The following is a 115,098-nucleotide window of genomic DNA, read 5'->3' as shown; positions in this document are numbered from 1 at the left end:
ATCTCGGAGGGGGTCGCGATGTTGGCGAACTGCGAGTTCATCTCCGAGCGCAGGAATTCGAGCTTGAGCTTGTAGACCGGTGCCCAGGCGCGCTCGTATTCGGCGAACACTGTACCGAGCATGCCCATGATGATGCGTTGCTCGGTGGCGGTGAAGTCGCGCCCCTCAACACGGGTATGAAAGCGTCCGTCGCCGCCGAACATGTTGTCCACCACCAGAAACACGAGATTGGGGTCGAACACGACCAGGCCGGTGCCGCGCAGTGGCTTGGCGGTGACCAGGTTGAGGTTGGTGGGCACCACCAGATTGCGCACGAACTCGCTGTATTTTTGCACCTTGATCGTGCCGACCGAGATCTCGGCGTTGCGGTGCATGTAGTTGAACAGACCGATGCGCAGGTAGCGGGCGAAGCGTTCGTTGATGAGCTCCATGGTGGGCATGCGCCCACGCACGATGCGCTCCTGCGTGCCCAGGTTGTAGGCACGAACGCCGCTGCCGTCGCCTTCGTCGGCTTCGGTTTCCTCCACTTCCCCGGTGACGCCGCGTAGGAGCGCGTCGACTTCGTCCTGGGAGAGAAAATCGGCTGCCATGGCCTGTGCTGTCCTTTTGGTTTACTGCACGATCAGCGAGTTGAACAGTACCGACATGACCGGACCCCAGGGGCCCTTGTCACGGCGGCGGTCGTCGTCGCGGGGTTTATCGAAGCCGAGCACATAATTGGTTCGGACCATGATTTCGTCGGCCAGCGTTTCGCGGCCTTCGACGGTGGCGATTTCTGACGGCAGCTTGCTCGACAGCAGCAAATTAACCTCGTGGCGAATTTCGGGCATGTACACCTTGAGCTGATCGGCAATGGTCTGATCCACCACCTTGAGCACCAGCACCACCTGCAGATAATGGCTGCCCTCGGCAGGTGCGAGGTTGACTGTAAAGGGGTCGAGATTGACAAAGGTCGGTGGTTTGGAGGTGTCGACCGTGATCTTCGGCGCGTCGGGTTCATGTGCCTCGTCGCCGCTGTCTGCCTTCTTCTTGCCCAGCAGCAAAAACGCAGCGGCACCACCAGCAATCACCAGAAGCAACACCACAACGAGGATGATGATCAGCAGCTTCTTGCTTTTCTTGGGGGGCTCTTCGCCTTCCGCGGGGGGCGTGGCGGGTGCTTTCGACATGCGTCAATCTCCAGTTACGACGTGTTCATTATCGATCACACAGTGCGCCGCAAATGCCACGAATAGCGGTGGCAGAAGCCCGCTATTCCGCGCCCTTAAGCGAATGTGTCGATCATTCCTTCGCCGCGCTGCAGCCAGGGGCCGCTGCGTGACATCAAATTTTCCTGCGCGACGTCGGTGCCGCGCGCATTGCCCGCGTGACCTTGTCTGTGCCCGGATTCGCCATTGGCGTCCCGGTTTGCCGTGTTGACGTTGCTGTCGGTCAGCGTAACGCCAGCCTGTTCGAGCATCTCGCGCAGGCGCGGCATGGCTTGTTCCAGCGCTTCGCGGGCCGCTGGCGTGGCGGCTGTGAACTGAGCGGTGGTGGTGTCGCCGGTGACGGTGAGCGAGATTTCCAGCTTGCCCAGGTGGGGCGGCGTGAGAATCAACTCGGCTTTGCTGTTGTTCTGACCAACCAGCCACAACACCCGGTTGGCCACGGCATCCCCCCAGGCGGCGTCGCTGGCTGGCGTGCCGACATGAATGGGTAGTGCGGCCTGCGCGGCTTGCGGGCGGTCGGCAGCGGGCACTTGAACACCGCCCATGGCGGCGTTCAGCGCAGAGCTGCCCATATTGCCCGGCATGCTGGGTGACTCGGCTGTGAGCGCGCCCACGCGGTCGCCGCGCGGGGCGGTGTTGGCGGCCAGCAACTCGGCGAAGCGGCCCGGGCGGGCTTGGGCAGTGGGGCCCGCGCCTGGTGCATCTTCGGCGGTGGCGGCGGTCAGTCCGGTGCTCGGTTCGGCGGTGCTTGTGGCGGCTTTGGGGTGGTGCGCCTGGCCGTTCTGGCTCGTTGTGTCGCCGCGGGCGGTGCGGGCCAGCACGGGTTGATCGGTGCTGTCGGCATCCACGGCAGCTTGCGCATCGGCGGCGACGGCGGGGCTTGCCGTGACGGCGGCAAGCGCTGCCGGTGTGGCGGCAAGCGCTGCCGCAGGTACGGCGTTGGCCGGGTCGCCGCTGATGCTTGTGGCCTCGGCGTCGATGGCTTGCGCGTCGGTGACCGTTGTTGCCTTGGTCGCGTTTTCGACAGCCGTGGTGTCGGTTGTTGCTTGCGTATTGGCCGCTGCCTCAGTGCTTGCAGCGGTCTCAGCGTCTTTCGGCTTGGCGGGCGCCGTACTCTGGCGAGCCTCGGACGGGGCCGGCGCGTGCGGGCTGCGCGAGCGTTCGGGTGTGGTGGGGCGCTGCGCTGCGCTGCGCTCGGCGCTGCGGTCAACCGCTCGCTCTACCGGGCGCTCAGGCGCTTTCATTTTCTGGTCGAGCGTGCTGGAGAAAGAGGGGGTACTGGTATCGGCTGCGTTGCGCTCGCGTGCGGACGCGTTTCGCGTCGTGGCGGAACTGAGCAACTGCGACAGGGAGGAATTCGCCATTTCAGGCATCGCCGTCTTCCTTGAGTGGAATGTTCAGGCGATCTGTTGCAAGCCCCGTGCCAGTGGCTCAGCTGTCCTGGTGGCGATCCCGGTGCTGCTTGCTGGCGTGTTCGTCGGTGGCGTGTTGCTCGCGACGAGACTCGATGCGCGCTTCCTTGGCCACATGGCGTTGGGACAGCGTGTCGAAGGCCTTCACCTTGTTGCGCTGATCCATCCATGCCTTCTGACCATGGGCCGTACTCTTGCGTGCCTGTTCGACAACGGCGCGTTGGGCACTGACGGCTTCATCCAGTTTATTGATGAACAGGCTGAAGTTGCGCCATGCGTCCGGTCCGATTCCATCGCGGCAGGCTTCTTGGAAGCGCTGCTGGTATTCGGCGCGGTAGTTTTCGAGCAGTTCGAGCTTTCGACAGTCCTCGGTTTCACCGGCAATCAACTCACCCAGACGGCGTGCGGCGCCATCCATGCGGTTGTTGGCCAGGTCCAGCAGGGGCTGCAACGGAAACGTCTTGCTCATCCACGTTCTCCGATGCGCGGTCTGCGCTGTGCGCTTTCCGCAACAGGGCTTACGGTTCGGGGGGCGAAATCTTTAGGGGCTGATTTCGTCCGGGGCGACAAGATGAGTATCACACCTCGTCGCCAAAGAGTGTGTGTAAGTTTGCCACGGCGGCGTCGAATCCTTCGCGTTCATCGATGCCTTGTTGCAAGAAGGCTTCGAGTGCGGGATAGGCCTCGACGGCTTGATCGAGCACCGGATCGGAACCGGCCTGGTAAGCGCCCACGGCGATCAGGTCGCGTGATCGCTGGTAGCGGGAGAACAGCAGCTTGAAGCGGCGCACATGCTCGAAGTGGCCGGGTTTGACCAGATTGTGCATGGCGCGGCTGATGGATTGCTCGATGTCGATGGCCGGGTAGTGGCCCTGATCGGCCAGGGTGCGCGAGAGCACGATGTGGCCGTCGAGAATCGCGCGGGCCGCGTCGGCAATCGGGTCTTGCTGGTCGTCGCCTTCGGTGAGCACGGTGTAGAAGGCGGTGATCGAGCCGCCTTCGTCGGGGCCGTTGCCGGCGCGTTCAACCAGCGCCGGCAGGCGGGCGAACACCGAAGGCGGATAGCCGCGGGTGACGGGCGGCTCGCCGATGGCGAGGGCGATTTCGCGCTGCGCCATGGCGTAGCGGGTGAGCGAGTCCATGATCAGCAGTACTTGCTTGCCCTGGTCGCGGAAGTACTCGGCGATGGTGGTGGCGTAGGCGGCGCCTTGCAGGCGCATCAGTGGGCTGGTGTCGGCGGGGGCGGCCACCACCACCGAGCGGGCGCGGCCTTCGGCGCCGAGGTTCTGTTCGATGAATTCCTTCACCTCGCGGCCCCGTTCGCCGATCAGTCCGACCACGATCACATCGGCCTTGGTGTAGCGGGCCATCATGCCGATGAGCACCGACTTGCCCACGCCGGAGCCGGCAAACAGGCCCATCCGCTGACCACGGCCGACGGTGAGCAGGGCGTTGATGGCGCGGATGCCGACGTCGAGCGACTGGGCAATCGGCGCGCGTTGCAGCGGGTTGATCGGGCGGCTCTGGAGCGAGCGGGTGTCTTCGGTGTCGATGGGGCCGAGGCCGTCGAGCGGGCGGCCGGCGCCATCGACCACGCGCCCGAGCAGGGAGTCGTCGATCGGCAGGTGCTTGGCGCGGTCGGAGGCGCGGCGGCGTGGCACAGTGCGCTGGCCGGCGACGAGGCGCGGCTGCACCGGCTCCATGGGCAGCACTTGCGCGCCGGGCGCGAGGCCGAAGATGTCATCGGTCGGCATCATGAAGATGCGCTCGCCGTGGAAGCCGACCACCTCGGCTTCGACCGAGCCGCCGCCGGGCACCACGATGCGGCAGCCCGAGCCGAGTGGCAGCTTGAGTCCGGCCGCTTCCATGACCAGTCCGTTGATGCGGGTGAGCCGGCCGGAGAGCTGGAAGGGACTGTTGGCGGCGGCCAGACGCTTGCCGTCGGCCAGCACATGGCGCCAGGTTTCGGTGTGGCGTTCCATCAGTCTTTCGGGTCCCAGCGCGTGTCGTCGGCGTTCATGGTTTCCATGATGCGCCGCCAGCGGGTCTGTACGGAGGCGTCGACCATGGCGCCCTCGGCCACGATGTTGCAGCCGCCGCGGGTGAAGGTTTCGTCTTCGTAAATGCGGTGTTCGTGATGACTCATCTGTTCGCCGAGGTAGTCGCGCACCAGCGCGGCATCGTCAGGATGAAGGTGAATTGTCGCGCGCACCTGCGGCAGTTGCTGCAGCGCCTCGCGGACCAGGTCGACGATGTTCTCCGGGTGCGCGGCAATGCTGCGCTTGACCATCTGGGCGGTCATTTCGATGGCCAGGGCGACAATCTCTTCGGCCACGTCCTGATCGAGTTGCTTGAGCGCGGTGTCGAGGTTTTCGACCAGCGTATGCAGTTGCAGCGCCTCCATCCGGCCGCGGGCGGTGCCTTCTTCGTAGCCGGCGGCGTAACCGTCCTTGTGGGCGGCATCGTGGATTTTCTCGATGTCGTCGGCGGTCGGCAGCTTGAAGGCGGGCGCTTCCGGTTCGGGGGGCGAGCTTGGGGCTGCGGTCGTCGGCTCAAGCGGTTCGGGCTCAGAGTCGGGCTCCGGTTCCGGCTCATGGGCGTCGAAGCTGGGCGGCTCCCAGCGGCGGTAGGCGCCGACGGCCTGGTGGCGAAAGCTCATGCCGGCATCCCGTTAAACGAAGGCATCGTCGCCGCCTTTGCCGCCGAGCATGATCTGGCCTTCCTCGGCCAGGCGACGCACGATCTTGAGGATTTCCTTTTGTTCGCCTTCGACTTCGGACAGGCGCACCGGGCCGCGCGATTCGAGGTCTTCGCGCAGCATTTCGGCCGCGCGCTGCGACATGTTCTTGAAGATCTTTTCGCGCAACTCGGCCTGGGCGCCCTTGAGTGCGACCACCAGCGAGTCGGACTGCACTTCGCGCAGCAAGGTCTGGATGCCGCGGTCGTCGATGTCCATCAGGTTGTCGAAGACGAACATCTCGTCGAGGATCTTCTGCGCCAGGTCCGGATCGTATTCGCGCACGTTGTCGATGATCGCCGTTTCAGCCGCGGCGCCCACAAAGTTGAGAATGTCGGCCGCGTGGCGCACGCCGCCCATGGCCGCCTTCTTGACGTTGGAGGCGCCCGACAGGGTGCGGGTGAGGGTGTCGTTGAGTTCCTTGAGCGCGGCCGGCTGCACACCGTCCAGCGTGGCGATACGCAGCAGCACGTCGTTGCGCAGGCGGTCGGAGAAGGCTTTCAGGATCTCGCCGGCCTGGTCGTTTTCCAGGTGCACCAAAATGGTGGCGATGATCTGCGGGTGCTCGTTCTTGATCAGGTCGGCCGCGGTGGCGGCGTCCATCCACTTGAGGCTTTCGATGCCGGCGGTGTCTGAGCCCTGAAGTACGCGCGAGATGATGTGCGCGGCGCGGTCGTCGCCCAGCGCCTTGGTGAGCATGGCGCGGATCTGCTCTTCGTCGGCCTCGACCGGCGAGCCTTGTTCGCAGTGCGTCTCGAGTTCGTCGAGCAGCGGCTCGACCTTGCTGCGCGGATGCGAGGGCAGCTTGGCCATGGCCATGCCGAGCTTCTGGACCTCCTTGGGACCGAGAAACTTGAGCACCTCGGCCGCTTCGTCCGAGCCGAGCGAGAGCAGCAGCAGGGCGCTTTTTTCCAAGCCTTCTTCGGGGCTCATTTGCGGGCCTCCTCGTTGACGCCCATCCAGTCCTTGATCAGGTTGGCGACGAGTTTCGGGTTGTTCTTGGCGGTTTCGCGTGCCTGCATCAGTTTGGCTTCATAGCTGTTTTTCTGCCGGGCCGACTCGGAGAGCGTCACCTCCTCACCTTCTTCATCGTAGGTCCTTTCGCCGGCCGCCGCGCCCGGTGTGGCGTCTTCTTCGTCGCCTGCCGGCAGTGGGGTGAGGGTCTTGAGCAGCGGCTTGATAACCCCGAACGCCACATAGGCGAGCACGGCAAGTACGATCAGGTAGCGAAGCGCCTGCTTGCCGATATCGATGATCTCGGGGTCTTTCCACAGCGGCAGCTCGGGCATCGTTTCGGTGATGCCGGCGGCAAACTCGGTGTTGGCCACGTTGAGGCTGTCACCGCGCTCGGCGTTGAAGCCCATGGCTTCGCGCACCAGGTTGTTGATGCGGGCGATCTCTTCGTCCGACAAGGGCGTCGTGGTCTCTTTGCCATTCTTGTCGGTGACGGTGCGGTGGTTGAGCACCACCGCGACCGACAGTCGGCGGATCGCACCGGTTGCGCGCTTGGTGTGCGAAATGGTCCGATCCACTTCGTAATTGGTCGTGTCGCTGGCGTTGCGGGTGAGGAAGTTGCCATCGGCTGCCGCGCCGGTGCCACCGACCGCCGGGTTGGTGATCGGCGCCGTGGCCGGCACGGGCGGCTGGTTGGTGAGCGCGCCAGGGACGCCTTTGGCGCCGGGGTCTCGGGTCAGCACTTCGCTGCTTTGCTGCGAGCGGATGGCTTGCTGCGGCGAGGGGTTGGGCTTGTAAGTTTCGTCGGTTTGCTCGACCCGGTTGAAGTCGACATCGGCGGTCACCTGAGCGCGGAAATTTCCCTTGCCGACCATCGGCTCGATGATCGTCTCGATTCGTCGTACATAGGTCGATTCCAGCTCTTCCACATAGCGCAGTTGGGTCGGGTCCAGGCCGGCGACACGCATCGGGTCATTCGAGTCGGTCAGCAGCTTGCCGGTTTCGTCGATGACGCTGACGCTCTCGTTGCTCATGTTGGGCACGCTGGAGGACACCAGATGCACGATACCGGCGACCTTGGCGCCATCCAGATTGCGCCCGGCGCGTAGATTGACGAAGACCGATGCGGTCGGCTTTTGCTGATCGCGCAAGAACGCGCTGCGCTTGGGAATGGCTAGATGCACCCGTGCGTTGGCCACCGAGCCGATCGCCTGAATGGTGCGTGCCAGTTCGCCTTCGAGCGCGCGCTGATAGTTCATCTGCTCATGAAATTGCGACACGCCGAGCTTCTGGTTCTCCATCAGCTCGAAGCCGACCATGCCGCCACGTGGCAAGCCCTGGGCGGCCAGTTGCAGGCGAATGTCGTGCACCCGGTCGCTGGGTACCATGATCGCGCCACCGCCCGGGGTGAACTTGTAGGGCACGTTCTGTTGTTGCAGCGAGGTCACGATGGCGCCGCCGTCGCGCTCTTCCAGATTGGAGAACAGCACGGCGTAGCTGGACGATTGGTTCCACAGCAACACGCCGACAACCAGCGCAATGGCCGCGGCCACGGCGGCCAGCAGCGCCATTTTCTGGCGCCCTGGCATGGCGCTGAAGTTTTCGAACGCTTGCTGTATCGGGGAGCCCGGTACGGTAGCGGCATTTTGTGCGGTGGCCATTGCTTCGGTCCTTCACGGAATCGCTTTGACGGATGAGACGCATTGTCTGCGCCAAGACGGAAAAGCTTAGGCAGAATAAGCGGCAGTTTTTGCCGCCTATTTGCCGCCTCTAAACACAAGGTCCACCCGTAGGCTTCGCACTGTGGAAAAGCGTCTACCTACCGAACCTGTCATGAACGAGACCGCCGCGCCGTCGCTCGACGCCGCCCAGCTGGCCGAAGCCTTTGCCCTGTTCAACCGCGCCTCAGCCGAGCTGACCGATGCCTATGCCGGTTTGCAGGGGCAGGTGGGGCAGCTCAATGAACGCCTGTCTGTCTTGATGGGTGCCTTGCCGGCGGGTGTGCTGGTGCTCGACCGTCAAGGCACCGTACTGCAAGCCAACCGCGCCGCGCGTGACTGGCTTGGCGAATCCATCGAGGGCATGGCCTGGAGCGCGCTCAGCCAGCGGCTGACGGCCACCGAAACCCCGGGCGAGCTGGAACTGGGCGAGGGCGAGGCGGCGCGTCGTATCGCCATCTCGTCCACGCATCTGGAGTCTGGCGAGGGCAGCATCGTGTTGATGAACGACGTCACCCACACTCACCGCATGCAGCGCGAAGCCGAGCGCAATGCGCGCCTGGCCGCCATGGGCGAGATGGTGGCCGGTCTGGCGCATCAGCTGCGCACGCCCTTGTCTGCCGCACTCTTGTATACCGCCACGCTGGGCAAAGGGCAGCTGCCAGAATCCGAGCGCGGCCGGATCGCCGACCGCGCCGTCGAACGCCTGCGCCACCTCGAACGCCTGATCCGCGACATGCTGCTGTTTGCCCGTGGCGACTGCCTGGGGCGCGAGCCGGTGCCCGTGTGTGCGCTCACCGAAGAGCTGACCCACACGCTGGAGCCCATCGCCCGTCAGCGCGAGATCGAATTTACGCACGCCTGCGAGTGCGGTACTACACGTCTGGTGGCCGACCGCAAGGCGCTGGCTGGTGCGCTCACCAATCTGCTTGAGAACGCGCTGCAATTTACCCCCGCCGGCGGCAGGGTGAGCCTGCGGGCCACACGCGATGCGGCGCAGGTAAGTTTTGTGGTCGAGGACTCCGGCGCCGGTATTTCCGCCGACCAGCAGCAGCGCTTGTTTGAGCCCTTTTTTACCACCCGCGCCGAAGGCACCGGTCTGGGCCTGGCCATTGCCCGCGGCGTTGCCCGCGCGCATGGTGGTGATATTGACCTGGTCTCCCGGCCCGGCGAGGGCACCCGATTCCGGCTGGTGGTCCCGCTGACCGCCGGCGATACCGCTGAAGAGAACGCCCATGAGTGAGCCCTTGAACCTCCTGCTGGTCGAAGACGACGCCGCCCTGCGCGATGCCGTCACGCTGATCCTCGAACTCGAAGGCCATGCCGTCACCGCTGTCGACGGCGGCCCTGCGGCGCTCGAAGCGCTCGGACGTGGCGTGTTCAACCTCGTCATCAGCGATCTCAAAATGGAGCCCATGGACGGCCTGACACTGCTCGGCGAAATTCGCGCGCGGCTGCCGCAGTTGCCGGTGATGCTGATGACCGCCTTCGGCGATGTCGAAAAAGCCGTGGCCGCCATGCAGGGCGGCGCCTGCGACTTCCTGCTCAAGCCCTTTGAACCCGATGTCTTGCACGCCCATGTGCGCCGCTATGCGGCCGCGCCGGTCAGCGACAGCGGCACCATCGCCGAAGACCCGCGCACCCGTGAACTGCTCAGTCTGGCCGCGCGGGTGGCCGAGACCGACGCGACCGTGATGCTCTCGGGCGAATCGGGTACAGGTAAGGAAGTCTTTGCCCGCTACATCCACAATCACTCTCCGCGCAAGGCCAAGCCCTTTGTGGCGATCAACTGCGCGGCGATCCCCGACAACCTGCTCGAGGCCACCCTGTTCGGCCACGAAAAGGGCGCCTTCACCGGCGCCCACAGCGCCCAGGCCGGCAAGTTTGAACAGGCCGACGGCGGCACCTTGCTGCTCGATGAAATCTCCGAAATGCCGCTCAGCCTGCAGGCCAAGCTGCTACGCGTGTTGCAGGAGCGCGAAGTCGAACGCGTCGGCGGCAAGAAGCCGGTTCACCTCGACCTGCGTGTACTCGCCACCAGCAACCGCGACATGGCCGCCGAAGTGGCCGCCGGGCGTTTCCGCGAAGACTTGTACTACCGGCTCAATGTTTTTCCCCTGCCCATTCCCGCGCTGCGCGAGCGGCCGGGCGACATCCTGCCGATGGCGCGACACTTTCTGTCGCGGCAAAGCGAGCGGTTGGGCAGCCAGGCGGTGATTGATGATGACGCGGCCGAGCTGATGCGCGCCCACCCGTGGCCGGGCAATGCCCGCGAACTCGACAACGCCATGCAGCGCGCCCTGATTCTGGCCACCGGCGGCGTGATTCGTGCCGACACGTTGCGCCTGTGCCTGGGCAGCAGTACGCCGCGACCGCCGGCAAGTGCTGCCGCCGAACCGGCAAGTTTTGCCGCTTTGGGCGCCTCTGCCGCGTCCGGTACCAGCAGCAACATGAAGGATCTGGAGCGCGATCACATTCTCGGTACGCTCAAGGCCATGGGCGGCTCGCGCAAGAAAGCCGTTGAAAAGCTTGGCATTTCGGAGCGCACCTTGCGCTACAAATTGCAGCAGTACCGGGAAGAGGGCTACCCTGTTGATTAAGGGCGTCGGCATGGCATGCGCCTTGCTGATAGGAAACCACCCATAGCGCAGGATTTGCTGGAACCACCATGGACACTCGCGGCATCGATCAAGTACTGAACGAACTGCGTGCCACCGCTCAGACGGCTGGCGGCAAGAGTGCGTCTGCGGCCACCGAAACGCCGGATGGCGTCAGCTTCAATGATGCGCTCCAGAACGCGTTGGCCGATGTCAGCGCTGCCCAGCAAGACGCCCAGACGATGGCCAAGTCCTTCTCGGCAGGCGACCCGAACGTCAATCTGCAGGAAGTGATGGTCAATTTGCAAAAAGCCAATCTCAGCTTCCAGCAGATGACTCAGGTGCGCAACCGCCTGGTGTCTGCCTATCAGGACATCATGAATATGCAGGTCTGACGGGGTTGAGCGAGGTTTTCAAGGCCTTCGCAAATTGCTAGAAATCGAAGGGGAAGCAAGAGGTATCTTGCTTCCCCTTTTTGCATCTTGGGCCGGTGAGCGAAGGGCGTGTTCGCTGGCAAAGTCCATGCGCCATGCCTCGTTGCGTCTTGAAGCTGCCAGCAGGGGCAGGATTTTTACAGCGTGTGCGAACGGAGGCGTTCAGCTCGCGCTGGCGCGGATTCCTCTTCCTGAGATCGGCGTCCGGGACGTTGCTTTGCCGCATCTCGTGGATGCGCCGACAGGCGAAATGGCGCCGTTGATGTCTTGTGCCGGCGAGCCATCATGGCATCCATGGCGTTGCACCTGACACGCCGTTTGTAGCGCCGCGTCGGTGAAGCCAGCGTGGCGGTGCGGCATCGCGTACCGCTGAAACCCGATGGTTCGCCGTGCGGCCAATCCACGCTTTCCCATGTCCTTCATTCTTCGCCGTGGCGGACCCCGCTGCCAATCCGATGGTTCGGCCGCAGGGGGCGCAGGTCTGTTCCCCGGTCAGGAAAATACCTACCCGAATACCTCCTTCGGACTATGACCGCGTTCTCCGGGATTCCTATTGTCGACGCTAACAAAAAGCGGCGGCCCATCAGTGTGTGTGATGCATGACGAAGGGGCCAGCCGTTCCGGCAGACGGTGACTGGAGACATATTCTTGGAGACGATCCGACACAAGGTAGCGCGGATTGCGGTGCGCAATGGCTGGCGCACCATCGGTGCTGCGTTGCTCATATCGCTGGTGTTCGGTTACGGCTTGTTCCGTGTCGAGGCGAGAACCATTTTTTCGGATCTCTTTCCTCGCACGCATCCCTTCGTTCAGGCCTACATCGACCATCCCAACTTCGGCAACCCGCTGACCGTGACCATCATGGTGAAGCGCACCGACGGGCAGGACATCTACAGCGCCGAGACGATGGCGAAGATCAATGCGATCTCGCGAGACATCGACCTGGTGCCAGGGGTTGATCACGACCAGATCGTGTCGATCGCGACCGCCAAGGCGCGCTACACGACGCTGACGGCTGAGGGGATCTATTCCAATCCGATCATGGACGACACGCCGCCCACGACCCGGACGGAGTTGGCGGAGATTCGCCGCAGGGTCAGTGAGTCGCCCTTTGCGCGCACCTTTCTGGTGTCGGCGGATGGCGCCGCTGCGCTCATCAATGCGACCTTCATCGAGCGCCTTGTCGATTACGGCACGGTTTTCGATCAGGTGCAGGCGCTGGTCACAAAGCACAGCGACGCCCAGCATGAAATCCATGTCGCGGGCTGGCCGACGCTGACCGGCTGGGTCTATCACTTCGGTGGTGACACGGCGATGATCTTCGCTGTCACGCTGGGTTTGATGTTCCTGTGCCTGTTGCTGGTGATGCGCAATACCGCGGGCGTAGTGACGCCGGTCATCGTGAGCGCGATTTCTGCCGTGTGGGGCTTCGGCTTTGTGGGCTGGATCGGGCATCCGGTCGAGCCTTTGCTGATGGTGGTGCCGCTATTGTTGATCGCGCGCTCCTTCAGCCATTCGGTGCAGGCGACCGAACGCTACTACGAGCTGTTGCGCGAATGTGGCGACAAACGCAAGGCGGCCGAAATGTCGCTGGCCGTGATGGTGGCGCCTGGCACGCTGGGCATCTTCACCGACGCTTGCGGGCTGTTGCTGGTGGGCCTGGCGCCGATCCCGGCGATGGAGCGCTTCGCCATGTTTACCGGCTTCTGGGCCTTGATGCTGGTGCCCACCAGCGTGATCCTTACCCCGGTGCTGCTGAGCCTGCTGCCGACGCCCAAGAACCTGGACAAGCTGGTGGGCTCTTCCAAGGATGCGGGCATCGTCCATCGCTTGCTTGAAACCGCGTTAGGCCAGCTGGCGCGGCTGAGCACGGGGCGCATGGCCAGGCTGTCGGCGATTGTCTTCGCGTTGGTCGCGGTTGTCGCGCTGGCCCTCATGACGAAGATCCAGGTGGGGAATCCGGTCGAGGGCAGCAACCTGCTGCGTGAGGACTCGGCCTTCAATACCGCGGTGCGCGACATCAATGCCCACTTTCCCGGGGTGATGTCGCTGGAGGTGATCTTCGAGGGCAAGGAAGGGCGCATCGTGCGTCAGGCCGACACGCTTATCGCCATGCGCGCGCTGCAGCGCTGCCTGGAGCGCCAGCCCCATCCGCCCACCGCGACCTTGTCGTTCGCCGACTATGCGCCGGAGGCCAACCGGCTGTTCAACGGTGGCAATCCCAAGTGGATGCCGCTGGATCGCGACGACGCTGCCGTGTCGGCCGCCGCCAATGCGCTGATGATGGGCACCAGCCCCAAGGCCTTCCTGCATGTGGCTGATTTCGAGCAGAAGAACGCCACGGTCTCGCTCTGGTACCGCAACAACAAGCAGGCGACGGTCGATGCGGCACTGGCCGACGCGCGCCAGTGCATCGCTACGGTGGGGCCGGAACATGACACTTTCCGCATTCGCCTCGCTTCGGGCTCGATCGCGCTGCAGCAGTCGATCAATGACACCGTCGATACCTACCAGTGGTACATCCTCGCCGGCCTGAACCTGGTCATCGGCATCGGCTGTTCTCTGGCGTATCGCTCGGTAGCGGCGGCGTTGGTGTTGCTGGTGCCGGTGAATCTGGCCAATGCCATGCTCACCGCCTACATGGTGCTGATGGGCATGGGGCTGGATGTGAATAGCCTGCCGATTCTCGCCATCGGCATTGGTGTCGGCATCGACTACGGCATCTACATGGTCAGCCGCATCTGCGAGGAGTTCAAGGATGCCAAGCACATGGGCGATGCCATCACGGCGGCGCTGCTCACCTGTGGCAAGGCGATTCTCTTCACCGCGCTGTTGATGACCATCGGCATCCTGCCCTGGTACGTGCTCTCGGAGCTCAAGTTCCTCTCTGATATGGGCCTGCTGTTGATCGTGGTGATGACCATCAACATGATCCTGGCACTACTGCTGGTGCCACTGCTGATCTATCTCTTCCGGCCGCGTTTCGTCTCGGCCGAACATCACGCCTTGTCCGAATCGTTGGACGACACGATGGTGCCGGGCTCGGCCACGGCGTCGTCGAGCCTGTGATGGCTTTTTCTCGCGCACACAAAAACACCGAACCAGGAGACCACATCATGCATATCCGGAAATACGACTTCGACTTCGCCCGTCGCGCCTTTCTCGGCAAGGCTGGCGCCCTGGTCGGCGCAGGGGTTCTCACGCCGCTGTGGCCGCTGATCGCCCGCGCTGGGGACATCACCAAGGCCTATCCAGAGGAGTTGCTTTCGATTGAGGCCTACACCAAGGGAAAGATCAACACCGGGGACGTGATCACTGCCGAGAACGTCGAGGCGGTCAAGGATCTGCTCACGCCGATTGCCTATCAGGAGGTCAAGGAGATGGGCCGGCGCATCAAGATCGTGCCCACCACCCGCGACATTACCCGTCTGTTCCCGGCCGACTATCTCGAGGCGACCTTGCGCAACAACGGTCAGGCGATCCTCGACAAGGATGGCAACGTGCTCACCAAGGACGGCAAGCCGTGGATTGGTGGCAACCCCTTCCCGGAGGCCAAGACCGGTATCGAGGCCTTTGCCAACATCACCATGAGCTGGGGGCGGCACAACAATGCGCTGTACGCCATTCGCGACTGGGATATCGGCCCGGATGGCGAGATCGGTTACCAGTACGACTTTGCCTGGGTCGAGGAAAACACCATCGGCCGGGTGGGTGTGGAGAGTCCGTATCTGGCCGGTCATGAAGACAAGCTGCGCTACCAGACCGTGTTGTTTACCGGTCCCAACGACGTCAAGGGCACGGCCTATCTGAGTACCTGGTACGGCGATCAGCGCAAATTTCCCGAGCTGGTCGGCTATATCCCGGCCTTCAAGCGGGTACGCAAGTTCCCCACCAACCAGCGCTTTGAACCGTTGGTGGCCGGCATCACCGTGTATCTGTCCGATGCCTGGGCGGCGGGCGATCCCATGCTCACCTGGGGCAATTTCAAACTCGTCGAGCGCCGGCCCATGCTCGCCGCGGTCTCCGAGAACTGGCATCCGGAGCACCCCAACTGGGAGCCACCGGTGCATGGTGGGGCGGCCGGCAAGACCTTCTCCGATACCTGCATGGAGCTGTGCCCCGAGGTGCTCATCGTCGAGGCAGAGCCGATCGGCTATCCGCGGGCGCCGGTGGGCAAAAAGCGGGTGTTTATCGACGCCCGCAACATGATCTACATCGGTTGCCATACCTACGATCGCCGCGGCGAGTTGTTCAAGAGTTTCGAGCCCGCCTACAGCCTGTACGAGAAAGGCGACCAGCGCGACATGACCGGCAATCACACGACCTGGACATGGACCGGTGTCCATAGCCACGACGTGCAAACCAACCGCATGTCGCGTTTCAACCAGGTCAAGTCCATCGTCGGGGGCATCTCCTCGGGGCGCAATATCGACGGGCTGTATGAGAAGTACATGACGCCGCAGGCCATCCGGCGCCTTGGCGCCTGAGCGGGCAGGGCATGTCCATGAGTCTGCGCCGTCACGCCCATCGTCTCGCCCTCGTGTTCGTGGCTGCGCTCTGCGGCCCGGCGCTTGGCGGCGAGATGCCTCCCCCGGATACCGTCTTCAACGGTGTCGCTCATGACACCTTGTATGCGCTCGGCGGCGAGGGACGCGAGCTGATCGCCGTCGGTGATTTCGGCATGGTCGTCCACAGCGATGACGGCGGTGACACCTGGCAGCGTCAGGGCAAACCGCCCACTGATGTTGCCTTGCTCGCGGTCACTCGCAAGGCCGGTCATTGCATTGCCAGCGGTCAGCAGGGCGTCATCGTGTATGCCGCCGATTGTCAGCATTGGCAGCGCGCCGAGGTGCCAACCGATGCGCGTCTGCTTGCTGTCGATGTCAATGCTGTCGGCACCGGTTATGCGGTGGGCGGCTTCGGCACGGTGTTGCAGACCCGGGACTGGGGCAAGACATGGACGGCGCTCACACTGGATTGGGAGGCGCTGACCGGCGACTGGGCGGAGCCGCATCTCTACGACGTTCATGTGGATGCCCGCGGCGAGGTGACGCTGGTAGGTGAGTTCGAGTTGGTCATCCGGTCGCGTGACGGCGGGGCGAACTGGCAGACCCTGCACAAGGGGCGCCGGTCCTTGTTTGGCCTTGCGATGACCGATGACGGACGCCTCTACGCGGTCGGTCAAGAGGGCGTGATCTTGCGATCCACCGACGATGGCGCGAGCTGGACAGAGCTTCCCAGCGGCACGGCGGCGATCCTGACAAGCGTGTGGGCGCGGCCGGGCGGCCGTGTCGTCGCGGCTGGCATCTACACCATTTTGTACTCCGACAACGGTGGCAACAGTTGGCGCGCCGACACGTCGGCACCGGCCCGCATCGGCTGGCATCTGGCTGTGACCGGATTCCAGCGCGAGAACGACGCTCGCCGGGTGCTCGTCGTTGGCTCGGGCGGCACGATTCTTTCGATTCAGCGTTAGACACGCACGACACCAAAAGTACGTACAGAGGAGGCTCCAAAGTGAAAACCAGAATAGTGGCAACAAGCGCGATGGCGGCAGCATGCCTGTCGGGCACCGGGACAGCACTGGCCGCCGATTGGTCGGCATCGGGTTTCATTCGCCAGGAAGTGGCGGTCAAGACCTCGGGCGACAGCAACATCAACAACCAGCAGGGCAATACCTACAATGGCGTTACCGTCGCCAATACCGGCCTCTTCGGTGGCAACATCACGCGGCCCGACTCGCATACCAAGGACAATACTTTCAACCTTTTTCAAACCCGTTTCGAGTTGAATGTCGATGGTCGGCTCTCGGACAACTGGTCGGCGCACTTCAAACTGCGCGGCATTGCCGACGAGATCGGCCGGGTCGAAGACGCGTTCGACAATCGCAACACCTTCGAGCAGGAGTTTTACGCCACCACCAAGGCCACGCCACTGGAAGCCAACGGCAAGGACTGGATGCTGGACCTCCCGGTGGCTTATGCCGACTACAGCAGCGGCCCACTGTGGCTGCGCTTTGGCAATCAGCAAATTGCCTGGGGTGAGGCGCTGTTTTTCCGCGTTGCCGACGTGCCCAATGGCCTCGATCTGCGGCGCCATTCGGTGCTTGGCGTGGCCGCGGAAGAATATTCTGACTCGCGCGTGCCGTCACTGGGCATTCGCGGCAGCTACCGGGTGACCGATGACTGGGAAGTCGAAGGCTTTGCACAGAAGTTTCAGGCCTCGGTCGTGCCTGGGGCGAACTCGCCCTACAACCCGATTCCGGCGCAGTTCACCATTCAGGAGCGGCCAGGCTTCGACGACGCCCGCAACAAGTGGAATTTCGGCGCACGTTTGAAGGGCAAGGTTGGCGACTTCGATGTCCATGCGTTTGCGGTCCGTCGCAACAATCCCGACGGCGTCTATAAGTGGACACTGGCCAATGGTGCCGGCACCTTGGCGGGTTCAGCCTTTCAGGGTGGCACCAACACGGGCGTGTTCAGCGCGGCCGAATGGTATAGCTACGCCGCCGCCACCCGGCTCGATGGCCTCGGTGCGCTGGAGACCGCGCTCAATGAATTTCCGGGGACGGTCGGCCTGGGTGCCAACGCGGTCGCCGCCGGCTGTGGAGCACCGTCTTCTGCGGTGGGAGCAATCCGGGTGGACAAGGCCTCGGGCGGGTGCATTCTCGATACCTTCTTTACTACCGGCAGCCTGCGCGGTCACCTGGTGCGCGAGTTCCCTCGCGAAACCGTGCTCGGCTTCGGTATCAATCACGTGTTCGAGGGCGAGCCGGATTCGCTCATGGATCAGTTGATCGGCCGCTTTGAGCTGTCCTATACGCCGAACAAGAAATTCACCAATCCGACGTTATCGCGTCACTACATTGAGAAAGACGAGACCCAGTTCGCCTTTATTGCCGAGAAATATCACAAGTTCAGCAATTCGGTGCCTGCCACCTACATGGTGGCCCAGTGGTTGCACAAGTCGGCCAGCGATTTGTTTGGCCGATCGCTGGTGGGCGTGAACAACGTCGCCGGTGAGCGCCCGAACGGGCAGAGCGGCGGATTCAATGCCGTGGCTTTCGCGCTTCAACAACCTTCGCCAACCCTGGCCTGGCGCTTCGACATGACCGTGCTCACCGATCTGAAAGGCGGCTGGTTGTTCCAGCCCGGCGTGAAGTGGAAGCCAAATCAGGATTTCCAGCTCGATGTCTACGCCAATGTCCTCAAGAGCTACGGCGCCCAGGACAACCGTAATTTCGCCCAGGGGCTTGAGTACGCCAACGAAGTGTTCGCCCGCGCCACGATCTCCTTCTGAGCGGGTCACCGCTCTTTGCCGGCGTCACACGCGATGTGATGCCGGGTTTATTCCCAGCTATGGATTCATGCGATGAGTATCAGCGGATGCCGCGGTCGGGCGCATGCCCGTCGAAGCTTTTTGGCGAACTCTGCCAGGGGGCTGCTGCGTGCCGGGGTGTTCGGTTCGGCGTGGTCGGCACTTTGGCGCACCGGCTCGATCGCCGCCGCCTATCCTGATGAGCTCGTGTCGATCGACGAGTACACCCGCGGCAAGCTCTCGTCCGGGGATGTTATCGATCGCGACAACGTGGGCCTGGTGAAGGACTTGCTGGACCCGGTGCGCTATCACCAGATCGCCACTCAGGGGCGGCGCCTTTCGCTGGCGCCGACCACCACCGATCTGTTCAAGCTCAATCCCCCCGACTATCTCGAAGCAAGCTTGCGCCATCGCGGCCAGGCCCGCTTCGATGCCAGCGGCAATGTCGTCACCCGTGACGGCACGCCGTGGATTGGCGGCAACCCTTTCCCCGAGCCGACGTCCGCCCTTGAGGTGTTTGCCGCTCACACGCTGAGCTGGGGCCGTCACGATGCCGCGCTGTATGTGAGCCGCGAATACGACCTGGACGCCGACGGTACCGTGCTCTACCAGTACGCCAGCGGCTGGGCTGAGATGGCCACCGTGGCCCGCGCCAGCCTCGACCCCCATCCCTACCTGCCGGGGCTGGAAGACACCCTGCGCCTGCAGTCGGTGTTTTTCGTCGAACCGGGCGATATCCAGGGCACGGCGTATCTGAGCATCTGGCCCTACGACCAGTCTCGCTTTCCGGAGCTCTACGGCTACCTGCCGGCCTTCAAGCGGGTACGCCGCTTTCCCACCAACCAGCGCTTCGAGCCCCTCAATCCGGGCTCCGAGCTGTATCTCTCCGACGCCTGGGCGGCGGGCGACCCCTTCCTCACCTGGGGCAACTACCGGGTGGTGGGGCGCGGGCCGTTCCTCGGCGCGGTGTCCGGCGGCTGGGATGCGCGCCATCCCAACTGGGAACACCGCACCCATGGCGGCCCGAAGGACAACCGCTTCTGGGACACCACGGTTGAGCTGGTGCCCGAGGTGATCGTGATCGATGCGGAGCCCACCGGCTATCCGCGCGCGCCGGTCAGCCGCAAGCGGGTGTGGTTCGACGCCCGCACCCTGCTGCCGCTGGCCATGACCTCCTACGACCGCCGTGGCGAGCCCTTTCGCTTCTTCGACGGCGCCTATTCGGTGTACGAGGACGGCGATGCGCGGGTAATGGATGGCCGCCATCCCTACTGGTCCTGGTCCACCGTGCATGCCTGCAATGTGCAGACCGGGCGCATGACGCGCATCGAGCAGGTGCGCACGCTGCCCGGGGGCGAGCACATGCGGGTGAACGATGCGGCCATCCTCGAGCGCTACCTGACCACCGCCGCCATCCAGCGCCTGGGGCGCTGAGCGTGGCTTTCAACCAAGACCTTCCCTAGCGAGAACCCCATGTCCGATTCCTCCATCGTCATCCTCGGCGCCCGACGCACGCCGATCGGCGCCTTCCAGGGGGCCCTGTCCGGGCTCACCGCCCCGCAACTCGGCGCCACCGCCATCGCCGCCGCCCTCGATCAATCCGGCCTCGCCGGCAGCGATATCGACGAGGCCGTGATGGGCTGCTGCCTGTTCGGTGGCCTCAAGCAGGCGCCCGCGCGCCAGGCGGTGCTCGGCGCCGGCCTGCCGGCCTCGGTACCGTGTTCCACCGTGAGCAAGATGTGCGGCTCGGGCATGAAGGCGGCCCTGCAGGTACACGACGCCATCCTCGCCGGGCATGCGAACTTTGGCGTTGCAGGCGGCATGGAGTCCATGAGCAACGCGCCCTATCTGCTGAGCAAAGCCCGGGCCGGCTACCGCCTCGGCCATGGTCAGGTGCTCGACCACATGTTCCATGACGGTCTGGAGGACGCCTACGAAGGCCAGCTCATGGGCCATTACGCCGATCTGGTCGCCGAGGCCGCCGGCATCGGCCGCGACCGCCAGGACGCCTACGCTGCCGAGTCGGTGCGCCGGGCGCAGACCGCCATCATCGAGGGCGATTTCGTCGACGAGATCGCGCCGGTGCGCATCCGTGGTCGCAAGGGCGACACCTCCATCGACACCGACGAAACGCCGGGCCGCTGCGATCTGGCCAAGATCGCCAGCGTGAAGCCGGCCTTCCGCGCTGGCGGCACGGTCACCGCCGCCAATGCCTCGTCCATCTCCGACGGCGCCGCCGCCCTGGTGCTGGCGAACGAGGCCGCCGCCCGCCGTCGGGGCCTCGCGCCCATCGCCCGCATCGTTGCCAGCGCCGGGTTCGCCGCCGCGCCTGGGGAATTCCCCACCGCCCCCATCCCCGCCATCGAGCGGGTGCTCGCGAAAGCGGGCTGGTCGATAGGGGAGGTGGACCTGTTCGAGATCAACGAAGCCTTCGCCGTGGTGACCCTGCTGGCCATGGACGCGCTGGACCTGCCGGCGCAGAAGGTGAACGTGCTCGGCGGCGCCTGTGCCATGGGCCATCCCATTGGCGCCACCGGCGCGCGCCTGCTGGTCACGCTCATCCATGCGCTGCGCCGGCGCGGCCTCAAGCGCGGCGTGGCTGCCCTGTGTATCGGCGGCGGCGAAGCCACCGCCATGGCCATCGAGATTCCCTGAGGGAGACACACCATGTTGTTGAACGAAGAACAGGACATGCTGCGCGAGATGTTGCGCCGCTATGCCTCCGCCGAACTGGTGCCCAACGCCGACCGCTGGGAGCGCGAGCATCACTTCCCGCGCGAGGCACTCGCCGAACTGGGTGAGCTGGGCGTGCTCGGCATGACCGTGCCCGAGGCCTGGGGTGGCGCCGGGCTGGACTACCTGTCGCTGGTGGTGGCGGTGGAGGAGATCGCCGCCGGCCATGGGGCGCTGTCGAGCATCGTGTGCGTGCAAAATTCGCTCGCCTGCGGCATTCCGCTGGCCTTTGGCTCCGAGGCGCAGAAGGACCGCTACCTGCGCAAGCTCGCCAGTGGCGAGTGGCTGGGCTGCTTCTGCCTCTCCGAGCCCCATGTGGGGTCGGACGCCTCCGCCATCCGCACCACCGCCACGCGTGACGGCGATCATTGGGTCATCAAGGGCAACAAGCAGTTCATCACCACCGGCAGCCATGCCGATGTGGCCATCGTGTTCGCGGTCACCGACCCGGCCGCCGGCAAGAAGGGGCTCTCGTGCTTTCTTGTGCCCACCGACACGCCGGGCTACGTGGTCGCCCGCATCGAGGAGAAGATGGGCCAGCATGCCTCGGACACGGCGCAGATTCTTTTTGACGACTGCCGGGTGCCGGCCGATGCCCTGATTGGCGCCGAGGGCGACGGCTACCGCATCGCCCTGGCCAATCTGGAAGCCGGGCGTATCGGCATCGGTGCCCAAGCGGTGGGCATGGCCCGCGCCGCGCACGAGGCGGCAATCCGCTACGCCCATGAGCGCGAGGCCTTCGGCGTGCCCATCGTCGAGCATCAGGCGGTGTTGTTCCGCCTCGCCGACATGGCCACCCAACTCGAAGCGGCGCGCCAGCTGGTGTGGCATGCGGCCAGCCTCAAGGACGCCGGCCAGCCCTGCCTGAAGGAGGCATCCATGGCCAAGCTGTTCGCCTCCGAGATGGCCGAGCAGGTGGCCTCGGCGGCAGTCCAGGTGCACGGCGGCTATGGTTACACCACTGACTTTCCGGTGGAGCGCATTTATCGTGATGTGCGCGCCACCCAGATCTACGAAGGCACCAGCGACATCCAGCGCCTGGTGATCGGCCGCGCGGTGACGCGGGCCTGAGGGAGAGAAGACATGACAAACAAGACCATCGTCGCCGGGGTGGGCATGGTGCCCTTCGCCAAGCCCGGCGCCAGCGACAGCTACGACCACATGGGCGCGGCGGCCATCCGCCTCGCCCTCGTCGATGCCGGCATCGACTACGCCCAGGTGCAGCAGGCCTACGCCGGTTATGTGTATGGCGACTCCACCGCCGGCCAGCTGGCCCTCTACCAGGTCGGCATGAGCGGCATCCCGGTGGTGAATGTGAACAACAACTGCTCCACCGGCTCGACCGCGCTGTTCCTGGCCCGCCAGGCCATCGAGCATGGCATCGCCGAGTGCGTGCTGGCGGTAGGTTTCGAGCAGATGGCGCGGGGCGCGATCGTGGAGAAATACACCGACCGGCCGTCCCCATTCGCCCGCTTCGAGGCCTTGTGCGGCGAGCTGGTGGATGAGGCGCTGCCGCTGGCGCTGCGCTACTTCGGCGGCGCCGGGCGCGAGCACATGCAGCGCTACGGCACCCGCTTGGAGACCTTCGCCGCCATTCGCGCCAAGGCCAGCCGCCATGCCGCCAACAACCCGCTCGCCCTGTTCCGCAAGGTGGTGAGCACCGAGGACGTGATGAACGATGTGCCGGTGTGGCCCGGCGTGATGACCCGCATGATGGCCTGCCCGCCCACCTGCGGCGGTGCGGCGGCGATCCTGGTGTCCGAGGATTTCGCCCGTCGCCACGGCATCGACACCCGGGTGGCCATCGCCGCCCAGGCCATGACCACCGACCGCCCCGGCACCTTCGAGGATCGCAGCATGATCGAACTGGTCGGCGCCGGCATGACCCGCGAGGCCGCGCAAGCGGTTTATACCCAGGCCGGCATCGGCCCCGACGACATCGACGTGTGCGAGCTGCACGACTGCTTCGCCCATAACGAACTGATCACCTACGAAGGCCTCGGCCTGTGCCCGGTAGGCGAGGGCGAGCGCTTCGTGATGGACGGCGACAACACCTATGGCGGCGCGGTGGTCACCAATCCCTCCGGCGGGCTGCTCTCCAAGGGGCATCCGCTCGGCGCCACCGGCCTGGCCCAGTGCTATGAGCTGACCCGGCAGCTGCGCGGCACCGCCGGCCCCACCCAGGTGGACGGCGCCCGGCTCGGCCTGCAACACAACCTCGGCCTCGGCGGCGCCTGCGTGGTGACCCTCTATGAGCGCCAGTAAGCCGACGCGGCAGGGGCCGTTGGCCGGCCTGCGGGTGGTCGAATTCGCCGGCATCGGCCCGGCGCCTTTCTGCGGCATGATGCTCGCCGACATGGGCGCCGAGGTCATCCTGGTGGAACGGCCCCGCGCCATCGACCCGTCCGCCAAACCCACGCTGCTCGATCTGGGCCGCTTCACCGTCACCCATCGCGGCAAGCGCTCGCTGGCGCTCGACCTCAAGGACCCGGCCGCCATCGACACCGTGCTCGCGCTCATCGAGACCGCCGACGCGCTCATCGAAGGCTTCCGCCCCGGCGTGATGGAACGGCTCGGCCTGGGACCCGAGGTGTGCCTCGCCCGCAACCCCAAGCTGGTGTTCGGCCGCATGACCGGCTGGGGACAGACCGGGCCGCTGGCCCAGTCGGCCGGCCATGACATCAACTACGTCGCCCTGAGCGGCCTGCTCGACCTGGGCCGCAAGGGCTCCGACGGCACGCCCTGGGTGCCGCCCACCATCGTCGGCGACATGGCCGGCGGCGCCATGTTCCTCGCCTTCGGTGTGGTGAGCGCGTTGCTCGAAGCCCAGCGCTCCGGCGCCGGACAGGTGGTGGACGCCGCCATCACCGACGGCGCCGCCGTGCTCGGCGCGCTCATCCATGGCGCCAACGCGGCCGGCCTGTGGCAGCAGCACAACGTGCTCGGTGGCGCGGCGCATTTCTACAATGTGTATCGCTGCGCCGATGGCAAGTGGCTCTCGCTAGGCCCCATCGAACCGCCCTTCTACCGCGCCCTGGGCGAGGTGCTGGGCCTCGACGATGCCGACTGGCAAGCCCAATACGACCCGGCCCGCTGGCCGGCCCTGCATGCCCGGCTCGAAGCGATTTTCGCCACCCGCACGCGGGAGGAGTGGTGCGCGCTGTTCGGCGGCAGCGATGCCTGCGTGGCGCCCGTGCTGTCGCTGGATGAAGCGCCAGACCATCCGCACAACCGGGCGCGCGAAGCGTTCATCGAGATCGACGGCATCACCCAGCCCGCGCCGGCACCACGCTTTGGCCGAACGCCGGGGGCAGTGGGTGGGGCGGTGCCAGCGCCGGGGGCTGACAACGAAGCCCTTCTGCGCGAGCTGGGGTGCCGGGCGCCATGAAAGGTGAGATCGGTGCTGAGGAGCAGCGATGCCTTTGTCACAGGCGAAGAGAGCAACCATGAAGGGCTCCCTCGGAGCCTTCGTGGTGGCGGGTGTGCCTTTTGCGGTAGCTGTCGATCCTCAAGAGACATTCAGCGTCTCGACGGATCCGTGGCAGGTTTCTGAGCTGAGCTGCCGTACAGGCTGACTACTGATTGAGTGCTCCTCGGCCATACCGGTCAGATGGATGACGATTAAGCTACGGCAGGTATTCGCAAATCAGCCGCCATTGGCGGCCGTGCGGTTCCGAAAGTTCGCCTTCGGACCCGTTCGAACACAAATTCCCGACTTGGATGACCAATCCAGTCTGAGAATAGCGGCCACTGCGCCGCCTGCATGAAGCCACCGCCTTGCACGGTGTCGCCGCGCAAGGTAAGCGTGTCGCCTTTGACATCGCGTTTTTCGTAGTAGTAGGCGTTGCGCTTTTGGTTCTCGAGTGCTTCGGCGTCGGTCGACAGCTGACCGTCGCTGATGACGAAGCCGGTGTTGTCGATGTGGCGGGCGGTGAGCGCGATGGCCACATCGCCGTCGAGCTTGCCGCCGGGCAGGTTGATCAGTTGCTGTTGCCAGGGCTCGGGCAGGTACACCGTGGGGGTGAGCGATCCGCCCTGATTGACGTACCACAGCACCGGGGCGCCGAGCTGGGCTTGCTGGGCGGGGGTGAGCGCACAGCCGACGGGGATGCCGTGCTCGATGGCGAAGGCGGCGCCGTTGGCGGCGAGGATGGCTTGTTGCTGGTCGGCCGGGGGCTGGCCGGTGGTGGAGGCGTTGGGTGGGTTTCAACCCGCCGCTGCGCGGCCGGATGAATCCGGCCCTACCGGCACGGTAGACAAGCGGTCAGCCCTTGTCGCGCCCGAACAGGCGTTGCCAGAAGCCGGATTTGACTTCGGTGCGCACCGGATGCGTGCTCGGGCCGTCGGGCCTGAGTAGATCGCCGGGGTAGTGTTCATGCCCGAGACACAGGCTGTCGTCGAGGCCAAAGGCCTTGACTGCAGCGACCGCTTCAATGCACCAGCGCCCGAAGTAGCTGCCCTTCTCCAGCGGATGTTTGAGCGGGTCGCCGTAGATATACCACCACAGCTCGTCCTTGCCCCGGCGCGCCAGTTCGGCGTACCAGTGATCGACAAAGGCCTTGAGCAAGGCCGCTTGCTGCGCCTTTGGGGCGTCGATGGTCTTGAGCAAGCGAGCATAGGGCTTAGGATGCAGCAGCACACTGCCGATCCGGCGAGACGGCGCTCGACTGGCAATCACGCGGTCGAGCAAGGCGTCTTCGCCTTCGCCACCGATGAGCGCGAGCAGGCGGCGCCATTGGCCCTCCGGGATCTCAAGCGCCAGCGCGAGCCCGACCAACCAAAAACACCAGTTGTAGTGGTTCAGGTTCGCCAGATCGAAGCTCCAGTCTCGGCAGGTTTCTAGCTTGTGTTCGCGACAGATGTCCGCGGCCAGCCGGTTGGACAGTTCCCAGGCGTCGAGTAGGCCAGGGAAGTGTTCGGCCAACTCGTGAATGGGGTCACCGCGGGAATAGCAGCGGAGGAGCAAGTTTAGGTAGTACTTGCTCAAGTCAAAAGAAAACTGAGGATCGTAAGTTGGATTGGCGCTTGGCGCACGGAGCATCTCAACCTTTTGATCAATGGCGTTTGATAGAAATCCTGTCCGCTCATCCCAGTATTTCTGATTTCCCAATGGCGCACGAATCATAACTGCGCTCCCGATAGATTGGCGCCAGAAGTAAGAATCTTTGACATATCGACGGGCTTCGGCTTGCCTAAAGCATCAAGCACCTCGACAACGGTCGCCCCGTCGGGTCGGGTGGTGACCACCCATGTTTCATAGCGGCCTGCCTTTACGGCGTTTTCTACCGCAATCGCGCTCTCATCACCGACGGCTTTCTGCAATCTACCCGCCCCCAACGTCCAACTCTCACTCCCCTGTACGCCATCCAGCGTCTTGCCCAACACCTGCGCACCGGTCTTGGCATCGGTACCCACGAACTTGTACTCGATCACCACATAGTCCACATCCGGCCGGTTGACCTTGTACAGATCGTCGATGCCAGTCTCGCCCGGCCCGGGCATGCGTGCAAGCTTTTGACCATCGGGGATGATCTGGCGTACGGTGTGCTCGCCGAACAACTCACCCATGGCCGTCTTTTGCGGGTTGCTCAGCTGTTTGAGATCGAGTAGCGACTGGCCTGTCGCCGCGTCGATCATGCCGCCGCTTTCGAGCAGTGCACGTGTGGCAATTCTTTCAGCTTGGTCTGAGAATACGCGCTCCGCTGTTGCAATAATCTTCCCCGACCCCTTGACCACCAACGCCCCAGTTCCGGTCACGGCCAGTGCGCCTTCGGTGAAGAGGGTTGCCCGCAGGCGCTGGGCTTCGTCGGTGCGCCCGGCATCGTCGAGCGCGCGGGCTTCGGCCAGGGTGGTCGAGATGTGCTGCTCGATGGTGTCGACCGGGGAGGCGAAGAACTCGCCGATGGCCTCGGCGATCTGGCTCAGTTGAGCCTGCGCGGTGGTGTCGCCACTGGCCGCTTGCGCCGACAGCGTGGCCAGATCAAGCGTGCCCTTGATGGTGCCGCCGGCCACTTCGAGCACAGCGGTACCAACGTTGTAGGTGCCCGGGCTTTGCACGCGGGCCTCAAGTTTGGCCTGCTCCTGTTTGATCCAGGCCAGCTCGCTGGCAGCGCGCGAGCCGGCGGCGACATCCTGGCCGGAGAAGCTCATTCGCGCCGCATTCAAATCGGCCAACTGACCTGCGCACGCAACGCTGGATGGATTGGCGCAGGCGCTGGCGAGCAGCGCATCGCGTGCCTTGTCGAGCGTACTGAGCTCGCGCATGCGTGTCTGCTCTTGCGCCGTGCAGCCGCTACCCGCGCGACCGCACTTTTCTTCCAGCGCGGCGTATTCGGTCGATTCGAGATGGTCGAGATAGTTGTTGATGACTTCGTTCTGCGCGGCAGAGACTGCTGCCGAAGCGTCGCGGCCGGCCGCCTGCGCGACCAGCCCTCCGGCCAACATCGTTAGCGCCTGCACGACAATTTGAGCTGTTCTGTCCTCTTTGGTGACGCCCAGTGCCTCACCCAAGGAGCTGCTCATTTGCGCAGCCGTCATCGCGCCCAGCGCCCCTGCCAGCGGATCGCCCCCACGGGCCGACTCGACCATCGCCCCCAACACCCCATGCGCCAGCGTGTGGCCGACACTCCCTGGCGGGCCGAAGTTGTTGTCACCGATGTAGTCGGCCCCGGCGGCCGACCCCTCGTTGATCATCGCGTTGATCAGCGCATCCTTGAAGCTGGTGCCGTACACCGCGTTCTGGATGGCGGCCTGGGAGGCGATGGTCAGTGCGCTGCCGGTGGTGGCGCTGATGGAGCCATTGGCGACAGCCCCATCAATCTGGCCACCTACATACTGGCTGACCATCGATACCGCAAAGCTTTTGGCGCCGATACGTCGCGAGGCGTGGATGTCGCCAGTGGCGTCATAGGTGTAGTACTGATCCCAGCTCGCCGCGGCGCCCGCCCCGGCATAGGGCCCGCCAAAGAAACTGGCCACCATGGTGACGATGGTCTTGCCGATGGCGTACAGCGCGGGGCTGTTCTGCACCTGTTCATCGACATAGTTCTGACCGGGCTGGGCCGCGATGGCCTTCATGATGTTGCGGTCGGTCGGGGCGAACTGGGCGACGGTGGTGTCCTTGATCCAGCTCGCCAGGTTCCAGCCGCGCCGGTCTTTCTTGAACTCGGTCTTGAGATTGTCTTGTGCCGTTTCGTAGGTGAAGTTGTTGCCAAGGATTGCGCGAATCTCGGCTTCGAAGGCGGCGGTGCGCGAAGCTGTTTGGGCCGCATCCGCGCCGGTGATGATGAATTCACCCGAGCGTGAATAGACCTTGTCGGCGTTCAGCTCCCACTGCGCCGCCTGCATGAAGCCGCCGGGTTGAACGGTGTCGCCGCGCAAGGTAAGCGTGCCGCCTTTGACATCGCGTTTTTCGTAGTAGTAGGCGTTGCGCTTTTGGTTCTCGAGTGCTTCGGCGTCGATCGACAGCTGTCCATCAGTGAGGACGAAGCCGGTGTTGTCGATGTGGCGGGCGGTCAGCGCGATGGCTACGTCGCCGTCGAGCTTGCCGCCGGGCAGATTGATCAGTTGCTGTTGCCAGGGCTCGGGCAGGTACACCGTGGGGGTGAGCGATCCGCCCTGATTGACGTACCACAGCACCGGGGCGCCGAGCTGGGCTTGCTGGGCGGGGGTGAGTGCGCCGCCGACGGGGATGCCGTGTTCGAGGGCGAAGGCGGCGCCGTTGGCGGCCAAATCATTCGCAGATTCGACAGCGAAAGGGTTTGTTTATAGCCGTCCCGAATCGACCATGTCGCCGAAGGTACCGGCTTCTGGATCGAAATCCAGAGCTTCGAAGCTACCCGTTGGGTCGCCTGGCCAGCCAATGAGCATTTTCATGCGCGTTTCAACCACAGGTTCGGGGGCGTGGCGCCAGAATGCCCACCACGGTCGTGCAAATGGTGGGGGACTTCGCTCGTACCACCATGTATCGAGAAATTCGGTCCGTTGTCCGGCGTACCGTCCGGGCTGCTGGATGTGGTGGCGCACCGAGCCGTCGGCGTTGAGGACGAGGGCGTTGTGGGGGACGTCTGCTCGACTATTAAAGACGATGACAACAAAACGAGCATCAGGAGATGGGTATATCAAAAAAGGAGTGCTTGCGGAAAACCTCCCTCCTGCACTTCCACTCGAGTGCCATTTCGCATGGAGAGTCGTCGTAGGGGTACTCCACCAACTGCCGTCTGCATTGACAATTTTTCTACCGTGCTGGTCGAGGGCGTGATAAGGATCTTCGCTGACGCCGATGTTCAATTCTCGCCACTGACCGCCATCGGTGGATACAAACATGCGTAGCATGGCTATTGCCCGATCGAATGCGTTATACGTTTGGACTCGTCGAAGTACGTCTTCCACTCGTTCTTCACGTCGAACATGAATTCCGTCTGTGTGCCGCCGCCGGCATACATCCTGCCATCAACATCGCTATTGCGCCCTACATTTGAGCGTAGGCTCCTGGTAGGCGATCCCGAGGGTGATGCCGAGTGAGTAGAGGATGACTTTTGTCCGGGGCCTCTGGGTTTTGTTTCTGCCGCTTCGTATATTTTCTGGTCTGGTCGACGGCGAATCGCGTTACTTCAATTCGTACCAGACGCCTCTGCCGGCGCCGTGTTGCGCAAGATGCCCTTGTTCCACCAGCGCGCGAAAATGCTGCTTTAGCGTGTTGCGATTCCCTTCGGTCAGGCGGATTGCATCGCCCATGGTGATGCGCCCGTGTTCCCGGGCGAACTCGACGATTTGCAGTGACAGCTCGGGGAGCGACGCCAAAACGAGCTTTTCACGCTCGACCTTTCTATTCAGCCGGCGCACTTGTTCTGCCAGGGCGCGCAGGAAGAAAACCAGCCAGGGTTGCCAATTCGGTGTGTCGCTGCGAATGGTGCCCTGGGTTTGTCGCAGCGCCAGGTAGTAAGCCTCTTTGCTCTGCTCGATGACGCTCTCGAGCGAGCTGTAGGGGACATAGGCGTATCCCGCCTGCAGCAGCAAAAGCGTGGTGAGTACCCGGCTCAAGCGGCCGTTTCCGTCCTGGAACGGGTGAATCTCCAGGAAGACAACAACCCAGATGCCGATCAATAGCAGGGGGTGAAGCCGGGTTGTCGCACGTGCCTCGTTGAACCAGTCGATCAACTCCGTCATGAGGGCTGGCGTATCGAAAGGCGTGGCGGTTGCAAAAACGACGCCGAGCTGGTTTCCATCCTCGTCGAAGGCGACGACGTTGTTCGTGGACGTCTTGTAATTGCCCCGGTGCCAGGCGTCCTTCTCACTGTAGGTGAGCAGGTCGCGGTGCAATTGCTTGACGTGGTTTTCGGTCAAGGCAATGTCTTGCCACGACGAGAACACCAGCTCCATGACGTCGGCGTAGCCGGCGACCTCTTGCTCGTCCCGGGTGGTGAAGGATTTGATCTGGAGATTGGAGAGCAGGCGCTCGACATCGCGATCGGACAGCCGGCTACCCTCGATACGGGTCGAAGAGCCGATGCTCTCGATGGTGGCGACCCGGCGCAATGCGGAAAGACGATCCGGTGCCAGCGTGCCAAGCGCGCGCCAAGCGCCCTTGAACTCATCGATGCCGGCGATGAGGTTCAGGATTTCGGGCGTTATCTGAATGGCATTGGAACGAATCATGGGCACCAATACTACACCCATTCACACCCATTTCTACAGAGCGATCATTTCGCCAACGATCCACCTGCCTACCCTGAGCACGCCCTAAATCAGCTGCCTGCTCCGCGCCAGGGCGATGGCCTGGGTGCGGCTGTGCACCGCAAGCTTGGAATTGATGTTGCGCATGTGGGTCTTCACCGTGGCTTCGGAGAGGAAGAGTTTGTTGGCCATCTCCCGGTTCGACAGGCCTTCGGCCACCAGCGACAGGATCTGCATTTCGCGCTGGGTGAGGGCGTCCACGCCCGCGTCCGTCATCACCGGGGTGTCGGTGCTGTCCGGTTGCGGCGTGTTGGCCGGGGCCGGGCGGCCGCGTAGCCGGTTGAGGAAGGTGGCGGCGGGGCCGGTCTGGGGGTCGAGGGTTGGCCCCAGCTCGTCGAACAGGCCGGCGAGCAGGTAGTCCTCGTCGAGCAGGGTGCGTTGCAGGTCTTCTTCGGCGGCAAAGCGCAGCACTTCGGTCAGGTGGCGGCGGGCGGCGGCCAGGTCGCCGGTGAGTTGCTGTGCCCGCGCCTGCAGCAAGGTGGCCAGCAGCCGGCGCCGGCTCATGCCACCGGCCTTGTCGAGTTGTTCGAACTCGCGCTGCAGCAGCACCATGGCTTCGCCACCGGCACGCTGCATGAGCTTGAGTCGGATTGCATGCAGGCGGATGTCGTCGAGTTCGTTGGCCGGCGGCCGGCCGCTCACCGAGCTGCGCCAGCCCAGGTCCACTTCCTCTTGCTTGATGATGCTGGCGGCCAGGTTGAGGTCGCCCAGGTTCATGGCGATGCGCGCCCGCTCCAGGCGCGCGCCGCCCACCACCCGGCCGGAGCCGCGCGACAGGCCGAGGCGCTCCATTTCGCTGAGCTGGTACTGGGCTTCGTCGAGGCTGCCGCGCCGGGCTTCAATGCGGCTGAGCAGGCGGTGGGCGACGATGATGTGGTCGGGCAGGCCGGTCTGGCGGATCAGCAGCAGGTATTCGCGCAGGATCTCCTCGGCCGCGTCCACGTTGTTTTCTTCGTACCAGGCTTCGGCCAGGTACACCGCCGCGACCGCGCTGGCGCTCGAATAGCGGGAGCGCTGGCTGGCGTAGCGATAGACGGTTTCGAACTGAGCCAGCGCGGCGCGCAGCCGGCCCTGGGTAAAGCTGATGATGCCGTCGATGCAGTCGGCGTAGACCAGGCCGTAGTCGCTGTTGGCGCGGGCCATGCGCCGTTTGGCGGTGCCGAGCATTTCGCGGGCCTGGCCGAAGTTGCCCTCGATGCTCAGGCACATGGCGTAGATGTTGAGCAGCGCGCCATGGGAGAAATCGTCCCGGCCCGAGAGCTTGGGCAGGTTCTCGGCGGCGATCACCAGGCATTCGTCGATGCGGTCGGACCACAGCAGCACGCAGGGGCCGAGGGTGAGGATGCCGTCGCGGGAGCGCTCGTCGAGCCGGGTCTTGTTCTGTTCCAGGCTGGCGAGCACCAGTTTTGCCTCTTGGTAGCGATGGGCGAAGGTGAGCGCCCAGGCGTAGGCCAGACGCACCTTGAGCAGGCCTTCGAGGTGTTGCTTGGGCAGGGCCTCTACCTGGCGGATGAGGGTGGCGACCCGGCCTTCGTAGATCAGGGTTTCGGCGACCCGGTCGAGCAGGGTGGCGGCCAGCGTCATGTTGCCGGCAGCCAGGGCATGTTCGAGCGCGGTGGTGAGCACGCCCTCGGCTTCGTACCAGGCGGCGGCGCGGTTGTGCAGTTCGGCGACCTGGTCGGGATGGCGGCGCATCAGGTGGCTGCGCAGGAAATCCGCGAACAGGTTGTGGTAGCGGTAGGCCATGCGTGCGCTGTCCAGCGACACCAGAAACAGGTTGGCGCGCTCGATCTGGTCGAGCATGGCGGCGCCGTCCGGGCGGCCGGTGAGGGCGTTGCAGATCTCGGGGTTGAGGTTGCCCAGGATGCTGGTCTTGAGCAGGAAGTCCTGCACCGATTCGCTCTGGCGGTTGAACACGTCCTCGGCCAGGTAGTCGGCGATGGCGGCCTGGTCGCCGCTGAAGCCGCGAATGAAGGCGCCGATGTCGCGCTGCCCGTCGAGGAACAAGGAGGCCAGCTGAATGGCGGTGGCCCAGCCCTCGGTGCAGCGGTGCAGTTCGGCCACGTCGCGGTCGCTGATATGCAGTTGGCGCACACCGGTGAGGTAGTGGCGAGCCTCGTCGAGGGAGAAGCGCAGCAGGTCGGCGCCCACTTCCACCAGTTGCTCGCGGGCGCGCAGCTTGCCCAGGCCCAGCGGCGGGGTGGTGCGGCTGCCGATCACCAGCTGGCTGCCGGCGGGCAGGTGGTCGATGAACTGGCGCACGATCTCGTGGATGGCGCCGTTGGTGATGGTCTCGAAATCGTCCAGGAAGAGGGCGAAGTCCACGCCCTCGGCCGACAGGCGGTCCACCGCGTCGAGCAGCGCGCCCAGCGGCGCGGTCTGCGAGTCGAACAGGGAACCCGGTGCGGTGTCATGGCGGTTCTCGCCACCGCAGGCGTCGAGGGCGGCGACCAGGTAGCTGAGGAAGCGGCTGGCGTCGTTGTCCTGCGCGTCGAGGGTCACCCAGCCGGTGCCGATGCCCGAGGCGCGCGCGCGCGCCTCCCATTGCAGCATGGCGGTGGTTTTGCCGAATCCGGCGGGGGCGAGGAACAAGGCCAGCTTCACATGTGACGGGATCAGATCCGGAACCGGCGCGGCCCTGGCCACCGAGTTGGGCGTGAGCGTGGGCGGGCTGAGCTTGGCTGCACTCAGCCTGATCCGTGCGGGCTGGGCGCCGACCTCGGTTTCCGGGTCCCGATTCACAGGTGTGTCTCCTTGCGTCTTTTTTTGTGTCGACCCGCCACCGTCGGATCGTTGCGGGTGGGGGCGTATTCGTCTTTTGGAGTATATCGCCGCCCCGGCGCATGGCACGCCGAAGACTACTTTTACCGTGATTTCCGTGGCAATTCGTCGTCCATTGTGGGTATCTCCCCGCGTCTGAAAAATCATCCCTATTAACGATGTGGCGAGCGGCCAATTCCAAAACAATGCGTCCATCGAATGGCTCTTCATCAACCCCGTTCCAGAGGTGCGTACGTGGGAAAACTCATCAATATAGATAACGGTGGCACGCTGACGGATATCGTTGTTGTCGAAGGCGGGACCATCTTCCGCACCAAGACCCTGACCACGCCCTACGATTTGAGCAAGTGCTTTTTCGAAGGGCTGAAGAAGGCGTCGAGGGAAATCTACGGCGATGAAAACGTCGTCGAGTTGCTGCGGACAACCGATTACATCCGTTACTCGACCACCCAGGGCACCAATGCCTTGGTCGAACGCAAGGGCCCGCGACTCGGGTTGGTGTTGCCGGTCGGCATTTCGGTCGATGTGTTGCGACATTCACCTGGCGGCGAGGACATGTTCGACGCCTTGTTTGACCAGCGTGTCGCGTCCATCGACCTGTCGCTCGAAGGCGCCGCCTTCGAGGCCGATGTAGTGCGGGTGGTCAACGCGCTCGCCTCGGCCGGGGCCAACCGACTCGTGGTCGGCATCATTGGTCCGGATCACGAGGCGGAGGAAAAGCGGATTCGCCGGATCATCCTGCGCAAGTTCCCCTCCCATTTGCTCGGGGCGATTCCGGTGCTTTTTTCACACGAGATCGGCAGCGACATGGATGACGCCCGACGGATCTGGACGGCGGCCTTCAACGCCTTTCTCCATCCGGCCATGGAAACCTTCCTCTATCACGCCGAAAACATTCTTCGCGAACATCGCTTCAAGACTCCGTTGCTGATCTTCCGCAACGACGGCGATTCGGCCCGGGTGGCCAAGACGGTGGCGCTCAAGACTTACAGCTCCGGCCCGCGTGGTGGCATGGAAGGGGCGCGTGCGCTGGCGTCACAGCATGGCGCGGCGCGTCTGGTGACGGTCGATGTGGGTGGCACCACCACTGATATCGGTCTGGTCGAGAACGACCGTTTGCGCAGCCTGCGCTACGGCGAGGTGGAGTCGGTCGAAATCAGCCTGCCACTGGTGGATGTGGTGAGTGTGGGCGTCGGCGGCGGTTCGATCATTCGCGCGGAGGGCGGCCATATCAAGGTCGGCCCCGAGAGCGTCGGCGCGCAGCCTGGCCCGGCGTGCTTCGGACTGGGCGGCAAGCTGGCGAGCATCACCGATGTGTGCCTGCTGACCGGCATTCTCGATCCGAAGTCGTATTTCGGTGGCGAACTCACTCTTGATGCCGGTCGCGCCGAGGCAGCGATCAAGGAGAACGTGGCGACCGCTGTCGGACTGACAATCCCCGACGCGCTCACCGCCATGGAGCGGGCCTGGGTGGGCAAGGTCGCCGACAGCATTCGCCATTTCACCGAGATCACCCCGGACACCACGCTGGCCGCCTTCGGTGGGGGCGGGCCGCTGCTGATCTGCGATGTGGCCGACCGGCTCGGCGTGCGCCGGGTGATCGTGCCGGCCCTGGCCGCGGTCTTCAGCGCCTTCGGGCTCGGCTTCAGCGATATCGCCCATCACTACGAGGCCAATCTGCCCAGCGCCGACCAGGATGTGCTCGACGAGATGATCGCCAGCCTGCTCAGCCGGGCCAGCCGCGACATGTATGCCGAGGGCTTCGAGCTCGACGAGTGCGAGCAGGCGATGTCGCTCAATCGCATCGACGCCACGGGGGAGGCGCATCCGCTGGTCCACACGCTGGGTCAGCCCTTGAACGTGGCACTGGCGGCGGGTGAACACTTGTCGGTGTCGATGCGCGTGACCAAGCCGATCGAGCATGTGGCCTTCGAAGCGGTCGATGGCGGTGAGGTGCACGATGCGGTCGCGGCCGGTACCCGACGGGTGTGCCTGCCCGGCGACGATGCCCGTGATGTGCCGCTGGTGCGCATTGCCGACAACCGCGCCGGGTCGTGTGGCCAGGGCCCGGCGATTCTCGAGGAAGACTTCTTCACCTGCCGCGTGCCGGCCGGTTGGCGTTACCGCTTTGCCGGTGGCATGGACCTGGTGCTTGAAAAAGCCGACTAGCCAGAAACGCCACGCCGACATCCGAGGAGACACACAATGAAAATACCGATGACCGAATACCTGGCGATCGACCTCGATCGCGAGATGTGGGAATGCCGCTGCTGCGGCCATGTGATCCAGAGCGCCCGCGAGAACTACAAGAAGGGCTTGCTGGTGTATGACCGAAATCCGCGCGAGATCCACAAGCCCTTGCTCGACACCACCAAGTATCAGCGCAGCTTCGCGCCGGACCCCGCCTGGTGTGCGCTGCTCGAATACTACTGCCCCTCCTGCGGCACGCTGGTCGAGACCGAGTACACCGTGCCCGGCCATCCGCCGCTGCATGACATGGAATTCGACATCGACGCCTTGCGGGCCCAGTGGAAAGACCGACCGGCGCCCGCGTCTGTCGAGATTCCGGACGACGACGAGCGCATTCGCAAACTGCGCGAAACCCACGCCCACTAACTGGCACGAGGAAGAACAATCATGAAACGTGTGGCTGTCGATATCGGTGGCACCTTCACCGACTGCTTCGTCGTGTGGGACGGGAATTATGTGCAGCGCAAGGCGCTGACCACGCATCACAACCTGGCGCTGGGCTTTAACGAGGCGCTCGACTATGCCTGTGGCGACCTGGGGGTTGATCGCGAGGCACTGCTCTCCGAAGTGGACTCGGTGCGCTACGCGACCACGCTTGGCACCAACGCGCTGATCCAGCGGCGAGGACCGAAAGTGGCGGTGCTGGTCACTGCCGGTTTCAAGAGCGTGCTGCCCATCTCGCGCGGCCGCGGCTACGGCGAGGGGCTGGATATCAGCCGGCAGATGGATATCCCCAACGCTGCCCGACCCGATCCGCTGGTGCCCATCCCGATGATTCGACAGGTGCGCGAGCGCATCGACTACAAGGGCGCGGTGGTGATGGACATCGACGAGGATGACCTGCGCCTGCAACTGCGTGAGCTGGTGGACAAGGGCGCTGAGGCGCTGGTGGTGATGCTGGCCAACAGCGTGGTGAACCCCGATCACGAGCTGCGCGTGCGCGAGATCTTTCTTGAGGAATATCCGGCCCACATGCTCGGTGCGCTGCCCATCGTGCTCTCGCACCAGGTGGCGGGGCGCAAGGGCGAGTATGTGCGCGGCATGTCGGCGATCATGGATGCCTTCTTGCACAAGGTCATGTACCACGGGCTCGGCACGCTGGAGCTGAATTTGCGCAATTCTGGCTACCAGCGCCCCATGCTGGTGGTGCACAACTCCGGCGGCATGGCCCAGCTCAACTCCACCGATGCCTTGCAGACCGTGCATTCAGGCCCGGTGTCGGGGGTGGCGGCTTCTGAACACCTGGCCATGGAGGCAGGTCTGGGTAACGTGGTGGCCACCGATATGGGTGGCACCAGTTTCGACATCGGCATCGTGGTCGAAGGCGGGGTGAAGCACTATGACTTCAACCCGGTGATCGAGCGCTGGATGGTGAGCGTGCCCATGGTGCACCTGGTCACGCTCGGTGCCGGTGGCGGCTCGGTGGCTACGTTTGATCGGATGTACAACACCGTCAAGGTGGGCCCCGAAAGTGCCGGATCCGACCCCGGTCCGGCCAGTTACGACCGCGGCGGCCTCAAGCCCACGGTGACCGACACCGACCTGCTGCTCGGCTATCTCGACCCCGAGAACTATGCCGGTGGCAAGATCAAGCTCAACCCGCGCAGGGCCAAGCGTGCCATTGAAGATTCCCTGTGCGATGAGCTCGATCTGGACACCATCGAGGTGTGCAAGCTCATCAAGCAGACCGTGGATGCCAACATGGCCAACGGCATGGCCGCCGAGTTGCGTGCCCGCGGCTATGACCCCGGCCAGTTCACCATGCTCGCTTACGGCGGCAATGGCCCGCTGCACGCTTGTGGAATAGCCCGCAGCCTTGGCATTGGCCATATTCTGGCGCCGCCCTACAGCTCGGTGTTCTCGGCCTGCGGCGCCGGAAACATGCACCAGATGCACATCCACGAATCTTCGGTGTTCATGGTGTTGTTCGACTCGAATCGCAAGCAGCTGTTCAACGACTACACCCGCTTCAACGAGATCGTCGCCGATCTGGAAATGCGCGGCAGCGAGGACCTGACGCGCCAGGGTATGCGGACCGAGGACATCCGCTACCGACTCGAACTCGATATGCGCTACGGCAACCAGCGGGTCGAGACCGCGGTGGTCACCGAGCTCAGCCGCCTGGCCAGCATGGCCGACGTGCTCAAGCTTATGGACCAGTTCCACACCAGCTACGGCGACCGCTTCGGTGCCGGGAGTCAGGCGCCCGAAGCCGGCGTGCGCATCAACACCATCCGGGTGTGCGCCTACGTAGAACTGGAGACCGTGCGCTTCGCCGGCATCAAGCCGACCGGGCCGGACAAGGCGCCGGGCGCGCCGGTGGGCAGTCGGGCCTGCCATTTTGTCGGTGTCGATGGCGCAGTTGAGACACCCATCTACGACGACGCGGCGCTCGAGGAGGGCACTCGCATCGTCGGCCCGGCCATCGTCGTGACCACGGCAACCACTTACCTCGTCGAACCCGGCTGGCAGTACCGGGCCGCCGGTCAGGGCGCGGTGTGGTTCAAGCAACTCGCCGACTGACGCCCTCAAAAGAGCACTTCGCGGAGACCGAAATGGGACATACCGACAATCAAATGAAAGCGGCCTTGAGTGCCGACGAGCAGGCCTTGCTGGATACCTTCCTGGAAGAGAACTCGCTGTTCTATGGACCCGACCCGGCGATCATGCGCGATCACCACATCGGCCCACGCACCGAGGTCGAGGATGCGTTGCTCAACAGCGAGCTCGACCCGCACGCGCTCAATCTGGTGCGTGGCCGCCTGCATGCGGCGCTCGATGAGACCTACGACATGGTCGAACAAATGGGTACCGCGCCGGGTGCAAAATGGGGCGACCTGGTGACCGCGGTCTACACCGCTACCGGCGATCTGTCGTCGATCAGCCCCAAGGGGGTGGTGGTGTTCTCCGGCGTGTGTCACTACCCGCTCAAGTTCATTGCCAAGTATTGGGCGCACGACCCGACGGTGGGCCTGCGTGAGGGCGACGGCTTCATCCATAACGACTCGCGCTACGGCAACATCCACAACACCGACCAGAGCATGATCATGCCGGTGTTCCACGAGGGCGAGGTGATCTGCTGGGTGTCCTCGACCATCCACGAGGGCGAGAACGGCGCTTGCGAGCCCGGCGGCATGCCGGCGGCGGCCGAGAGCAAGTGGGACGAGGGGCTCAAGATGCCGCCGTTTCGCATCGTCGAGAACAACCAGGTGCGGCGCGATCTGCTCACCTTCTTGCAGAACTCGGTGCGCGACCCCAAGCTCCAGTACGAGGACGTGAAGGTCAAGCTGCATGCCTGCCTGCGCCTGATCGAGCGCATCCGCTCGGTGATTGCCGAGTACGGCAAGGAAAACCTCATCGCCTGCCTGCGCAAGAACATTGAGGACGTGGACGTGGAGGTGCGCCGACGCATCCGCGAGATGCCCGACGGTACCGTGCGCACCCATGCCTTCATTGACGGCACCCTGCGCGAGAACGTGCTGATCAAGTACAACCTCACCGTTACGGTCAAGGGCGAGCACATGATCCTGGATGTGCGCGGCTCCAGCCCCGAGTTCACCAACCGCTCCATCAATACGACCCTGGCCTCGCTCAAGACCTGCATCGCCACCGCCTACCTGCTTTACATCTGGCCGGACCTGCCTCACAACATGGCCTGCTTCTCGGCGGTGGAGGTGCTCTCGGACGAGAACTCGCTGCTGGACTCGTCCTTTGACGCGCCCAACTGCATGAGCCTGATTCCCCTGTTCAAGTCTTTCACCCTGCCGACCATCGCGCTGGCGAAGTTCATGTACAGCTGCCCGACCCGCTACACCGCGATCTACTCCTCGCACTTCAATCAGCCCTACACCTTTATTTACGGCGGCGTCACCCAGCATGGCGAGGTGACCGGCAACTTCTGCGCCGACATCAACGGCAACGGCGGCGGCGCGCGCGAAAACCGTGATGGCGAGCATGCGGTGGCTCCGTGCTTCGGCTACATGTGCGACACCGGTGAGCAGGAGCTGATCGAGGAGGAACTGCCGGTGCTGCGGCTGGTGGCCCAGCATCTGACCAAGGACCGGGTCGGCTTCGGCAAGTATCGCGGCGGCCTCGGCTACGAGCAGCTCATCACCAGTCGAGACGCAGGCTTCTGGGGCTTCATGACCGGCGGCACCGGCTCGCTGCATCCGAGTGCCTACGGGCTTTTTGGCGGCTACGCCTCGCCGGTGTACACCTTGTGCAAGATCCGCGAGGTGAATGTCTTCGACACCCTCAAGACCGATCCGCGCAGTTTCAAGTTCGACCTGGTCGAGCTCATGAACGAGCAGGCCATCCCCGGCGCCAAATACGGCGCCTACGACATGGGGATGACCTTCGAGCCGGTGCAGGAGGGCGAGGTCTACATGATCTGCCAGGGCGCCGGCGCCGGTTATGGCGACGTGCTCGACCGCGATCCGAATCTGGTGATCCGCGATCTGGAAGAAGACCTTATCTCCCACGAGACCGCTCGCGCGCTCTATCACGTGGTGTATGACACCGACTCACTGGTGCTCGATGTGGAGGCCACCCGTGCCGCCCGCGCCGCCGAGCGCGAGTCGCGCAAGCGCCGGGGCAAGCCCTTCGACGAATTCGTGGCCGAGTGGGTGCGCCCCGAGCCGCCCGAGGATCTGCCGTATTACGGCAGCTGGGACGACCCCACCCGTATCTACGCGGGCCAGGGGGCCGGCCGTGTGGTGATGCAGCGGGGCGCGGTGCAAGGCGTGATGATGCCCAACCCCAAGGATGTGCGTATTGCCGAACTCGAAGCGCAACTGGCCGCTGCGACGGCCGGGCGTGGCTGACCGATATCCTGCGGGAGGATTCCGATGAGTACTTCTTTCATGGACCGACTGGCCGGCGGTGAGCCGCTGGTGTGGCTGGATTTTTACGACTATGCGGGGGCACGGCTGGCCGGCGCCAGTGGTGTGCCCTGGCTGGATGACGCGGCCTTTGCCGCCTTCCATGGCAAGGCCCAGGGGCTGTTGGGTTCCGATGTGATCACCGTGCCGGTGGCGCGTATCGCCGAGGCGCTGCTGCGCGCCAGTCCGGCCCTGTCGGCCGCCATGGGCGAGAAGAAGCGGCCGGCCTACCCGCTGCGCCGCCTGCTCGAGGACGCCGGCCTGCGCCAGGCGGTCTCGGCCCTGCTGGGGCCGCTGCGCGCCGCCGATAGTGAGCGTCCGCTGGCGCTGGTGCTGCCCTCGCCGCGCCAGTGGCTGGCCGCCGCCTACGCCGTGGCTCATGGCGAACCGATGGCGGCAGATGTGGCGAACGACCCGGACGAGATCGACGGCGCGGCGGTGTATGTGGCCAACTTCCTCGGTGAGTTCGCCTCGGCGGGCGTCGATCTGGTGCTGCTGTGCGAGTCGGCCGACAACGGTGCACGCAACGCCGACGACCTGTCACTTTATGATTCGGTGTTCAAGACCTGCCGGCATTTCCGCTGGGCCATCGGCCTGCTCGATCCGGCCGGCCTGCTGCCGGTGAATGAGGACGGTGCGCTCGATCTGCTGATCGCGCCCGCGGGCAACCGCGAGGTGTGCGTGGCCGAGGCCTTCTGGCATGACGGAGGCGAATCGCTCGCTCCGCCGAACGCCCGGCTCTACCACGGCAGTATCCCGGCCGACGCGGTGCCCGAGACCGTGCTCGATCGCCTCGCCGTGCTGCGTCGACGCGATCGTCAGGCGGAACTGGCGGAGGTGAGCGCATGAGTGCCGCTGATCCCTTCCGCCTCGACGGCAAGGTCGCGCTGATCACCGGCGCGGCGCGCGGCATCGGTGCCGAATGTGCCCGCCATCTGGCCAATGCCGGGGCGCGGGTGATGCTCACCGATGTGCTCGACGACATCGGTCGCGATACGGCCGCCAGCCTGCGCGCCAGTGGTGCCGAGGCGGACTATCACCCCCTCGACGTCACCCGCGAAGCCGACTGGGAGCGCGCCATCGCGACCACCATCGACAGCTTCGGTGGCCTCGACGTGCTGGTGAACAACGCCGGCATCGAGATCATGGGCGCGATCACCGAGGTGAGCCTCGACGACTTCCGTCGCCTCATGGCGATCAACGTGGACGGCGTGTTCCTGGGCTGCAAACAGGCGGTGATCGCCATGCGCCCCGGCGGTGCGGCCGGGTGCGGCGGTTCGATCATCAACATGTCCTCGGTGGCCGGGCTGATCGGCGTGCCCTGGCTCTCGGCCTATGGCGCGAGTAAAGGCGCGGTGCGGATGATCACCAAGGATGTGGCGGTCGAATGCGGCCGCCTCGGCTACGGCATCCGCTGCAACTCCATCCATCCCGGGGTGGTCGCCAGCCAGATGGCCGATTCCTTCCTGCACAAGAACCAGGCCCTGTCCGGCGGCACCGCCTCGCTCGACGAGATCCGCGCCGCTTTCCTCCAGGCCCATCCCATCGGGCGCATGGGCGAGCCGGCGGACATCGCCCATGCGGTGCGCTTCCTTGCGGCGGAGGCCTCGTCCTGGATCACCGGCGTGGAGCTGCCGGTCGATGGCGGCTGGACGGCGACCTGATAACAAGAACGATTGAGGAGACGCGATATGGTCAATGAAGGCGATTTGTTGTGGACACCGAGTGAGGCCTTCGTCGACAGCTCGAATGTCACGGCGTTTATTGACTGGCTGCGCCGCGAGCGCGGGGTGGACTGCGCCGACTATCCCGCCCTGTGGGCCTGGTCAGTGAAGGACGTGGCGGCGTTCTGGGAGGCGCTCTGGGACTACTTCGGCATCAGCTCGCCGACCCCTTACCGCGCCGTGCTCGAAAACCCGGTGATGCCGGGCGCGCGCTGGTTTCCGGGTGCGCAGGTGAACTTCGCCGAACAGCTGCTGCGCCAGGCCCGGCCGGGCGAGGTGGCGCTGCATCATCTGTCGGAACTCAATCCGCTTCAGCACATGACATGGGATGAACTGGCCCGTCAGGTGCGGTGCCTGGCCACCTGGCTGCGCGAGTCCGGGGTGGAGCAGGGCGACCGGGTGGTGTCCTACCTGCCCAACACGCCGCAGGCGGCGGTGGCGATGCTGGCCACGGCGGCGGTGGGGGCGATCTGGTCGAGCTGCTCGCCGGATTTCGGCGTCAAGAGCGTGCTTGACCGCTTCGTGCAGATCCGGCCCAAGGTGCTGTTCACCATTGACGGCTATCGCTACGGCGGCAAGGACTTCGACCGCCGGCCCGAATCCCGCGAAATCGCCGCCAGCCTGCCGACGCTGGAGACCATCGTCTGCCTGCCCTATCTGAATCCGGATGATCCCGGCCTCGAGGCCACGCCCGGCGTGCGCGTTGCCCGGTGGCCGGATGTGGTGCCGGACGGGGTGGACGTGCCGGGCTTCGAATTCGCGCCCACGCCCTTCGAGCATCCCCTGTGGATCGTCTATTCCTCCGGCACCACCGGCCTGCCCAAGCCCATCGTGCATGGGCATGGCGGCATCACCCTGGAGATGCTCAAGCTTTCGCACTTCCACTTCAACCTCAAGCCCGGTGGGGTGATGTTCTTCTACAGCACCACCGGTTGGGTGATGTGGAACATCGTCGTTGGCTCGCTGCTGTCGGGCGCCGCTGCCGTGCTCTATGACGGCAACCCGGCCCATCCCGACCCGGACGTGTTGTGGCGCATGGCCGCTGACACCGGCACCACCTTCTTCGGCGCCAGCCCCACCTATGTGGGCATGATGGCCAAGGGGGGCATCCATCCGAGCGAGACCTACGATCTGTCGTGCATCGAAGGCATTTTGCTGGGCGGCTCGCCGGTGACGCCCGAATCCATGGTGTGGTGTTACGAGAACATTAACCCGGACCTGTGGCTCACCTCGCAAAGTGGTGGCACCGATGTGGCCACCGGCTTTGTGGGCGCCTCGCCGACGCTGCCGGTGTATGCTGGCGAAATCCAGGCGCGGATGCTGGGTGTCGACGTGAAGGCGCTTGACGAGGCCGGTGCGCCAGTGGTGGGCGAGGTGGCCGAACTGGTAGTGTGTCAGCCCATGCCCTCGATGCCCCTGTGTTTCTGGAATGATGAGGGCGACACGCGTTTCCGGGAATCGTACTTCGAGGTCTATCCCGGCCTGTGGCGTCACGGTGACTATCTCAAGATCAACGCCCGCGGCGGCTGCTACATCTATGGGCGCTCTGACTCGACGCTCAACCGCTTCGGGGTCAGGATCGGCACAGCCGACATCTATCGCTGTGTCGAGGCGATCGCGGGTGTGGCCGATAGCCTGATCGTGTGCCTCGACCTGTCGGGGGGGCGATTTTTCATGCCCCTGTTCGTGAAACTCGACCCCGGCGTAGTCCTGGACGCGGCGATGGAAAAACGGATCTGCGATCGGCTGCGCAGCGAGTATTCCCCCCGCCATGTGCCGGATCGCATCTATGCCATGGACCGGATTCCCTACACCCTCACCGGCAAGAAAATGGAAGTGCCGGTGCGCAAACTACTGATGGGCGTGCCGGTGGCGAAGGCGGCCAATCCGGATTCCATGGCCAACCCCGATGCACTCGACGATTACATCGCTTTCGCCCGGGATTGCCCGGATTACACGCTTTAGCCCGCACCGACAAAAACCCGAAGGAGCAGGAGACATGACACAAACGAACGCGGTCTGGGTGATGAACCGCCATGCCGATGGCCCGATGAGTGACGACAATCTGGTGCTGCGTGAGCAGCCCATGCCGGAGCCGGGCGAGGGCGAGATCCGGGTGCGTGGGGTGTATCTCTCCCTCGACCCGACCAACCGGGTATGGCTGTCGCCGCGCTACACCTATCTGCCGCCCATCCCGCTCGGCGACCCCATGCGCGGTTTCATCATCGGGGTGGTGGACAAGTCCCGCGCGCCGGGCTGGGCCGAGGGCGATATCGCCTACGGGCTGATGCAGTGGGCGCGGTATTCGATCATCAACCCCGATCGCACCGCCTTCATGATGAAGATGCCGGCACCGACCGAGGTGTCGCTCGAAGCATCGATCTGCGCCCTGGCCATGAACGCGCATACCGCCTATTACGGTCTATTGCTCAAGGGTCAGCCGCGCCCGGGTGATACGGTGCTGATCTCCGGCGCCGCCGGGGCCACCGGCGTTCAGGCCGGGCAGATTGCCAAAATTGCCGGCTGCCGCGTGGTCGGCATTGCGGGTGGCGCCGAGAAATGCGCCATGCTGGTGAATGAATTGGGTTTTGACGCTGCCATCGACTACAAGGCCGAGAACGTCCTCGAGGCCATCGGCCGGACCTGTCCCGATGGCGTGGACATCTTTTTCGACAACGTCGGCGGCCCCATCCTCGATGCCGCGCTCGCGCATCTGGCCATGGGCGCCCGCGTCGTGATCTGCGGCGGCATCTCCGACTACGACAACATCGAGGACCCGGACGCCCTCTATGGCGTGAAGAACCACTTCATGCTGCTCATGCGCCGCGCCCGCATGGAAGGTTTTGTGGTCTTCGACTTCCTCGGGGGCGCCGATCAGCAACGTTGCGAGCGTGATCTGACCCGTTGGTTCCAGGCCGGTCGGCTCAAGTATCAGGCCCATGTGGTCGAGGGCATCGAACACGCCTTCCCGTCGCTCAAGCTGCTGTTCAACGGGGGAAATCGGGGCAAGCTATTGGTGAGACTCGATCGGGATTGAAGGAGGCCGACGTCGGGGGCGTTTGCGAGAGCTCGCGCTCCAGTGTGACAGACGTCGCCTCTGCAGAACTGGGCGGGAGCCGACCAAGGCCGGCACACATCCGACCGGCATTCCTTGTGCGCAACGGCGGCTGGGACGCCCATCAAAACGGGGCCAGCGAACAGGCGTAGTGGTCAAGTTTTTTCGGACACCTCGATAAGCTGTTTTGCGGCGTCGTTGCGTTCGTACGCGGAGGGCTACCATGTAGCCCAGCGTCGAATGCAAGCGGACGGTGTTGTAGAAACCGACGATGTCGTCGGTGACATTTCGGCTGGCCTCGGCATGGTTTGCATAGTCTTGCTGCCAAACGCGGTCCATCTTCAGATTCAGGAAGAAGCGTTCCATCACGGCGTTGTCCCAGCAGTTGCCCTTACGGCTCATGCTGACCAGCAAGCCATGACGGCTCAGCGGTTCGCGATGGGTGGCGCAGGTGTACTGACTTGCCACGGTCCGAATGCACAATCAACCCGGCCGGCGCTTGGTGCCGTGTAATGGCCATCTTCAAGGCGGAACAAACCAGCTCTGGCATGCGTGCTCGGCGCCATCGCCCAGCCGACGATTTTGCGCGAGTACAGATCCATCACCGCCGCCGGGTAGAGCCAGCCAGCGTAGGCAATATCCGAGACCCACGCGGCATTGATCGTGGTCGGCCTGAATTGCCGATCCAGCACGTGATGGATCATCCGCCTGTCGAGGTGTCCGAGGAAATTGAACCACGACAGCCCGCTGGCCTTACGCGGAAGATGTGTCGGAGAGTTTTTTCAGTCGGTAGGACAGTTGTGGCCGCGATATGCCGAGGGCTCGGGCGGCTTTGGCGAGGTTCCCGCCGGATTGCGTGACGGCATGGTTGATCATCAGGTTTTCGATATCGTGCAGTGATCTGCCGCTTTGCGAAAGAAGGGTGGCGAGATCATTGATTTCGTGCGGGGCCTTGTTGCTCAAGACGCCATCCGCACCAACGCCGATCGGGAACTGATCGTATTGTGCCGGGCTTGTAAACAGGTGCTCCAGTTCGATCCAGTCGTGCTGGGGGGCAAGAATGACGCCGCGTTCGATGATGTTTTCCAGCTCACGGATGTTGCCCGGCCACGCGTAGTCGCCCAGCGCTCTGAGCGCTTTGTCGGTGATGCCCATGAGCTTCTTGTCGTGCAGTGCGGTGAAGCGTTTCAGCAGCGCGTCGACCAGCAAGGGGATGTCGGAGGCACGTTCGCGCAGGGGCGGGATGGTGACCGGATAGACGTTGAGTCGGTAATACAGATCGTTGCGAAAGCGCCCTTCCTTGACGGCTTCCTGGAGATTGACGTTGGTCGCCGCGACTAGCCGGACATTGACCTTGCGGACCTGGTCGCCACCCAGCCGTTCGATTTCGCCTTCTTGCAGGGCGCGCAGCAGCTTGGCTTGCGCGGCGGCCGGGAGTTCGCCGATTTCGTCGAGAAACAGGGTGCCACCGTCGGCGCGCTCAAACTTGCCGGCGCGCGAGGTATCGGCACCGGTGTAGGCCCCCTTTTCGACACCGAAGAGTTCGGATTCGATCAGATCGTGGGGCAGGGCGGCACAGTTGATGGCGACAAAGGGGGCGTCCTTGCGGGCGCCGAGCTCATGCAGGGTTCGGGCAAAGCGCTCTTTGCCGACGCCGGTTTCGCCCAGCAGCAGCACAGTGACATTGGTGGCTGCCGCCTTGGTGATGAGCGAAATGGCCGTCTGGAAGCCGGCAGAGGCGCCGATCAGGTTGGTGGTCGGCCGGTTCTTGCACAGCGTGGAGCGCAGCGCGTCCACCTGGTCGCGCAGTTCAAGCAGCTTGCCGAGGACCGAGTCTTCCTCAAAATAGGGCAGGTAGGCGTCCGCATCCGGCCAGGCTTCGGCAGGGCGGCCGACGATGCGGCAGTGGTTGGTGCCGGTGGCCGCACACTCGACTTCCTTGAAGAGAATGAAACGCCCCATGAAAGCGGTGGTGTAGCCCGAGGCGTAGCCCAGCTCCATCCAGCAGATGGGATCGGCGGCATGGCCGAACTCCGCGAGGTGGACTTCGGCCTCCCAGGAGTTATGCCAGATGAACTCGCCGTCGAACTTGCCGTTGTCGATGTCCATGTCGAGGCGGACGGTTTCGACCTGGACACTGCCTTCGAGCATATGTAGCTGTGGGCCGACGACAAACGCGTCCTTCAAGCTCTGATGGCCCCGAATCTTGCGGGCCAGCTCGGCGTCGCGCACACCCGCGGCGTAGCCCATTCGGGTGAGGACGCGGCGGGCCTGCTCATTGCCCAGCGAGGTGATCAGCTCTTTGCGCAGTTCGCTCAGCGACGCGGTGTGCATCAACACCATGCGGTTCTGATCCAGCCAGATCAGACCATCTTCGGATGAAAAGTGCACCAGACTGCGCAAGTCATTGATTTCCGGGTATTCAATTCCCGCCACATGGCCTCCTCGGGGTCTCGGTATGTGCTTGTCTGTCAGGGATTCCGAGTCTCTTTCTTATAGCACCGATTGCGCCCGGAACCGCGCGTGTCCGTCCTCCGATACGGAGGATTTCACGACCCTCTCTTTTGTAATAGAAGGATTTTCTTCGGCGAAGTTTCCGCGTATTGTATGAAATCTCGAGATTAATAGCGAGCTTCACATGGTCAAGCAAGAGGTGCGGCGATTCACGATCCGTCTGCTCAATACCGCGGATAGCTTTGCGTGCCGGTCAGACGAAAGCGTGTTGTATGCCATGGAGTTGTTGGGGTATCGCGGCATTCCCGTCGGCTGCCGGGGCGGTGGCTGCGGCGTGTGCCGCGTGCGGGTGCGTTCGGGGCAATACACGGTGCGCAAGATGAGTCGCGCCTGTGTCTCCGAAGCCGAGGAGGCGGTCGGTGTCGTGCTGGCGTGCAAGTTGATTCCGCACTCCGACCTCGACCTGGAAGTGCTGGGAAAGATGCTCAAGTGCCTGTCAGCCGCACGGTCGGCGCCCGAGACACCGCACGCAGCACGCATGAAAGCGCCTCGGTGATCTTCACGTCTTCAGCCCACTCACCGACCCGGCGCCATGCCGGGTTTTTTTTGCCTGTCGCAGCTAAGCCTTTGTTGCAAAGCACAAAACACGGTTGATCATTTGGTGAGCTGAGACGATGTATTTGATCAATTGATCACTCCATAAACTTGCCTTTTCAAACAAAATCTCGAGAAAAATAAAAATATCCGGTTAAAAACAGATGCTTGGCGCAACTGGCACAGGCCTTGAGTGATAGGTCTGTAAGGGCTGGTAGGTGCTTATCAAATGGAGAACGGAATGGCGCAGGTGGAGATGCGGATCGATGTGAGCAAGAAATACGTTCGCGTTGTGGAGCGGCGTGCGAACGGTCTGGTCGAGTTCGAGTTCTCGATCGGCTTGCCCGAGCTGTACGTCGAGATGCTGCTGCCGGCCGATGCCTTCGAGGCGTTCTGCAGCAATAACGACGTGATTTTCATGGAAGGCCCGCGGCCGCTGGCCGATACCGGGGCGGACTGGGAGTGGCGCCTGCGGGACGCTACGCAAGAGCGTTTTCGCGACAAGCAATAAACCGGCGTTGCCGGATAGAAAACAACAGGAGGAGACAAGGATGCACATTGATCTGCGAACGGTAACCATCAAACCGTTGCGTCACACTTTCGACAATATTGCCCGCCGGCTCGGGGCCGACAAGCCGGCGACCCGCTACCAGGAGGGGACGTTGGACATGCAGCAAACGGCCAACTTCCATTACCGGCCGACCTGGGATCCGGATCATCAGATTTACGATGCGTCCCGCACCGCCATCAAGATGGCCGACTGGTACGCCTTCAAAGACCCCCGTCAGTTTTACTACGGCGCCTATACGATGGCCCGCGCCAAGCAGCAGGATACCGCCGAGGCAAACTTCGACTTTGTCGAGAACCGCAACCTCGCCGACACCTTGCCCGCCGACGTGCGCGCCACCGTGCTTGAACTGCTGGTGCCGCTGCGCCATGTGGCCTGGGGATCGAACATGAACAACGCTTCGATCTGCGCCTACAGCTATGGCACGGCCTTTTCGCAGCCGGGCATCTATCAGGCGATGGACCAACTCGGCATTGCCCAGTACCTGACCCGGGTCGGCCTCCTGCTCGGTGGCGTCGAGTCGCTTGAGGTGGCAAAGACGTCGTGGATGGAGGGCGACGCCTGGCAAGGTCTGCGCCGCTATGTCGAGGACTGCATGGTCATCAAGGACCCGGTCGAACTGTTTGTGGCGCAGAACGTGGCGCTCGATGGGCTGCTCTACCCGCTGGTGTACGAAACGATCGTCGATGACGTGCTCTCCGCCAAGGGCGGCACACCGGTCGCCATGCTGACCCAGTTCATGACCGACTGGTTCACCGAGACGAAACGGTGGACCGACGCGACGATGAAAACCGCTGCCGCCGAATCCGACGAGAACAAGGCAATCCTCGCCAAGTGGGTCATCCAGTGGCGCGATCGCGCCGCCGCCGCCCTGTTGCCGGTGGCACGTATTGCTCTCAATGAACGCACCGATGCGCTGGTTGCCGAGGTTGTCCAGCAGTTCGACGCGCGTTTGATCAAGTCTGGCGTACCCCTTTAAGGATATTGCGATGTCGACCGTATTTATCGCGCTACAAACCAACGAAGACACCCGCCCGATCGTCGAGGCCATCGTGCAGGACAACCCTGACGCGATCGTGAATGAAGCACCGGCGATGGTGAAGATCGATGCCGATGGAAAGCTCGTCATCCGTCGCGAGACCATCGAGGAGCTGATTGGGCGTTCCTACGACCTGCAGGAGCTGCAGATCAACCTGATCACCATGTCGGGCAACCTCGACCAGACCGACGACGAAATGACGCTCTACTGGAACGCCTGACGCGCAAGGAGACAGAGACATGGATATGCAAGTTGCAAAGAAAAAGCTGGGTCTGAAAGAGCGTTATGCGGTGATGACGCGCGGCCTGGACTGGGTTCCGTCCTACCAGAAGATGGAAGACATCTATCCCTACATGAGCTACGAGGGCATCAAGATTCACGACTGGGACAAGTGGGAAGACCCGTTCCGCCTGACCATGGATGCCTACTGGAAATACCAGGCCGAGAAGGAACGGAAGCTGTATGCCGTGCTGGACGCCTTCAACCAGAACAACGGCCACCTCAATGTGACCGACGCGCGCTACATCAACACCGTCAAGCTGTTCGTCAGTGGCATCAGCCCGCTCGAATATGTGGCACACCGCGGCTTTGCCCACGCCGGCCGCCAGTTTCCGGGTGCCGGGCCGCGCGTCGCCTGCCTGATGCAGTCGCTGGATGAGATCCGCCATGCCCAGACCCAGGTGCATGCCGTGGCCAACTACAACAAGTACTACAACGGCATGCATGACTTCCATCATGCGCATGACCGGGTGTGGTTCTTGTCGGTGCCGAAAAGCTTCTTCGACGATGCGATTACCGCCGGTCCGTTCGAGTTCATGGTGTCGATCGGATTCAGTTTCGAGTATGTGCTGACCAATCTGCTGTTCGTGCCCTTCGTGTCCGGCGCCGCCTACAACGGCGACATGGGCACCATGACCTTCGGTTTCTCGGCCCAGTCGGACGAGGCCCGTCACATGACGCTCGGCCTCGAGGTGATCAAGTTCATCCTCGAACAGGATCCGGACAACCTGCCCATCGTCCAGCGCTGGATCGACAAGTGGACCTGGCGCGGCTATCGCGTGCTGACCCTGGTGGCGATGATGATGGACTACATGCTGCCCAAGCGCACGATGAGCTGGAAGGAAGCCTGGGAGATCTACTTCGAGGAAAACGGCGGTGCCCTGTTCAAGGATCTGGCCCGCTACGGCATCACCATGCCCAAGTGTGCCGAGCAGATCGCACTCGAGAAGGACCACCTGTCGCACCAGGCCTGGAGCACCTTCTACAACTACGCTGCGGCCGCCAACTTCCACACCTGGGTGCCGGACGAAGACGAGATGGCGTGGTTGTCAGCCAAGTACCCGGACAGCTACGACAAGTACTACCGGCCGCGCATGGAGTACTGGCGCGAGCAGGCCGCCAAGGGCAACCGTTTCTACAACAAGACCCTGCCGATGCTGTGCCAGACCTGCCAGATTCCGATGGTGTTCACCGAGCCGGGCGACCCCACCAAGATCTGCTATCGCGAGGTCGACTACAAGGAGTCGAAGTATCACTTCTGCTCCGATCACTGCAAGGCGATCTTCGAGCACGAGCCCGAGAAGTACGTGCAGGCGTGGTTGCCGGTGCATCAGATCTACCAAGGCAACTGCTTCCCGGAAGGCACCGATCCGACCGTGGAGGGCTTCGATCCGCTGGCTGCGGTGCTCGACTATTACCACTTCGAATCCGGCCGCGACAACCTCGATTTCGAGGGCTCGGAGGACCAGAAGAACTTCGACGCCTGGCGTGGCATGGCGACCAAAAACGTGTGAGCGGTGGAGGGCGGCGGCGGGTGCACCGTCTTGCGGGCGCCTCGCCGTGCCCTCCAGAACCGAGACCACATTGAACCGATACAGCGTCAGGGGAGGGTGTCTGCTCAGGTGAGGTCAAGTACCTCGCCTGGCACACCGCCCCGGCGCGACGAAGGAGATGAGACATGGCTGTTGCTGCCGTAAAAGCGTACCAATTCGAGCCCGCCGACCGGCTCGAAAACTTCCATGGTGCCCAATTGCTGTACGTCGGCTGGGAAGACCACTTGCTGTTTTGCGCGCCTTTCGCCTTTCCCTTTCCGCCGACGATGCCCTTCCGGGCGGTGGTCGAGCAGGCGCTGCCGGATGCCTTTGGCTATCACCCGGATTTCGCAAAAATCGACTGGAGCACCGCCGAGTGGTTCAAGTCTGGCAAGCCCTGGGCGCCCGACCTGGACAAGTCGCTGGCCGAAAACGGACTCAAGCACAAGGACGTGCTCCGCTTCCGCACGCCTGGCCTGACCGGCATCAAGGGCTCCTGCAGCTGATCCGCGACACCCGCGGCCTGACGCACCCTGGCCGCGGGGTCGGATCCCCGAGAGAGAACAGCAATGAGCTACGAACTGACGATTGAACCGCTCGGCACGACCATCGAAGTGGAGGATGACCAAACCATTCTCGACGCCGCCTTGCGTGCCGGCATCTGGTTGCCGCATGCCTGCTGTCATGGCCTGTGTGCGACCTGCAAGATCGATGTGCTCGACGGCGAGGTCGAGCACGGCGAGGCGTCGAGCTTCGCGCTGATGGACTTTGAGCGCGATGAAGGCAAGGCCCTGGCGTGCTGCGCCACTTTGCAAAGCGATGTGACCATCGAGGCGGAGATCGAAGAAGAGCCCGACGCCGAATCGATTCCGGTGTGCGACTTCTCCGGCACGGTGAGCCGTATCGAGGCGCTGACGCCGACCATCAAGGGCATCTTCATCACCCTCGATGAGCCGATGCATTTTCAGGCCGGGCAGTACATCAACCTCGAGATCCCCGGCGATGTCGGCTCACGCGCGTTCTCGCTGGCCAATGCGCCAAGCAGCGGCCGCGAGATCGAACTGAACGTGCGCATCGTGTCCGGTGGGGCGGGCACCACCTTTTTGCACGAACGGCTGGCGGTGGGCGACCGGATGACGCTGTCCGGGCCCTACGGGCGCTTCTTCGTGCGCAAGTCGGCGCAGGCGCCGCTGATCTTCATGGCCGGTGGATCGGGCTTGTCGAGCCCCCGCAGCATGATTCTCGACTTGCTCGAATCAGGCTGTGAGTTGCCCATCACGCTGGTGTATGGCCAGCGTACCCGGGCCGAGCTGTACTACCACGACGACTTCCTCGCGCTGGCCGAGCGCCATGCCAATTTCAGCTATGTGCCGGCGCTGTCAGATGAGCCGGCGGGGACGGACTGGGGCGGTTTTCGCGGCTATGTGCACGAGGCGGCGACGGCCCACTTCGACAACGACTTCCGCGGCCACAAGGCCTATCTGTGCGGCCCGCCGCTGATGATCGATGCCTGCATCGGTGCGCTGATGCAGGGGCGACTGTTCGAGAACGACATCTACACCGAGAAGTTCATTTCCGCGGCCGATGCGCAGCAGGTACGCAGTCCGTTGTTCAAGCGAATTTAAAATCTCGAGAAAATATGTTGACGTCGAGATAATAGACAAATATCTTCCATTCCATGACATAACAAAACTGCGGACGGGCGGCCCGGCGAGGGCGCTCGATACCGCAGAAGGAGACTTAAAATGGCGATCAATGGTGTTCTCAGACCCGGCCATGTCCGGCTTCGCGTTCTCGATCTTGAAGAGGGCGTCAAGCATTACCGTGACGTGCTGGGCCTGCAGGAAGTGGGGCGCGATGCTCAAGGTCGCGTCTATCTCAAGGCCTGGGACGAGCGCGATCACAACTCGGTCGTTCTGCGCGAAGCCGACGAGGCCGGCATCGACGCGATGGCCTTCAAGGTGGCGGACGCTGCCACGCTGGACCGGCTGGAGGCCGATATTCGCGCCTTCGGGCTCAGCACCGAGCGCATCCCGGCGGGTGAAATGCTCGAGACCGGTGAGCGTGTGATCTTCCAGGCGCCGACAGGCCATCACTTCGAGCTGTATGCCGACAAGACCGACGTGGGCAATGGCATGCCTTACACCAACCCCGAGGTGTGGGTGCAGGATCAGAAGGGCATCAACCCGGTGCGCTTCGACCACTGCCTGCTGTACGGGCCGAACATCACTGAGGTAGAGAAGTTGTTTACCGAGGTGCTGGGTTTCTACACCACCGAGAACGTGTTGATGGAAGACGGCAAGAGCAACCTGGCGGTGTTCCTGTCGTGCTCGAACAAGGCGCACGACATCGCCTTCGTGATGCACCCGGAACCGGGGAAGCTGCACCATGTGTCCTTCCTGCTCGAGAGCTGGGAGCAGGTACTGCGGGCCGCCGACATCATGTCCATGAACCGGGTGTCAATCGACATCGGCCCGACCCGCCACGGCATCACGCGCGGGACGACCATCTACGCTTTCGACCCGAGTGGCAATCGCTTCGAGACCTTCTCGGGCGGCTACCAGACCTACCCGGACAACCATCCGATCACCTGGACTTTCGATCAGGTGGGGCCGGCGATCTTCTACCACGACCGCGTGCTCAATGAGCGTTTCCTGGCCGTCGTGAGCTGAGTAATTGCAGTGCCGGGGCCGTGTGATGCGGCCCCGTGGTTTGACTTCCCCGCAGAGAGAGAAAAGTCGTGCCGGCCTGGGCCGGACGCGACATGACACGCCCGACACCAGATGTCCGCACGGGACGACATCAGATCATAAAAGGGCATACCCCCGCGCCCGAACGGGGACGGCATAGAGGAAGGAGACCATCATGGCAATCACCGGCGTGTTGCGCCCTGGCCATTTTCAGATGCGGGTGCTGGACCTCCAGCAAAGCATCGATTTCTACACCAACGTTATCGGCCTGAAGGAGATGGGCCGCGATACGCAGGGCCGGGTCTACTTCAAGACCCAGGACGAGCGGGACCACAACAGCTTCATCATCCGCGAGGCCGATGAAGCCGGCGTCGACTTCGTCGGCTTCAAGGTGGCCGACCAAGCGACGCTCGATAAACTCGATGCCGACCTGCGTGCCTACGGCGTGCACACCGAGCGCATCGCCGCCGGCGAGATGCTCGAGACCGGCGAGCGCGTGCGCTTCGAGATTCCCACGGGCCACCAGATCGAGCTGTATGCCGAGAAGACCGACGTCGGCAACGGCATGCCCTACGTCAATCCGGAAGTCTGGGTGCCCGACGCCAAAGGCATCAACCCGGTGCGCTTCGACCACTGCCTGTTATATGGGCCGGACATTGACGGCGCCCGCAAGATCTTCGAAGACGTGCTTGGCTTCTATCTGGTCGAGCATGTGCTGATGGACGATGGCGAGGCCGATCTGGCGATCTGGCTGACCTGCTCGAATAAGGCACACGACATCGCCTTCGTGCGCCACCCGGAGCCGGGCAAGCTGCATCACGTTTCATTCCTGCTCGAGAGTTGGGAGCAGGTGCTGCGGGCGGCCGACATCATGTCCATGAACCGGGTGTCGATCGACATCGGCCCGACCCGCCATGGCGTCACGCGCGGCACCACCATCTACGCCTTCGATCCCTCAGGCAACCGCTTCGAGACCTTCTGTGGCGGCTACCAGACCTATCCGGACCAGCAGCCGATCAAGTGGACCTTCGATCAGGTAGGCCCGGCGGTGTTCTACCATGACCGCAAGCTCAATGAGCGCTTCCTCAGCGTGGTGTCCTGACGGTGCCGAGCGGGCAGCACGACGCGTTGTCAGCTGCCCGCCTGCAACCAGTCGCGCAGCGCGCGGGTCAGCCGCGGCATGACGAGGTAGGTCATGCACGGCACCACGATGGCGGTGAGGATGGCCGTGCGCAGCAAGAAGGGCAGGGGCGCGAGCACCGGGCCGAGGACGTAGAGCAGCAGCGACACGGTGGGGAAAATCCCCAGCCAGGTCACCACCGTCATGCGCGCCCGTGAGGGTGGGTGTGCCGAGGGCACCGGCGGCGGCACGAACCATGCCTCCATGCCCGACAGCAAGTGGTATTCCGGGTCGCCGTCGGCCAGTGGGGCGAGGCGCGTATGCCATAGCGCGCGTGCCTCCGAAAGATTCCAGCGTTCGAGATCAGCATCGGTGGCGAACTTCAGCGCCACCCGGTATTCATTGCCGTCGCCAAGTGGCGGCGTCAGCTCCGCGCCCAGGAAGCCGGGTAATTGCCGTGCATCTTCAAACATGCCGCGCACCAGCGCTTCATAGGCCTTGGCGCACTGCGGCCGAACTCGCCGATGTGCCACCCGGACAACTGGGCTGCTCACGCCTGATCGGCCTTCTGGCGGGCCAGAGATACCGGCGCAGCCGCCGTCAGGAATTCGGTCGGCATGTGCCGGACAGCGTCGAGCGTGCGCAGGATGTGCTCGGTGAGCACCTTGCAGGCCGCCTCGCTGTCACGGGCAACGGTGGTGTCGCACAGCAACTGGTGTTCGGCGTGCACGTCGCGCGGGATCGGGTTGCGGAACAGGCTCAGGCGCCGATAGCGCTCCGACTGCCGATACAGGATCTGCTGAAAGTGCTGGATCCAGCGCGACGGACAGGCGCTGATCAGCACCTCGTGAAAGACCCGGTTGCGCTCCTCCCAGTCTTCCCGCGCGCTGGCCTCGTCGTCAAGGCGCTCTTCGGCCCGCGACAGGCGGTGGAACGCGGCCAGTACCCGGCCTTCCCAGTCGTCGTCGCCCAGGGCGATGGACTGGCGCAGCGCTTCGGTCTCGATCAGCACGCGGGTGCGGGTGATGTCCTCGAAGTCTTTCAGCGAAATGGGCGCAACGCGAAACCCCCGCTGGCCCTGGGCGACCACGAGGGCGTCGGTGACCAGCAGTTGCAGCGCCTCGCGCAGCGTGCCGGCGCCCACGTCGTACTGCTCCTTGAGGTGTTCGACCCGGAGCTTTTCGCCCGGCGGATGCACGCCCTCGACGATGTTCCGCCGCAGGCGGCGGTAGGCGCCTTCGACCAGGGTCTTGGGTTCCATGCCCGTATCAGGGGCGGCGGTGGTGTTGTTCAAGGCTGCGTCGCTCATGGCGATCCTTGTTCCTTTGCGGGTGCGCGAATGACGTGCTCATTCTATCGAAACAGCAATGTTCGGTGAAATATAAAAATCTCGAGAAAATGTGTTGACGTCGAGAATAATACGAAATATTGTTCGTATCAACACAGGCGAAAGGCAAACAGTCATGGCATCGGTTCAGCGCGAATCCGTGGTGGTTACCCAGGCAGTCATTGGCTGCGACGCAGCGGCGCAGGCCGTGAGCGCGGCAGTTGCGCATGCCCGCGAACTCGGGGTGCGCATCAACGTGGCAGTGGCCGACAGCGGCGGCAATCTGGCGGCCTTCCTGCGCATGCCGGGGGCCTTCGTTCAGTCGATCGATATCGCCATCGACAAGGCCTACACGGCCGCGGGATTTGGTTTTCCGACGGGCGACTGGATGAAGGTTGTCGGTCACGACGAAGGCATGAAGCTCGGTTTTTCGGCGCGGCCGAGGCTGGTGGTGTTTGGCGGTGGGCTGCCGATCCGTATCGACGGCGTGCTGATCGGCGGGGTGGGCGTCTCAGGCGCTTCTGAAGAACAGGACGAGGCTTGCGCCCGGGCCGCTTTGGCGGTCATCGGGGCGGAAGTGACACAAGACAACAAACAGGGTTGAACGACACATGAACCAGATCCGCAATTTCATCAACGGCGAATACGTCAGCACCGCGAAGACCTTCGAGAAGCGCTCGCCGCTCGACAACACGGTGATCGGCGCGGTGCACGAAGCCGGCAAGGCCGAGGTGGACGCCGCCGTGGCGGCGGCCCGCGCGGCCCTCAACGGCCCTTGGGGGCGCATGACCGTGGGCGAGCGTGTCGATATCCTCTATGCGGTAGCCGATGGCATCAACGCCCGCTTCGATGAATTCCTCGCTGCCGAATGTGCCGACACCGGCAAGCCGATGAGTCTGGCGCGGCATATCGACATCCCGCGCGGCGCGGCGAACTTCAAGATCTTTGCCGACGTGGTCAAGAACGTGCCCAGCGAGTTCTTCGAGATGGCGACGCCTGACGGGCGTGGCGCGCTCAACTATGCGCTGCGCCGGCCGGTGGGCGTGGTCGGGGTGATCTGCCCGTGGAACCTGCCACTGTTGCTGATGACCTGGAAGGTCGGTCCCGCGCTGGCCTGCGGCAACACGGTGGTGGTCAAGCCCTCCGAAGAGACGCCGCAGACTGCCGCACTACTCGGCGAGGTGATGAATGCCGCCGGCGTGCCCAAGGGCGTCTACAACGTGGTGCATGGTTTCGGGCCGGGCTCGGCGGGCGAATTCGTCACTACTCACCCGCAGGTCGATGCCATCACCTTCACCGGCGAGACCCGCACCGGCGAGGCCATCATGAAGGCCGCGGCCACCGGCTCGCGTCCGGTGTCGCTGGAGATGGGCGGCAAGAACCCGGCCATCGTGTTTGCCGACTGCGATTTCGATGCTGCCATCGAGGGCACCATGCGCTCGGTGTTCGCCAACTGCGGCCAGGTCTGCCTGGGCACCGAGCGGGTGTATGTCGAGCGGCCGATCTTCGACAAGTTCGTTGCCGCGCTCAAGGTCGGCGCCGAAGGCTTGCGTCTTGGCCGCCCGGAGGATCCGGACACTGGACTCGGCCCGCTGATTTCGCAGGAGCACAAGAACAAGGTCTTGTCCTACTACGCCAAGGCGCGCGAGTTGGGAGCGACCGTGGTGACCGGGGGCGGCGCGGTGCAGATGCCCGGTGTGATGGCCGAAGGTGCCTGGGTGCAGCCGACCTTGTGGACCGGGCTGGATGACGACTCCGCGATTGCGCGCGAAGAGATCTTCGGCCCCTGCGCCCTGATCCAGCCCTTTGACAGCGAGGACGAAATCGTCCGTCGCGCCAACGACACGCAGTACGGGCTGGCGGCCTCGGTGTGGACTCAGGATCTGACCCGCGCCCACCGCGTAGCCGGCCGGCTCGAGGTGGGGCTGGTGTGGGTCAACAGCTGGTTCCTGCGCGACCTGCGCACCCCCTTCGGCGGGGCCAAGCAATCGGGCATCGGCCGCGAGGGCGGGGTGCATTCGCTCGAGTTCTACACCGAACTCAAGAACGTGTGCATCAAGCTGTGAGCACCGTCATGACCGCCGCCAGCCCCGAGATCGGTCAGCGCATTGTCGCGGCCGGCATCGAGACCAATGTGCACGACATGGGCACGGGCTTTCCGGTGCTGATGATCCACGGCTCCGGGCCGGGTGTGTCGGCCTGGGCCAACTGGCGCCTGGTGATGCCCACGCTGGCCAGGCAGGCGCGGGTGATCGCGCCGGACATGGCCGGCTTCGGCTTCTCCGCCCGGCCCGACGGCTACGACTACACAATGGACAACTGGGTGGCGCAGGCCGTCGGCGTGCTCGATGCGCTCGATATCGAACAGGCCGATCTGGTGGGCAACTCCTTTGGCGGCGCGCTGGCCCTGGCGCTGGCGATTCGCCACCCGCAGCGCGTGCGCCGGCTGGTGCTGATGGGCAGCGTCGGCGTGCCCTTCGAGATCACCGCCGGGCTGGACGCGGTGTGGGGCTACACGCCGAGCCTCGATAACATGCGCACGCTGCTCGACCTGTTTGCCTGGGATCGCACGCTGGTGAACGACGAGCTGGCCCAATTGCGTTTCGACGCGAGCATCCGCCCCGGCTTTCAGGAGAGCTTCGCCGCCATGTTCCCGGCCCCGCGCCAGCGCTGGGTGGACGCCATGGCGAGCGCCGAGGCCGACATCCGCGCCATCGCGCACGAGACGCTGGTCATCCACGGCCGCGACGACCGGGTCATTCCGCTGGCCAACTCGCTGACCCTGGCGCAGTGGATCGACCGCGCCCAGCTGCATGTCTTTGGCCGCTGCGGCCACTGGACGCAGATCGAACACGCCGCGCGTTTCGCCCGCCTGGTGGGCGATTTCCTCGCCGAAGCCACCCCCGAATCCACGCACTGAGGAAGACCCATGGAACAGGACCTGATCAACCGCCTCGGCGACGAGCTCTATACCGCGCTGACCACCGGCGAGGTGCTTACACCGCTGACCGAGCGCCATCCCGAGATCACCATCGAAGACGCTTACCAGATTCAGCAGCGCATGCTCGCGCGCCGCATCGACGCGGGCGAGACGGTGATCGGCAAGAAGATCGGCGTCACCTCGAAGGCGGTGATGAACATGCTTGGCGTGCATCAGCCGGACTTTGGCTGGCTCACCGACGGCATGGTGTTCAACGAGGGCGAATCGATCCCGATGAACACGCTGATCCAGCCCAAGGCCGAGGGGGAAATCGCCTTCGTACTCAAGCACGACCTGCAGGGGCCGGGTGTGACCGCGGCCGATGTGCTGCGCGCTACCGAAGGGGTGATGGCCTGCTTCGAGATCGTCGATTCACGCATCCGCGACTGGAAAATCAAGATCCAGGACACCGTGGCGGACAACGCCTCCTGCGGCGTGTTTGTGCTCGGTGATCGCATGGTTGATCCGCGCGAGGTCGATCTGGCCACCTGCGGCATGGTGCTCGAGAAGAACGGCGAGATCGTCGTTACCGGCGCCGGCGCCGCCACCCTGGCGCACCCGGTCAATGCCGTGGTGTGGCTGGTCAACATGCTCGGTTCGCTCGGCATCGGCCTCAAGGCCGGCGAAGTGGTGCTCTCTGGCGCGCTCGGCGCGATGGTGCCGGTGGCCGCTGGCGACAACCTGCGCGTCACCATTGGCGGCGTTGGCGGCTGCTCGGTGCGCTTCGTCTGAGGAGACAACCATGGCGCGACTCGACCCCCTGATCATCGATGCGTCGCACGAACTGGCGGCGGACTTCGCCTTCTTCGAGAAGACGCTCGGTTTCGTGCCCAACAGCCTGCTCACCATGGCGCACCGGCCGAGCCTCGCGCGCGGTCTGATCGCCTTGAGCAAAGGGGTGTATGACCCGAAAGGTGAGGTCGATCTCGGCCTCAAGCGGCTCATCGGGCATGTGGCCAGCATGGCCGCTGGCTGCATGTACTGCCGGGCCCACACCGCCACCAGCGCCATGCGCCACGGCGTGAGCGCCGACAAGCTGGCGGCCATCGCCGAGTACCGCAGCAGCCCGCTGTTCAGCGAGGCCGAGCGGGTCGCGCTCGACTTTGCCCTGGCCGCGGCCAGCCAGCCGAACGATGTGACAGATGCGCTGTTCGCCCAGTTGCGCGCGCACTGGAGCGAGGGGCAGATCGTCGAGATGCTCGGCGTGATCGGCCTGTTCGGCTTCTTCAACCGCTGGAACGATTCGCTCGCCACCACGCTGGAGGCCGAGCCCCTGCAAAACGCAAGCAAGACGCTGGGCCCGACCGGCTGGAACGTCGGCAAGCATGGCCCCAACCAAGAGGAAGGACACTGATGAACAAGATCAAATGTGCGCTGATCGGGCCGGGCAACATCGGCACCGATCTGCTCTACAAACTGCAACGCAGCCCGGTGCTCGAGGCGGTGTGGATGGTCGGCATCGACCCGGAATCGGACGGCCTCAAGCGCGCCGCCGAGATGGGGCTCAAGACCACCGCCGAGGGTGTGGATGGGCTGATCCCGCACATGAAGGCCGACGGCGTGCAGATCGTCTTCGATGCCACCTCGGCCTATGTGCACGCCGAGAACTCGCGCAAGGTCAATGCCGAGGGCGCGATGATGATCGACCTCACGCCCGCGGCCATCGGCCCCTACTGCGTGCCGCCGGTCAATCTCAAGCAGCACGTCGGCCAGCGGGAAATGAACGTCAATATGGTCACCTGCGGTGGCCAGGCGACCATCCCGATGGTTGCCGCCGTGTCGCGGGTGCAGCCTGTGGCCTATGGCGAGATCGTCGCCACCGTCGGCAGCAAGTCGGTCGGCCCCGGCACGCGCAAGAACATCGATGAATTCACCCGCACCACCGCCGGTGCGGTGGAGAAGGTGGGTGGCGCCAAGCGCGGCAAGGCGATCATCATCGTCAACCCGGCCGAGCCGCCGCTGATCATGCGCGACACTGTGCACTGCCTCACCGAGACAGAGCCTGACCAGCAGAAGATCACCGAATCCATCCACGCCATGATCGCCGAGGTGCAGAAGTATGTGCCCGGCTACCGGCTGGTCAATGGCCCGGTGTTCGACGGCAATCGCGTGTCGGTGTTCATGGAGGTTGAAGGCCTGGGCGACTACCTGCCCAAGTACGCCGGCAACCTCGACATCATGACCGCCGCCGCCGCGCGCACCGCCGAGATGTTCGCCGAGGAAATCCTCAAGGGCGAACTCACCCTCGAACCCGTCACCGCGTAAGGAGCGTGCCATGACACTCAAAGGCAAGAAAATTACCGTGCATGACATGACCCTGCGTGACGGCATGCACCCCAAGCGCCACCTGATGACGCTGGAGCAGATGAAGAACATCGCGGTCGGCCTCGACGAGGCGGGCATCCCGTTGATCGAAGTCACCCATGGCGACGGCCTGGGCGGCAGCTCGGTGAACTACGGTTTTCCGGCGCACACCGACGAGGAATACCTCTCGACGGTGATCCCGCTGATGAAGCAGGCCAGGGTCTCGGCACTGCTGCTGCCGGGCATCGGCACCGTCGATCATCTCAAGATGGCGCACGAACTGGGCGTGAACACCATCCGCGTGGCCACCCACTGCACCGAGGCGGATGTGAGCGAACAGCACATCGGCCTGGCCCGCAAGCTCGAGATGGACACTGTCGGTTTCCTGATGATGGCGCACATGAACAGCCCCGAGGGGCTGGTGACGCAGGCCAAGCTGATGGAGAGCTACGGCGCCAACTGCATCTACATCACCGATTCGGCCGGCCATCTGCTGCCCGACACCGTCAAGGCCCGGCTCGGCGCGGTGCGCGAGGCGCTCAAGCCGGAGACCGAGCTCGGCTTCCATGGCCACCACAACCTGGCCATGGGCGTGGCCAACTCGATCGCTGCGATTGAAGTCGGCGCCAACCGCATCGACGCTGCGGCGGCCGGCCTGGGTGCCGGCGCCGGCAACACGCCGATGGAAGTGCTGGTCGCAGTGTGCGATTTGATGGGCATCGAGACCGGCGTGGATGTGTTCAAGATCCAGGACGTGGCCGAAGACCGGGTGGTGCCGATCATGGACTTCCCGATCCGCATCGACCGCGACGCGCTCACCCTCGGCTATGCCGGCGTGTATGGCTCCTTCCTGCTGTTCGCCAAGCGCGCTGAGAAGAAATACGGCGTGTCGGCGCGCGACATCCTGGTCGAGATGGGCCGGCGCGGCATGGTCGGGGGGCAGGAAGACATGATCGAGGACACCGCGATGAATCTGGCCAAACAGCGCGGGGTGGCGGCATGAAGCTTGATCAAGCCACCATTGCCAAACTTGCCGAGCATCTCGAAAACTGCGAGCTCGAAGCGCAGGACACCCACAAGATCACCGACGACTACCCGGACATGGACTGGGATGACGCCTACGCCATTCAGGACCTGATCCGGGCGCGCAAGATCGCGCGCGGTCACAAGATCGTCGGCCTCAAGGCCGGGCTGACCTCGCACGCCAAGATGAAGCAGATGGGCGTGACCGAGCCGGTGTTCGGTTTCATGGCCGACTACTATGCCGTGCCTGATGCCGGCGAGGTGAAGGTCTCCGAGCTGATCCACCCCAAGGTCGAACCGGAGATCGCCTTCGTCACCAAGACCGCCTTGCGCGGACCGGGCTGCCATATCGGCGCGGTGCTGGCGGCGACCGATTTTGTCATGCCGGGCATCGAGGTCATCGACAGCCGCTACCGCGATTTCAAGTTCGACCTGAAGAGCGTGGTGGCCGACAACACCTCGGCCGCGCGCTTCGTCATCGGCGGCCAGCCGCAGCCGGTGGCCAATGTGGACCTGCGCACCGTCGGCGTGGTGCTGGAGAAGAACGGCGAGCCGGTCGCGCTCGGCGCTGGCGCGGCGGTGCTCGGCCATCCGGCGGCGGCCATCGCCATGCTGGCCAACATGCTGGGCAAGCGCGGTGAGGAGATTCCGGCCGGCACGCTGATCCTCTCCGGCGGCATCACCGAGGCCATTCCGGTGGCGGCGGGCGACTCAGTCACCTTGCGCATCCAGGGCATGGGCAGCACGTCCTTGCGCTTCATTTGAGCAGAGGAGAGCGAGATGCCTTTTGCACAGATCTACATGATTGAAGGCCGCAGCGAGGAACAGAAGCGGGCGGTGATCGAGAAAGTGACCCAGGCCCTGGTCGACGCCGTCGGTGCACCGGCCCAGAACGTGCGGGTGTGGATCCACGACGTCCCCAAAGAAAACTGGGGCATTGCCGGCACCTCGGCAAAGGATCTGGGCCGCTAGCGCAGACCGGTTTGCGGCCCTCGCGCCGCTGTCATTCCTGAAAAACATAACGAGACAAGCCGCATGGCACCGCCATGCGGCACGGGGCTTCTTTTGCCCCGACAAAGGAGGAGATGGTGAGCATTCGAAGCTGTCGCATTGCGCGACTGATGCCCTCAGCCCTGGCGGCGCTTGCGCTGGCCGGCTGTGGCGGGGAGGCCGATTTGTCAGCCGCCACCGCGGACGCGGCCCGACCGCTCAAGCGCTATGACGTGGTGCAGTCACTGGTTTCCAATGACCAGGTGATCGTGGCTGGTCTGCAAGCTGGTGCGGTGCTGGTGTCCAGCGACCAGGGTCGCAACTGGCGGCGCGAAGCGCTCGGCCCGGCCTCATTGATTGGCCTGACGGTTTGCCCGGACGGCTCGTTGCTGGGTGTCGATTTCTACCGCAAGGTGTGGCACGCCAATGCTGATGGGCAGCACTGGAAGGCGGCTGAACTCGACAAGCCCCGCGTGCCGCTGACCGTCGCGTGCGACACCCAGGGTGGCTGGTGGGTGGCCGGCACCCGCACCCAGATCGCACATAGCGCTGACCAGGGGGCGAGCTGGCAGGTGACTGATCTGGGCGAGGACGCTCAGATCACGGCGCTGCGCTTTGTCGATGCGCAGTTCGGCATTGCCACGGCCGAGTTCGGCATGGTGTTCGTCACGGAAGACGGCGGCGCCCACTGGGCTCCCCGCGGCGGCATGCCCGACGAGTTCTACCCCTACGACGCGCTGTTCGTGTCCCGCGACGAAGGCTACGTGAGTGGCCTGGCCGGGCAGGTCCTTCACACCACGGATGGCGGCCTGAACTGGGTTCGGCAGACCAACGCGACCGGTGCGCCGCTCTACCGCTTGTTCCTCCAGGACGGCGCTCCGCATGGCGTGGGCGCGGGGGGAACGGTCGCGCGGCTCGACGGCGAGGTCTGGCGGGCGGTGGCCTATCCCGATCCGTTGCCGGTGTTCTTCGCCTCTGGTGCCGCGGTGCTTGGGCAGTCCGCCTTGGTCGCTGGCGGGCCCGGCGGCCTGCTGCGCGTGATCGCCACGTCGGCCCGCTGAGGAGGAAATCATGGTCAGCGCATTCAAGCATTCCATTACCCACAAGCTGCACCGGGCCGAAGAGTGGATCTTCGCCAACCCGAAAATCGTGCTCGGCTTCATTCTGATCGGCACGCTGATCTTCGGTGCGGCCTTGCCCAAGCTGCGGGTGTATTCCGATTTTTCGGACCTGTTACCGCAGAACCATCCTTACATCCAAGTTTACAACCGCCTCAAGGAGAACTTTGGCGGCGCCAACATGATCGTGATGTCGATCGAGGCCGAGCAGGGCACGATCTTCAACAATGACACGCTGGATCTGATTCATCGCGCCACCCAGGGCGTGGACAGCCTGCCGGGGGTGAACCACAACCTGGTGTTCAGCCTCACGCACCGCACGGCACGCAAGATTTTTCTGGATGAGTACGGCGGCTTCGCCTCGGAGTCCTACTACGATCCGCAAAAGCCCCAACGCAGCGTGGCCGAGCTGGAGAAGCTCAAGCAGGACGTGATCGCCAACCCGACGATGTATGGGCTGATGGTGTCGCCCGATCTGAAAGCCGCGCTGATCAAGGCGCAGCTCAACGAGAGCGACATCGACTACAAGGCCACCTTCGATGCGCTGCAACAGGTGCGCGCCGAGCTGGAGACAGCCGGGCACAAGGTGCACGTGACCGGCAACCCGGTGCTGACCGGCTGGGTGTACACCTACATCAACCAGATTCTCGAAATCCTGGCCTGGACGCTGGCCCTGCTGGCGACCTTGCTGATCGTCTATTTCCGCCGCCTCTACGGCATCGCGCTGCCGCTGCTGGGCATTGCGTTGTCGTCGATCTGGGGCCTGGGCTTCATGGCGATGATGGGCATCAACCTCGAGCCGCTGTCGCTGCCGATTCCCTTCCTCATCGCGGCGCGCGCCACCTCGCACGGGGTGCAACTGGCTGCGCGCTATTACGAAGAGCTGGCGATCGTGAAGGACGGCAAACGGGCCGCGCGTAACGCGCTGGATGCGTTGTTCCGGCCCGGCTCGCTGGCGATCATCGTCGATGCCGTGGGTATCGCGGTGCTGGTGCTGGGCGCGGCGCCGTTCAACCACAAGCTCGGCGTGGCTGCGGGCTTCTGGGGCTTTTCGGTGATCTTCACGGTGCACTTCATGGTGCCGCTGGCGCTGACCGTGTTGCCGCAACCGCGCACCACCGAGAACGCCAACCAGGGCGTGCGCAATTTCCTCGGCGCGGCGATGGCCAAGACGGGCGGTACCGACGGCGGTGCGCGCTCGATCCTGATCCTCAGCCTGATCGGCGCCATCGGCGGCACCTATTTTGTGACCAAGGTGCAGCTCGGAGAATCCGAGCCCGGCTCACCGCTGCTGCATCGCGATCACGACTACAACGTGTCGACCACGGCGATCAATACGCGTTTTCCGGGCTCGGAAGAACTGCATGTGTCGGCGCGCACCGAAGAGAAGGGGGGCATCAAACGGCCCGAGGTGATGGCGGCGATGGAGCGCTTCCAGGCGCACATGCTGTCCGATCCGGGCCTGGGTGGCACCAAGGCGATTCCGGGGGTGGTGCGGGTGGTCAACAAGCTCACCCACAACGACGACCCGCGCTGGATGCAGATCCCCGACACGGCGCAGGAGGTGGGCGGGTTGATGTTCGCCTACATGGCCTCCAGCCCGATTCCCGGTGCGCTCAAGGAGTTCATCACGCCCGATGAGCGCGAAGCCAATATGGTCTTCTACTACAAGGATCATCGGGCCGACACCATCAATCGTATCGTCGCGCTGGCCGAGGAGGGCATCCGCAAGCTCAAGGCCGAGGTGCCGGATCTGGAGATCGCGCTGGGCGGCGGCATCATCGGTGTGACGGCGGCCGGCAACCAGGCGCTGCATACCGACCACATGGTCATCATCCCGGCAGTGATGGCGCTCGCCTTCCTGTTGGTCATGATCTATTACAGCTCGCTGCATGCGGGTTGGCTGATGGTCCTGCCGATGCTGTTCTCCACCTTGATGACCTATGCCTACATGGGCGCGGCGGGCATCGGCATCAATGTGAACACGGTGCCGGTGATTGCCGTCGGCGTCGGTGTCGGCATCGACTATGCGGTGTATTTCATGGACCGCATCCGCGAAGAGTTCGCGGAACTCCAGGACATCAAGCAGGCGGTCATCAAGGCCGTGGCCACCACCGGCTATGCCGTCTCCTTCACCGCCGTGACGCTGATCGCCGGCGTGGTGATGTGGATCTTCATGTCGGACCTGCGCTTCCAGTCGGATGCCGCGGTGCTCCTGTCTTTCATGCTCATCGTCAATGCCATTGCCGCGGTGCTCATCGTGCCCAGCTGGTGCGTCGTGTTCAAGCCGCGCTTCGTGACGGCAGCGCGCTACGACGCGGATGGGGTGCTGGAGACGGACTGACCACACAGGGCAAGCAAGCGTCGGCGTGCCGTGTGGTGCGCCGGTGAAAACCAGAGGAGGAGACTCACCATGAAGTGGTACCCGAACAAAAAGCCACCAACCGCCCGGCTTCATGTCGCCGTGCTGACCGCCGCCCTGGCCGGCCCGGCCATCGCCGGCGGCCTGCCCGACCTGGGCGGCGACACCCGGCCGTGGGACGTGGATATCTACTACGAGAACCACACCGCGCATCGCGGCAAGGACGCGACCGGCAAAACCGTCGGACTGGCCAAGTTCCGCAACACCATGCAGGTCGAGGCCGACAAGCGCCTGGCCGGCGGCTGGGGCTTTCACGGCGTGCTGCGGGGCACATGGGATGGCGTCTATCGCATGAACAAGGGTGAGTTCGGCGAGGATGCCGGCGGTCCGATTATGCTGAACAATGTGTCGGGTGCCGGCGGCTCGACCTCGGTGGCGCATGGTGCGGGCGTGGTGAACAACGGCTCGGGCCCTCCGGGCAACGCCTTCGGTTTCGACATCAATGCCAACCCCAACGACGGCATGCGCGTGCTTGGCGACCGCTGGCATTCGATCGTCCCTGGCGATGTTGCCTTCGGCGTGCCGGTGCGGCCCTGTGATGAGGACAAGCGCGGTTGCCGCGACTTTGGCGGCTACGGCGATCTGTCGCTGTCGGAGCTGGAGATGCCGGAATTCAACGATCGGCTCGACTTCATCCGTGAGGCCTACGTCAAGAAGAACATCTCGCTCGACAACGGCAACAACCTGTTCCTGAAGCTCGGCAAGCAGCAGGTGGTGTGGGGGCGCACCGACCTGTTCCGGGTGCTCGACGTGATCAACCCGGTCGACTATTCGCGCAACAACATCTACGACGAACTGCAGGACATCCGCATCCCGATGTGGATCGCCCAGGCCGAGTACCGCATGGGGCCGTCCGAGTCGATGCAGGACCGCAACCTGCAGATCGTGTGGAACGTCGACAAGTTCCGGCCCAACAACCTTGGGCAGTGCGGCTCGCCCAACGCCATCCTCGATGCCGGATGCTTCTTCCGTGGCATGGCCAACCTGTGGGACAACGGCGGCACCGTGGCCAACTTCGCCAACGGCACCACCGCCACCGACTTCGGCCCGCATCAGATCGGTATTCGTGACGTGGATTTGCCGGACTGGTCGCTCTCCAACACCCAGCTGGGGATCAAGTTCGAGGGGGTGACGCAGGGCGGCTTGAGCTTCTCGCTCAACGCGCTGACCTACCGCTCCCAGCTGCCGTCCCTGCGCGGACTGGTGACCGGCCCGACCAACCCCTTCACCGGGGCGCCGAAAACAGCGGCAGAAACCAACCTGATCGCCTTCGATGTGCACTACCCGCGGGTGAATCTGATCGGTGGTTCGATGGACTTCGAGGCCGAGGCAATTGGCGCGGCGGTCCGTCTCGAAGGCGCCTTCACCCAGGGTGAGGAGTTCGCCAACACGGCGCGCGAGCGGCTGTACTCGGAGAACAACGTGTTCCGCGGCGTGATCGGCATCGATCGACCGACCTTCATCTCGTGGATCAACCCGCGCCGCACCACGCTGATCTCGGCGCAGTTGTTCTGGCAACACATCTTCGATCACGAGTACTACAAGAAGGGCTCACGCGTGGCACCGAGCGGCGCGGTCAATGCGTTCGGCCCGGTCGGCATGCCGGATTGGAAAGATAACTTCATTGGCACCGTGCTGATCAAGGCCTTCCTGATGAACGACCGGCTCAGCCCCGAGCTGATCATCGCGCGCGACTTCCGCTCCCGCACCCATGCCATCGCGCCAAAAGTCGAGTGGAGCGTGACCGACAACCTCAAGCTGGTGGTTGGCGCCAACTTCAAGGGCGGGTCCAATTCGCGCAACCGCTTCGACGACTGCCGCTCGTGCAACCCCTATGCGCCCTATACCGGCACCGCAGCCGATGTCGGCTACTCGGCGGGTCTGGCCAGCTACGAGCCGCTGGGCCGCTTCCGCGCGGGTCCGATCGGGGTGTCGATGTATGAAGACGACATCTTTTTCATGATGCGTTACAAGTTCTGACAGGAGACAACAATGATCAAGCAACTGAGCCTGGCGCTCATGATGGCGGGGCTGGTGACGACCGCTTACGCCGCCACCGAGGCGGATGTCGAAGCCTCATTCAATCCCTATAAAAACGGCGTGCCCAGCGTTGCCGGCCTGTCGGCCGGTGCGGTGATCACCAAAGCGAACGTCGAGCAATTCAAAGACGCGCTTGCGGTGGGCATTTACAAGATGATCAAGGAGGGCTACTACGAGGTCAAAGTGGGGGCCACCACCCAGTTCGAAATGAACAAGGCCTATGTGGAGGCCACCAAAAAGAACCTCAACACCGCCAAGCTCGGCGCGAACAATGGTGATATCACCGGCTTTGTGGCCGGGCGGCCATTCCCTGAGGAGCCGGACCTGAACGACCCGCGCGCCGGCGAGAAGCTCGCCTGGAACTACAAATATGGTGTGAACTGGGGTGACAACGCCGCCATCTATCCGTTTTTCTGGAAGTACCGGAACATGGAAACCGGTGAGCTTGAGCGCACCATCATGATGAATATGCACTTCCTGAACTTCAAGCATCGTGTTCAGGACGCCCCGGTACCCGAGATCACCCCAAACCCGTCGGATCTGTTTCGGGCGATCTATGTGAAAGTGCTTGAACCGCAAGACCTGAAAAACACCCAACTGCTGATCCAGCGCTATGACGACGACCAGAAGCTGGACGACGCTTACCTCTACCTCGGCTTCCAGCGCCGGGTGCGCCGCCTCGCGACCGGTCAGACCACCGATGCCTTCCTCGGCTCTGACCTCATGATCGAAGACTTCGAGGGCTACAACGGCCGGGTGTCGGACATGAAGTGGACCTACAAGGGCACCAAGACGGTCCTGCTGCCGATGTGGAACCACAACGATCTGAAGCTGACCGACGAGTTCAAGGACCGTGATGGGTACAAATACGTCAGCTTCGGCGGCAAGGGCGAGTGCTTCTTCGACGGTACCTGGCAGTTGCGAAAGACCTATGTGCTGGAGGCCACGCCGGTCAACACCAACCACCCGGTGTCGAAGCGGGTGTTCTACATGGACGCGCAGCTGGGCAACCTCAACGGTGCGGTCGAGGTCTATGACCGCAAGGGCGAACTGTGGAAGGTCTGGACGGTCGGCAAGAGCCACCCGGACCATCATCTGCCGCTCAACAAGGGCGCTGGCATTGGCATCGATGACGCCTTCTCGATGGTCGATGTGCAGAGCAAGCACTGCACGACCGGACAGTTCAAGGGCCAGGTCGATGCCAAGCTGAATCCGGCGGACATGTTCCAGGTGCAGTTCATGCGCGGCGGCGACTAAGCTCCGCTGGGGTTGATCCCCGCTATTTGTGATGCCGTGCTGTGTCGCAGCGCCTGACGCCTGAGGAGATTCAACTCCTCGGGCGTCAGCGCTTCAGTCGTGGTGTTGCGCTTTTTCTGGCTCGCGCACCGATGACGACTCCGAGCCTCTTCAGTTGGTCAGGCTGGCTAGGGCGGAGCATTCCTTCTTCCGCGGTGGGCCTGCGGAAAGACTAGTCCAGCTTTTGTCGTCCGAGATGTTGCAGGTAGGCCACCAGTTCCCAGATTTTCTCCTCCGAGAATGCGTCGCCCCATGGCGGCATGACGTCCGAGCCCATGCGACCATGAAAAATGACATCGAAGGTCTGTTGGGCGCCAAGGTCGGTGCGGCCTTTGAAGTCCGGTGCACGGCCACCGACGCCTTCGTGGCCATGGCAGTAGCCGGCACAGGTTTTGGCGAATCGTTTGCGTCCGTTTTCGATCCGTGCGGGGTCGTAGAGATCGAAGGGGGACAGCGGCGCGGTGCTTTGCTTTTCAGCGGGCTGGCGCAGGATGCCGACATAGGCGACGAGCTCGTCGATGGCTTTGCCATCGAGCACGGTGCCCCACGGCGGCATGGCGTGGTCGCCGTGCTTGCCCTGGATGATGCGTTCGCGGATCTGCGCTTCGGTAAGCTCAGGCCGATGCTGCAATTTGGGGCCGTAGGTGTCCTTGCCCGCGCCGTCTGGTCCGTGGCAGCTCACGCACAGCTTGTCGAAACGACTCTTGCCGGCGGCAAGCTGCGCGCGCGCCGGATCGGCGGGTGGGGCGACAGCGAAGCAAGTGGTGCTGGTCCACAGGCTCACGCATAGCGAAACGATCAGGCGCCGGACAGTGGGGCGAGGCAGGCGGACGATGCCGGGGAAGTGGCCGCTTTGTTTCATTGAGAACTCCGTTTGTTAGAGAGGCCGGGGGCGGGGCTACTGCCCGCAGGCCCGCGGGAAGCCGAAGCCTCCCGCGGAGCAGGGCTTACTCGAGCGTGAAGCCGATCAGCGCGGCACCCCCCGGCAGATCCTTGATCTGAGGGAAGGCGCCGGCCAGGAAGCCCGGCGCATGGGAGCCGAGTCCGGTCGGGATGACGATGTATTGCTTGCCATTGACGGCGTAGCTCACCGGGCCGCCGCGTGCGCCGGAGCCGGCATTGAATTGCCACAGCTGCTTGCCGTTGTCGGCGTCGTAGGCAAACAGATGACCTTCCATGTCGCCGGTGAACACCAGTCCGCCAGCGGTGGTGAGGACACTGGAGAGCGGCGGCAGGTCGTAGCGGATGCTCCACTTGAGCTTGCCGGTGAGCGGGTCACGCGCATCCAGGCGGCCGTACGGGTCCTTGCTGTTGGGCGGCGGCACCAGTTTGATTTCGTCGATACCGAGCGACAGCGCCGAAATCGCTTTGAGACTGTCCGGGTCATCCTTGCCCGAGACCACCTCGTTGCACACTTCCATGGCATGCGAGTACCACAGGCCGGTGCCGGGGTTGTAGGCGCCGTGGTTCCAGCTGCGTGCGCCGAGCAGGTTGGGGCACAGCAGCTCGCGCTTGCCAGGTTGCGGCCTGCGCGGTTCGATCAGCGCGCCGGTCTTCGGGTCGATGCCCTTGGCCCAGTTCATGTTCTCGGCGAACTGCCACACGTTTTCCAGCTTGCCATCGGCCTTGTCCATCACGAACACGAAGCCGCTCTTGTTCAGATGGACGATCACATCCTTGCCGTCCTTCTTGACCACCAGCGCTTCGTACGCCGAGTCGAAGTCCCACACGTCGTGCGGGATCTCCTGACGGTGCCACTTGAGCTTGCCGGTTTTCGGATCGATTGCCAGCAAGGTGGCGGTGTACTTGTTATCGCCCTTGCGGTCGACACCGTAGAAGTCCGGCGCGGCGTTCGAGGTGCCGATGAAGATGGTGTCCGACTGCGCATCGTAGGTGCCCGGCATCCATGCCGAGCCGCCACCGCGCTTGCCCGAGTCGCCCGGCCAGCTCTCCTGGTCATCCTTGATGACTTCGAAGGTCCACGCCGGTTTGCCGGTGTCGGCATTGACCGCGTAGATCTTGCCCGCGATCGGCTGGTCGCCGCCGGTGGTGCCGCCAAACAGCACGTCGCCAGCCAGTTGCGGCGGGGCCGAAAACAAGGCGCCGTGCTGGGTCTTGAGGTCGCTCAGCTGGGTGGACCAGACTTCCTTGCCGCTCGTCTGGTCGAGGGCGATGAAGCGGCCGTCGAGCGTGCCAATGAACACCTTGCCGCGACCGACGGTCACGCCGCGGCTGGCTGCCGCGTAGAACACCTGCTTGGAGATCGGGTCGAGCTTGGGTTCGTAGTGCCACAGCGTCTTGCCGCTGGCGGCATCAACGGCCCACACGTTGTTGAAGGCCGAGATGTAGTAGAGCACGCCGTCCAGAATGATCGGCGTCGCCTGCAGGCCATGGGTGATATTGCCGGGCTGATGAATCCACGCCACCTTGAGCTTCTTGATGGTGTCCTTGTTGATCTCGGTCAGCGGGCTGAAACGCCAGGCGTTTGAGCTGCGATGGTATTGCGGCCAGTTGTCGGGGTCGTCGAAACCGGGCTTGGCGTCGCCGGCGGCGATGGCGCCAACGCAGCTCAAGGCGAGCGCGAGCGGCGCCAGGCGGATGGGGTTGATCAGTTTCATGATGTCTCCAGTCGTTCTTGTTCGGGATGGCCGGGGTGGCCTGTTGTGCTTGCAGTGCCTGGGTGTGGTTGCGGCGTGCGTCAGAAAGCGAAATTCAGACCGACGTTGAGTAGCGTCGCTGACTCACCCACGGCCGGAATGCCGGCCGCGACGATGCTGGTCTTGATGGTGGCCGCCGAGCCCGCGTCGATGTGCGCCATCTGCACGTAGAGGGTGGTGTCGGGGCGAATGGCGTAGTCGTTGCTGATGACGAGGTTGGTGGTCTTGTCGTTGGGGTTGCGATCGTCCTTGTTGTTGTAATAGGCGAGGGTCGCGGTGTGCTTGGCGTGCCATTTCCAGTCGATACCCAGGCCGAGTGCGCCGACATCCGATACGTTGGCACCGGAGCGCGTCTCGTTTTTGGCGTTGAGGTAGTTCGCCTTGAAGGTGAAGGGCCCGTAAGGCACCGCGATGCCGACACCGCCGTGTTTGACGTTGTTGTTGCCGGTGTCTTCATCCTTGATCACCTGATAGGACGCGGACAGCGTGACCGGCCCGGTGTAGGTCGCGCCGAGCGCCCAGGCGCTGTTGTTGGTGGTGCTGCCTGACTTGCCGCCCAGCGCCCACAACACGCCGAAGTTCACCGGGCCGAGGGTGTGGCGGTATTGCACGGCATTGTTGAAGAAAATGCCGACGTCGTTGTTGGTGTTGCGCTCGGTGCCCACCGCGCCAGCCGTGGCGGCGTACTGGTTGTAGGCCCAGGCGTAGACGTTCGAGAACTGCTCCTTGAAGCCGCGCGCCTCGGTGCCGACGTGTGCCAGCAAGGCCGGGCCGTATTGCCGACCCAGCGTCACGCTGCCCCAGTCGCCGCTCAATCCGATGTTGGCCTGGCGACGGAATAGCGGCGAGCCGGTGCCGTCGGCATCGCCGGAGCCGTGAAACATGCCGTTGTTGAGGTCGAAGTGGGCTTCAAGATTGAAAAAGGCCTTGAGCCCGTCTTCAAGATCCCGCTCGCCCTTGAAGCCGATGATGGTCGGTGTGATCCCGCTGGTTTCCAGCGAGGACTTGGCTTTGCCCTTGGTGCCCGACTTGCTCTGGTAGAGCAGGCCGGCGTCGAGAATCCCGAAGATGGAGATCTTGGTTCCACCGATTTCGCCGATGACCGTGCCTGCGTGGACGATGCCCGAAGCTGTCGTCAGCGCCAGCGCGGTCAAGGCTATGGCTGCCGTGGCGCTTGCGCGACCCGCGACCGAGCGTGATTGATTTTTCTTCATGTGACTCCCCTGCATTCTTTTGATGGATGGATGTCTTCGCCGCTGCAGGCGGTTCAAGACATGCCCGCTTGTCCCGCCCCCTGTCGCATCTGCTGAGGTGTGCAAAGGGCGTAGCAGCCGGCAGGACGAGCCATGGCAACTTCTGTGCCACGGGTAAAATCCTTTAAAAATCAATGGCTAGCATGTTTGGGTAGGCGCAGCGGAGCGACACTTGGTGTGGGCGCTCTGCGACGCAAGCGACATCTGTTGCACCGTGTTCGCGATGTCTTGGGCGGGCAAAAGAGTGCGCCGCGAGATGTCAGTTTGTGGCGCCGAACGACCGGCTCTGACACCACGGCCTTCGCCGCGTCGCATCAGGCATACACCCGTTTAATCCGGTGCGACATCTGTCGCACCCGGTGCGACGGCGGGCGCTCCGAAAGGAGCCTCGTCGAGGCCAGAGAAATTATAAAAAAGCAATAAAAACAGTGGCTTGAAATGTCTTTTTGGGTGCTTTTCCGCTTCTGGCACCGCTCTTGCAAACAGGGTTGGCGAGCCGACGCCATACGGGGTCGGCGACAGGACTGCGGTCCTGCCGACACATAGCGAGAACAAAGGAGGCGAACTGTCATGGACCCCACGTCCGAACAGCTGCTGTGGATGTACGAAAAGATGGTCGAGATCCGGGAGTACGAGGAGACCATGGCCAAGGTCTATCTCGAGGGCAAGCTGCCACCCAAGATCCAGAAAGGCCTGGCCTTTGATATCGGTGCCGGCCCGGTGCCGGGTGAGATGCACCTGGCGGCGGGTCAGGAGCCGGTGGCGGTGGGCGTGTGTGCCCACCTGCGCCGCGAAGACACCGTGGTCGGCGCGCACCGCCCGCACCACTTCGCCATCGCCAAGGACGTTGATCTGTTGGCGATGACCTCCGAGATGTTCGGCAAGGAGAACGGGCTGGGCAAGGGCAAGGGCGGTCACATGCACTTGTTCGATCCGGCGGTGAAGTTCTCGTGCAGCGGCATCGTCGGCGCGGGCGCACCACAGGCCTGCGGTGCGGCGCTGGCGGCCAAGAAGCTCGGCAAGGACTGGGTGGCGGTGTCCTTTTTTGGTGAAGGGGCGGCCAACCAGGGCTCATTCCACGAGGCGCTCAATCTGGCCTCGCTGTGGAAGTTGCCGGTGATCTTCGTGTGCGAAGACAACAAGTACGGCATCTCGGTGGAGAAGTCGGCATCGACGGCCATCGCTTCCAACGCCGACCGCGCGGCCGGCTACGGCATGCCCGGCGTGCTGGTCGACAAGAACGATGCAGTGGCGGTGTTCGCGGCGGCCGGTGAGGCGGTGGCGCGGGCACGGCGGGGTGAAGGCCCGACGCTGATCGAGGTCAAGACCGACCGCTACCTGGGGCACTTCCAGGGCGACCCGGAAACCTACCGGCCCAAGAACGAAGCCCAGCATCTGCGCGAAAACGACCCGATCAATGTGCTCGGCGCGCAGCTGCGTGAGCGCGGCGAACTCGATGACGCCAAGGATGCGGCGCTGCGCAGCACGGTCAGTGTGCGGGTGCAGGCGGCGTATGAACATGCTCGCAACAGCCCGTATCCGGCCCCGGAAGACGCGCTGCTGCATGTCTTTGCCGACTGAGCCCCCGACCCCAAGATTTCAGGAGAGAACACCATGAGCACTGCAACCAAGGTGCGCACGCTGACCATGGCCGAAGCCGTTTCAGAGGGCATCAGCCAGGAGATGGAGCGCGATAACCGGGTCTTCGTGATGGGCGAGGACATCGGCAAGTACGGCGGCATTTTCAGCGCCACCACCGGCCTGCTCGACAAGTTCGGCCCCGACCGGATCATGGACACGCCGATTTCCGAGACCGGTTTCATGGGCACCGCGATCGGTGCGGCAGCCGAAGGGCTGCGGCCGATTTCGGAGCTGATGTTTGTCGATTTCTTCGGCGTGTGCTTCGACCAGATCTACAACCATCTGGCCAAGAACACCTATATGTCGGGCGGCAACGTCAAGCTGCCGGTGGTCATCACCACGGGCATTGGCGGCGGCTACAACGACGCGGCCCAGCACTCGCAGTGCCTGTACGCCACCTTCGCCCACATGCCGGGTCTCAAGGTGGTGGTGCCGTCGAACGCCTACGACGCCAAGGGCTTGATGATCCAGGCCATCCGCGACGACAACCCGGTGGTCTTCATGTACCACAAGGGCATCATGGGTCTGTCGTGGATGTCCTACTTCGAGGGCAGCACCAACGAAGTGCCGGCCGAGCCCTACACCATCCCCTTCGGCCAGGCCAAAGTGGTTCGAGAAGGCAAGGACCTGACCATCGTGACCCTGTCGCAGATGGTGCAGAAGTCGCTGCTGGCGGCCGACAAGCTCGCCGCCGAGGGCATCGACGTCGAGATCGTCGATCTGCGCACGCTGGTGCCGCTCGACAAGGAGACGGTGCTGCGTTCGGTCGGCAAGACCGGCCGTGTGCTGATCGCCGACGAGGACTACCTCTCCTTCGGCGTCTCCGGCGAGATCGCCGCGATCATCGCCGAGCAGCTCAACCATCTGCAGCTCAAGGCCCCGGTTCGCCGCCTGGCGGTGCCCGATGTGCCGATTCCGTTCAGCCGCCCGCTCGAGCAGTTTGCCATCCCGCAAGTGGACAGCATTGCCGACGCCGTGCGCGCGCTGATGCAACTCAACCTCGATTGAAAGAGAGAAAAAGCATGACCGATATTGTTCTGGATGACGCCGTGTGGGCGGACGTGGAAGAAGGCACCGAGGCGCTGCTGCAGGAATGGCAGGTCGCCGTGGGCGACAAGGTCGAGTCCGGCGATGTGCTTGGCGTGGCCGAACTGGTGAAGACCACCCACGAGATTCTGGCCCCCGCCGCCGGCACGGTCGCCCGGCTTGCGGTGGCGGCGGATGACACCTTCGGTCGCGGGGTGGTGCTCGCGGTGCTCGAGGCCTGAGCCATGAGCACTTCGGCAATCACCCCGGCCGCCGACGACACGGCCGACCGCATGCTGCCGCTCACCGGGCTGCGCGGCGCCATCGCCCGCAGCATGGGGCAGGGCTGGCAGATCCCGCGGGTGGCGCATTCGATCGACGTGGATGTGAGTCGCTTCAAGGCCATGCGCGAGGCGCTGGCCGGCGAAGGCCACCGGCCCAGCCTCACCGTGCTGCTGCTGCGCGCGGTGGCGCTGACTCTGCGCGAGCATCCGCGGCTCAACGCCCTGATGCGCGACAAGGCCGCCGAGCTGATGCCCGACATCAACCTCGGTGTGGCGGTCAGTCTCGACGATGGGCTGATGGTGCCGGTCATCCGCGAGGCCGACACCCTGTCGCTGCCGGCTCTGACATCCGAATTGCGACGTCTGGCCGAGGGGGCCCGTGCCGGCACGCTCAGCGCCGGCAGCTATCAGCGCGCCACCTTTACGGTGAGCAACCTGGGCATGACCGCCATCGACCGCTTCTCGCCCATCATCAATCCGCCGCAGGTCGCCATTCTGGGCGTGACGCGGGTGCTCGACCGGCCGGTGGTGCGCGACGGCGAGATTGTCAGCGCGCCGATGATGGGCCTGCACCTGGTATTCGATCACCGCGTCGTGGATGGCTACCCCGCGGCGCTGTTTCTTGGTGATCTGGCCCGCCGCATCGAGACGGCAGCGCTGTAATGCTGACCGACGATCCCCGCCTCGCCGTGGTCAGTTGCGCGCAAGAACAGCGCTGGCACGAAGCCTTGCTCGAGCATCCGGTGCACACGCCGCAATTGCGCTTGTGGACCTACCGTCGCCCTGGCGTGGTCTTTGGTTGCTCCCAGGCGGCGATGCTGGCGCGCGCACGTGGCGGCACGGATTTGCCCGAAATGGTCCAGCGTCGCTCCGGCGGCGGGGCGGTGCTGACCGGTCCGTGGATGCTCAGCACCTCGATCGTGCTGCCGCCCGACCATCGTCTGCTCGGTGGCGGCACGGTCTCCAGTTACCGCTGGCTTGGTGCCTTGATCGCCGGTCTGCTGCGTGACATGGATGTGCCGGCCCGCGCGCTGACCCCGGAAGAGGTGCGGCGCACGCCGAGCGACCCGGCGCTCAACTGGGCCTGCTTTGGCAGTTTTTCGCCATGGGAGGTGGTCGCCGACGGCAAGAAGATTGCCGGTCTGGCGCAACTGCGCCGCCGCAATGGCGTGCTGCTCACCTCGGGCACCTTGCTGGCGAGTCCCGACTGGCAGGCGCTATGCACCGTGCTGGCGCGCCCGGCCGGCGACGCGGCGGCGCTGGCGCGTGTCACCACCTCATGCGAAGAGCAGCTCGGCGCCGCACCGCTGGCCGACAGCTTTGCTTCTGACCTGCAACAGATGCTCGCCGATGTGCTCGGCGAGTTCCCGACATTCCCTCGCGGCGCGCAGGCGACCGCGGGCCCCCAAGCCTGACAGAGCGACAAAAAGGAAGGAGACATCATGAACGACGATCAGCACCAATCCCCCCCCGCGCAGGGCATGCGCGTGCCGGAAAAGCGCATTGCCGTCAGCCGGCGGGCATTTCTCAAAGGCTCGGGTCTGGCCGCAGCCGGCGTGACCGCGCTGTCGGCGGGCAGCCTCATGGTGCCGGCACGAGAAGCGTTGGCGGCGAGCTTCACCCATCTCGGCCCTGGCGTCGGCAAGACCTTGCTGGTGATGGCGCGCGATATTTTCCCGCACGACAAGATCTCCGACCGCTTCTACATGCTGGCCATTGAGCCATACGACGCGGCCGCGGCCAAGGACCCGGCGTTGGCCAAACTGATTGGCGATGGCATTGCCCAGCTCGACGCGCTGGCGACCGCGCAGTTTGGCAAACCCTATGCCGAGGTGCCGACCGAAACCGAGCGTCTGACCCTGCTCTACACCATCGAGCACGGCGCCTTCTTTCAGAAGATCAAGGGCGACATGGTGACCGGTTTCTACAACAACAAGGCGGTGTGGCCCCTGTTCGGCGAGGAAGGCTCGTCGTGGGAGAAGGGCGGCTATGTCGATCGTGGTTTCGACGATCTCGACTGGCTGCCCAAGGCCTGACCCGGACAAACATAAGAACAGACGGAGACAACTCTCATGAGCAAGACCTTTTCCAAGGACGACAACAGCGTCGTCGTGATCGTCGGCTCGGGCGCCGGCGGCGGCACCCTGGCCGACGAGCTGACCCGCGAAGGCGTGGATGTGGTGATCCTCGAAGCCGGCAAGCACCATACTCAGGAAGACTTCGAGAACGACGAGTGGGCGATGTTTGCCAAGATCTCGTGGCTCGACAAGCGCATCTCGGCGGGCGGCTGGCATCACACCGAAACCTATCCCAACCTGCCGGCCTGGATCGTGAAAGGCGTGGGCGGCTCGACCATGCACTGGTCGGGTCTGGCGCTGCGCTTCATGGCGCACGAGTTCAAGACCCTGAGCACCTACGGCAAAGTGCCGGGCGCCAATGTGCTCGACTGGCCGATCAGCTACGAAGAGCTCGCGCCCTACTACGAGATCGCCGAGCGCAAGATGGGCGTGGCCGGCACCAAGGCCAGCGGCCTGCCGCCGATGCCGCCGAACAACCATTACAAGGTGATCGAGGCCGGTGCGCGCAAGATCGGCTACAAGGACATCGTCCGTCCGGTGGCCTCCAACACCCGGCCCAACGATGGCCGCCCGGCCTGTCAGCAGATCGGCTACTGCATGCAGGGCTGCAAGATCGGCGCCAAGTGGTCGACGCTGTACTCCGAGATCCCGCGCGCCATGAAGACCGGCCATGCCGAACTGCGTCCGCAGAGCATGGTGCTGCGCATCGAGCATGACAGCAGCGGCAAGGCCACCGGTGTGCTCTACGCCGACAAGGACGGCAATCAGCATCTGCAGAAGGCACGTGTGGTGTGTGTGGCCGGCAACTCGATCGAGTCGCCGCGTCTGCTGCTCAACTCCGCCTCCAGCATGTTCCCGAACGGGCTGGCCAACTCCTCCGGTCAGGTCGGGCGCAACTACATGAACCACACCACCGCCGCCGCGCTGACCATCAACCCGGGGCCGGTGTACATGTATCGCGGCTTCGACATCGCCGCCGTGGTGTCCGACGAAGTGCCCAACAACCCGGACCGCGGCTTCATGGGCGGCTACCACCTCGAAGGTCTGGCGCTGCACTTGCCGTTCGCGGCGGCCTTCATGAAGCCCGGCGGCTGGGGGCGTGAGGTGAGCTCGGCGCTGGAGAAGTTCGATCACATGAGCTGTGTGTGGGTGTGCGGCGAAGATCTGGCGCAGGAAGAGAACAGCATCACCCTGCACGCCACCGAGAAGGATCAGCACGGCCTGCCGATTCCCATCGTCACCAAGACCGACCACACCAACGACGCCGCCATGCGCCGTCACGGTCTGGCCCAGTGGCGCAAGTTGTCCGAAGCCGTTGGCGCAACCCGCGTGATCGACATGCCGCCCTATCCGGCCAGCCACAACATGGGCACCAACCGGATGAGCGAAAAGGCCAGTGATGGCGTGGTGAACAAGTGGGGGCAGACCCACGACATCAAGAACCTGTTTGTCTCCGACGGCAGCCAGTTCACTTCCAGCGGTGCGGCCAACCCGACATTGACCATCGTTGCGCTGGCCATTCGCCAGGCCGAGTACATCGCCGGTGCCATGCGCCGCCGGGAGCTCTGAGGCCGGCTTTTGCCGGTGTGCATTGCGCACACCGGTGTATCGAACGCGCTCCTCCACGCGTGAGTTTTGGGGGCCCGCCTTGCGGTGCCCCGATTTTTTCTGGTTGGAGCGCATGTCTGCAGCACCGGCAGCACCCCCAAGAACCCCAACAAGGACACAAGACCATGAACCACACCACATCTTCCCGAGCCGGGCGCTGGTTGCGCCACGGCATCGTCGCTGCTGCGATGGCTGCCGCTGTACCAGTGGCGCAAGCCGATAGCGTCCCCGGCATGCGCGGCGTCGAGCACTTCGGCTTTACCGTGCCCAACGCCCAGCAGGCGGTCGACTTCTTTGTTGGCGTCATGGGCTGCAAAGCCTTCTTCACCATCGGCCCCTTCGGTCCGTTCAAGGACAACTGGATGAAGGAGAACCTCAACGTCAATCCACGCGCCGTGATTTCGGTGGCTCACCTGGTGCGCTGTGGCAACGGCACCAACTTCGAGATCTTCGAATACACCTCGCCGGACCAGAAAGCCCAGCCGCCCAGGAACAGCGACGTGGGCGGCCACCACATCGCCTTCTATGTGGATGACCTGAAGGCGGCGATGGCCAACATGCAAGGCAAGGGCGTGAAGTTCCTCGGCGAACCGCACCTGTTCACCGAAGGGCCGCTCAAGGGCCTGACCTGGATCTACTTCATGTCACCCTGGGGCATGCAGCTGGAACTGGTCACCGCGCCCGACGGCCGTGGCTATGAGCAGACCACGAGCGAGCGGCTGTGGGATCCGCGCCAGTAAGCGGCGGTCGAGGGGTGCGCCTGCTGCGCGCCCTGGCCCTGACCACCGCGCTGCTGGGCTTCAGCGGCGCGGTGGCAGCCCATGTGCAGGACTTCATGGCGCGCGTCGTGCACCTGGCGCCGCGCGACGGCATGTTGCGGGCGTATGTGCAGTTGCCGCTGGCGCTGGCGCTCTTGCCGCCCGACTGGCAGGCTGGCGGCAATCAGGCGCCGCCGCCCTTCCTGCGCCGCGATGCCGACGGCCGTCTGGCGGTGGACGTGCCGGCCCTGCATCGTGACCCCGACGGGTTGCGCGCACGATTGCGCGAGGTTTTGCGGCTTGACGGCCATCTCGGTCGGTTCGAAGGGGCGCGGATCGACACGCTGGCCGAGCGCGATCCTTTCAGTTATTTGCCGGCGGTGGAGCAGTTCGTTCTGCCGGGCCTGGCGCTGGGGGAGGCGACTGAACTCGATCTGGCCGACGCCGTGGTCAGCCTGCGCCTGCGTTTCGATGCGCCAGCGGCGGACGCGGTGCCGGTGCTGGCCGGTGGCGCACGCGAGTGGCCCGAGTTGGCCTCTCGCGCGGTGAACATCGTGCGCCGCCATCATGAGGATGGCCGTGTTGACAGCTTCCAGAGCCTTGGGGCCTTGCACTTGCTGCTCGGTACGCCGGACGTGGCAACGCCCGCGCAGGCCGCCGCCGCGCCCGATGGTTTTGTGGGCTACCTGGTCTCGGGCTTTGAGCATGTGCTGATCGGCCTGGACCATGTGCTGTTCATCCTCGTCCTGCTGCTCGGGGCGAGGGGGGTGACGCACTTTCTGCGCAGCTCGCTGGCTTTTACTGCCGGGCATTCGATCACGCTGTGTGTTGGCGCGCTGGGCGGTTTGTCGGAGCTGGCCTGGTTTGCCCCGGCCGTCGAGATCGCGATTGCCGCCTCCATCATCTACGCGGGGGCGCGCATTCTGATCGACGGTGAACGTCCGATGTTGGCGCCGGCGGTGTTCTGCGTGGGGCTGGTGCATGGCTTCGGATTTTCGTTCGCGCTGCAGGCGGTGGCGCCGTCACTCAGCGGCAGCTTCCTGAGTGTGGTACTCGGTTTTAATCTCGGCATCGAACTGGGCCAACTGGCCTTGTCGCTGGTGGCCGCACCAATACTCTGGGCCGTGCAGCGCGCCTGGCGACATCCGCAACTGCGCTACCAGCATGCGCTGGCGTGGCCATGCATTGCCGTGGCCTCGGTCTGGCTGGTCGAGCGCAGCGAGGTGTTGCTGGCGGTGTTTCCGTAAGGCGGCGGGGCGTGCCGTCCTCGCTGGCATTACTGGCGGGTAGCTCGTTTGGATATTGCCGGCGAGCACCTTCCGGGCGCTGAAGATGGTGGTACGGGCACCCCATGGCGGTATGACGCAACAAGTGCTTTACTAGGGCAGAACAAGACGCCATTTTCACGAAAATGGCGGGAAGTGACAGACAAACATAAGCGCGGGCCAGTGATGGACCCGGCGTATTTCCAACGCACCGTGAGCGTAGCGCTTGGGCGTTGGGAGGAGACATGACGATGCATCAAATTGATCAACGAGCGCATATCGAGCGCGTGTTGTCTTCGACGCGATCCGACGCGGTGCACACTGATCGTATCCAGCAATCATGGCGGCGCTGCATCGAGGACTATGATCTCGACCCGACACGCCCTACACCGGCGCATATTCTTGAAGCGGGCCGTTTGCGCGAGCATCGCGATCAGATCGAGGATTTTCTCCAGGTCGCACGCACCGGCATGGAGCAACTCTACAAGCGGGTGTGCGACCTCGGCTACGTGCTGCTGCTGACCGATGCGCGCGGCATCACGGTTGATTTCATCGGCAATGACCGCTGGCAGGGCGAGTTGCGCCGCTCCGGCCTATACCTTGGGGCTGACTGGAGCGAGGCGCGTGCGGGCACTTGCGCGGTGGGCACCTGCATTGCCGATCGCACGGCCATGACCTGTCATCAGACGGACCACTTCGATGCCTCGCACATCGGACTCACCTGCAACAGCGCGCCCTTGCTCGATCCGACCGGTGATTTTCTGGGTGTGCTCGATGTCTCGGCACTGACCTCGCCCTCGCCCAAGGAGAGTCAGCATCTCGCGCTGCAATTGACCATGATGTACGCGAAGATGATCGAAGATGCGAACTTCATGCATTTCTTTCGCGAAGCCTCGGTGTTGCGCCTTGGAGCGGCGTGGCCGATGGTGGATCTCAGCGGCGAGTTGATGCTGGCATTTGATGCCGACGGGGTCGTTGTCGGCGCCAACAGCGGCGCGCGGCGGATGCTCAACGGGGGCGGGGAGAGTGGCTTGGTGACCGAGCTGGTGGGCTCGTCGCTGGACATGATTTTCCGCGAAGGCGCTGCCGAGGTATGGCGTATAGCCCGGGCTGGCGTTTCGAATCAGCGCTCGGCCTTGACGACCTACCAGCACGGGGTGTTCTATGCCGACGTGATTGCGCCGCGGGCGCTGTCGGGGAGCCGGCTCGCCACCCGCGATGCCGAGCCCGAGGTCAGCGCGCCGGCGCTCGATCGTCTGGCGGGCGATGATCCGCAGATGCAGCGCCTGATTCGTCAGGCAAAGCGGCTGGTCAACAAATCGGTCGATATTCTCCTCCACGGTGAAACCGGCACAGGCAAGGAAGTGGTGGCCAAGGCCCTGCATGAGTCGAGCGAGCGCCGCGACAAGGCCTTTGTCGCCATCAACTGTGCGGCGATTCCGGAGTCGCTTATTGAAAGCGAACTCTTCGGCTATGCGCCCGGTGCATTTACCGGTGGCCGCAGCAAAGGCATGCGCGGTTTGATTGCGCAGGCCGATGGCGGCACGCTGTTTCTGGATGAGATCGGCGACATGCCGCCGCATCTGCAAACCCGATTGCTGCGTGTGCTGGCCGAAAAGGAAATTACGCCATTGGGCGGCGACAAGCCGCAGAGCATCCGGCTGACCGTTGTGGCGGCCTCGCATCGTGACTTGCGCAAACTGATCGCTGAAGGCCTGTTTCGTGAGGATCTCTACTATCGCCTGTGCGGTGCGATCCTCTATCTTCCGCCCTTGCGGGAGCGGCAAGACATCGCGTACCTGATCGACCGACTGGCCGCTGAGGAGGCGGTCGAGATGGGCGACTCGGCCAGCATCGAGGCGCCCGCCCTGGCCGCACTTTGCTCTCACGACTGGCCTGGCAATGTGCGGCAGCTTCGCAATGTGCTGCGCTTCGCATTGGCGGTGAGCGATGGCGGAAACATCCATCTCGATGACTTGCCCGGTGAACTGATGCGTCCGTTGACTGATGTTCGCGAAGCACCGCTTCCGACGCGTGTGGCAACGCTCACCGAAACCCACGAGGCGGAACGGCCGCGATGGCGTGATCAGGAAGGGCAGTGGTTGCTTGAGTCATTGCAGCGGCACAAGTGGTGCATTACCGCCGTTGCCGAAGAGCTTGGCCTGTGTCGTGCCACGGTCTATCGGCGCATGAAGCGCTACGGCATCGTTCAGCCGAACCTTCAATAGTGAAATGCTACATCCAGAACCATGCGAGCCAATTGAATCTGGAAACCGCCGTCGACCGCTTGTGCCCATGAGCCAGGTATTGAACATGGGACGCTTTTCGGCTCCGAGGCCGATCACCCGGTGGGTGATCGCGCTAGGCGCCCGTCGTTTTCGAGGGTAGAAAAGAAAAACCCCGCCGGAGCGGGGTTCTTCATCAGGCAAACGGCGAAGCGGATTAGCGCTTGCGGGTCTGCATGAAGCGGTCGAAGTTGCCTTCGGACACGCTGTGCCACAGGTTCTGGTCGTCGCGGAACTTGACCATGTGCTCATAGATCTTCTTGAAGGCCGGGCTGGCGGCAGTCGTCTCTGCATAGACTTCCTGGGCGGCCTTGTAGCAGGCGTCCATGACGTCACGCGGGAACGGGCGCAGCTTGGCGCCACCGGCGACAAGGCGCTTGAGCGAATCCGGGTTCTTGGCGTCGTACTTGGCCATCATGTCGACGTTGGCTTCGGCAGCCGCGGCTTCGACAATCGCCTTGTACTCGTCCGGCAGGGACTTCCACTTGTCCTGGTTGATGTACAGGGACAGGCTCGGACCACCTTCCCACCAACCCGGGTAGTAGTAGAACTGGGCGACTTTCTGGAAGCCCAGCTTTTCGTCGTCATAAGGACCCACCCACTCGGCTGCGTCGATGGTGCCTTTTTCCAGCGACGGATAGATGTCGCCGCCCGGAATCTGCTGCGGTACAGTGCCCAGCTTGGACATGACCTTGCCTGCAAAGCCTCCGACGCGGAACTTCAGGCCGTCAAGATCCTTGACCGACTTGATTTCCTTGCGGAACCAGCCGCCCATCTGAGCGCCCGTGTTACCCATCGGGAAGTTCATGATGTTGTAGGTGGCGAAGAACTCGCGCAACAACTCCTTGCCGCCGCCGTGCATGAACCAGGCGTTGAATTCACGTGCGTTCAGGCCGAAGGGGACAGCGGTGTCCAGCGCGAAGGCCGGGTCTTTGCCGAAGAAGTAGTACGAGGCGGTGTGGCCGCATTCGACCGTACCGTCTTTGACTGCGTCCATGACCGAGAAGGCCGGGACGATTTCACCGCCCGCGAACACGCGGATCTGGAATTTTCCACCAGTCGCGGCTGCGACGCGGGCCTGGAACACTTCGGCAGCACCGTAGATGGTGTCAAGGCTCTTCGGGAAGCTGGAGGCCAAGCGCCACTGAATCTCAGGCAGGCCTTGGGCGATGGCGGGGGCTGCAACTGCGCCGGCGGCAATGCCGACACCCGTTTTTTTCAGAAAGGAACGGCGTTCCATAAGTCTCCTCGCGATGACGTGGGCGGAAATAATTGTTCGTGGTTCGTTAGACCGCGGCAAATTATAGGAATCGCTTTGCGGCCTGAGAAATAGGGGTTTTCCCGTCAAACGTGAAATGGCGTTTCATTTTTTCTCAGGCGCCGGCAATTGTCATCCGGTTGATGAGCAGGGAGCCGGTTTGCTTTGAGCCGCGACGATGCACGTCGCTGCCGACGGCTTCGATGCCAAGCAGCATGTCCTTGAGGTTGCCAGCAATGGTGATTTCCTCTACCGGGTAGGCGATTTCGCCGTTTTCGACCCAGAAGCCGGCCGCGCCACGGGAATAATCTCCGGTGACGTAGTTGACGCCATGGCCGAGCAATTCGGTCACGATCAGGCCGCGGCCCATGCGGCGGACCAGGGCCTTGAAGTCATCCTGGCCGGGGGTGACGAGCAGATTGTGTGCGCCGCCGCCATTGCCGGTGGTCTGCATGCCCAGCTTGCGGGCAGAGTAGACCCCGAGAAAATAGCCTTGCAGCACGCCGTCGATGATGACGTCGCGGTCGCGGGTCTGAACGCCGTCATCGTCAAAGGGGCCGGAGGCGAGCCCTTTTTTGATATAGGCGCGCTCAGCGATATTGATGCACGGCGAGAACACCGTTTTGCCGAGGCTGTCGAGCAGGAAGGTGGATTTGCGATACAGCGCGCCGCCGCTGGCCGCGTGTACGAAGCTGCCGATCAGTCCGGCGGCAAGCGGCGCTTCGAAGATGACGGGCACGTCGCAGGTTGAAATCTGTCGGCCGTTGAGGCGTGCCACGGCGCGGTCGGCGGCGGTGTGGCCGATAGCCTTGGCGGATGCCAGCTCGCTGGCGTCGCGGCAGCTGTCGTACCAGTAGTCGCGTTGCATGCCGTCGCCTTCGCCGGCAATGACCGAGCACGAGACCGAGTGCCGGGTCGAAGCGTAGCCGCCCATGAAGCCGAGGCTGTTGGCCGAGATGAAGTGAGATTCCTGGCGCGAGACGCTGGCGCCTTCGGAGTTGCTGATGCGGGGGTCGCGCTCGAAGGCGGCGGCTTCGCATTCGCGGGCCAGTTCGATGGCGTGCTCGACGGGTAGATCCCACGGGTGGTGAAGGTCGAGGTCGGGGAAGTCGGTGGCGAGCAGTTCGCGATCGGCCAGGCCGGCGAATTCGTCGGCGGCGGTAAAGCGGGCGATTGACAGCGCCGCGTCGACCGTCGCGCGAAGGGCGGTTGGCGTGAAGTCGGAGCTGCTCGCGTAGCCGCGCTGCTGGCCGACATAGACCGTGACGCCGATGCCTTTGTCGCGGTTGTATTCGATGGTGTCGACTTCGCTGCGGCGCACCGCCACCGAGGCGCCGACGCCTTCGGAAACATCGGTTTCGCAGGCGGTGGCGCCCTTGTCGCGGGCGTATTTGAGAATGTCGCTGGCGATCTCGCGCAGCGCGTCCTGAGAGTAACTGAAGCCGTTTGCGGACATGAACAGTGAGGGCCGGTGCGGGAAAGCTATAATCTTAACCGTTTCCGCCAACCGCCTACGTATATGACCGATCACGATCCGATCGAACTCGAAGATGAGCTGCCCGAAGGGCCAAGCAAGACCCGCCGCAAGAAGGATTCGGATGCGCTCCAGCGTCTGGGCGCCGAGCTGGTGGCCTTGTCGGCTGACCGGCTCAAGAAAGTGCCTTTGCCCGAGAACCTGCGAGATGCCGTGCGTGCCTGCCAGCGATTCAAGATGGAGGCGCGGCGCCGCCAGTTGCAATACATTGGCAAGCTGATGCGCAACATCGACCCGGAGCCGATCCAGGCCATGCTCGATGTGTTCAACGGGGTATCGGCCGAAGAGATTGCCCGACAGCATCGGCTCGAGCGGCAGCGTGAACGCCTGCTCGAAGACGAGAGCGTATTGTTTGAGCTGGCCGAGCGTCATCCGGGCGCCGACCTACAACGCTTGCGGGTTTTGCGCCGCAATGCACTCAAGGAGCGCGAGACCCAGAAGCCACCGCGCGCCTACCGCGAGATCTTTCGCATCTTGCGCGAGATCGACGAGTCCCCCACCAACGACTAGAGAGCAGCCCGCCCATGAGCACCGACACCCTCCGCATTGGTTTGGTATCCATCAGCGATCGCGCATCGAGCGGCGGTTACGAAGACAAGGGCGTGCCTGCGTTGCGCGAGTGGTTCGAGCGCGCGCTCAGTTCGTCGTGGGAAATGGAAACCCGGCTGATTCCGGACGATCAGGCCATCATCGAACGCACCTTGATCGAACTCTGTGACGAGGCCGGTTGTGCGCTGGTGCTGACCACCGGCGGCACCGGCCCCGCGCCGCGCGATGTCACGCCCGAGGCGACGCTGGCTGTGGCGCACAAAGTGATGCCGGGCTTCGGCGAGCAGATGCGCCAGATCAGCCTCAAGTTTGTGCCAACTGCCATTTTGTCGCGTCAGGTGGCGGTGATCCGTGGCAAGAGCCTGATCATCAATCTGCCGGGCCAACCCAAGTCGATCAAGGAGACGCTGGAGGGCCTGAAGGACGCAGCGGGCGAGTCGCTGGTCGATGGCATCTTTGCCGCCGTGCCGTATTGCATCGATCTGATCGGCGGTCCCTATGTCGAAGCGCATGCTTCGGTGATCAAGGTATTTCGCCCCAAATCAGCGATACGCCCGTCCGTGGGCTGATACAGGTCGCCGTTCAGATACTCTGGATATCCGGTTGTCATTTTGACTGGGCCATAGGGTATGGGTTTTCGATGCGCAGCCGTTATTGAGCTCACCGGACATAACGGACGCGTGCCAATGAATGCCTCTCACCTCTTGCTGACCTGGCTACGGGCGCGTTGATCAGCGCGGCATAAGCATCGACCAGATCAATATCTTTACGCCTGAGCAGGTCGCCGAGGAGCGTCGGTTGGCTGCCACTGCCGGGCGAAACTATTTCATTTTCCGTCATCGCATGGCCAGCGGTAGCTTGCGGACGGTCGAGGTGAACGCCTCGCGGCGCCGGTAGGGGGTTCTGTTTGCTGTGGGGCTGATCGTGCAGACGGGAGTGATCGTCATGCTGGTGGTCAATATTCGCCGGCGCAAACGACTTCAGCGCGAATGTGGTGCGATGGCGCGGGCGATGGCCGACGAGCGACAGCGATTGATCGACATTCTGTGAGGCACCGGTGTCGGCCAGTATTGGGCTTGCCTGCTATCCGTAGCGTGCGGACATCGATGCCGACTCCCTGGTGCAGCAGGCCGACGATGCCATGTACCTGACCAAACAGACGGGCAAGAACCGCTTATACCTGGTCGAATCGCTTGAGGCGGCGGTCGGCGGACGGACAGACCGCGCCGACCCTAGCGCGGCAAGATCGGGATGATGTGTCGGTGGCCGTTGGCTTGGGCGGGCGGCGCGCTGCGCTGGCGTAGCCGCTCCTGCTCACGCCACCAGGCGCGCAGGCCCAGCAGCACGGCCAGAATCAGCGCGTAGATCAGCGGCTCAAACATGTCTGCCTTGACCAGCCACCAGTAGTGCACCACGCCAAGAATGGCGATGCCATATACCGAGCGATGGAGCGCTTGCCAGCGCCGGCCGCCGAGGCGTCGGACCATGGCGTTGGTGCTGGTCACGGCCAGCGGCACCAGCAGCACAAAGGCGGCAAAGCCGACGGTGATGTAGGGCCGCTTGAGCACATCGAGTACCACGGCGCGCCAGTCAAAGAACTGGTCGAGCACGATGTAGGTGCCAAAGTGCAGCACGGCGTAGAAGAAGGTGAACAGGCCGAGCATCCGCCGCAGCCGCAGCAACCAGTGCCAGCCGGTGAGCTTGCGCAGCGGGGTGACCGCCAGCGTGATCAGCAAAAAGCGCAGGGTCCAGTCGCCGGTGGCATGGGTGATGGTCTCGATCGGGTTGGCACCCAGATCATCCTGAAAGAAGGCGAGTAGCAGCAGGCCGAGCGGGATCAGGCTGAGGATGAATACCAGCACTTTCAGTGCGCTGATTTTTCCGGCCGAGAGGGCTTTGACCGAAGGCGAACGGGGGGCAGTGGTTGCAGTCATGAGTCGTGGTCAGAAGTTTTTGCGAAGGTCCATGCCTGCGTACATTGACGCGACCTGATCGGCATAGCCATTGAAGGGCAGGGTCTTGCGTTTGAGGAAGTCGCCGATGCGGCGTTCCTTGGCCTGACTCCAGCGCGGGTGGTCAACATCGGGGTTTACGTTGGAGTAGAAACCATACTCTTCCGGCCCGGCATCGTTCCAGGACGTATTGGGCTGTTTGTCGGTGAGACGGATGGTGACGATGGATTTCGCGCTCTTGAAGCCGTACTTCCAGGGCACCACCAGGCGCACCGGCGCGCCGTTCTGGTTGGGCAGCACTTCGCCGTAGAGGCCGACGGCCATCAGGGTGAGCGGGTGCATGGCTTCGTCAAGCCGCAGGCCCTCTTTGTAGGGCCAGTCGAGCACCGGGCGGGTGTCCATCACCTTGGGGTCGAAAAGCGTAACGAATTCGACGTACCTGGCGCTGCCCAGCGGCTCGACCGCCTTGAGCAAGGCTGACAGCGGGAAGCCGACCCATGGGATCACCATCGACCACGCCTCGACGCAGCGCAGGCGGTAGATGCGTTCTTCGAGCGGCGCGAGCTTGTAGATCTGGTCGAGATCAAACGTGCGCGGCTTGCCGACCAGGCCTTCGACCTTGATCGTCCAGGGGTCGGTTTTCATGCGGTGGGCGTTGATCGCCGGGTCGCCCTTGTCGGTGCCAAACTCGTAGAAGTTGTTGTAGCGGGTCACATCCTTGCGTGGCGTGAGCGGCTCGTCGACCCTGAACGGACTCTTGACCAGCGGACCCAGATCGCCCGCCTGTGCCGCCAGCAACTCGGTCGGTCCGCCCAGTGCGAGCGCTGCGGTGCCTGCGCCAGCCAAGCGCAGAAAGCGGCGGCGGTCGGCATATAGCTCGGGCGAGGTGATCTCGGAAGGGCGGATATCGGCAGCGTGTTTGATCAGCATGGCGGACTCTTTATGAACGTGTCAGAGCATCTGACCGGGCAGGGTCGGCGATGCTTACAGTCAGATGCGATTTCAGGTGCAGGGATCAGGGGTTGAGCGCGCGATAGACCGAAGTGGCAACGGTCAGCAGGCGCTCACGTGGCAAGGTGCCCGACAACGCATAGCCGTAGCCAGCATCGACCCAGTAGAACACATTGACCTTGTCATGCTCGGCAAAGCGGAAAGCGGTGGCGTTCTCGTCGGTGTCGGCGCTCACAAAAAGCGTCAGCCGTTCGCCGCTGGCGTCTTCGTACATCAGCAGCGCGCCCGGGCCGGATTCGCCAGACAGCAAACGTCCGCCGACCAGTTGATAACCCAGCGGTTCGAGCGCAGGGGCGACGATCGGGTGCCCCAGCCGTTTTGACAGCCAGCCCAGCAGGTGGTCGCGCTGGTCGGCGCCCACTTCAACCGGATGGCGCACTTCCGGTGCATACACGGCGTGCGCGACAGCCGCCTGCCGGGCCAGGGGAATCTGCGCCGCCGTTGTCGGGGCGGTGTCGGTGTTGCGCCCGGCAATGAAGCCGCCGACCAGTCCGATGGCCAGCCAGCCGATGGCCGCGGCCATGCCCCAGCGTGAGCCGTTTGATGCAGGCGCACCGCCGCGCGCCGCCGTCAGCAAGCGTGCGGGCACCGGTTCGTCGAGTGTCGGGTCGTAGGCGCCATGCATTGCGGCGCTTTGGGCTTGCCATCCCGCTACTTCGGCGGCAGTTTCGGGGTGTGTTGCCAGCCACTGCGCTACGTTGGTGTGTTCGGCGGCTTCAAGCTGACCATCGGCAAAGGCGTGCAGCAGGGTGTTGTCAGGTTGTTTCATCGTCATTTCACCCGCGTCAGGGCCGGTCGGGCGGGGCTGCCTTCAAGCTGTGCTTTGAGCTGGGTGCGCGCGCGCGACAGGCGCGACATCACGGTGCCGATCGGCACATCGAGCACACCGGCAATCTCTTCGTAACGCAGATTCTCCAATCCCACCAGCAGCAATATTTCGCGATGATCGGCCGACAAGGCCTGCATGGCCCGGTCGAGGTCGCGCAGGCCCAGACCGTCGCTGCTTGCGTCGCGCATCGCTAGTTCGACGGCGTCGGCTTCGCTGGCGCCACGCAGCGCATCGTTGCGGCGCACCTGGTTCACAAACACGTTGTGCATCAGCGTCAGCAGCCAGGCGCGCAGGTTGCCGCCTTGCCAGTGCGCCGCTTTGCGCAAGGCGCGCTCGATGGTGTCCTGCACCAGATCGTCAGCCCGCGCGACATCGCCCAGCAATGCGCGGCCATAGCGGCGCAAGCGGGGCAGTTCGGCAACGAGGGCTTCTGCGTCGATCATCGGGGTGTTCAAGTCAATGGCAGGGGACGCCGGGTAAACATCCGGAGTGCGCAAAATATTCCGGGCGACGGTGTGTCGGCTGAGTTGCGCGGCGCCGAGTTGTCGTCAGCGGCGCCGCATTGCAGCAATCTGGCGGCGATTGGGCTACACTCAAAGGCTAAATTTCATTCAAAAAGCCACACGGAAAGCCATCATGCCTGCGTCAATCTTGCTTCATATCGACGATGTCCGCATCAAGGAAATCAAAGAACTGGTGCCGCCATCCCATGTTCTGCGCGAATTTCCGGCCACCGAACGGGCCGCGGCCACGTCCTATGAAGCGCGTCAGGCGCTGCACCGCATCCTGTACGGCGCCGACGACCGCCTGCTGGTGATCATCGGCCCGTGCTCCATTCACGACTACGACGCCGCGATGGAATACGCGCGACTGCTCAAGGAAGAAGCCGACCGCCTGAAGGACGACCTGCTCATCGTCATGCGCGTCTACTTCGAAAAACCGCGCACCACGGTCGGCTGGAAAGGGCTGATCAACGACCCGTACCTCGATAACAGCTTCAAGATCAACGAAGGCGTGCGCCTGGCGCGCAAGCTGCTGTGGGACATCAACGAAATTGGTCTGCCCTGCGGCACCGAATTCCTCGACATGATCACCCCGCAATACATTGGCGACCTCATCAGCTGGGGCGCCATCGGCGCGCGTACCACCGAAAGCCAGGTGCACCGCGAGCTGGCCTCGGGGCTGTCCTGCCCGGTGGGTTTCAAGAACGGCACCGACGGCAACATCAAGATCGCCGTCGACGCCATCAAGGCCGCGCAGTCGCCGCACCATTTCCTGTCGGTGACCAAGGCCGGTCATTCGGCGATTGTGTCGACCCGCGGCAATGAAGACTGTCATGTCATTTTGCGGGGCGGCAAGAGCACCAACTTTGACGCCGCCAGCGTCGACGCCGCCTGCAAGGAACTGGCCGCCAGCTCCGTGTCGGCCCGTGTGATGATCGACTTCTCCCACGCCAACAGCCGCAAGCAGCACCAGCTGCAGATCGAAGTGGCCGAAGACGTGGCCGGCCAGATGTCGGCTGGCGACGATCGCATCATCGGCGTGATGGTCGAATCCCACCTCAAGGACGGCCGGCAGGACCTTAAGCCCGGCTGTGAGCTGGAGTACGGCAAGAGCATCACCGATGCCTGCATCGGCTGGGAAGACAGCGTGCGGGTGCTCAACCTGCTGGCCGAAGCCGTGCGCAACCGTCGGGTGCAACGCGCCAGCGTTTGAGCGGCATCACTGTTTGCTAGGAAGCCCGCCGCGTGCGGGCTTTTTCATGGCTGAGCCAAGTTGATCCCCTGCAAGGGTTAACTTGATTTAATCCCCTGCGGGGAATAGATCTCGGATCTCCCTTGTGGAGGAGGCGAGGTAATGCCGCACTTCCTGCGCCATTACCTCTCCCGCGTCGCACAGACACTGGCGGCGGGCCGAGAACTTGCGCGCCTACTTGTGCGCGATCGCCTTCTTGGTGAACAGGTAGTCTTTCATTTCCTTCGAAAAGGCCGGGTCCTTGCGCCGGATCCACTCCAGCACCATCGCCGCGTGCTCCTTCTCCTCGTCCCGGTTGTGCTCCAGGATCGCCTTGAGCTCCTTGTCCTTACAGGCGTCGGCACGCTGGTTGTACCAGTCGACCGCCTCCAGCTCTTCCATCAGCGAGACGATCGCCCGGTGCATGTCGCGGGTCTCGTCAGACAACTCTTCAATCGGTTCGTGATAGCCAACACTCGACATCTCGGTCTCCTTTCGGGTGGATAGGTGCGCTTCAGTGTGCCAGTGGGCGAGGCGTTGGGGAAGCGTGTGTCGATGCGATTCAGATGACGGGATGCGGTGTAGAAGGATTCTTTTGGGTGCGGTCGTTATTGATGGCCGGGTGTTGAGAGGCGGGAAACGACCCAAGGCCGCCTTTGGTGCGATGGCGGAGTGGGCGTTGGATTCGTAGATTCTATGTTGCGTGGCAATCGCCGCTGAACGCCTCGGCACTGTATGCCTGACGTATTTTATTGATAGCAAAGGCGATGCGCAGCAGCTTTCTGGCGATGATGCAGTGAGCCGCGGTGCTCGGCAAACCGCGAGCGATCAACCGACGAATCCCGGAGGCGGCCCTGCGGGCCTTGTCCGGGCTACGCTTGCTGAAGACGCCGGATATACGACTGCAAGTGGCCTATCCAATTCGACCAGACCCTCGATCAGACTTGATTTGTGGGGGAATCCATATACGAAGGGTTAGGCCTCTGCACGCTTAGCCAGCAGCTTGCCAATGGAATTCAAAAGTAGCTCAAGACCGACTGTGTAGTTTTCGTCGCGCATGTCGACGTATTTCTTTGTGCGAAGCAGGGTTGGAATCTCACAAGAATCCTTGAGCACAGGGATTACGCGGACTCTTCGATCATTTATCTCTGTCCAATGCTTTGCCTGCCACTCCTGCTCCACCCAGCGTGATTGCACCGCAGCCTTGGAGAGCACGAGTATCAAGAAGTCTGCGTCCTCGATTCCGGCACTGACATGTTCGGTGATCGACTCGCCGGCCAGGATCTCCCACTCGTCAAGCCAGGGTTGATGGCCGCGCGCTGCCAAGTCGACGGCTAAGCCGCGAACAAAGTCCTTGTCCGCCGAAGAGTGGGATATGAACAGCCTCGCTCCTCGTGGGCTTCGTTCAAACTGCGCTTTAAACAGGCGATCGTTCAGTAGACCTGCCACAAGAGCAATTTCTTCGAGAGCGGTTACACGAAGTTGGAGATCGGACTCGTCTTGCTTATAAGGGGACAGAACCCCGATTAGTCGTTCGTATCGCTTCATTAGCTGCTGAGTGTTCGGATAGTCCAAATACTCCAGCTGAACGTATTGGTAGTACGGGGTCAAGAGGGGATCCGCGAACTTGACTATGCCGCACTCCTTGCCGCGATGCGTTGTGTCATTGTCGAGGTAGCCAATACGACCTTTGTGCTTCCCATGGACGACGATGACAGGGCCGTAGTGGAACTCAGTGCTGGAAAAGGGCATTCAGAGGTCTAACAGTTGTAGTAGCCGGAATAGGCCAATATTGTCTAGCGGTAATCGTCCTATTGCGGCGCGGGCGGTAACCCTGGGAGGACGCGGAGCCCAACGGGAATGCTGCCAAAACCGGTGTCTCAATAGCACTTAGCACACGACGGGGACGCAAGCGACCAAACATGCTGCTGCTCACAGTAATAGTGCGGACAGCGAAATGTCGCATGGGTGCGGTCTGAGATGCAACGCTTTTGGGCGGATTTTTGCCCGTAGCGGGCAGTCACAATTGGCCGATTTCTTTCCAAGCTTCCTTTGCGTCAATCGGGTCACCGCTCGCGGGCGGAAAAAGCGAAGCGCCTTCCGCCGCATGCGGTGATTGGAACGGAGGCCTTCGGCGGAGGACGCTTCGCTGATACGCGCTACATCGGCCGTCAGCTCCAGGCCGATTGCTGCCGGCATCGGTTTCTCCCTCGCCGGCTGAGCGGAGGCTCCACGGCATGGCCTGACGCCCGGGGCGAGGCGGGTCAGGTTGGATGTCGGGCGCGAATCATCGCTTCGAGTTGCGCGACATGCTCGGTTTCTTCCTCGGCGAATTCTTCAGCCATGGCCACCACCCGCGGGTCGTTCGATGCCGCGGCTACGCCGCGATAGAAATCAAACCCCTGGCGCTCGCTTTGCAGGGCGAGGTCGAGCGCGGCGTCGGTGTCCATGAGCCCGTCGACGCCCCACCAGGCGGTGGCTTCGGGGGATTCGCCGTCGGGCCAGTCGTAGCCGTCGGCGGGCAGGTCGGTGATGTAGCGGAAGCCGGCGCGGGCCATGGCGTCTTTGAGGTGCAGGCGGGAGAAGTCGGCGAATTTGGCGAACACGTCGGCGACTTCGTCGTTGCCGTAGCTGCGCATGTGGTCGGAGAGCTCGTCGAAGCGGCGGGCGGATTCGGCTTCGAGGCGGACGGCGTGGGCGAGGAAGCGGCGGATGCTGTCCATGGCGCTCACCCGAACTTGAAGAGGATGCCGAAACCGCCGCGCGGGTAGTTCCAGTCGACATTGGCTTCGTCGCACACTAGGCGGCAGGTACCGCATTCGAGGCAGCCGTCGACCACTAACTCGATGCCGCCGTCGGTGTCGACGCGCCAGCAGCCGGCGGGGCAGCACACGGTGCAGGGCTTGAGTTCGCAGGCGGTGCAGGTGTCGGCGTTGCGCACCTTGATGTGCGGGCGGCCGGCGTCGATGCGGTAGCGGTTCTGGAAGAGTTTTTCTTCGACGTTGACCGCGGGCAGGGTGAATTCAACAGCGGATGTCATCGGAAGGCTCTCCAGAAACGGTAGGCGTCGCCCAGCAGGCCGAGCAGGGAGCGCTTGTCGCGGAACTGCGCCATGATGCGTTGCTGTTTGGCGCGCTTGGGTTCGCCATCGACGACGAGCATCTGGCGCGCGGCGTCGCCGACCAGGCGCGGATACAGGCCGAGGAACTGCGGTTGGTCATTGAGCAGGTCGGGCACGTGTTGGTATTTCTTCAGGTCGGCCATCACGAAGCTGTCGTCGAGGCGCTGCTTGTAGCCGCTCAGGTTGGCGGCGGTGGCGTTCTGGCCGGCCTGGTGCAGGTCGATGAGGCATTCGGCGGCGAAGCGGCCGGAGGTCATGGCCAGGTTGGAGCCTTCGCGGTGCACGGCATTCACGAAGCCGGCCGAGTCGCCGACGATCATCCAGCCGTCGCCGACCAGCTGCGGCAGCGCCTTGTAGCCGCCTTCGGGGATCAGGTGGGCGGAATATTCTTTCATCTCGGCGCCGTCGATCAGCGGGGCGACGGCGGGGTGTTGCTTGAGCCCTTCGAGCAGCTGGCCGGGGGTGAGCTGCTGGCGCTTGAGGTCGGTCAGCATGCAGCCGATGCCGATGGCGATGGAGTCCTTGTTGGTATAGAGAAAGCCGGTGCCGGCCATGCCGTGGGTGATGTTGCCGGCAATCTCGATCACCACGCCTTGCTTGCCACCGATGTTGAAGCGCGCTTCGAGCGTTTCCTTGGGCAGGAACAGCACTTCCTTGACCGCCAGCGCCATGTTCTTGCCGTCGATCTCCGGGCGCAGGCCGGCGCGGCTGCCGACCAGGGCGTTGGCGCCGTCGGCGAGGATCACGCAGCCGGCGAGGATGTCGCCCTGCTCGCGCTCGGTGCGCACGCCGATGACCTTGCCGGTGTCGTTGCGCAGCAGGCCGGTGACGGTGGTCTCGCACACCACCAGCGCGCCGGCGGCCTTCACCTGCTCGGAGAACCAGCGGTCGAAGCGGGCGCGGATGATGGTGTAGCGGTTGAAGGGCTCCTGCGAGAAGCGCGCGTCGCGGTAGCTCACGCCGGTGCAGGACTGGTTTTCGTCCATCAGCCACATGCGCTGCTCGGCCACATGGCGCTCCAGCGGCGCGGAGTCGCGAAAGTCGGGGATGATCTTTTCGAGCGCGTCGGCATACAGGATGGCGCCCTGCACGTTCTTGGTGCCGGGCGATTCGCCGCGTTCGAGCTGCAGCACATTGAGGCCGCCCTTGGCCAGGGTGTAGGCGGCGGCGTTGCCGGCGGGGCCGGCGCCGACGACGATGACGTCGAACTGTTCCATCAGGCGTGCTCCCCGGTGTCGGCGGTGGCCGGTGCGGCGGCTCGGCGCGCGCGCGCCGCCGCCAGCCGGCGTTCGAAGGCGTCGCGCAGTGCCGGCAGTAGTTCAAGCGCGTTACCGACCAGCGCATAGTTGGCAACGTCGAAGATTGGCGCCTTGGCGTCGAGGTTGATGGCGGCGATCACGTCGGCGCCTTCCATGCCGACGCGATGCTGCACGGCGCCGGAGATGCCGGCGGCCAGGTAAAACTTGGGGCGCACGGTCTTGCCCGATTGCCCGACCTGCCGCTCCGGATCGACCCAGCCGGCATGCACTGCCGGCCGTGAGGCGCCGACCTCGGCGCCGAGGACCTTGGCAAGGTCGAACACCTTGTCGAAATTCTCCGGCTTGCCCAAGCCGCGCCCGCCCGAGACGATGAAGTCGGCAAAGGCCAGCTGCGGCTTGTCGGCGCGCGCGTCGGGGATGAAGTCGACGAGCTTGGTCACCACCGAGTCTTCGGTCAGGTCCAGCGCATGGGTGACGACTTCGCCGCTGCGTGTGGCGTCGCGCTCGGGCATGGGCATCACGCGCGGGCGCACGGTGGCCATCTGCGGGCGGGTGGCGAGGTTGACGATGGTGCACATCAGGCTGCCGCCGAAGGTGGGGCGGCTGGAGAGCAGCGAGCGGTCGCTCATGTCGATCTCCAGCCCGGTGCAGTCGGCCGTGAGCCCGGTGAGCAGGGTGGTGGCCACCGAGCCGGCCAGGTCGCGGCCCTGGGTGGTGGCGCCGAGCAGTAGCACCTCGGGCTGGTAGGTGTTGACCAGCGTGGTCATGCCGGCGGTGTAGGGCTGGTTGCGGTAGTCGGCCAGCACCTCGCTCTGCATCAGGTAGCAGCGGTCGGCTCCGTAGGCGATGGCCTCGTCGGTGAGGGCGCGCACGCCGTCGTCGGTGCCGCCGAGGATCACGCCGGCCAGCGTCACGCCGAGGCTGTCGGCCAGCTGACGGCCCTTGCCCAGCAACTCCCACGACACGGGGTGAGCATGGCCGCGCTCATGCTCGATGAACACCCACACGCCGGTGTAGCTCTTGAAATGCTCTGGCAGCACCCGCTTGGGTTTTTTGATGGGCTTGGCGGAATCGAGCGCGTCGCTCATGATTTTGCTCCGAGATCGGCCAACTGATCGAGGTGCTCGAGCAAGGCGTCTTCGAGTTGCGGAAAGTCGGCGAACAGGCGCTCGACAAAGGCCTCTGCCTGCGCCGCGGGCGTCTCGCCCTCGATGCGCACCGCCTTCACCGCCCGCGGCTTGGGCCCGAACACCTGGGCCACCGCGGTGGGCGAGCCTTTGAGACCGACCTGCTTGATGTCCTCGATGCCGGCCGCTTCGCGGTCCCAGCGCTCGACCTCCTGACGGGCGGCGCGGAACATGCCGGGCATGTCGGCAAAGCGCATTTCGTTGGCGCCCTCGAGCATGGTGATGACCGCTGGCAAGGTCGATTGCAGCACTTGCACACCGCCTTCGGCGCGGCGCTCGACAAAGATCTGCCGGGCGTCGGCATCCAGGTCGCGGATCGCCGAGACATAGGTGAGCAACTGGTAGCCGAGGCGGATGGCGATGCCGGGCCCGACCTGCGCGGTGTCGCCGTCGATGGTCTGCTTGCCGGTGAAAATCAGGTCCAGCGGCTGCTGGGCGTCCAGCGTGCGCAAGGCCGAAGCCAGTACGTAAGAGGTGGCCAGGGTGTCGGCGCCGGAGAACACCTTGTCGGTGATCAGGATGGCGCGGTCTGCACCGTAGGACAGGCATTTGCGCAGCGCGTCTTCGGCCTGCGGCGGCCCCATGGTGAGCACGGTGATGTGTGCGCCACTTTGGTCCTTGGTGCGCAGGGCTTCTTCCAGCGCGAATAGATCGAAGGGATTGACGATGGCCGGAACGCCCTGGCGCATGATCGTGTTGGTGACCGGATGCACGCGAATTTGGGCGCTATCGGGAACCTGTTTGATACAGACGGCGATATGCATGGCATGAACAATATTAGGGAATGGTGAATTATTGAATTGCTTGCGCACGGCCGTGCTGATGCAGATCAACAGTCGGGCAAGACCCATGTTGCGACGCGACGAACGTGACGCGATCCATGTGCGGTGTTGCTGACGGCGGGGGTTTGTGTCTTTGTGCGTTTGCAAATCAGGGGTGCAGTGCCGTGCGGCCGGCGCGGTTTCACGGCACACTTCGCCTCCATGACCCGAAAGATCATCCACTGCGATTGCGACTGCTTTTACGCCGCGATCGAGATGCGCGACGACCCGGCCTTGGTGGGGCGGCCGGTGGCCGTGGGCGGTCGGGCCGAGACACGCGGCGTGGTCGCCACCTGTAACTACGAAGCGCGCGCGTTTGGCGTGCGCTCGGCGATGCCGACCGGGCGGGCGCTGCGCATGTGTCCGGACCTGGTGGTGCTGCCGCCCGACTTCGAGCGTTACCGCGCCGCGTCGCGCCAGATCCTGGCCATCTACCGTGACTACACCGACAAGGTCGAGCCACTGTCGCTGGATGAGGCCTATCTGGACGTCACTGGTGTGGACCGTTGCCGTGGCAGCGCCACGCTGATGGCGGAGGAGATCCGCGCGCGGATTTTTGCCGAGGTGGGCATCACCGCCTCGGCGGGCATTGCGCCGAACAAGTTTCTGGCCAAGGTGGCCAGTGACTGGCGCAAGCCGAACGGGCAGTTTGTGATTCGGCCGGAGGAGGTCGATGCCTTCGTGGTTGATCTGCCGGTCAAGAAGCTGTTTGGCGTGGGGCAGGTGACGGCGGCGCGTCTGGAGCGACTGGGTATTCTGACCTGCGGCGATTTGCGTGAATGGGCGCTGGCAGATCTGATTGCCCGTTTCGGCAAATTCGGTCGCAGCTTGCATCGGCTGTGCCGTGGCATTGACGAGCGCTCGGTGTCGCCGGATCGGCCGCGCAAGTCGCTGTCGGTCGAGACGACCTATGTGACCGATCTGCCCGATCTGGCGGCCTGCGTGGCGGCGGTGACACCGCTGCTGGACGATTTTCAGCGGCGCTTTGATCGACTCGACCCGGCTCCGGCGGTGCACAAGGCCTTCGTCAAGATTCGCTTCAATGACTTCACCCGGACCACTGCCGAGTGCGTGGCGACCACGCCTGCTGCGGTCGATTGGCCGGCGCTGTTGGCGACGGCCCATGCGCGCCAGGCGCGGCCGGTGCGTTTGCTGGGGGTGGGGGTGCGCTTTGTGGAGGAAGCGGACGAAGCGCATGGCGCGCAGCCGGGCTTGTTTGATGAGGACGCGGCGGCGCGGGATTAGCGGCGGGCCAAACGGAAAAAGCGGCCACCCGGCCGCTTTTTCTTGGGTGTTGCGTATTGCCGGACTACTTGCGGAAGCGACGCGTCCCGACGAGGCCGGCGAGGCTGAGGCCGAGCAGTGCCAGCGAGGTGGGTTCGGGGACCGGGCTGCCGAGCTGGTCGTGTTCGATGGGTTGGGAGAGCGCTTCGTTGAAGCCGGTGATCAGACCGGCCGAGTCGCGCCCGCCGGCCATATACAGGCGGCTGGTGGCGTCGGACGCGTTGTTAACCACGTCAAACGACAAGGTGTTGCCGCTGCTGCTCAGGCCGGTAGCGGTGATGCTCAGCAGGAGATTGCCCAGCAGCGGATCATAGTTGAAGGCGCTGTTGAGGAAGATGTCCATGCGGCTGTTGGGCGCGACCTCAGTCGGCAGGGCGCCGGTAAAAACGTTCACGGCGTTGCTGCCGAGGTTGTTCGCGGCGATGGGTGACAAGCCGTCGACCGCGGCAGTAGTGGTCGACAGCGAGAACGTGTAAGTGCCGGTATTGGGGGCGTTGCCGCTCCAGGTGTCGAAGCTGCGATAGAAGCTCAGGGTGGAGATCGAGACGGGGGCGCTGAACGCCGATGCGTCGTAAACCTGCTGGTAGGTCGGGGTCCAGTAGGTGCAGCCGAAGGGGAAGCAGTTGGCCCCGGTGGTGCCGCTGCCGATGACCAGCGCGTTGGCGCTGGATGCGGCGCTGATGGCGACGAGGGTGAGGGCAAGTTTCAGTCGTTTTGTGGGCATGGGCGTCGGTGATGTGTGCTGCGAGAGAGCCAAAAAAATATTCCCTAAGGGAAGCGCTGACGGTTTATAGCACGGCAGGGTGCGTCCCCACCGTGCATAACGCCACGTTGAGCAAGCTAAACGCTGAAAGCGGCATGCGGCGGTGATCGCAGCCATTTCTCACCGGGCCGAAAAGCGTCTGGTTTGGCCTTGCCTGGCTCAGTCGAAACGCAGCGTGACGCCCGTTTGATCGGCGAGGGCGTGCCCCCGTGGTGGCGGCGGGCCGGGGTCGAGTTCGCCGATGACCCGGCGCAGCGGCGAGCGATTGACCGGGAGGGCGTCCTTGCGTTGGTTGGCGCTGCTGCCGCGGGCAAAGATCAGTCGTCCGGCGCTGCCGTAGTGGGGCAGTTTGCGGGCGAGCGCGGCGATGTCGGCGGGGTCGTCGGCGCCGATCCAGGCCAGCGGGGTGCGGGTGATATCGGCGTCGAGCAGTACCGCGGTGTGGGCGCTTCGCGGGTAGGCCTGGCCGGCGATGCGCACGGTGTTGGTGTCGAGTGATTGACTGCCACCGTTGAGGCGCGCGGCGGCGCGGTCGCGCCAGCGGTTGTTCCAGCCGAGCAGCCACACGGCGTCGGTGCCGGGCAGGGCGTCGAGCGCGTCGTCCATCACCACCTCGACATTGTCGTAGCGGCGTGCCCAGCCCTGGGCGAGCGCGCGCCAGGCGGCGAGTACGTCGGCCGGCGCGCTGGCGGGGAGGACTAGCCACTGCGTTTTTGCGCCGAACACGCGGGCGAGCGAGGCGGGGCGTTCGGCGGGGTCGAGCAGGCGGAAGATGTCGTAATCGGGGTCCACATCGACGCGCACCGGTGCACTTTCAAAGCTTTGGCGCAGGCGGGCTTCCTTTCCATTGAAGATGAGATCGAAGCGATGCACCGTGGGCGAGTCTGCCACCTGCACCGCGACCGGTACGCGTAGCGGATAGGCCCGCCCGCGCTGGGTTTGGCGTACGGTCAGTTGTAGTACGTGGTGGCCGTCCGGGCCGGGGCTGACGGCGAGCTGCTTGATCTTGAGCGCGGGGGCGCCGGCGCGGTCGAGCCACAGATCGGCCACACGACCGGCCGGCGAGGTGTCGGCGAAGCGTTGGCGGACGGTGTCGAAGCTGGCGGCGGTGAAGCGGTGCTGCTGCCACAGCGCGCGCAGTGCGGCAACAAAGTCCGCGTCGCCCATCTGCCGACGCAGCATATGAAAGAGCATCAGCGTTTTGCCGTAGCCGACGGCCTGGCTGGCGTCGCTGTGGCGGCTGACGAAGTCGCGCAGCGGCAGGTCGCGCCCGTCGGCGGCGAAGGCGGCATAGCGCTCGAGCAGTTTGCGGCGGTATTCGGCGCCCGCGCCGCGGGCTTCCTGGATCAGGTGGTCGGCCAGATAGGCAGTCAGCCCCTCCGACCAGTTGCCGCCGCGTGCATCCACCCACACGCCGTTGCCCCACCAGTTGTGCAGGATTTCGTGCGGCAGCGACGAATGCAGGATAAAGGGCAGGCGCATGACTTGCGCGCCGAGCAGGGTGAAGGAGGGCATGCCGTAACCGGTTTGCCAGCGGTTTTCGACCACCGCGAACTTCGGGTAGGGGTAGTCGCCGATCAGCGCGCTGTAGAGGTCGAGGTATTGCCCCATCACGCCGAGGTAACGGTCGGCCAGCGCGGGGTCGTCGCTGCGCAGATAGACCTCGAGCTCGACCGCGCCGTGCGCTACCGCATGGCGCTGGTAGGGGCCGGCGAGGAGGTAGATGTCGTCCTGCGGCGCGGTGGCGGTCCAGCGCGTCGTATTGTCGCGCCGCCCCTGGCTGATCACCGACCAGCCGGCGGGGGCCTCGACCGCGAGCGAGAAGCGCATCGGCTGGTTGCCAAAGCGCGGATACCAGCCGCTGGCGCCATCGAGAAACACGCCTTCGGTGTCGAGGGCGGCGCGCGGCATGCCGTGTTCGGCGTGGACGGGGCCGGGGTCGATGCGTCCGGAATAGCGTAAGGTAAGCGCATGCCCGCCGGTCTTCGGTGTCAGGCGATAGTGGCGGAACCGTGCGCGCGAATCGTCGTCCAACCGCTCGATGCTCGCGCCCTCGGTAAGCGGCGTGAAGCTGGCTGCCAAGCTGAAGTCGAGCGGGGCGGTGCTGCCCGCCGGAGGCGTGAGCACATCGACGACCTCGATCTGGCCGGCGTCAGGCAACAAGTGGACGCTCAAGGCGTGATGGATGGCGCCGTCGGCCCATGCGGGTGTTATGAACAGACCGAATACAATCATGCAGCCGCTGAGTACTGCCTGCCACGGCCGCTGCCAAGGATGGAAACGCACGATGATCAAAGCTGGTTTTCTCCCGATGATTCGCCGCGCCGCATTCGCGCTTGCCGTGTTTGTCGTGCCCGGTGTGATGGCCGCGGATGCTGACGCCCCGTTCAACCCGCCAGTGCTGAATCTGAACGCCGCGCTGAGCCTGCAGGACACCCTGGCGGCGCTACCCGATGATGCCACCGTCTTCGTGGGCGAGACGCATACGCGCTACGACCATCACTTGGTCCAGCTCGAGACGCTGAGGTTCCTGCATGCGCGCACGCCAAACATTGCGATTGGCGTTGAGTGGTTTCAGACGCCTTTCCAGACACACCTGGATGACTATCTTGCCGGGCGAATCACCGAAACCGAGATGCTGGAGCGCACCGGCTATTTCGATCGCTGGCGTTTTGATTATCGCTTGTATCGGCCGGTGATCGAATACGCCCGCGCCAACCGCATCCCCATCGTGGCGCTGAATGCGCCGGTCGAGCTGACGCGCAAGATTGGTGAGGGCGGTCTGGCCGCGCTCACACCCGAAGCCCGCGCCACGCTGCCCGCCGACTACGCGCGCGGCAACACCGCTTACGAGGCACGGGTGCGTCGGGCCTTCAACATGCATCCGATGGAGGGGGCCAACTTTGAACACTTTCTGGACGTGATGCTGACCTGGGATGAGACCATGGCCGCCACCGCCGCCGCGCATCTGGCGGCGAATCCGGGGCGGCGCATGGTCATCTTCGCCGGCAGTGGGCATATCGCGCATCGCGACGGCATCCCGGCGCGTCTGGAGCGGCGCACCGGTAAGCGGGTGAGCACGGTGCTGGTCGCCGGCGAGCACACCGCCGAGCCCGGTATTGCCGATTTCTTTGTGCTGTCGGCGCCGCGCGAGCTGCCGCCGGCGGGCTTGCTTGGCGCGTATCTGGAGAACGCCAAAGACGGTGTGCGCGTCGGCGCCCTGACCGAAGAAAGCGGCTTGGGCATGGCCGGCATTGCCAAGGATGACATTTTGCTGGCCATCGACGGAAAGCCGGTTTCAGGATTTGCTGCTGTCAAAGTGCATTTGCTCGATAAAAAGCCGGGCGACAAAATCGATGTGCGCTACCGCCACCGCAACTGGCTGGGCAGCGAGAAGGAATCGACCGTGATGGTGATGCTGGGCGGCGAAGCGCCGCTGCGTCTGCCACAGTGAGGCGCACATGCTGAGTGTCAGTGGGGTCGTCAAACGCTATGCCCAGCCCGAAGGCGAGGTGACCGTGCTGGCGGGGGTGGATCTGAGCATCGCTTCCGGTGAGGCGGTTGCGTTGCTCGGTGAGAGCGGCAGCGGCAAGAGCACCTTGCTGCATCTGGCCGCCGGGCTCGATACGCCGGACGCCGGCATCATTCAGGTGGGCGGGCAAGCGCTGGCGGCGATGGATGATCGCGCGCTGGCGGCGCTGCGCCGAGGCACGGTCAGCCTGGTGTTTCAGCAGTTTCACCTGATCGGCACGCTCAGCGTGGCCGACAATATCCGCTTTCAGGCGGCGCTGTGTGGCCGGCTTGATGCGGCCTTCGAAGCCGAGTTGATCGACCGTCTCGGCCTGGCCACCCAACTCGATAAATACCCCCATCAACTCTCCGGCGGCCAACAGCAGCGCGTGGCGATTGCCCGCGCCTTGCTGCATCGGCCCGCACTGGTGCTTGCCGACGAGCCCACCGGCAACCTCGACGAGCGCAGCAGTGGCGCGGTGATGGCGCTGTTTCGCGATCTGGTCAAAGCCGCCGGCAGCGCCTTGCTGATGGTCACCCACAGCCGCGACATGGCCGACTACCTCGACCGCCGGCTGTGGCTGCGTGAGGGCCGCCTGCACCATGAACCGGGCTGAACCGGAGCGGCTCGGCGGCGTCATTCGCGCGCTGCTCAGCCACTACTGGCGCCACCCCTGGCAGGCGGTGTTTCTGCTTGCCGGGCTGGTCGCGGGCGTCGCGCTGTGGTCGGCGGTGCAGATCATCAACAGCCATGCGCGGGCCAGTTATGCCGAGGCCGATTTTGTGCTCGGCGCGCAGGCTAGCCACTGGATTCGCAGCCGCAGCGGCGCCGGCGTGGCGCAGGCCGACTACATCGCGCTGCGCCGCGCCGGTTTTCGCCAGGTGTTTCCGGTGGTGCAGGCGCGGGTGTCGACCGCCGATAACGCGCCGCTGGCGATCATCGCCACCGATCTGCTGGCGTTGCCGGCGGGCATGGCGGGCGAGGGCGGCGATGCCTTCGACAATGCCAGCCTCGATTGGCAGGCGTTTGTTCAGCCGCCTTATCAGGCGTGGTTTCCGGCGGCGGTGGCGAGTGAGCTGGGTATCGCCGAGGGCGAGCAACTGGCGCTGCACGATGGCCGACGTCTGCCGCCGGCGGTGATCGCCGCGCGCGAACAGCAGGGCCGGCAGATTTTCATGGACGTGGGCGCCGCGCTCTCGCTGCTCGGCCGTGATCGCTTCACCGCGCTGGCGGTCGGGCCGGCGTCGCCCGACGATGTCGCGCGTCTCGCTGCGGCCTTGCCCGCCGATCTCATGCTCGACGCCAATCAGCAACGGCTGGATCTCACCCAGCTCACCGCCAGCCTGCACACCCAGCTCACCGCGATGAGCCTGCTGTCCTTCGCGGTTGGGCTGTTCATCGTCTTCAATGCGGTGCGATTTTCGCTGTGGTATCGCCGACCGACCCTGCGCACGCTGCGTCTGGTGGGCGTCAGCGTGCGTGCACTGGCGCTGGCGATCGTGGCCGAGACACTGGCGTGGAGCGTGCTCGGTAGCGCGCTCGGTCTGCTCGCCGGCCTTGGGATCAGCCATGCGCTGCTGCCGAGCGTCAGCGCCAGTTTGCAGAACCTGTACGGCGCGGTGGTCGGAGCCGATCTGCTGCTCGACCCGGTGACCATCGCCATCGCCTGGGGGATGACGCTGGTCGGCCTCGCCTTTGCGCTGGCCTGGCCGCTGCTGTTGCAATTGCGCGGCCCGGTCTTGCCCGGTGGTAGCGCGTCGGCGGGCGTGATGGCCGAGGCGCGGGCGCGGCGGGTGCTGCTGGTCGGCGCGGGTGCGCTGGCGCTGGCGGCGGCCGGTGTGTATTGGCAGATGGGGACGGTGATCGAAGGCTTCGTGCTGCTCGGCCTGGTGTTGTTCGCCGCCGCCTGGGCCTTGCCGCAGGCGCTGGCCAGCGCGCACCGCCTGCTCGGCCGCGCCTTGGCGGGCGCGCCGCTGGTGCAACGCTGGATCGTCAGCGACGGTTGGGCACAACTGCCGGCGCTGCGCACGGCGATGATGGCGCTGCTGCTGGCGCTGACCGCCAATCTCGGCGTCGAAACCCTGGTCGGCAGCTTTCGCACCGCGCTGGCCGGCTGGCTGGACCAGCGCATTGGCGCCGACATCTATGTGAACAGCGCGCAGCTCGATACGCGCCGCTTTGTGGCCGATCCGGTAAATGCCGACTGGCTGGCCACTGCGCATGCGCGCACCGGCGTGACGATCCGCTGGCAGGGCCGGCCGACCAAGGTGTATGGCCTCGACATCACCACGCCGGACACCCGCGCCTTACCGCTCGCTCAGGCCGAGCCAGACGCGCTGGCGCGCTGGGCGGGCGGCGACCGGCGGATTCTCGCCAACGAGCAAGCGCACTACCTCGGTGGCCTGCGCCTCGGCCAGACGGTGACGCTGCCCACCGATGGCGGCGCCACCGACTACACCGTGGCCGGCTTCTTTCACGATTATGGCAATCCGTATTTTCAGTTTTACCTGCCGCGCGAGGAGGTAGCCCGTCGCTGGCGCGATGTGCAATCCACCGGGCTCGCCCTGTGGCTCAAACCCGGCGAGGACAACGAGACCGCCGAAGCCGCGCTGGTAGCGGCCGGCGCCCAGCCCGGCGAGTGGTTCGCCCAGGGTGACATCAAGCGGCTGTCGATGAAGATCTTCGATCGCACCTTTGCCATGACCGCGGCCATGAACACGCTCACCTTGCTGGTGGCCGGCGCCGCGCTGCTCACCGCACTGCTCGCCATCCTGCATGAGCGCCTGCCCGAGTTCGCCCAATGGCGTGCGCTGGGCGTGACGCGGCGCGAGTTGCTGCGGGTGATCGCCGTGCCGCTGGCGCTGTTCGTGACGCTCACCTGGCTGGCCGCGATTCCGCTCGGCGCGCTGCTGTCGTGGCTGCTGATCCATGATCTCAACGTGATGTCCTTCGGCTGGAGCATGCCCATGCTGTGGTCGCCGCAGCCAGCGCTCAAGCTTGGCCTGCTCAGCGCCGGAATCGTTGTGCTGGTGCTGATGATCGTGCTCAGCCAGCTCACCCGCAAACTGCCGCAGGCCATGGCGCAACTGGGGAGCGCGCAATGACAGCCGTCTTCCTGCTGGCGCTCGCCTTGCTGATCGGCCCGGCCGCCGCGCAGGGCGACCCCTACCAAGTGTTGCGCAGCACCGGCGAGGGCTATGCCACAGTGGTGCCCGGCCGCGCCTTCAGCTTCCCGGCCGACCATCTGCCGCACCCGGACTACCGCATCGAATGGTGGTATCTCACCGCCAATCTCAAGGACGCCAACGGGCGTGACTGGGGCCTGCAATGGACGCTGTTCCGCCAGGCCATGAGCCCGACGACAAAGGCTGACGGTTGGGACAGCAACCAGATCTGGATGGCCCATGCAGCCATCACCACGCCCGACGGCCATCGCCATGAGCAGCGCTTTGCCCGAGGTGGCATTGGGCAGGCAGACGTGCGGCTTGAGAACGGCGGCTTTTCGGCGTGGCTGGACGACTGGTCGCTGGTCGGCGAAGGCCCCGACATGCTGCCCGGCCGGCTGCGCTTCACCGTGGGCGAGGCGGTCATCGACATGCACCTGGCCAGCGACACACCGCCGGTGCTGCAGGGCAAGGGTGGCTACAGCCAGAAATCGGCGCAGGGGCAGGCGAGCTACTACTACAGCCAGCCGCATATTGCAGTGAGTGGAACGGTGGTGCTCGATGGCCAACCGACGGCGCTCACCGGCGCTGGTTGGCTCGACCGCGAATGGAGCTCGCAACCCCTGGCCGACAACCAGCAAGGCTGGGACTGGTTCTCGCTGCATCTGGCCGATGGCCATGCGTTGATGGTCTATCGCCTGCGCCACGCCGATGGCCAGCACTGGCTCAGCGGCAGCTGGGTGGCCCCGGACGGCACGGCGCGCACGCTGGTCGCCGACGAGATCGCGCTGACGGTGCTCGACACCCGTCGCGTGCGCACGCCGACCGCGGCCAACCCCGAGGCCACGCGCGACCTGCCGCTGACCTGGCGGGTGAGCTTGCCGGGCCTGAAGCGCGAATGGACGGTGCGCGCCCTCATTGACGATCAATGGATGGGCGGGCGCTTTCCGTATTGGGAGGGCGTGGTGCTGGTGGATGAGGGTGCCGGCGGGGTCGGCTTTCTGGAGCTGACCGGCTACGGGCCTTGAGCGCGGCCTTGGCCGCACCCAGGGCGGCGCGTGTCAGCGGCGGCGCATGATGCGTCGCGAGAGCCCGAGTCCGGCCAGTGCCGTGACGAGCAGCATCAGCGCGCTGGGCTCGGGCACCGTGTTGATCGGGGTATCGGTTTCGATCGGCTGGGCGACTTGCTCCAACGGTTGTTCACCGAAAGTCGGCGGGCTGAGCAGAGCGATCGGTGTCAAGGGCGCGGGGCCTTGGCCGGGCGCGCCTGTCGGGGCCTCGTCGGGTGTCGTAGAAGGCGTTTTGGGGGCACCGTTTGTTGGGGGTCCGTCTTGCGGCGCGGGCGAACCTGATAAGGGCGTATCGCGGGCGTCGGCAATGGGCGCGTCGGCGGCGCCCGAGGGCGCTGCCTCGGTGTTCGGGTCCGACGGCGTACCGGCCGCGTCGCCCGTGGCGGGAGGCGCATCGTTGGTGGCCGACGGATCGCGTCCGTTGGCGCCGCTGTCCGCATTGCCGGGGGTTCCCCCCGCGGGGCCGGTCGATGGGTGAGACGGGGCGCTGCCGGTCCTGGCGGCCGGTGCGCGGCCGGTATCGATCAGGTAGCCCGGCCCACCGATCGGATTCGCGCCGGGCGTCGGTGTGCGCTGCTCGGCGTGGGGTGTGGCGGAGGGTGCGATCGGCACGCTCGACACCGCGACTTCAATATGGCCAGAACCCGCGCCGGCGTTGCCGGAGGGGGGCATGCCAAGCGCGGCAAGATGCCCGGCGCTGGCGTCGGACGCCAGGGCGATGACGACGGACGATGTTGCTTGCGGGCTGTGCTGATAGGGCATGCCTACCCTCGCGGCGTCCATGTAAGCTTGCACGCCAGACGTGCCGGCGCGCGCTTGCGACCGCGCGCCGTCGTCATTCAGGAAAAGAAGAACCAGCGCCATGCACACGGGAACGGCAAGGCCGGTAAAGGCTGCAATGCACAGCAGGAGTCGCTTGCGCGAACGTCGTTTCAAAACACACCTCAATCAGGAAACTGGCGTTTCATGCACAAGCACGAAAGCACCGACAGGCTGAGAATAAGTGTGTCCCCGGCGCCTTGGGTGTCATAAGAGACAAGGTCGTGACGGGTTTGGCGAGACCCGGTGGGCGTGGTGTGACGTATTGCGCGGTCGCGCTGGGTTGCGCGCCTAAGTGCGAGCGGAGAGAGTTACAGACCGCGGCGTGCGGACGATGTGAACCTGTCGCGCCCGCAATTGACCGCAGCCCCCGTCGACCTCTTGTCCCGCCGAATGGCGCAGCTTGGTGAGGATGCCGGCGCGGTGCAAGAAGCGGGCGTGCTCGGCGGCCTTTTCCCAGCTGGGTCGGCGGAAGTCGAGGCCGTCGATAGCGTTGTAGGGGATCAGGTTCATCAGCGCGAACTTGCCCTTGAGCAGGCGCACGATGCCCTCCATTTCGGCCGGGCTGTCATTCACGCCGTCGATCAGCGTCCACTGGTACTGGATGGGGTAGTCGGTGGCGCGGGCGTATATCTCGCCGGCCTCGACGAGTTCTTCCGGCGTCATGCGCGGGGCGCGTGGCAGCAGTTTTTCGCGCAGCGCGGCGTCGGTGGTGTGCAGCGACAGCGCCAGCGCCGGCTTGATGCGTTGGCGCGGCAGGGCCTCGAATACGCGCGGATCGCCCACCGTGGAAAACACCAGATTCTTGTGGCCGATGGCGCCCTCGGAGCCGAGCAGATCGATGGCTTCGAGCACGTTGTCAAGATTGTGCGCCGGTTCCCCCATGCCCATGAATACCACCTTTTTCACCGCCCGCATGCGTCGCGCCAGCACCACCTGGGCAACAATTTCGGCGCTGCCGAGCTGGCGGATCAGTCCGTCGCGGCCGGTCATGCAGAACACGCAGCCGACCGCACAACCGAGTTGCGTCGATACGCACAAACCGCCGCGCGGCAGCAGCACGCTCTCTACCGTTTGCCCGTCAGCCAGTTCCACCAACAAGCGCGAGGCGCCGTCTTCACCCGGGTGTTCCGACTTCAGCGTCGCGAGCCCCTCCAGCACCGGTGTGATCGACGGCAGCGCGTTGCGCACCGCCAGCGGCAAAAAATGCTCCGCCGGCCGCGGCCCGCCATCGAGCGGCAGCCGCTGCGTCCAGGCGCGCAACAGCCGTGCCTCGTGGCAGGGCTTGGCGCCGAGGTCGCGGAACTGCTGACGGAGGGTGTCGATACGCATGGGGCGGCTGCAGGCAGAAGACAATCAGGAGGGGATTGTAATCTGCCTGCCCGTCGTTGACGGGACCCGTGTGCGGTGGCTGATTTACTGCGCGGCCTGTCCCGGGAAAAGCGCGTTCACCAGTTCGGCGATTTTTGCTTCGGCATTGATGAATTTGCCCATATTGGCGCCCCCGCGAAGCGAGTCGTATGTGGCTTCGCCAGCGGGTTTGGCGTGGTTGTAAACCTTGATTTCGGCATATGCCATATAGAGCGCGAGATCCCAGCGCCAGTTTGCCGTGTAGGTCGAGGTGATCGCGCAGTCGTTGAAGGAAGACGCTGCCGGCAGCTTTCTCACGACATAGTTTTTAGCGGTGAGGGCATTGCGATAGGCATCGAGAAAAGTCTCTTTCACGGCCGAGTTTTCGATAATGCAGACTTCCTTGCTATCGAACTTCTCGACGGGCGTGACTTTTTGATGGATGGCGCAACCTGAAAGCACGGCGGCGGCAACAAGAGTAGTGGTGGTGCGAGCAAGCATGAAGACCCTTCGAGTGTTGAGCGATTGACATGTCGCTCTCTGAGATGGCCGCACACTATAATTTTTTGTAGCCGTATTGGATACCAGTAAAGTCTGGTCGGTCGCGGTTTGCTCGACCAGAGATCGCCCGTACTACCGCCCCCAGATCGCCGACAGCGTGGCGTCCGTGCCGCACTGGCGGCGATAGCGAGCGTAGGCCTCGGGGCGTTGTCGGGCGAAGTCCTGGTGCACGGCCTCGGCGGGGTAGAAGCGTGTGGCATCCTGGATTTCGGTGGCCAGGTCGCGGCGGAACTTGAGTTGCGCGAGCACCGTGCGGGACTCTTCGGCGAGGCGTCGCTGGCGGGGCGTGTGGGCGTAGATCGCGGTGGTGTAGGAGGGCCCCACGTCGCAGAACTGGCCCTGGCGGTCGATGGGGTTGATGCTGTGCCAGTAGGCGATCAGCAGGGTTTCGTAGTCGAGTTTGTCGGGGTCGTAGCGCACCTGCACGGCCTCGCGGTGGCCGGTGTTGCCGGCGGTGACGCGCTCGTAGGTGGGGGCCTCGTCGTGGCCGCCGGTGTAGCCGGTGGTGGTCTCGAGCACGCCGGGCAGTTTGTCGAAGGCCGCTTCCAGCGACCAGAAGCAGCCGCCGGCAAAGGTGGCCACGGCGTCAGCCGCTGCGTAGGCGGGCGCGCCAAGGCCGGCGAGGAGCAGCGCCAGCCCTGTGACTAGCCGTGAGGTGCGGGGCGAGTGCTTCATGGCGCTCCTGTTTGCGCAGTCTGCGTAGCTTGGGTTGAGCAACGCGAGGCCCAACGGCAACGGGTGGTTCGGAGACGATATGTGTGGGCTTTGCTGCGCTCAACCCAAGCTACGCCTCAATTCTCACGTCCCTCAGGCATTCTTCCCTTTCTGCCACAACACATCCCCATGCCCGTCCACCTTGTTCAGATGCCGCCCGAGCACGAACATCAGGTCCGACAGGCGATTGAGGTATTGGCGGGGGCCGTCATTGACGGCTTCTTCCTGTGCGAGGCCGACGAGCATGCGTTCGGCCCGGCGGCAGACGGTGCGACACAGGTGGGCCTGGCTGGCGGCGCGGGAGCCGCCGGGGAGGATGAAGTCTTTGAGCGGGGAGAGGTCTTCGTTCCAGGCGTCAAGCGCGGTTTCGAGTTTGTCGACCTGTTTGGTGGAGATCATGCTCATGCCGGGGATGCACACTTCGCCGCCCAGATCGAAGAG

General features: G+C 64.2%; 101 protein-coding genes and 1 pseudogene (2 of these 102 cut by a window edge). 61 read left to right on the top strand and 41 right to left on the bottom strand.

The features are described 5' to 3' along the window. The 8 genes from fliM to fliF all read right to left on the bottom strand — a co-directional run. Window positions 1-590, bottom strand: partial view of a flagellar motor switch protein FliM gene (fliM, locus tag FHP91_RS10250; protein ID WP_144309503.1) — the 5' portion only. It extends 421 nt beyond the left edge of the window; 590 of the gene's 1,011 nt are visible here — the first part of the coding sequence; its start codon is at window positions 588-590; its stop codon lies off the left edge, out of view. A 21-nt stretch (window positions 591-611) separates the two neighbouring features. Beyond that, entirely contained in the window at window positions 612-1,169 is a 558-nt protein-coding gene (locus tag FHP91_RS10245) for a flagellar basal body-associated FliL family protein (RefSeq protein WP_144309502.1), read from the bottom strand. 95 nt (window positions 1,170-1,264) lie between these two features. After that, window positions 1,265-2,572: a flagellar hook-length control protein FliK gene (locus FHP91_RS10240; protein ID WP_144309501.1), complete on the bottom strand. Its 1,308-nt coding sequence runs from the start codon at window positions 2,570-2,572 to the stop codon at window positions 1,265-1,267. A 67-nt stretch (window positions 2,573-2,639) separates the two neighbouring features. Next, window positions 2,640-3,089: a flagellar export protein FliJ gene (fliJ, locus tag FHP91_RS10235; protein WP_144309500.1), complete on the bottom strand. Its 450-nt coding sequence runs from the start codon at window positions 3,087-3,089 to the stop codon at window positions 2,640-2,642. A gap of 109 nt (window positions 3,090-3,198) precedes the next feature. Beyond that, complete coding sequence (gene fliI / locus FHP91_RS10230) at window positions 3,199-4,602, bottom strand: flagellar protein export ATPase FliI (RefSeq protein WP_144309499.1); 1,404 nt, start codon at window positions 4,600-4,602, stop codon at window positions 3,199-3,201. Then, window positions 4,602-5,279 (bottom strand): flagellar assembly protein FliH, encoded by a 678-nt coding sequence (locus FHP91_RS10225; protein WP_144309498.1) that lies wholly within the window; start codon window positions 5,277-5,279, stop codon window positions 4,602-4,604. Before FHP91_RS10225 ends, fliI begins: the two co-directional genes overlap by 1 nt. Window positions 5,280-5,291: 12 nt before the next feature. Continuing rightward, on the bottom strand, window positions 5,292-6,290 hold the full coding sequence (gene fliG / locus FHP91_RS10220; RefSeq protein ID WP_144309497.1) for a flagellar motor switch protein FliG: 999 nt from the start codon (window positions 6,288-6,290) through the stop codon (window positions 5,292-5,294). Further along, window positions 6,287-7,972, bottom strand: a complete 1,686-nt coding sequence (gene fliF / locus FHP91_RS10215) for a flagellar basal-body MS-ring/collar protein FliF (RefSeq protein WP_144309496.1) — start codon at window positions 7,970-7,972, stop codon at window positions 6,287-6,289. The genes fliG and fliF overlap by 4 nt, the downstream gene beginning before the upstream one ends. Window positions 7,973-8,144: 172 nt before the next feature. On the opposite strand from fliF, the gene FHP91_RS10210 reads away from it, so the two are divergent. From FHP91_RS10210 to FHP91_RS10155, 12 genes are all read left to right on the top strand, one after another. Continuing rightward, on the top strand, window positions 8,145-9,272 hold the full coding sequence (locus tag FHP91_RS10210; protein WP_144309495.1) for a sensor histidine kinase: 1,128 nt from the start codon (window positions 8,145-8,147) through the stop codon (window positions 9,270-9,272). After that, window positions 9,265-10,629, top strand: a complete 1,365-nt coding sequence (locus tag FHP91_RS10205; RefSeq protein WP_144309494.1) for a sigma-54-dependent transcriptional regulator — start codon at window positions 9,265-9,267, stop codon at window positions 10,627-10,629. The genes FHP91_RS10210 and FHP91_RS10205 overlap by 8 nt, the downstream gene beginning before the upstream one ends. A gap of 68 nt (window positions 10,630-10,697) precedes the next feature. Then, window positions 10,698-11,021 carry a flagellar hook-basal body complex protein FliE gene (fliE, locus tag FHP91_RS10200; RefSeq protein WP_144178887.1) on the top strand — a complete coding sequence of 108 codons (324 nt, stop codon included), beginning with the start codon at window positions 10,698-10,700 and terminating at the stop codon, window positions 11,019-11,021. A 687-nt stretch (window positions 11,022-11,708) separates the two neighbouring features. Then, entirely contained in the window at window positions 11,709-14,129 is a 2,421-nt protein-coding gene (locus tag FHP91_RS10195) for an efflux RND transporter permease subunit (RefSeq protein ID WP_186301505.1), read from the top strand. 47 nt (window positions 14,130-14,176) lie between these two features. Next, a complete protein-coding gene (locus FHP91_RS10190; RefSeq protein WP_144309493.1) occupies window positions 14,177-15,547 on the top strand; it encodes a DUF1329 domain-containing protein in 1,371 nt (456 codons plus the stop codon). 17 nt (window positions 15,548-15,564) lie between these two features. Next, window positions 15,565-16,536 carry a WD40/YVTN/BNR-like repeat-containing protein gene (locus FHP91_RS10185; RefSeq protein WP_186301504.1) on the top strand — a complete coding sequence of 324 codons (972 nt, stop codon included), beginning with the start codon at window positions 15,565-15,567 and terminating at the stop codon, window positions 16,534-16,536. Between the two features lie 41 nt (window positions 16,537-16,577). Then, entirely contained in the window at window positions 16,578-18,359 is a 1,782-nt protein-coding gene (locus tag FHP91_RS10180; RefSeq protein ID WP_222105162.1) for a DUF1302 family protein, read from the top strand. A 72-nt stretch (window positions 18,360-18,431) separates the two neighbouring features. Then, on the top strand, window positions 18,432-19,811 hold the full coding sequence (locus tag FHP91_RS10175; protein ID WP_144309491.1) for a DUF1329 domain-containing protein: 1,380 nt from the start codon (window positions 18,432-18,434) through the stop codon (window positions 19,809-19,811). 39 nt (window positions 19,812-19,850) lie between these two features. Continuing rightward, window positions 19,851-21,032: a thiolase family protein gene (locus tag FHP91_RS10170; RefSeq protein WP_144309490.1), complete on the top strand. Its 1,182-nt coding sequence runs from the start codon at window positions 19,851-19,853 to the stop codon at window positions 21,030-21,032. Window positions 21,033-21,044: 12 nt separating this feature from the next. Next, complete coding sequence (locus tag FHP91_RS10165; RefSeq protein ID WP_144309489.1) at window positions 21,045-22,181, top strand: acyl-CoA dehydrogenase family protein; 1,137 nt, start codon at window positions 21,045-21,047, stop codon at window positions 22,179-22,181. 12 nt (window positions 22,182-22,193) lie between these two features. Further along, window positions 22,194-23,375 carry a lipid-transfer protein gene (locus FHP91_RS10160; protein ID WP_144309488.1) on the top strand — a complete coding sequence of 394 codons (1,182 nt, stop codon included), beginning with the start codon at window positions 22,194-22,196 and terminating at the stop codon, window positions 23,373-23,375. Further along, on the top strand, window positions 23,362-24,498 hold the full coding sequence (locus tag FHP91_RS10155) for a CaiB/BaiF CoA transferase family protein (protein ID WP_144309487.1): 1,137 nt from the start codon (window positions 23,362-23,364) through the stop codon (window positions 24,496-24,498). Before FHP91_RS10160 ends, FHP91_RS10155 begins: the two co-directional genes overlap by 14 nt. Window positions 24,499-24,731: 233 nt before the next feature. Here the strand turns inward: FHP91_RS10155 and FHP91_RS10150 are convergent, their stop codons facing one another. The 6 genes from FHP91_RS10150 to FHP91_RS10125 all read right to left on the bottom strand — a co-directional run bounded on the left by FHP91_RS10150 (window position 24,732) and on the right by FHP91_RS10125 (window position 33,587). Continuing rightward, a complete protein-coding gene (locus FHP91_RS10150; RefSeq protein ID WP_144309486.1) occupies window positions 24,732-25,166 on the bottom strand; it encodes a hypothetical protein in 435 nt (144 codons plus the stop codon). Window positions 25,167-25,374: 208 nt separating this feature from the next. Next, window positions 25,375-26,235 (bottom strand): PoNe immunity protein domain-containing protein, encoded by an 861-nt coding sequence (locus FHP91_RS10145; protein ID WP_144309485.1) that lies wholly within the window; start codon window positions 26,233-26,235, stop codon window positions 25,375-25,377. Next, window positions 26,232-28,841 carry a DUF6862 domain-containing protein gene (locus FHP91_RS10140; protein ID WP_144309484.1) on the bottom strand — a complete coding sequence of 870 codons (2,610 nt, stop codon included), beginning with the start codon at window positions 28,839-28,841 and terminating at the stop codon, window positions 26,232-26,234. The genes FHP91_RS10145 and FHP91_RS10140 overlap by 4 nt, the downstream gene beginning before the upstream one ends. A gap of 33 nt (window positions 28,842-28,874) precedes the next feature. Continuing rightward, window positions 28,875-29,435 (bottom strand): hypothetical protein, encoded by a 561-nt coding sequence (locus FHP91_RS10135; protein ID WP_144309483.1) that lies wholly within the window; start codon window positions 29,433-29,435, stop codon window positions 28,875-28,877. Window positions 29,436-29,717: 282 nt separating this feature from the next. After that, on the bottom strand, window positions 29,718-30,767 hold the full coding sequence (locus FHP91_RS10130) for a Fic family protein (protein WP_144309482.1): 1,050 nt from the start codon (window positions 30,765-30,767) through the stop codon (window positions 29,718-29,720). 84 nt (window positions 30,768-30,851) lie between these two features. Continuing rightward, window positions 30,852-33,587, bottom strand: coding sequence for a LuxR C-terminal-related transcriptional regulator (locus FHP91_RS10125; RefSeq protein ID WP_144309481.1), 2,736 nt, complete (start codon window positions 33,585-33,587; stop codon window positions 30,852-30,854). Window positions 33,588-33,860: 273 nt separating this feature from the next. Here FHP91_RS10125 and FHP91_RS10120 point away from each other — a divergent pair, with 273 nt between their 5' ends. From FHP91_RS10120 to FHP91_RS10085, 8 genes are read left to right on the top strand one after another with little or no spacing between them, the layout of a single operon-like run. After that, window positions 33,861-35,795, top strand: coding sequence for a hydantoinase/oxoprolinase family protein (locus FHP91_RS10120; protein ID WP_144309480.1), 1,935 nt, complete (start codon window positions 33,861-33,863; stop codon window positions 35,793-35,795). A 36-nt stretch (window positions 35,796-35,831) separates the two neighbouring features. Beyond that, entirely contained in the window at window positions 35,832-36,242 is a 411-nt protein-coding gene (locus FHP91_RS10115) for an acetone carboxylase subunit gamma (protein WP_144309479.1), read from the top strand. Between the two features lie 21 nt (window positions 36,243-36,263). Then, window positions 36,264-38,399 carry a hydantoinase/oxoprolinase family protein gene (locus FHP91_RS10110; RefSeq protein WP_144309478.1) on the top strand — a complete coding sequence of 712 codons (2,136 nt, stop codon included), beginning with the start codon at window positions 36,264-36,266 and terminating at the stop codon, window positions 38,397-38,399. A gap of 32 nt (window positions 38,400-38,431) precedes the next feature. After that, the gene (locus FHP91_RS10105) at window positions 38,432-40,699 is read left to right on the top strand and encodes a hydantoinase B/oxoprolinase family protein (RefSeq protein WP_222105161.1); all 2,268 of its coding nucleotides are present in this window, start codon (window positions 38,432-38,434) and stop codon (window positions 40,697-40,699) included. 24 nt (window positions 40,700-40,723) lie between these two features. After that, the gene (locus FHP91_RS10100; RefSeq protein WP_144309477.1) at window positions 40,724-41,605 is read left to right on the top strand and encodes a hypothetical protein; all 882 of its coding nucleotides are present in this window, start codon (window positions 40,724-40,726) and stop codon (window positions 41,603-41,605) included. Next, window positions 41,602-42,420: a glucose 1-dehydrogenase gene (locus FHP91_RS10095; protein WP_144309476.1), complete on the top strand. Its 819-nt coding sequence runs from the start codon at window positions 41,602-41,604 to the stop codon at window positions 42,418-42,420. The genes FHP91_RS10100 and FHP91_RS10095 overlap by 4 nt, the downstream gene beginning before the upstream one ends. A gap of 27 nt (window positions 42,421-42,447) precedes the next feature. Further along, window positions 42,448-44,445, top strand: coding sequence for an acetoacetate--CoA ligase (locus FHP91_RS10090; protein ID WP_144309475.1), 1,998 nt, complete (start codon window positions 42,448-42,450; stop codon window positions 44,443-44,445). A gap of 34 nt (window positions 44,446-44,479) precedes the next feature. Then, window positions 44,480-45,517, top strand: coding sequence for an NADP-dependent oxidoreductase (locus tag FHP91_RS10085; RefSeq protein WP_186301503.1), 1,038 nt, complete (start codon window positions 44,480-44,482; stop codon window positions 45,515-45,517). 173 nt (window positions 45,518-45,690) lie between these two features. On the opposite strand, the pseudogene FHP91_RS21450 reads toward FHP91_RS10085, so the two are convergent. After that, window positions 45,691-46,290: pseudogene (locus FHP91_RS21450) on the bottom strand (IS3 family transposase); the annotation flags it as partial. Beyond that, entirely contained in the window at window positions 46,289-47,971 is a 1,683-nt protein-coding gene (locus tag FHP91_RS10070) for a sigma-54-dependent Fis family transcriptional regulator (protein WP_144309471.1), read from the bottom strand. The gene FHP91_RS10070 and the pseudogene FHP91_RS21450, both read right to left, overlap by 2 nt. Before the next feature lie 202 nt (window positions 47,972-48,173). Here FHP91_RS10070 and FHP91_RS10065 point away from each other — a divergent pair, with 202 nt between their 5' ends. From FHP91_RS10065 to FHP91_RS10025, 9 genes are all read left to right on the top strand, one after another. Further along, window positions 48,174-48,545, top strand: coding sequence for a 2Fe-2S iron-sulfur cluster-binding protein (locus FHP91_RS10065; protein ID WP_144309470.1), 372 nt, complete (start codon window positions 48,174-48,176; stop codon window positions 48,543-48,545). Window positions 48,546-48,824: 279 nt separating this feature from the next. After that, the gene (locus FHP91_RS10060; RefSeq protein WP_144309469.1) at window positions 48,825-49,094 is read left to right on the top strand and encodes a phenol hydroxylase subunit; all 270 of its coding nucleotides are present in this window, start codon (window positions 48,825-48,827) and stop codon (window positions 49,092-49,094) included. A 40-nt stretch (window positions 49,095-49,134) separates the two neighbouring features. Beyond that, entirely contained in the window at window positions 49,135-50,130 is a 996-nt protein-coding gene (locus FHP91_RS10055; RefSeq protein WP_144309468.1) for an aromatic/alkene monooxygenase hydroxylase subunit beta, read from the top strand. 10 nt (window positions 50,131-50,140) lie between these two features. Next, on the top strand, window positions 50,141-50,410 hold the full coding sequence (locus FHP91_RS10050) for an MmoB/DmpM family protein (RefSeq protein ID WP_144309467.1): 270 nt from the start codon (window positions 50,141-50,143) through the stop codon (window positions 50,408-50,410). Between the two features lie 19 nt (window positions 50,411-50,429). After that, window positions 50,430-51,983 carry an aromatic/alkene/methane monooxygenase hydroxylase/oxygenase subunit alpha gene (locus FHP91_RS10045; protein ID WP_144309466.1) on the top strand — a complete coding sequence of 518 codons (1,554 nt, stop codon included), beginning with the start codon at window positions 50,430-50,432 and terminating at the stop codon, window positions 51,981-51,983. A 164-nt stretch (window positions 51,984-52,147) separates the two neighbouring features. Further along, window positions 52,148-52,507: a phenol hydroxylase subunit P4 gene (locus FHP91_RS10040; protein ID WP_144309465.1), complete on the top strand. Its 360-nt coding sequence runs from the start codon at window positions 52,148-52,150 to the stop codon at window positions 52,505-52,507. 63 nt (window positions 52,508-52,570) lie between these two features. Next, window positions 52,571-53,626 carry an NADH:ubiquinone reductase (Na(+)-transporting) subunit F gene (locus FHP91_RS10035; RefSeq protein WP_144309464.1) on the top strand — a complete coding sequence of 352 codons (1,056 nt, stop codon included), beginning with the start codon at window positions 52,571-52,573 and terminating at the stop codon, window positions 53,624-53,626. 120 nt (window positions 53,627-53,746) lie between these two features. Next, complete coding sequence (locus FHP91_RS10030; RefSeq protein WP_144309463.1) at window positions 53,747-54,673, top strand: catechol 2,3-dioxygenase; 927 nt, start codon at window positions 53,747-53,749, stop codon at window positions 54,671-54,673. Between the two features lie 193 nt (window positions 54,674-54,866). Beyond that, on the top strand, window positions 54,867-55,793 hold the full coding sequence (locus tag FHP91_RS10025) for a catechol 2,3-dioxygenase (protein ID WP_144309462.1): 927 nt from the start codon (window positions 54,867-54,869) through the stop codon (window positions 55,791-55,793). A gap of 29 nt (window positions 55,794-55,822) precedes the next feature. Here the strand turns inward: FHP91_RS10025 and FHP91_RS10020 are convergent, their stop codons facing one another. Then, window positions 55,823-56,365, bottom strand: coding sequence for an antibiotic biosynthesis monooxygenase (locus tag FHP91_RS10020; RefSeq protein WP_144309461.1), 543 nt, complete (start codon window positions 56,363-56,365; stop codon window positions 55,823-55,825). Beyond that, window positions 56,362-57,120: a GntR family transcriptional regulator gene (locus FHP91_RS10015; protein WP_144309460.1), complete on the bottom strand. Its 759-nt coding sequence runs from the start codon at window positions 57,118-57,120 to the stop codon at window positions 56,362-56,364. The genes FHP91_RS10020 and FHP91_RS10015 overlap by 4 nt, the downstream gene beginning before the upstream one ends. A 154-nt stretch (window positions 57,121-57,274) precedes the next feature. Here FHP91_RS10015 and FHP91_RS10010 point away from each other — a divergent pair, with 154 nt between their 5' ends. The 13 genes from FHP91_RS10010 (at window position 57,275) to FHP91_RS09950 (ending at window position 71,272) form a co-directional block, all read left to right on the top strand. Further along, the gene (locus FHP91_RS10010) at window positions 57,275-57,742 is read left to right on the top strand and encodes a GlcG/HbpS family heme-binding protein (protein WP_144309459.1); all 468 of its coding nucleotides are present in this window, start codon (window positions 57,275-57,277) and stop codon (window positions 57,740-57,742) included. Window positions 57,743-57,749: 7 nt separating this feature from the next. Then, the gene (locus FHP91_RS10005) at window positions 57,750-59,204 is read left to right on the top strand and encodes a 2-hydroxymuconic semialdehyde dehydrogenase (protein ID WP_144309458.1); all 1,455 of its coding nucleotides are present in this window, start codon (window positions 57,750-57,752) and stop codon (window positions 59,202-59,204) included. Between the two features lie 8 nt (window positions 59,205-59,212). After that, window positions 59,213-60,058: an alpha/beta fold hydrolase gene (locus FHP91_RS10000; protein WP_144309457.1), complete on the top strand. Its 846-nt coding sequence runs from the start codon at window positions 59,213-59,215 to the stop codon at window positions 60,056-60,058. A gap of 9 nt (window positions 60,059-60,067) precedes the next feature. Further along, window positions 60,068-60,850, top strand: coding sequence for a 2-oxopent-4-enoate hydratase (dmpE, locus tag FHP91_RS09995; protein WP_144309456.1), 783 nt, complete (start codon window positions 60,068-60,070; stop codon window positions 60,848-60,850). Window positions 60,851-60,860: 10 nt separating this feature from the next. Further along, complete coding sequence (locus FHP91_RS09990) at window positions 60,861-61,472, top strand: carboxymuconolactone decarboxylase family protein (protein ID WP_144309455.1); 612 nt, start codon at window positions 60,861-60,863, stop codon at window positions 61,470-61,472. Continuing rightward, entirely contained in the window at window positions 61,469-62,383 is a 915-nt protein-coding gene (locus FHP91_RS09985) for an acetaldehyde dehydrogenase (acetylating) (RefSeq protein ID WP_144309454.1), read from the top strand. Before FHP91_RS09990 ends, FHP91_RS09985 begins: the two co-directional genes overlap by 4 nt. 10 nt (window positions 62,384-62,393) lie before the next feature. Next, entirely contained in the window at window positions 62,394-63,425 is a 1,032-nt protein-coding gene (gene dmpG / locus FHP91_RS09980) for a 4-hydroxy-2-oxovalerate aldolase (protein WP_144309453.1), read from the top strand. Beyond that, complete coding sequence (dmpH, locus tag FHP91_RS09975; RefSeq protein ID WP_144309452.1) at window positions 63,422-64,210, top strand: 2-oxo-3-hexenedioate decarboxylase; 789 nt, start codon at window positions 63,422-63,424, stop codon at window positions 64,208-64,210. The genes dmpG and dmpH overlap by 4 nt, the downstream gene beginning before the upstream one ends. 15 nt (window positions 64,211-64,225) lie before the next feature. After that, a complete protein-coding gene (locus FHP91_RS09970; RefSeq protein WP_144309451.1) occupies window positions 64,226-64,417 on the top strand; it encodes a 2-hydroxymuconate tautomerase in 192 nt (63 codons plus the stop codon). A gap of 113 nt (window positions 64,418-64,530) precedes the next feature. Beyond that, window positions 64,531-65,496: a WD40/YVTN/BNR-like repeat-containing protein gene (locus FHP91_RS09965; RefSeq protein ID WP_186301502.1), complete on the top strand. Its 966-nt coding sequence runs from the start codon at window positions 64,531-64,533 to the stop codon at window positions 65,494-65,496. A 10-nt stretch (window positions 65,497-65,506) separates the two neighbouring features. Further along, window positions 65,507-67,897 (top strand): efflux RND transporter permease subunit, encoded by a 2,391-nt coding sequence (locus FHP91_RS09960; protein ID WP_144309450.1) that lies wholly within the window; start codon window positions 65,507-65,509, stop codon window positions 67,895-67,897. A 69-nt stretch (window positions 67,898-67,966) separates the two neighbouring features. Continuing rightward, a complete protein-coding gene (locus tag FHP91_RS09955; protein WP_144309449.1) occupies window positions 67,967-69,955 on the top strand; it encodes a DUF1302 family protein in 1,989 nt (662 codons plus the stop codon). A 12-nt stretch (window positions 69,956-69,967) separates the two neighbouring features. Further along, on the top strand, window positions 69,968-71,272 hold the full coding sequence (locus FHP91_RS09950; protein WP_144309448.1) for a DUF1329 domain-containing protein: 1,305 nt from the start codon (window positions 69,968-69,970) through the stop codon (window positions 71,270-71,272). A 211-nt stretch (window positions 71,273-71,483) separates the two neighbouring features. Here the strand turns inward: FHP91_RS09950 and FHP91_RS21445 are convergent, their stop codons facing one another. From FHP91_RS21445 to FHP91_RS09935, 3 genes are all read right to left on the bottom strand, one after another. Continuing rightward, window positions 71,484-72,173, bottom strand: a complete 690-nt coding sequence (locus FHP91_RS21445) for a c-type cytochrome (RefSeq protein WP_144309447.1) — start codon at window positions 72,171-72,173, stop codon at window positions 71,484-71,486. 85 nt (window positions 72,174-72,258) lie between these two features. Beyond that, window positions 72,259-73,929, bottom strand: a complete 1,671-nt coding sequence (locus FHP91_RS09940) for a pyrroloquinoline quinone-dependent dehydrogenase (RefSeq protein WP_144309446.1) — start codon at window positions 73,927-73,929, stop codon at window positions 72,259-72,261. A gap of 80 nt (window positions 73,930-74,009) precedes the next feature. Continuing rightward, window positions 74,010-75,182 carry a porin gene (locus tag FHP91_RS09935; RefSeq protein ID WP_144309445.1) on the bottom strand — a complete coding sequence of 391 codons (1,173 nt, stop codon included), beginning with the start codon at window positions 75,180-75,182 and terminating at the stop codon, window positions 74,010-74,012. A gap of 609 nt (window positions 75,183-75,791) precedes the next feature. Here FHP91_RS09935 and FHP91_RS09930 point away from each other — a divergent pair. From FHP91_RS09930 to FHP91_RS09885, 10 genes are all read left to right on the top strand, one after another. Then, window positions 75,792-76,802 carry a thiamine pyrophosphate-dependent dehydrogenase E1 component subunit alpha gene (locus FHP91_RS09930; protein WP_144309444.1) on the top strand — a complete coding sequence of 337 codons (1,011 nt, stop codon included), beginning with the start codon at window positions 75,792-75,794 and terminating at the stop codon, window positions 76,800-76,802. Window positions 76,803-76,835: 33 nt separating this feature from the next. Next, on the top strand, window positions 76,836-77,870 hold the full coding sequence (locus FHP91_RS09925) for an alpha-ketoacid dehydrogenase subunit beta (RefSeq protein WP_144309443.1): 1,035 nt from the start codon (window positions 76,836-76,838) through the stop codon (window positions 77,868-77,870). A gap of 14 nt (window positions 77,871-77,884) precedes the next feature. Next, complete coding sequence (locus FHP91_RS09920) at window positions 77,885-78,130, top strand: lipoyl domain-containing protein (RefSeq protein WP_144309442.1); 246 nt, start codon at window positions 77,885-77,887, stop codon at window positions 78,128-78,130. A gap of 3 nt (window positions 78,131-78,133) precedes the next feature. After that, on the top strand, window positions 78,134-78,835 hold the full coding sequence (locus FHP91_RS09915) for a dihydrolipoamide acetyltransferase family protein (RefSeq protein ID WP_144309441.1): 702 nt from the start codon (window positions 78,134-78,136) through the stop codon (window positions 78,833-78,835). Then, a complete protein-coding gene (locus tag FHP91_RS09910) occupies window positions 78,835-79,587 on the top strand; it encodes a lipoate--protein ligase family protein (protein WP_144309440.1) in 753 nt (250 codons plus the stop codon). The genes FHP91_RS09915 and FHP91_RS09910 overlap by 1 nt, the downstream gene beginning before the upstream one ends. Window positions 79,588-79,614: 27 nt before the next feature. Further along, window positions 79,615-80,208, top strand: a complete 594-nt coding sequence (locus FHP91_RS09905) for a gluconate 2-dehydrogenase subunit 3 family protein (protein WP_246116271.1) — start codon at window positions 79,615-79,617, stop codon at window positions 80,206-80,208. Between the two features lie 36 nt (window positions 80,209-80,244). After that, window positions 80,245-81,819, top strand: a complete 1,575-nt coding sequence (locus tag FHP91_RS09900; protein ID WP_144309439.1) for a GMC family oxidoreductase — start codon at window positions 80,245-80,247, stop codon at window positions 81,817-81,819. Between the two features lie 164 nt (window positions 81,820-81,983). Next, on the top strand, window positions 81,984-82,598 hold the full coding sequence (locus FHP91_RS09895) for a VOC family protein (RefSeq protein WP_144309438.1): 615 nt from the start codon (window positions 81,984-81,986) through the stop codon (window positions 82,596-82,598). After that, window positions 82,580-83,863: a HupE/UreJ family protein gene (locus FHP91_RS09890; protein WP_186301501.1), complete on the top strand. Its 1,284-nt coding sequence runs from the start codon at window positions 82,580-82,582 to the stop codon at window positions 83,861-83,863. Before FHP91_RS09895 ends, FHP91_RS09890 begins: the two co-directional genes overlap by 19 nt. A gap of 269 nt (window positions 83,864-84,132) precedes the next feature. Next, complete coding sequence (locus tag FHP91_RS09885; RefSeq protein ID WP_144309436.1) at window positions 84,133-86,109, top strand: sigma-54-dependent Fis family transcriptional regulator; 1,977 nt, start codon at window positions 84,133-84,135, stop codon at window positions 86,107-86,109. A gap of 214 nt (window positions 86,110-86,323) precedes the next feature. Here FHP91_RS09885 and FHP91_RS09880 read toward each other — a convergent pair whose 3' ends face one another. Together FHP91_RS09880 and pmbA are read right to left on the bottom strand one after the other, a co-directional pair. Beyond that, complete coding sequence (locus FHP91_RS09880; protein ID WP_144309435.1) at window positions 86,324-87,406, bottom strand: TRAP transporter substrate-binding protein; 1,083 nt, start codon at window positions 87,404-87,406, stop codon at window positions 86,324-86,326. A gap of 133 nt (window positions 87,407-87,539) precedes the next feature. Further along, a complete protein-coding gene (pmbA, locus tag FHP91_RS09875; protein WP_144309434.1) occupies window positions 87,540-88,880 on the bottom strand; it encodes a metalloprotease PmbA in 1,341 nt (446 codons plus the stop codon). Window positions 88,881-88,943: 63 nt separating this feature from the next. Here pmbA and yjgA point away from each other — a divergent pair, with 63 nt between their 5' ends. From yjgA to FHP91_RS21135, 3 genes are all read left to right on the top strand, one after another. Beyond that, window positions 88,944-89,468 (top strand): ribosome biogenesis factor YjgA, encoded by a 525-nt coding sequence (gene yjgA, locus FHP91_RS09870; protein ID WP_144309433.1) that lies wholly within the window; start codon window positions 88,944-88,946, stop codon window positions 89,466-89,468. A 14-nt stretch (window positions 89,469-89,482) separates the two neighbouring features. Next, the gene (mog, locus tag FHP91_RS09865) at window positions 89,483-90,076 is read left to right on the top strand and encodes a molybdopterin adenylyltransferase (protein WP_144309432.1); all 594 of its coding nucleotides are present in this window, start codon (window positions 89,483-89,485) and stop codon (window positions 90,074-90,076) included. 343 nt (window positions 90,077-90,419) lie between these two features. Then, entirely contained in the window at window positions 90,420-90,557 is a 138-nt protein-coding gene (locus tag FHP91_RS21135; RefSeq protein ID WP_186301500.1) for a hypothetical protein, read from the top strand. Window positions 90,558-90,739: 182 nt separating this feature from the next. On the opposite strand, the gene FHP91_RS09860 is transcribed toward FHP91_RS21135, so the two are convergent. The 4 genes from FHP91_RS09860 to FHP91_RS09845 form a co-directional block, all read right to left on the bottom strand. Continuing rightward, window positions 90,740-91,441 carry a protein-methionine-sulfoxide reductase heme-binding subunit MsrQ gene (locus tag FHP91_RS09860; protein WP_144309431.1) on the bottom strand — a complete coding sequence of 234 codons (702 nt, stop codon included), beginning with the start codon at window positions 91,439-91,441 and terminating at the stop codon, window positions 90,740-90,742. A gap of 9 nt (window positions 91,442-91,450) precedes the next feature. Continuing rightward, window positions 91,451-92,389 carry a protein-methionine-sulfoxide reductase catalytic subunit MsrP gene (gene msrP / locus FHP91_RS09855; protein WP_144309430.1) on the bottom strand — a complete coding sequence of 313 codons (939 nt, stop codon included), beginning with the start codon at window positions 92,387-92,389 and terminating at the stop codon, window positions 91,451-91,453. An 85-nt stretch (window positions 92,390-92,474) separates the two neighbouring features. Further along, window positions 92,475-93,239 carry an anti-sigma factor family protein gene (locus FHP91_RS09850; RefSeq protein WP_144309429.1) on the bottom strand — a complete coding sequence of 255 codons (765 nt, stop codon included), beginning with the start codon at window positions 93,237-93,239 and terminating at the stop codon, window positions 92,475-92,477. 2 nt (window positions 93,240-93,241) lie between these two features. Then, on the bottom strand, window positions 93,242-93,742 hold the full coding sequence (locus FHP91_RS09845) for an RNA polymerase sigma factor (protein ID WP_144309428.1): 501 nt from the start codon (window positions 93,740-93,742) through the stop codon (window positions 93,242-93,244). Window positions 93,743-93,935: 193 nt separating this feature from the next. Between FHP91_RS09845 and aroG the strand changes: the two genes are divergently transcribed. Next, a complete protein-coding gene (gene aroG / locus FHP91_RS09840) occupies window positions 93,936-95,015 on the top strand; it encodes a 3-deoxy-7-phosphoheptulonate synthase AroG (RefSeq protein WP_144309427.1) in 1,080 nt (359 codons plus the stop codon). 213 nt (window positions 95,016-95,228) lie between these two features. Here the strand turns inward: aroG and FHP91_RS09835 are convergent, their stop codons facing one another. The 7 genes from FHP91_RS09835 to FHP91_RS09805 all read right to left on the bottom strand — a co-directional run bounded on the left by FHP91_RS09835 (window position 95,229) and on the right by FHP91_RS09805 (window position 101,364). Continuing rightward, window positions 95,229-95,516 (bottom strand): encapsulin-associated ferritin-like protein, encoded by a 288-nt coding sequence (locus tag FHP91_RS09835; RefSeq protein WP_144178993.1) that lies wholly within the window; start codon window positions 95,514-95,516, stop codon window positions 95,229-95,231. A 492-nt stretch (window positions 95,517-96,008) separates the two neighbouring features. Next, complete coding sequence (locus FHP91_RS09830) at window positions 96,009-96,785, bottom strand: toll/interleukin-1 receptor domain-containing protein (protein ID WP_144309426.1); 777 nt, start codon at window positions 96,783-96,785, stop codon at window positions 96,009-96,011. 512 nt (window positions 96,786-97,297) lie between these two features. Continuing rightward, window positions 97,298-97,756, bottom strand: coding sequence for a ferritin-like domain-containing protein (locus FHP91_RS09825; protein WP_144309425.1), 459 nt, complete (start codon window positions 97,754-97,756; stop codon window positions 97,298-97,300). Window positions 97,757-97,761: 5 nt separating this feature from the next. Continuing rightward, on the bottom strand, window positions 97,762-98,073 hold the full coding sequence (locus FHP91_RS09820) for a ferredoxin family protein (protein ID WP_144309424.1): 312 nt from the start codon (window positions 98,071-98,073) through the stop codon (window positions 97,762-97,764). Next, complete coding sequence (locus FHP91_RS09815) at window positions 98,070-99,371, bottom strand: FAD-dependent oxidoreductase (RefSeq protein WP_186301499.1); 1,302 nt, start codon at window positions 99,369-99,371, stop codon at window positions 98,070-98,072. The genes FHP91_RS09820 and FHP91_RS09815 overlap by 4 nt, the downstream gene beginning before the upstream one ends. Then, window positions 99,371-100,501, bottom strand: coding sequence for an electron transfer flavoprotein subunit alpha/FixB family protein (locus FHP91_RS09810; RefSeq protein ID WP_144309422.1), 1,131 nt, complete (start codon window positions 100,499-100,501; stop codon window positions 99,371-99,373). The genes FHP91_RS09815 and FHP91_RS09810 overlap by 1 nt, the downstream gene beginning before the upstream one ends. Beyond that, window positions 100,498-101,364 carry an electron transfer flavoprotein subunit beta/FixA family protein gene (locus FHP91_RS09805; RefSeq protein WP_144309421.1) on the bottom strand — a complete coding sequence of 289 codons (867 nt, stop codon included), beginning with the start codon at window positions 101,362-101,364 and terminating at the stop codon, window positions 100,498-100,500. Before FHP91_RS09805 ends, FHP91_RS09810 begins: the two co-directional genes overlap by 4 nt. Before the next feature lie 219 nt (window positions 101,365-101,583). On the opposite strand from FHP91_RS09805, the gene dinB reads away from it, so the two are divergent. Continuing rightward, complete coding sequence (gene dinB / locus FHP91_RS09800) at window positions 101,584-102,666, top strand: DNA polymerase IV (protein WP_144309420.1); 1,083 nt, start codon at window positions 101,584-101,586, stop codon at window positions 102,664-102,666. Window positions 102,667-102,730: 64 nt separating this feature from the next. On the opposite strand, the gene FHP91_RS09795 is transcribed toward dinB, so the two are convergent. After that, window positions 102,731-103,429 (bottom strand): PEP-CTERM sorting domain-containing protein, encoded by a 699-nt coding sequence (locus FHP91_RS09795; protein WP_186301498.1) that lies wholly within the window; start codon window positions 103,427-103,429, stop codon window positions 102,731-102,733. Window positions 103,430-103,627: 198 nt separating this feature from the next. Then, window positions 103,628-105,703 carry a M1 family metallopeptidase gene (locus tag FHP91_RS09790; RefSeq protein WP_144309418.1) on the bottom strand — a complete coding sequence of 692 codons (2,076 nt, stop codon included), beginning with the start codon at window positions 105,701-105,703 and terminating at the stop codon, window positions 103,628-103,630. Between the two features lie 52 nt (window positions 105,704-105,755). Between FHP91_RS09790 and FHP91_RS09785 the strand changes: the two genes are divergently transcribed. The 4 genes from FHP91_RS09785 to FHP91_RS09770 are packed head-to-tail and all read left to right on the top strand — an operon-like array spanning window position 105,756 to window position 111,171. Continuing rightward, a complete protein-coding gene (locus FHP91_RS09785; RefSeq protein ID WP_186301497.1) occupies window positions 105,756-106,922 on the top strand; it encodes a ChaN family lipoprotein in 1,167 nt (388 codons plus the stop codon). 7 nt (window positions 106,923-106,929) lie between these two features. Further along, window positions 106,930-107,595: an ABC transporter ATP-binding protein gene (locus tag FHP91_RS09780; protein ID WP_144309416.1), complete on the top strand. Its 666-nt coding sequence runs from the start codon at window positions 106,930-106,932 to the stop codon at window positions 107,593-107,595. Beyond that, window positions 107,582-110,083 carry an ABC transporter permease gene (locus FHP91_RS09775; protein WP_144309415.1) on the top strand — a complete coding sequence of 834 codons (2,502 nt, stop codon included), beginning with the start codon at window positions 107,582-107,584 and terminating at the stop codon, window positions 110,081-110,083. The genes FHP91_RS09780 and FHP91_RS09775 overlap by 14 nt, the downstream gene beginning before the upstream one ends. Then, window positions 110,080-111,171, top strand: coding sequence for a lipocalin-like domain-containing protein (locus FHP91_RS09770; RefSeq protein ID WP_144309414.1), 1,092 nt, complete (start codon window positions 110,080-110,082; stop codon window positions 111,169-111,171). Before FHP91_RS09775 ends, FHP91_RS09770 begins: the two co-directional genes overlap by 4 nt. A gap of 33 nt (window positions 111,172-111,204) precedes the next feature. On the opposite strand, the gene FHP91_RS09765 is transcribed toward FHP91_RS09770, so the two are convergent. The 5 genes from FHP91_RS09765 to FHP91_RS09745 all read right to left on the bottom strand — a co-directional run. Beyond that, the gene (locus FHP91_RS09765) at window positions 111,205-112,149 is read right to left on the bottom strand and encodes a PEP-CTERM sorting domain-containing protein (RefSeq protein ID WP_144309413.1); all 945 of its coding nucleotides are present in this window, start codon (window positions 112,147-112,149) and stop codon (window positions 111,205-111,207) included. A gap of 174 nt (window positions 112,150-112,323) precedes the next feature. Beyond that, window positions 112,324-113,364: an RNA methyltransferase gene (locus tag FHP91_RS09760; protein WP_144309412.1), complete on the bottom strand. Its 1,041-nt coding sequence runs from the start codon at window positions 113,362-113,364 to the stop codon at window positions 112,324-112,326. Between the two features lie 84 nt (window positions 113,365-113,448). Then, a complete protein-coding gene (locus FHP91_RS09755; RefSeq protein ID WP_144309411.1) occupies window positions 113,449-113,883 on the bottom strand; it encodes an Sbal_3080 family lipoprotein in 435 nt (144 codons plus the stop codon). A 132-nt stretch (window positions 113,884-114,015) separates the two neighbouring features. Beyond that, on the bottom strand, window positions 114,016-114,618 hold the full coding sequence (gene msrA, locus FHP91_RS09750; protein WP_144309410.1) for a peptide-methionine (S)-S-oxide reductase MsrA: 603 nt from the start codon (window positions 114,616-114,618) through the stop codon (window positions 114,016-114,018). Between the two features lie 132 nt (window positions 114,619-114,750). After that, window positions 114,751-115,098 carry the 3' portion of a cob(I)yrinic acid a,c-diamide adenosyltransferase gene (locus tag FHP91_RS09745; protein ID WP_144309409.1) on the bottom strand. It continues 204 nt past the right edge of the window, so 348 of the gene's 552 nt are visible here — the last part of the coding sequence; the start codon falls outside the window, past its right edge; the stop codon is at window positions 114,751-114,753.

Source organism: Denitromonas halophila (assembly GCF_007625155.1).
Classification (GTDB): Bacteria; Pseudomonadota; Gammaproteobacteria; order Burkholderiales; family Rhodocyclaceae; genus Nitrogeniibacter; species Nitrogeniibacter halophilus.
Note: the sequence above shows the minus strand (reverse complement) of the source record. Positions and strands in the feature narration are given on the sequence as shown.

Excerpts from the sequence above, each read along its gene's own strand:
- FHP91_RS09820 (WP_144309424.1), bottom strand. The coding sequence starts at position 98,073 with ATGACATCCGCTGTTGAATTCACCCTGCCCGCGGTCAACGTCGAAGAA.
- FHP91_RS09910 (WP_144309440.1), top strand. The coding sequence starts at position 78,835 with ATGCTGACCGACGATCCCCGCCTCGCCGTGGTCAGTTGCGCGCAAGAA.
- FHP91_RS10105 (WP_222105161.1), top strand. The coding sequence starts at position 38,432 with ATGGGACATACCGACAATCAAATGAAAGCGGCCTTGAGTGCCGACGAG.
- FHP91_RS09950 (WP_144309448.1), top strand. The coding sequence starts at position 69,968 with ATGATCAAGCAACTGAGCCTGGCGCTCATGATGGCGGGGCTGGTGACG.
- FHP91_RS09920 (WP_144309442.1), top strand. The coding sequence starts at position 77,885 with ATGACCGATATTGTTCTGGATGACGCCGTGTGGGCGGACGTGGAAGAA.
- FHP91_RS09760 (WP_144309412.1), bottom strand. The coding sequence starts at position 113,364 with ATGCGTATCGACACCCTCCGTCAGCAGTTCCGCGACCTCGGCGCCAAG.
- FHP91_RS09825 (WP_144309425.1), bottom strand. The coding sequence starts at position 97,756 with ATGGACAGCATCCGCCGCTTCCTCGCCCACGCCGTCCGCCTCGAAGCC.
- fliE (WP_144178887.1), top strand. The coding sequence starts at position 10,698 with ATGGACACTCGCGGCATCGATCAAGTACTGAACGAACTGCGTGCCACC.
- FHP91_RS09830 (WP_144309426.1), bottom strand. The coding sequence starts at position 96,785 with ATGCCCTTTTCCAGCACTGAGTTCCACTACGGCCCTGTCATCGTCGTC.
- FHP91_RS10165 (WP_144309489.1), top strand. The coding sequence starts at position 21,045 with ATGTTGTTGAACGAAGAACAGGACATGCTGCGCGAGATGTTGCGCCGC.
- FHP91_RS10035 (WP_144309464.1), top strand. The coding sequence starts at position 52,571 with ATGAGCTACGAACTGACGATTGAACCGCTCGGCACGACCATCGAAGTG.
- FHP91_RS10025 (WP_144309462.1), top strand. The coding sequence starts at position 54,867 with ATGGCAATCACCGGCGTGTTGCGCCCTGGCCATTTTCAGATGCGGGTG.
- FHP91_RS09810 (WP_144309422.1), bottom strand. The coding sequence starts at position 100,501 with ATGAGCGACGCGCTCGATTCCGCCAAGCCCATCAAAAAACCCAAGCGG.
- FHP91_RS21445 (WP_144309447.1), bottom strand. The coding sequence starts at position 72,173 with ATGAAACAAAGCGGCCACTTCCCCGGCATCGTCCGCCTGCCTCGCCCC.
- FHP91_RS09930 (WP_144309444.1), top strand. The coding sequence starts at position 75,792 with ATGGACCCCACGTCCGAACAGCTGCTGTGGATGTACGAAAAGATGGTC.
- pmbA (WP_144309434.1), bottom strand. The coding sequence starts at position 88,880 with ATGTCCGCAAACGGCTTCAGTTACTCTCAGGACGCGCTGCGCGAGATC.
- FHP91_RS09955 (WP_144309449.1), top strand. The coding sequence starts at position 67,967 with ATGAAGTGGTACCCGAACAAAAAGCCACCAACCGCCCGGCTTCATGTC.
- FHP91_RS09900 (WP_144309439.1), top strand. The coding sequence starts at position 80,245 with ATGAGCAAGACCTTTTCCAAGGACGACAACAGCGTCGTCGTGATCGTC.
- FHP91_RS10050 (WP_144309467.1), top strand. The coding sequence starts at position 50,141 with ATGTCGACCGTATTTATCGCGCTACAAACCAACGAAGACACCCGCCCG.
- FHP91_RS09790 (WP_144309418.1), bottom strand. The coding sequence starts at position 105,703 with ATGATTGTATTCGGTCTGTTCATAACACCCGCATGGGCCGACGGCGCC.
- FHP91_RS09880 (WP_144309435.1), bottom strand. The coding sequence starts at position 87,406 with ATGGAACGCCGTTCCTTTCTGAAAAAAACGGGTGTCGGCATTGCCGCC.
- FHP91_RS09990 (WP_144309455.1), top strand. The coding sequence starts at position 60,861 with ATGGCGCGACTCGACCCCCTGATCATCGATGCGTCGCACGAACTGGCG.
- FHP91_RS10045 (WP_144309466.1), top strand. The coding sequence starts at position 50,430 with ATGGATATGCAAGTTGCAAAGAAAAAGCTGGGTCTGAAAGAGCGTTAT.
- FHP91_RS09885 (WP_144309436.1), top strand. The coding sequence starts at position 84,133 with ATGCATCAAATTGATCAACGAGCGCATATCGAGCGCGTGTTGTCTTCG.
- FHP91_RS10130 (WP_144309482.1), bottom strand. The coding sequence starts at position 30,767 with ATGATTCGTTCCAATGCCATTCAGATAACGCCCGAAATCCTGAACCTC.
- FHP91_RS10225 (WP_144309498.1), bottom strand. The coding sequence starts at position 5,279 with ATGAGCTTTCGCCACCAGGCCGTCGGCGCCTACCGCCGCTGGGAGCCG.
- FHP91_RS09845 (WP_144309428.1), bottom strand. The coding sequence starts at position 93,742 with ATGATCGACGCAGAAGCCCTCGTTGCCGAACTGCCCCGCTTGCGCCGC.
- FHP91_RS10085 (WP_186301503.1), top strand. The coding sequence starts at position 44,480 with ATGACACAAACGAACGCGGTCTGGGTGATGAACCGCCATGCCGATGGC.
- FHP91_RS09960 (WP_144309450.1), top strand. The coding sequence starts at position 65,507 with ATGGTCAGCGCATTCAAGCATTCCATTACCCACAAGCTGCACCGGGCC.
- FHP91_RS10055 (WP_144309468.1), top strand. The coding sequence starts at position 49,135 with ATGCACATTGATCTGCGAACGGTAACCATCAAACCGTTGCGTCACACT.
- FHP91_RS10005 (WP_144309458.1), top strand. The coding sequence starts at position 57,750 with ATGAACCAGATCCGCAATTTCATCAACGGCGAATACGTCAGCACCGCG.
- FHP91_RS09815 (WP_186301499.1), bottom strand. The coding sequence starts at position 99,371 with ATGGAACAGTTCGACGTCATCGTCGTCGGCGCCGGCCCCGCCGGCAAC.
- fliG (WP_144309497.1), bottom strand. The coding sequence starts at position 6,290 with ATGAGCCCCGAAGAAGGCTTGGAAAAAAGCGCCCTGCTGCTGCTCTCG.
- FHP91_RS10010 (WP_144309459.1), top strand. The coding sequence starts at position 57,275 with ATGGCATCGGTTCAGCGCGAATCCGTGGTGGTTACCCAGGCAGTCATT.
- FHP91_RS10015 (WP_144309460.1), bottom strand. The coding sequence starts at position 57,120 with ATGAGCGACGCAGCCTTGAACAACACCACCGCCGCCCCTGATACGGGC.
- yjgA (WP_144309433.1), top strand. The coding sequence starts at position 88,944 with ATGACCGATCACGATCCGATCGAACTCGAAGATGAGCTGCCCGAAGGG.
- FHP91_RS10145 (WP_144309485.1), bottom strand. The coding sequence starts at position 26,235 with ATGATTCGTGCGCCATTGGGAAATCAGAAATACTGGGATGAGCGGACA.
- FHP91_RS09905 (WP_246116271.1), top strand. The coding sequence starts at position 79,615 with ATGAACGACGATCAGCACCAATCCCCCCCCGCGCAGGGCATGCGCGTG.
- FHP91_RS10100 (WP_144309477.1), top strand. The coding sequence starts at position 40,724 with ATGAGTACTTCTTTCATGGACCGACTGGCCGGCGGTGAGCCGCTGGTG.
- FHP91_RS09940 (WP_144309446.1), bottom strand. The coding sequence starts at position 73,929 with ATGAAACTGATCAACCCCATCCGCCTGGCGCCGCTCGCGCTCGCCTTG.
- FHP91_RS10170 (WP_144309490.1), top strand. The coding sequence starts at position 19,851 with ATGTCCGATTCCTCCATCGTCATCCTCGGCGCCCGACGCACGCCGATC.
- FHP91_RS09965 (WP_186301502.1), top strand. The coding sequence starts at position 64,531 with ATGGTGAGCATTCGAAGCTGTCGCATTGCGCGACTGATGCCCTCAGCC.
- FHP91_RS10175 (WP_144309491.1), top strand. The coding sequence starts at position 18,432 with ATGAGTATCAGCGGATGCCGCGGTCGGGCGCATGCCCGTCGAAGCTTT.
- FHP91_RS09860 (WP_144309431.1), bottom strand. The coding sequence starts at position 91,441 with ATGACTGCAACCACTGCCCCCCGTTCGCCTTCGGTCAAAGCCCTCTCG.
- dmpE (WP_144309456.1), top strand. The coding sequence starts at position 60,068 with ATGGAACAGGACCTGATCAACCGCCTCGGCGACGAGCTCTATACCGCG.
- msrP (WP_144309430.1), bottom strand. The coding sequence starts at position 92,389 with ATGCTGATCAAACACGCTGCCGATATCCGCCCTTCCGAGATCACCTCG.
- FHP91_RS10135 (WP_144309483.1), bottom strand. The coding sequence starts at position 29,435 with ATGTTTGTATCCACCGATGGCGGTCAGTGGCGAGAATTGAACATCGGC.
- msrA (WP_144309410.1), bottom strand. The coding sequence starts at position 114,618 with ATGAAGCACTCGCCCCGCACCTCACGGCTAGTCACAGGGCTGGCGCTG.
- FHP91_RS09850 (WP_144309429.1), bottom strand. The coding sequence starts at position 93,239 with ATGAAACAACCTGACAACACCCTGCTGCACGCCTTTGCCGATGGTCAG.
- FHP91_RS10160 (WP_144309488.1), top strand. The coding sequence starts at position 22,194 with ATGACAAACAAGACCATCGTCGCCGGGGTGGGCATGGTGCCCTTCGCC.
- FHP91_RS09895 (WP_144309438.1), top strand. The coding sequence starts at position 81,984 with ATGAACCACACCACATCTTCCCGAGCCGGGCGCTGGTTGCGCCACGGC.
- FHP91_RS09970 (WP_144309451.1), top strand. The coding sequence starts at position 64,226 with ATGCCTTTTGCACAGATCTACATGATTGAAGGCCGCAGCGAGGAACAG.
- FHP91_RS10060 (WP_144309469.1), top strand. The coding sequence starts at position 48,825 with ATGGCGCAGGTGGAGATGCGGATCGATGTGAGCAAGAAATACGTTCGC.
- FHP91_RS09935 (WP_144309445.1), bottom strand. The coding sequence starts at position 75,182 with ATGAAGAAAAATCAATCACGCTCGGTCGCGGGTCGCGCAAGCGCCACG.
- FHP91_RS10115 (WP_144309479.1), top strand. The coding sequence starts at position 35,832 with ATGAAAATACCGATGACCGAATACCTGGCGATCGACCTCGATCGCGAG.
- FHP91_RS10185 (WP_186301504.1), top strand. The coding sequence starts at position 15,565 with ATGAGTCTGCGCCGTCACGCCCATCGTCTCGCCCTCGTGTTCGTGGCT.
- FHP91_RS10190 (WP_144309493.1), top strand. The coding sequence starts at position 14,177 with ATGCATATCCGGAAATACGACTTCGACTTCGCCCGTCGCGCCTTTCTC.
- fliI (WP_144309499.1), bottom strand. The coding sequence starts at position 4,602 with ATGGAACGCCACACCGAAACCTGGCGCCATGTGCTGGCCGACGGCAAG.
- dinB (WP_144309420.1), top strand. The coding sequence starts at position 101,584 with ATGACCCGAAAGATCATCCACTGCGATTGCGACTGCTTTTACGCCGCG.
- FHP91_RS10000 (WP_144309457.1), top strand. The coding sequence starts at position 59,213 with ATGACCGCCGCCAGCCCCGAGATCGGTCAGCGCATTGTCGCGGCCGGC.
- fliF (WP_144309496.1), bottom strand. The coding sequence starts at position 7,972 with ATGGCCACCGCACAAAATGCCGCTACCGTACCGGGCTCCCCGATACAG.
- FHP91_RS09755 (WP_144309411.1), bottom strand. The coding sequence starts at position 113,883 with ATGCTTGCTCGCACCACCACTACTCTTGTTGCCGCCGCCGTGCTTTCA.
- FHP91_RS10110 (WP_144309478.1), top strand. The coding sequence starts at position 36,264 with ATGAAACGTGTGGCTGTCGATATCGGTGGCACCTTCACCGACTGCTTC.
- mog (WP_144309432.1), top strand. The coding sequence starts at position 89,483 with ATGAGCACCGACACCCTCCGCATTGGTTTGGTATCCATCAGCGATCGC.
- fliJ (WP_144309500.1), bottom strand. The coding sequence starts at position 3,089 with ATGAGCAAGACGTTTCCGTTGCAGCCCCTGCTGGACCTGGCCAACAAC.
- aroG (WP_144309427.1), top strand. The coding sequence starts at position 93,936 with ATGCCTGCGTCAATCTTGCTTCATATCGACGATGTCCGCATCAAGGAA.
- FHP91_RS09780 (WP_144309416.1), top strand. The coding sequence starts at position 106,930 with ATGCTGAGTGTCAGTGGGGTCGTCAAACGCTATGCCCAGCCCGAAGGC.
- FHP91_RS10245 (WP_144309502.1), bottom strand. The coding sequence starts at position 1,169 with ATGTCGAAAGCACCCGCCACGCCCCCCGCGGAAGGCGAAGAGCCCCCC.
- FHP91_RS09775 (WP_144309415.1), top strand. The coding sequence starts at position 107,582 with ATGAACCGGGCTGAACCGGAGCGGCTCGGCGGCGTCATTCGCGCGCTG.
- FHP91_RS10240 (WP_144309501.1), bottom strand. The coding sequence starts at position 2,572 with ATGGCGAATTCCTCCCTGTCGCAGTTGCTCAGTTCCGCCACGACGCGA.
- FHP91_RS09915 (WP_144309441.1), top strand. The coding sequence starts at position 78,134 with ATGAGCACTTCGGCAATCACCCCGGCCGCCGACGACACGGCCGACCGC.
- FHP91_RS10205 (WP_144309494.1), top strand. The coding sequence starts at position 9,265 with ATGAGTGAGCCCTTGAACCTCCTGCTGGTCGAAGACGACGCCGCCCTG.
- FHP91_RS10040 (WP_144309465.1), top strand. The coding sequence starts at position 52,148 with ATGGCTGTTGCTGCCGTAAAAGCGTACCAATTCGAGCCCGCCGACCGG.
- FHP91_RS09805 (WP_144309421.1), bottom strand. The coding sequence starts at position 101,364 with ATGCATATCGCCGTCTGTATCAAACAGGTTCCCGATAGCGCCCAAATT.
- FHP91_RS09785 (WP_186301497.1), top strand. The coding sequence starts at position 105,756 with ATGATCAAAGCTGGTTTTCTCCCGATGATTCGCCGCGCCGCATTCGCG.
- FHP91_RS10090 (WP_144309475.1), top strand. The coding sequence starts at position 42,448 with ATGGTCAATGAAGGCGATTTGTTGTGGACACCGAGTGAGGCCTTCGTC.
- FHP91_RS09835 (WP_144178993.1), bottom strand. The coding sequence starts at position 95,516 with ATGTCGAGTGTTGGCTATCACGAACCGATTGAAGAGTTGTCTGACGAG.
- FHP91_RS10210 (WP_144309495.1), top strand. The coding sequence starts at position 8,145 with ATGAACGAGACCGCCGCGCCGTCGCTCGACGCCGCCCAGCTGGCCGAA.
- dmpG (WP_144309453.1), top strand. The coding sequence starts at position 62,394 with ATGACACTCAAAGGCAAGAAAATTACCGTGCATGACATGACCCTGCGT.
- FHP91_RS09770 (WP_144309414.1), top strand. The coding sequence starts at position 110,080 with ATGACAGCCGTCTTCCTGCTGGCGCTCGCCTTGCTGATCGGCCCGGCC.
- FHP91_RS09795 (WP_186301498.1), bottom strand. The coding sequence starts at position 103,429 with ATGCCCACAAAACGACTGAAACTTGCCCTCACCCTCGTCGCCATCAGC.
- FHP91_RS10065 (WP_144309470.1), top strand. The coding sequence starts at position 48,174 with ATGGTCAAGCAAGAGGTGCGGCGATTCACGATCCGTCTGCTCAATACC.
- FHP91_RS10095 (WP_144309476.1), top strand. The coding sequence starts at position 41,602 with ATGAGTGCCGCTGATCCCTTCCGCCTCGACGGCAAGGTCGCGCTGATC.
- FHP91_RS10155 (WP_144309487.1), top strand. The coding sequence starts at position 23,362 with ATGAGCGCCAGTAAGCCGACGCGGCAGGGGCCGTTGGCCGGCCTGCGG.
- FHP91_RS10030 (WP_144309463.1), top strand. The coding sequence starts at position 53,747 with ATGGCGATCAATGGTGTTCTCAGACCCGGCCATGTCCGGCTTCGCGTT.
- FHP91_RS09925 (WP_144309443.1), top strand. The coding sequence starts at position 76,836 with ATGAGCACTGCAACCAAGGTGCGCACGCTGACCATGGCCGAAGCCGTT.
- dmpH (WP_144309452.1), top strand. The coding sequence starts at position 63,422 with ATGAAGCTTGATCAAGCCACCATTGCCAAACTTGCCGAGCATCTCGAA.